Raw genomic sequence first — 115,343 nt, 5'->3', positions numbered from 1 at the left:
CCCGGTCATTCCAGACGCTCAGAGGGGGGCAGGTGGCCAGCGCCTCGTCGTTGGACGCCTACGGGGCGATCACCCTGTCCCTGCCGTACGACGAGGTCCAGACAGCCGCGGTCCTCGTCCACGAGATGCGGCACCAGCAGTTGAATGCGCTGCTCAGCCTCGTAGCCCTGGTGCGGGTCGCCGACGACGGGCCGGCCGGGGCGGGGGAACGGCGGCTGTATTACGCACCCTGGCGCAGCGATCCCCGTCCGGTGCACGGCCTGCTGCACGGGGTGTTCGCGTTCGCCGGTGTCGCCCGGTTCTGGCGCGTCCACCGCAGGCAGGTGACGGGGACGGAGGCGCAGCGTGCCTCCTTCGAGTTCGCCGTCCTCAGGGAACAACTGCGCGAGGCCGTCGACGCGCTCGCGACCGCCGAAGACCTCACCGAGGCTGGCCGGCTGTTCGTCGATGAGAACGCGGCGCTCGTCAGGCAGTGGCAGGACGACGATGTACCCGATGGGCCGGACGCACTGGCACGGCACTACTGCGCGCTGCGGCGTGCCCTGTGGCGGGCACGGCACCTGGAGATCCCGGAGTCCGCGGCGGAACGTATCGCCACTGCCTGGACGGCGGGGCGCGCGGCCCCTCCGCGGCCCCCGTCGGTATTGCGTTCGCGTCTGGAGTCGATCCGGCTCGACACGTTCGGGCCGCTCGCCCGGCTCCGGCTGTCGGCCCCGGAGCACTTCGTCCGCCGCCGGAAGGCGTATGGCCGGGACCCCACGCGCCGGGCCGAGTACGCGGCCGTCGCCGGGGACACGGAACTGGCCGCCGCCGGGTACGCCGAGTGGGCGGCCCAGGACCCGCTGGAGCCCGAGGCGTGGATCGGTGCCGTACTGATCCTGCCCGAGCGGACCACAGGGCCGGGCGCCGCCTTGCTGCTGGACCGCCCCGAGGTGGTGGCCGGCGTCCGCCAGGCGGTCGCGGCCGCAGGGGGCGGCTACCCCGACCCCCTGCAACTGGCCGCATGGCTCGGCACGAGCGGTGACCAGCCTGTCCGGACCGCCCCGCACGCGCTGAGCGCCCGGGGCATGGAGAGCGTCCCGGGTCAGGTCTAGAGCGAGATCAGATCGATGTCCGCGTTGGCCCGAAGCCCTTGCTCGGCGTTCACCGTGGCGGGGTGGGCTGCGCCCAGGATGGTCCGGTACCGCTCCAGGGACTCGGTGTACAACCGCTCGCTGTCCTCGCTCCTGCGCAATGCCTTCAGGTCGTAGCTCAGATTGAGCTGGACGGCCAGGTTCGCCGGGTGGTTCTCGCGCAGCCGCGCCGACTCCTCCGCCACGGCCGCGTCGATTTCGTAGGCCTCGTCGGGGTGGCCGAGGGCGAAGTGGTCGCTGGCCAGGTTCATACGGGCGAGCAGGGTGCGAGGGTGGCCCTGGCCCAGCGAGCGAGTCAGCCCCTCCACCGACTCCTGATCCAGTTCCAGTGCCGCCTCTGGCTGCCCGAGCAGCCGGAGTGTCACCGCGAGGTTCATCGCGGTGGCGTAGCTGTGCGGGTGCTCCCGGCCATACCTGTTGCGGTGCCGCTCCAGAGCCTCCTCGTTCAGCTTGCGCGACTCCTGGATGTTGCCGATCTGCCGTAGGTCGTTCGCGTGGCTGACCGCGATCTGCAAGTATTGCCGCCCGCCGGTGCCGAAGAGTTCGCGGACCAGGCCGATGTACCGCAGTGACAGCGCGTACGCGCCCTCGTGATCGCCCAACTTGCGGCGGGTCACGCAGAGGTTGCGGTTCACCTGAGCCGTGAGCGGGTTGTTCTCGCCCAGTTTGTCGCGCACCTCTTCGGCCAGCCGCTCGTAGCCTTCGAGGGACTCCTCGTAGCGGCCGGTCTCCTGGAGATCGAGCAGGTAGGAGTTTTGGGTGGACAGCGTGTAGAGGTGATCCTCGCCCAGGACCTCGATCCTCTTCTGCCAGGTGTCGTAGTCAAGTTCCCGTGCCGCTTCCGAGTTGCCGGCCAGTCGTAGGTCGACGGCGTAGTTGTGGGCGGCGAGCAGGGTGGCCGGGTCCTCGTCGCCGAACACCCGCTGGCTCGTCTCGTAGACCCGCTTGTCCATCTCCCGCGCCTCATAGAAGTTTCCGCGGTTGCGATGGTGCGTGGCCATGAAGCTCTGAGCCTGGAGCGTGTTCTCGTCCTCCTCGCCGAGGACGCGGCGATAGCGCTCCACGAGCCCGGCCTGCAGGTTGTACGCACGCCCCAGGTCGATGCCCTGCTCGCGTAGCGCCTCGGCGATCTGCTGGTCGAGGGCGAGGACTTCCTCGTGATCATCGCCCAGACGCTCCCGCCAGATCTTCGCGGCCCGCTCCCCCAGGGCCAGGGCGCCCGCATGGTCACCCCGGGCCCGGAGGAACCACACCTCGTTCAGTACGAGCCGACGTGTCCAGGGCTCCTCGCACTCGACCGCGTTGGAGGCCCTCAGGTGACTGAGGAGGGAGGAGTAGCGAGGCCAGGACGTGGCACGCTGGGGGGTGCTCGGGTCGGCATGGGACAACAGCTGGTGGGCGGCGTGGCGCATCACCGCCCGTTCCTGAGCGTTCATCTGCTCGATCAGTACCCGCTGCACCAACCGGTGCATCTGCACTGTGTTCTGCCGATGATCGATCCGAGCCAGCGCATACCGCCCGATCTCCCGCACGGCCCGACCGAGTTTGACCGGGTCGTCGAGCGCGGACTGCAGATCCTGCGGAACCGAGATGCCGCGTACGGCTGAGAAGAGGTCCCATTCGATCGGTTCCGGAGCGAAGAACGCGCAGACCTGGAGCAATTGGAGTGCATCCGGGCGTGTTTCGCGCAGGCGGCCCAGGGAGACGTTCCAGGCGGCCGCCACGGACAGGGGGTAGTCGCCGGGAGGCTCGGACTGCATCAGCTCCGTGAAGTTGCGCTCGTATACCTCGAGGTACTGCTGCACTGGCATGCCCGTCTCGGCCAGCCAGACCGCGGCTTGCTCGACCGCTAGGGGCAGGTCACCGAGGGCGGCGGCAAGGTGGTCGACTGCTTCGTCGGGGAGCTGGGGGCTGCGGCGACGCAGCAGTCCGACGCTCTCCTCACGGGCGAACACGTCGACCTCCAGCGAGCTGGCATCGGTGGACCACTGGAAGTTCCGGGACGTCACGACGATGCGTCCTGGGCCGTCACTCGGGAAGTACTTGCGCACTTCCTTCGGGTTCTCGGCGTTGTCGAACACCAGCAGCCAGTTGCTGTACGGTTCACCCCGGCGCAGGGCGTCGAGCACGGCGGGCACCGCGCTCATCTCCGAACCCGCCTGCAGGCCCATCTGCTCGCCCAACTCGATCAGCGACTGGACGATCTGGTTCTCCTGCTCGGACGGGATCCACCAGATGAGTCGGTAGTCCCGGCTGCGCCGGTAGACGTACTCGATGGCGATCTGCGACTTGCCCACACCGCCCATGCCGTGCAAGGCCTCCGGAAGCACCGCGGTGACACCGCTACTCAGGCGCTCCTGCAGTCTCTCGAGCAGCATCTCCCGGCCCGTGAAGTTCCGGTTCCGCTGCGGTACGTTCCCCCAGATGCGGGGTGGGTCGTGCGGGCTTCGTTGACCCGGGGCAACGGACAAACCGGCAGACACGGGGATGCCTCCTTGTCGTGGACGCGCCGAAGGGGGCGCGGGGGAGGTGGTGGGCTGACTGGGCGGAACGACGGCGGATGATGGCGCCAGGGGTGAAGTCCCTGCCGAGCGAGGGGTGTTCGCCCCATTCGGCGATTGATCTTTTCGAGGCCCGTAATGTAGCGCGTCTGAGGGTGTATTCTCCAACTTTGACCGCATTTCGGTCGATGAGTACCCTGATGGCCGCTTGTACCCTGGCGTGGGCGCCCCGTAAGAGGCGGTGGCCTTCCGGCCCGGCCCAGGGCCGGTGCGCTGGAGCAGCCGACCGAGGTGGTTGGCCCGGGCGAGATAGGGGCCCGACACCGCACACAGCGCGGTGTAGAGATGAGCCACGAACGGGCGGGTCTGGTCCGTCATGGGAGGGTCGGCGGGTTCGCCCTCGGGGGCCACCAGGGCGCGTCCGCCTTCGCCCCACAGCTCCTCCAGGCGCGGACCGAGATGCTGCTGAATCTGGCGCAACGCGCGGATCGTCTCCGTACGGCTGCCCTGAGCGAGGAGTTCTTCCCGCACGCCCTCCTCGAAATCGAACGACACCCGGTGGGCATCCTCGACGTCGGCTGTCTCGTCGGTACGGCGCACCAGCCCCAGCAGCACGATCTCGGCGAGGTTCCAGAACTGCGTGCCCGGCAAGGCCTGTTGGAGCAACCGCATCACCGGGAGATTGAGCGGGGCCGCCGCGAGCCGCTGGGCGAGGGCGTATGCGCCGGGAGAGGCGGTGGCCCGGAAGCGGCGCACCATGGCGGCGGCACGCTTGGCCCGCCGTACCGCCGACGACTCGGCGGACCCGGTTCCGTCACCGGTGGCCCGCGGCTGGGCCACGATGTCGGCAAGTGCCTCGGGTACCGGGCCGACCGCCGCCGCGCGCAGGTCCCGGCCCGGCGCGGTCCACAGTGCCGCCAGGCCGTGCCATTCGCCGCCGTCCTCTGCGGCCACCAGCTTCGCCCAGCGCCCCAGCGAGGCCGGCCGCAGCTCCACGACGGGCACGGGGATCGCGTTCTCACGGCCCGGCTCGGCGGCCTCCTGCGGATCCGGCCCCAGGACGTCCGCATGCGGGTGCTTCCAGTCGGCGTCGTACGAACGGTTGGGCGCAGCGGATGACGGCGCCCGGAGCCGGGTCCGGGTGAGCGTGGGCAGGGTCAGGTCCCAAAGGTGCTGAGGGAGCAGGCTCAATACGGCGATGGAGGAGAATCGGGCGAGCCGGTGCAGCAGCGTTACCGCCCGGCCGGTGCGCCAGGCGCCGTGACCGCCGTCCGTGACGGCCAGCAGCAGATGACGGTCGCCTGGCCGGAGATCGACCGCCGGAACGTTCGGCGTCGAACCGTCGTCCAGGTTCCAGCGGACCAGACGTACGGTGCGAAAGGCCGCCGTCTGCTCCATCAGCTCGGCGATCTGACGTGTGGTGTGTGACCACAGGGTCATCGACGGACTGTCGTCCACCAGCAGCACAATGTCGAAACTCCGCTCCGGAACCGCCCGGCACACCGGCGTCCACACTCCGGCCAGCGCGGCCCGCTCGGCGGTCGCCTCCTCGTCCAGTTCCAGGTCGTGGGGCGAGTCACGGAAGCGCCGTAGCGGGCGCAGCGACCGGGCGAGCGCCAGGGAGCCGGCCAGTCGGGGTGAGGCGGGCCAGCCGGCCTGTTCGGGGGACGGCCCGTCGCCGGAGCGGCGGGCGAGCAGCGGACTTACCCGGGTCGAGGCGACGGGCGGGAGGACGCTGAACGGGGGGAAGTTCTCCTGCCGGCCGCCGGTCTCGTGCCCTGCTCCGGAGGCTGGCAGTTCGTCCGGACGGTGGCCGCCCTGCTCCCCGGGCGTGGGGACTTCAGCGGAGCTGGAACGGCCACCGGCCTGGCCGCCGGGTGCTCCGGCGTCGTCGAGACGGTCGCCGTCCTGCGGTGTGGGCGCGTCGGAAGTTCCGCCCTCCCGCTGTCCGGGCGCCTGGAGTTCGCCGGGTGCGCTCCCCGGCCGCTCCCCGGAGCCCGTGGGATCGCCTGAGGCGCCGTCTTCGGCCCGGGCGGAAGGCCAGAGCCGTTCGGCGCGCTCCCAGGCCGCCCGGCCCGGTGCGTCGAACAGCGGTACAGCAGCGTCCTGGCAGGCCGCCAGGTATAGCGCGTCCGCCAGCTCCGACCAGGTCGGCAGCTCCCGGTCCGGGGCAGACCTGTGCCCCCCCTCCGGCCGTGCGGACGGGGGAGGGAGTTCCGGGGAAGACGCCGTCATCCGGTCCTCGATTCCGCCCCCGCTCCGTCGAGCCGGTGCCACAGGGCGTCCACGAGGTCCTCCAGGGCCTCCTCGTCGTCGCCCGGGAAACGGCCCGAAGTCGCCAGGAACACCGCATTGAGCAGCTGGTCCACGGCGAGGCCGCCTCGATCCCGGCTGTTGTGCAGGAACCGGTCGATCAGCCCGGCGGCCCGGGTGGAAACCGCCGACTCCACCCCCCCGGCCGTTTCCCGGAGGTGGGCCATGACCATGTCGACCAGTTGCGGACGGTCCGGGTCCGGCATCCGCAGCCGCAGGCACCGGCGCAGGAAGGCCGGGGGGAACTCGCGTTCGCCGTTGGAGGTGATCACCACGATGGGGAAGGCGCGGCACTTGACGATGCCGTCGACGATCTCCGCGGTGTGACCCCGGTCGTCGGTCATGACCGTCACCCGGGGGTGCAGCCGCCGGGCCCGTACGAGCTCGGCAATCGGGAACTGGCCCTCCTCGAACACGCTCAGCAGGTCGTTCGCCAGATCCTGGTCGCTCTTGTCCAGTTCGTCGACCAGGAGTACCCGGGGCAACTTGTAAGGCAGCAACGCCGTTCCCAGCGGGCCCAGTTGGAGGTAATCGCCGATCCCGGGCAGCTCCTCCGCCCCTGCCTTACTGTCACCGGGCGTGTCCCCCGTCCGGTGCAGAGTCCGTAACGCCGCCGAGTCCTGGACCCGGCCGATCGCATCGTACTCGTACAGACCGGACCGCAGGGTGGTGCGGCTCGTGATGTGCCAGCGCAGCACTCTGCCGAGTTTGAGTTCCCGGCTGATCCGGTACGCGAGGGACGATTTCCCAGTACCTGGTCGCCCCGTCACCAGCAAGGGCCGACGCAGCAGCAGAGCGGCGTTCACCATGTCGGCCTCGCGCCGGAGTTGGTCGGAGTCGGCGGATAACGCGGTGACCCGCCCCAACCGGCGCTCGATCTCCTCGTCGTCCGTCGGGGGTGGGGCGACCACGGGCCCGCCGGTGAAACGGCGCCAGGGCGGCGGGGGCGGAAGGAGCTCGGCGAGGCTGGTGTCGTACAGGGGCTGTCCGGTGCCGCGATAGATCCACCACCGGTGGTCGGAGGAGCGGCGACTGGCGCCATCGTCCGCGGTGGCGCCGTTCGTCTCCGGACCCGTCGTGGGCCCCCCCGTGCGTGCATCGTCGGCCGAACGCGTTCCCCCGGATGCGCCGTCCTCTGGAAGCATCTCGTCCTACCCTCCCCCTGCGCGGATCAATCCGCGGCGTCTCCCCGCCCGCCCGGAAGGCGGTACGGGTCGTCCCAGAGCAAAGCTGCGTGGCGACCGAGCGTAGAGGAGCCACCCCCAGCAGGATCCTCGCCCCCTGCCTCTATGCGCAACGATCGAACTGCGTCAGGTAACCGCAGGATTCCCTTGCGTGATGTCAGTTCCCGTAATTCGTTGCGAAAGGCGGGATCCACACCCCCGCGGCGGTCCCACACCACGATCGGCACGCCCGCCCGGAGGGACTCGGCCAGTTCGTCGACGGAAGTCCCCGCAGGGCGGCTGCCGGGCGGATCACTGAGGACGACCATGACCGGCTGCGGATCGGCCAGCAGACGGCCCCGGCCGCCATCGTCCGGGAACCAGTGGACCGGGCCCCCGCTGTCGGTCACCAGGGCGTCCCAGCGCTTGGCCCAGCGCCCATGCGTGTCCGTGCGTTCCATCCTTTCGAGGCTGCGCAGGACGACCGGGTGATCTTCCCCGAGGGTGCCCTCCGCGCCATGGAACCCCTCTTTCGCCCATTGTTCTATGGGTAAGTCCAGAAGATCCCTGGGCAGGAGGAACTCCAGCGTCAGGTCCTCCTTCCAGAAGTACGCCCAGCCCGTCTCTGCCTCCTGCACCAGCGCCTTGACATGCTCGGGCAGGTCGGCCACGTCGACGCGAACGTCCCCGCCGCGCCTCGGATACGGATCCGGGTCGCCGATCCGCCACCAGTACGACAGCAGCCGTTCCCCTTCGTGATCGGGGTCTGGCAGCGGGCGCAGTCGGATCAGCAGACAGGCGGTGGGCGCCCAGACCGGGCCGGTGGCCGGATCATGCGGGCGCTGTTCGGCCTGCGGCAACGGGACCGGGGGCGCGGGTGTCACAGAGGCGCACACACTCTGGGAGGAGCGAATCGCCAGGGGGGCACGCTCCGCACCGGCGGCGACGGGCAGTGCGGCGAACGCCGTGCCGTCCGCCGGAGGAGCCCCCGTATACGTCTCCGGGCGGACCCTGTGCTCTGCCACCCAGTCCAGCAGTTCCTGCTGTTGCTGTCCCTTGGCATAGCGGGCGAGGTATTCCACCAGCAGGACACAAGGAGGCGGTTCGCCGGGGCGGGCGTTGAGGTTCGCCGCGTGCAGGACCGCCGACCAGGGCTCCGCGCAGTGGGCCGGCAGGGGGTCGGGCCGGTCGCCCAGCGCCTCGTGGAAGACTCCGGCGACGTCGAGCACCTCCAGCCCGCCCAGCAGGGCCATCAGCCGTTCCCAGCTGTGCGCGGCGAACAGCGGTGCCTCGACCAGCGCGATCGCGGTCCGCACCCGCGCCATGTGCCGGGTCTCGCCCTCCAGCATCGAGACCACGCCGCCAAGCACCTGCAGACCGTCCGGGTACGGCATCACCTCCCGGAGCAGAAACATCAACGACACCCGCCGACGGCTGCTCTCGGGCAGCGTGACTGCGCACCCCAGCATCCGGCTCACCTGGCGTGCGCACTCGTGCAGCAGCGCAGACTCCTCGAAGCACGGGACGGCGTCGAGCGCGTCGAGGAGGACTTTGGGCGGCCCCCAGGCCCCCTGGGCGCCCTGGGAGCGCGTCACCGCTCGCCCCCCGGACGGGCAGCAGGCCACAGCCTCTCGACGAGGCGGAGGGCGGCCCGCGCGGACTCCGACTCGTCGTCGAGCAGCCGTAAGGCATCGAGCAGAGCCTGTCGGCCATACCGGTGGTCGGCGCAAGCCTGGACGACGTAGAAGAGCTGAAGCCGCGGGCGGGGGTGGGTACGGATCGCGTGGCGGAGGGGCGGCGGCAGCAGGCGGCGAAGTGCGGCTCCGGCGTCGTCCTCTATTTGGGGTACGTTCAGGAGCGCGTCGGCAAGGGTGAACTGGTCGCGGGCGGAGGGGGGTTCGGCTGAGTCTGACGGCTGCCCGGGCTGCTGGGGGGCGGCCGGGGTGTGCCGCCCGGTCTCTCCGGATGGAGCCGGGGCGAGTGGTCCCGCCTGCTCGGGTGCCGTCGGCGTGAGCGGCGTCGTCCGCCCGGGAGCCACCGATGCTTCGGCCCGCTCCAGCAGCAGGGCCAGCTCCGGCCACATCCGTGCCGCCGCCTCCAGCGGAAGCATCCAGGCCACCTTGGCCTGCCGGTCGGTCCACGCGGCGGTGACCATGCCGACGACCCGCCGGGCCGCCGGGTCCCACACGCCGGCTCCGCTGAATCCGTGGCCGACCGGGGCGCCGACGCTGCCGAGTCCGTCCAGCTGGATCCAGTCCCGGTGCGGGCCGCCGGGCCCCGTCAGCCGGGCGGCGGAGAGCAGTCCGTCGGGCGCTCCGGTGGGGTGGCCGTACACACTCACCTCGCGCCGGTCCGGCTCGCCACACGGGCCGAGCCGTGCCGGAACCACTTCGTCGGGAGGCGACCAGGCCGTGCGCAGGACGGCGAGGTCCCCGCCCGAACCACCGGCCAGGGGGCCGGGAAACCAGCCGCCCGGAACGACCACCGCCTCGCCGGCCGCGATGTCCGGACGGCCGGGCACGTCGACATGAACGGAGTCCTCCGGTATCGCCAGCGCCCGCTCCCCGGTGGATCCCACGGCCGACGCCACCACATGCGCGCAGGTCAGCACGGTGTCGGGCGTCACCATGATGCCGGCGCCGTGCACGCCTCCGTGCGGCGACAGCACGCGTACCCTCCCCAAGGCTCTCCCTAAGGACGACGCGCCTGCCGTCTCCCCCTTGGCCACTGCCATGTCCCTTCCCCCGCGAGAGGCCCTCGGCGAACGCCTCCCGTATGTCCCCGTATCGACCAGCGTACGAAGCGCATGCGCCCGGTACGGGCTGCGTGTACCCCGGAGCTTTACCGCATGCGTCTCCGGTGAATCATCGGTGCACGCACGGGCGTTCCGCGATACGCATACCGCATGGCTGGAACACGACACGGAAACCTGGCTGCATTCCGCGCCACGATGCGCCGCTGTTGCCCTGGTGTGCCGGGGACCAAACACCTACTCAAAGGTCGGTCGGCTGCGTCCCGTCCCGAGTCAGGGTACGCAGCAGGATCCGCCCGGGTGCCTTATCGCGAGGGTGCAGAGGAACGGTGAACACTTCAGGCTCATCGAAGATCGGCTCGCCGTTCGAGCGGGTGTAGGGGACGAGGCCGTAGTCCACTCCGTCGGCGGTGTCGAAGCTCATCCAGGCAATGGCCTCGCGTTCGCCTTCGCGGAGCGGGAGGTTGGAAACGGCCCAGGCGTTCACTCCTTGGTCAGTGATGACCCAGACCTGGGGGGGCGGCGAAGACGATGCGGCAAGCGTGGATCTTCCGCGCCCTCTTCGCTGCGCGTTCCTCGAAGGCCGTCGCGGTTGCTTCGTCGCGAAGGTAGTCGCAGTCGGACATCACGAGCGTGCGATCGCCCTGCAGCGCGACGACTGCCGGGCGGTCACGCTCGTGGATCGCTCGCTCCAGCCGACCCGCCACATCGAGCACGTCCAGATCGATCTGCACGGCTCCCACCTCCCGGCTCACCGGCAGTCTCCCCATGCGGGGGCCCGCGACGCCTCGTGCGGCGCGGCAGGTGAGGTGGCAGGGCCGGTTCACGCAGGATCTGGGCCACGCCACTCAGGCAGCGAGGGCCACGTCCGTGAGCCGCTCGCGCTCGATCCTGGTGCCGCGGCGAGCTGCCGCGCATCACCCTGGTCCATCTGCAACGGACAACCGTCGTTTGCTCGTTCGTCCGGGAATCGACGGCAGTGACCGTGGCACCCCACGACGAGGGCGACGACGTCGAACCGGTGGCCGCGCCTTCGCTCGACGCCACTACGACCGAGACCCGGTTTCCGGGCTGCAGACCCGGTGGGAACCGCCCCGCCTTCAGGCCGACCGCTGCCACCGCCTGCCCCGGCACGTCCCTGGTCAGCAAGGCCCCCTCAGGCAGGCCGTAGGCGACAGGGTGCCCCTCCACCGTCGACCGCGAGCGGGCTGGAATCGCCTCGAGGATGCTGTCGGCCGACATGCTGATCTCGCGAAGATCCCGGGCACACAGCTGCTGCCCGACGGTGACCGGATGCGCCAAGGCCAACACCGCCTGCCGGTGAATCAGTTGAGTTCCCACCACGACGCCGGCGGTCGCGCACCCTGAGACGAGCAACAGGCCCAGCAGCAGATAGGGAAGACTCCGCGGTCGGGGCGTTCCGCTCAACCGGACAGGTGCCCGTCCCTTCCGCCGGTCCAGCCCACTGGTTCCTGACGGCGCACCGTCCCTCGTCGCCGCGGCCGGATCCGAGTGCGTAGGCACACGGGTATTCACCACCTGCCACCTCCCGGTACAGCGCTACTCCCCACCGCGCCGCCGACGCGGTGAGCAACGATCAGTTCTGGGGTTTGTCGCCCCTCCCCCATCAAGCCCGGCAAGGGACGTTGCGCTCAGTACTCAGCCGCCGGTGTTCAGCGCTTGGCTTTCCGCTACGCGGAAGGCGGTGGTCGACGTGGTGGTCAGGTCGGGGAACGTGCCGGACTCTCCGGCCCCGGCCCAGGTCACGGCCCAGTCCGATGTCTCCCCTGCCTCGGCCATGCTCCGCCACATGCCCACGTACGCCGCGGTCGCCGGCTGGCGTGCACTTGCAACCGGGGAGGATGGCGCCGACGATCCGGAGGCCGAGGCACTGGGCGTGCTCGTCGACACATCGCGATCGCTGGACGGGTTCGCATCACCCGGATCGGATGACATGCATCCGGTCGCGATCAGTACGGCTGTGGCACCGTAAGCCGCCCAGCCGATCTGCCACTTGAGCTGTCTCGTGTGCCAGCGATCGACACTGCAACATCACTCCGCGTGCCTGTGAACGCATGCGGGTTCCACCGTTACCGCACTGACCTGTTCCAACTGCAAGGTGCGAACGCGCGGTTCGACGTACCGACTTCAGAGTGCGCACCGCACGACTCTCGATCACGGAGGCTGCCGATTCGGCACGTCAGCACTCGAATCACCCACGACTCCGCCACCGGGGACTGGGCCGCCTCCAATGCATCCCCTGCCTGTCGGCTGTCAACTCGGCTACCGTCTCCCACGCGATCAGCACCCGAGGCAGCAGTCCTCCTCCGTGCGCTTCTCGCTTACTCGAGGACCCGGTCGACGATCGTCCAGCCGGGTGCTGCTCGGAGGCACCACGGCGTGGTTCCCTGAGCGCGACGCGTTCACGGGTTGCGCCCTGGCGGCGGATGTTCCTGCTCTTCGCCAGGTCGTTCTGCAGACCGCGTACCCGGAGCGGTGGGAGGGGTAGGAGACCAGAGCGATGCCGCTCCTCGTCGACCACGACGACGACTCGCTCGGCGTCGACCGCTTCCTCGGTGCCAACGGCAACCAGGCCTCGCAGAGCACCGTGGCCTCGCCCTCTCCACGGGGCTACCCGACGTCAGCCGTCGCTCGCTGCGCCTCATTCGGCCGAAGGCGCGCCATTCACGATTCGTACCATTCGACGAGCCGGTCGACAGTTGCCTGAAGGATTTCCGTTCTCCGCCGGTCCTCTCTGACGGCGCGGAGCTCCTCGACGAGCCCGCGAAGACGGCGCCAGGCCTCAGGGTCACCGTCCTCGATCGCTTCCACTTCCGGGGACATCGTCGTCATGAGGGTCCGGGCCAACAGTGATCGAGTGGCTTCAGCCGGAGCTTCGGAGACGGGCATTTCCCAATCTGCGGTGAGATAGCGCGCCGGATCGCCCAGCAGCCAGCCGACCAGATGTCCCTGCGCGAACAGCAGGTCGAGGTCGGGTGCGGCGGAGAGGCGGAAGCTGCTCGCGTCGGGACGGCGTGCCGAGCTGCGGAGACAGATCAGGTGAGTGGCATCCGGAGCGATCCAACACGAGTTGGTCTGTGGGCTGGAGAAATTCGCGTCTGTCATGGTGCGCAACCTGCCTGTGACGCGCCTGGCTCGCTCTCAGCCAGTCAGAGCGAAGTCCGAAGCGGCAGTAGCTTGTGGAAGGTACAGGCAGAGGCTTTCCAGCTCGCGATCAGCCGACCGAAAGCGAAGGTCGTCGTCTTCCGACCAAAGCCACTGCGCGCTGCCGAAGGTGGAAGCCAGCTCCCCTTCCTTTTCCTGAAGATCCGTATAGGCGCCGACCGCGACGAACGGGCCGGAGAGGACAAAGCGCGGCGTATACGCAAGGCCGCCATCCACGATTTGCGCGCTGATCGAGTCAGCGATCCTTACTTCCACAGGGGGACCTCAACGAATTTGCTTGGCGGGCGGCATGAATGTGCCTCCCGTTCCGGGGATTTTTCCGTTGACGATGTCGTCATGTTTGATGGGTGGCCCGGGGTCGGTCGGGGAGCCTCCCAGTGCGTCCGCCCCACTGTCGCCCTTGACACCGGATGGCCCGTATCCGGTGATGACGTCGCCTGCGCCCGCACCGGGGCCCTTGGTCACAACGATATCCTCGCCTGCCGGAAGATGAGGTTCCCCCTGCCTCCTTCTGACAGCTATACGGCATCGGGGTCCTTGAGGATTTTCAGGACACGATCATCTCCGAAGTGAGGGTGGTAGTTGCTGGCCTTCCGCATCTTCCCCTGTTCGGCGTTCTCGATGATCTTGTCGGCCGCCTTCTGCGCTCGCTCCTCCGGGCACTTCGCCAAGCCCAGAGGGTCCGACCACACGAGCGGGGACCAGGGGTAGGTGAATTCGTTGTCGCCCGCCTCGAGTCCGAGCGGGTCAGGTGAGACGTATCGGCCACATCGCGGGTCGCAATAGCGCTGATTGTTGTAGAAAAGCCCTGTTTCTTCGTCTTCGTACTGCCCTGGAAACCTGAGCGGGCAGTCAACTCCATCACTCCGCTCTTGCAGAGTGGATCCCCATAGAGACTGCGTTCGCCTCCATGTGATCTCCCCTGCCGGAGTGACGAGCTGTGTCGGGGTACCAATCAGATCGGTGATGATCGCGTGAAATTCCGCGTCGTACTCCGCTTGCTCTTCACGGAGCTGAGCAGAGGGCATGGCGAAGCCAAGGCGTGGGTCATCAACCGAGGAGCGGCAAACGCGCGTGGTCTGTATGAGCGGCCGATGACTGCCGATCTCGTAATCCCAGCTGGTGATGCGTCCCATTGCTTCGATGCGCTCGGCGACGCGAGTGCCGTCCCACGCGAAATCGGTCGCTGCCCTAGTGCCGTCGCTCGCCAGGTGATACTTGGCCACTCGCCGTCCGAGCGGGTCGTAGGCGTACCGCCATCGGGTGCCGTCTGGCAGGTCCACCTCCGTAAGGCGGTCCTCCGCGTTCCAGCAGTATGTCCAGCGCTTCGTTTGCCCATTGAGAAGCTTCCGGGTCCGCTCGACGAGGCGGCCTTGGCTGTCGTACGCGTAGCGGGTGCGGCCGGAACGGCGCAGGAGAGTGCCTGTTGTCTCCCACGTGCCGTTGTGCTCAGGAGCGTGATCTGTATCGGCTGTGGTGATGTTGCCGGTGGCGTCGTAGGCGTACCTTTCGGTCCAGTTGACGCCGTCCACAGCGGTGACCGGCCCGCTGGAGTGAGGGTGAAGCGCTGCCGCCTCGAGTGTGTCTCGCTGATTCCAGCGAGGATTCCGTCGGTGCGGTAGTGGTATTCGCGTTCCTGAACCGGTGTTGAACCGGGCTCTATGGTGCGCAGGGACTGGCTCGCCAGGCGGCCGGCCGCATCGTAGGTCTGCAAGAAGAGCGACGTGGCGTCGATGGCGCGGTAGATCTCCCGGCCTCCCGCGTTGTACCCGAAATCGAGCGCATGGCCTATGGAGTTGGTGAGCGATGTGGCGTGGTCTTCGGGACTGTACCGCCGGTGGAAACCAAGCCGGTTGGCGTCGTACGGGCCGTTCGACGGCCGAGAGCATCGTATGCGTAGTGCATCGTGCGGCCGTTGACGGTCTCGGTGAGGGTGCGGCCGAGGGCGTCATATGTGTACGCGACCGTCGTATCCGCGTTGCTCATGACGGCTGTGCGGCCGTCTGCGTTGTAGGTGAAAGTGGCGCGTTCTCCAGTGCTCGACTGGCGTGCGGTGACTCGACCCCGGGCGTCGCGCATGTACGTCAGCGCCTCGCCCGCGCCGTTGGTCCGGGTGCGCGGACGTCGCGCAGCGTCGTACGTGTACGTCAGCGTGCGACCGTTGAAGTCCGTCTCCGCGGTGAGCCTGCCCGCCTCGTCGTACAGGTAGGTCCAGGTGAGGCCACTCGGGTTGGTGACCTTGGTCAGGCGGAGCTCCGTGTCGTAGTCGAAGCGGAAGGTGTTGCCGTCCGTATCCGTCCGGGAGGCGACGAGGTCGAAGTGCGTGTAGGTGTACGTGGTCGTATGGCCCGCCCGGTCGGTGTGGGTCAGGAGGTTGCCCTCGCCGTCCCAGCTCCACGACTCCGTCATGCCGTCCAGGCCGGGATGAGATCGGTCTTCGTGGCGTCAGGGGATATGCCGTGCGCGCTCATCCGAACATCCAGTCCTCGACGTCGGTCTGCCAGTCGCTCATGGTCTTCTCGAAGCCGCCCTCCTGGCTGTCCGGCAGCGTGTAGCCGCCGTGGTCGAACATCCAGCGGCTGGCTCCGCCAGTGGGCAAGGAGGCGAGGTTGCTCTCGGTGGGCGTGAAGCCCTCGATATTGAGCTCTTCGCAGGTCTGGTATGCCTGGATCGTCTCGTCGAGCTTGGAGGAGACGTCGTCGCGTACTTGGCCAACTGCTTGCAGCCGTACCCCCAGGCCTCCAAGAAGCCCTCCACCGCCGAGCGCACGTCGTCGTTGCCGGCGTTCTTGGCGTCGGCGGCCAACTGATCCTTCTTCTCCGCGACGCGTTTTGCGGCATCCATGGACTCCTCCATGGGAGCCTGAACCCGCCTGAGTGCGGCGATCTCGACCTTGTAGCTGCTACTCACCAGCGGTCTCCTGATCAGCCGTGGCGGTCAGTTCAGCACGCATCACGTCGACCTGTTCGGCTCGTATGAGCTGAGGCTGCGCGCTCGCCAGATCGACGGCCAGACCCAACCCGGTCGGCAGCAGCGTGAGCAGGTCGTCCCCGAAAGTGGAGAACCACTCCACGGCCCCGGCATACCGGGCAAGTTGCACCAGCGAAGAGAAGATCGGGATCGCGGCGCCGTCCTCCCCCGGGCTACCGAGAACCATCACACCCGGCCGTTCCGGCTTCTGCAGATACCAGCGACCCCGCAGAAATGCTTCACGCACCTCAGGGAGCAGCTCAGCGCTGCCCCCTTCCCCCGTGTCACTCATACCTTGCATCTGATCACGCAGGGCGGGAGCGTCGTCAAACCCGTTCTCCGAAAGGCCAGTCACGCGGATCGACCTCAGGTCGGCTCACCCGGGGGAATCGACCTGACCTTCTCTAGTCTTCCGGGATGCGTGGAGTTGGAATAGCCACCGCGGGGTGATCGACGGGATCCCCTGGCGGGATCTGCCTGCATGTTTCGGTAGGTGGATGATCGTCCGCATCTGCGAACGACACAGACGCTGGTCGGCGAACGGCACGTGGGACAAGATCCTGGGGGCCGTCCAAGCCGACGCCCACGCGGCAGACCGCATCGACTGATCCATGGCGAGCGTGGATTCCACCTCATTCTCGCCTACCAACACGCCGCCGGAGCATTGTGGACGTCGCTGTCGTCACATGATCAGCGGCCCCGCTGAGAAGGCTGATTGGCTCTGGCGTGCAACCCTAGCCAGTGCACACTTGCGCGGGAACGCCCGGGAACTCCCAGTAAGAAGCGGGCAGTGCCCAGACACGAACAAGGGCTCCGACCAGGCCAAAAGCCCAGAGCAAAGCCTCGCTGGCAGACGAGTCGGGCTATACGCCGGGGAGAGTCGTCGCGGCGCTATGACCTGTCCAAACGTGCAGGGAGGGCGCTTCCGTGGCTACGTTGGTGGCTACGCAAGGCGCGCTCCGCCCAGAAGCGCTCCGAGCCGGTGGCTACGTCGCCCTCCCCGTTCAGAGGGTCTCGATGGGCTCGAAATTGTCCGAGTCCGCCCCCTTGGGCATTCAGGCAAATGTGCTTCTCGTCAGGCGGTGCGCTAGAGCGCCGTGATTCGGTGGTCCAGATCCGAGACTCGGTCTTGGGACACGAACCCGACAAGACGCCCTCGGAGTCCGTGGCCTCCTCCACCGTCTAATCGGTCATGTCGCGCCGCACCGCCACGTAGACGACCGTCACTGGACGCCCCTGCGCGGCAAGGGCGCTTTCCGCAGCCGTCACCTTGCGCCTCTGCTCGTGCATGCGAACCGGAATCCGGATGAGCGCACACCTCGTCCGCTGGCGGACCCACCAGGTCACGTACGTCCTGCTCGGGCGGGGGCGGATGAGCAAGTACACAAGGCGATGGGTGCAGGACCAAGCAGATCCGGGACGGGCTCCTGCCCCACGCGATCCGTGCCGCATCACAGAGGTACGCGAGACCGACCTCAACTTCGGCCTCAGGAGGCGGTCCCCAGGACAACAGAGGCGATCCTCCGCCCGTACGGCCAGCGCCGCGACCAGGGCGGCCCAGGCCTTCAGCGCAGCCATCTGCCATGTGCCGAGTCCCACCAGCCGGGCGGCACCGTCCACCCCGCTCTGGAGGTCACATACCCGTCGGTGTCCGCGTAGCGCGACAGCAGCGCTTGCACCCACCCCGTCTGCGCTGGGGAACACATTTTCCTCACCAACATGCAACCTTTTCCACATCCGGAGAGTCCGCGTCTACATGCACACGCACGTCCTGGACATGCAGACCCAATCGGGCCGACTTGTATCGCAGCCGGTCTCGCTCGGCCTGGCCGAGCCTCACGGGCTGCACGCTCTGCGACTCAGGCACGACACCGTTCACGGCGGCACACCTCAGGCCGGACACAGTCGCTTCACCGGCAGTTCGATCCTGCACACCCGCCCCACTCACTTCACGAGGAGCCCAAAGGTGGCGTGTTAACCATGTCAACAGACTGATACCTATGAATTCTGAGTCACATCGTGTACGGTAACGGTTGCCTCACTGTCCGTTCTGACACCATGGGCCGTGCGGCAGCAGATCAGGGGGCGCGTTCCGGTTCGAAACCGCGAGAACGCGAGCAGTAGGCAAAGGAGCGGCAGTGAGCCACGAGCTCGTCGACGGCAGATTCCGCATCGGGCGCGTCATCGGCAGGGGCAACATGGGGGAGGTCCACCAGGCCGAGGACCTGCGCGCTCCCGAGAGCTCGCCGGAGCGCACCGTCGCCGTCAAGACGATCCTGCGCCGCCGCACCGGGGGCCGGATCGACACCGGCGGCGACTCCAAGGCCGTGGAGCGCTTCGCCCGCGAAGTGGGCATCATGCGGCACCTGGACCACCACCCCAACCTCGCCCGGCTCATCGAGGGCGGCATCGCCGCGGACCGCGACGATCTGCCTTACCTCGCGATGGAATTGCTGGACGGCGAGTCGCTGCGCGACCTCATAGAGGAGGAGCCGCAGCTCCCGATCCCGTGGGTCGCCGCCATCGGCGCCCAGATCGCCGCCGGCCTCGCCGCCGCGCACGCGAAGGGCGTGGTCCACCGGGACCTGAAGCCCGCCAACGTCATGCTCACGCGGGGCGGCACCGTCAAGGTGCTCGACTTCGGCATGGGCAGCATCGTCGACGACCCGGACCAGACCCGCCTGACCAGCACGGGCGTCAGCGTGGGCACGGCCCGCTACATGGCGCCGGAGCAGTGCCAGGCCAAGCAGGTGACCCAGGCCGCCGACCTCTACGCCCTGGGCTGCGTGCTGTACGAGATGCTGGTCGGCGTCCCCCCGTTTACGAGCGAGTCGGCGTACGAACTCGCCGAGCGGCACGTCCACCAGGAGCCCAGCCCGGTCCGCGCGATCCGCAGCGAGACCCCCGCCCAGCTCGCCCGTCTCGTCGACCGCCTGCTGGCCAAGGACCCGGCGAACCGCCCGGCCGACGCCGTGACCGTACGGGACGCCCTGCTCCCCCTCGCCGTACCGTCGGACGACACCAGCCTCGTCCCCACCTGGAGCGGGCAGGACCCGACGCTCCCCCTGCGCGAGGCCACCCCGGCCCCGGCGCCCGCCGCCCCGCGGCAGCCCGCCCTGGTGACCGGCTCCGGCGCCGGCATGGACGTCTTCGGCGTCCACCAGGCGCTGATCCGGGACTACCGCTCCTTCACGGAGGGCGGCACCGTCATCCGCGACGAGCGCATCAAGGCGTACGTCGAGAAGGACCTCGACGACAAGTCCCAGTGGCCGAACCCCTGGCTGTCGCTCAACCCGTTCTTCCAGGGCGGCGGCACCGTGGTCGAGCTCGCCCAGCAGAAGGTGCTGCACCCCGAGTGCGCCCGTATCTTCCAGGCGAAGAAGACCGAGGGCGGCACCGTCTGCGACGGCCGGCCGCTGCTCCTGCACCGGCACCAGCGCGACGCCATCGACGCCGCCGCGTCCGGGGCGTCGTACGTCCTGACGACCGGCACCGGCTCCGGCAAGTCGCTCTCCTACATCGTCCCGATCGTCGACAAGGTGCTGCGCCAGCGCGACGAGGAGGGCCCGAACGCTCCGAAGCGCGTGCGGGCGATCATCGTGTATCCGATGAACGCGCTCGCCAACAGCCAGCTGCGTGAACTGGAGAAGTACCTGCGCGACGGCTACGGCGCGGGCCGTGAGCCGGTCACCTTCGCCCGCTACACGGGCCAGGAGGACGACGCGAAGCGCAAGGAGATCCGCGACAACCCGCCGGACATCCTGCTCACCAACTACGTGATGCTGGAGCTGATGCTGACCCGCCCGGCCGACCGGGCGAGCCTCATCAAGATGGCGCGGGGCCTGGAGTTTCTCGTCTTCGACGAACTGCACACCTACCGCGGCCGTCAGGGCGCCGATGTCGCCCTGCTGATCCGCCGGGTCCGCGAGGCCTGCCAGGCCGAGGACCTCCAGTGCATCGGCACGTCGGCCACCATGTCCACGGAGGGCACGCTGGAGGACCAGCGGCAGGTGGTCGCCGGTGTGGCGAGCACGCTGTTCGGTACGACGGTCCGGCCCGAGCACGTCATCGGCGAGACCTTGGTCCGGGCGACCGGCGAGGCGCCCGCCACCATACCGGCTGAGCGCCTCACCTCACCCGCCCCGCGCGCCTACGACGACCTGGCGCAGGACCCGCTGGCCCGCTGGATCGAGGACCGCTTCGGCCTCGTCGAGGACGAAGCCACGGGCCGCCTCGTACGCCGGCCGCCGACGCAGATCGAGGTCGCGGCGCGCGAGTTGCACGAGACGTCGGGCGTCGCGGAGGAGCTGTGCGCGGAGGCGATCCGCGCCACCCTGGAAGCCGGTTCCCAGGCACTCAATCCGCGCAACGAACGCCCGCTGTTCGCGTTCCGCCTGCACCAGTTCCTCTCCAAGGGCGACACCGTATACGTCACCCTGGAGAACAAGCCCGCCCGCCACCTCACCCGTTCCTACCAGCTCGAACAGCCGGGCAGCGGCGGCAAGTTGCTGATGCCGCTCGCCTTCTGCCGGGAGTGCGGCCAGGAGTACCTGACGGTGTGGCGCACCGAGAAGGACGGCGAGGTGCGCTACGAGGCCCGCCGCGACACCTCGGCGACCGGCGGCAGGCAGGGCGACGGCTATCTGTACGTGGACCACGAGCGCGAGTGGCCGTCCAACGTCCAGTACGCCGTCGACGACCGCCGACTGCCCGAATCCTGGCTCGAGTTGGACGACAAGGGCCAGGAGGTCGTCAAGCGCGCGTACCGCGACCGCGTCCCGAAGTCCGTCACCGTCGACCCGTTCGGCCGAGAAGGCCGGGGCGGCCAAGGCGGCGAGGGCGGTGAGCTGAAGGCCGCGTTCATCCCCTCTCCCTTCCTCTTCTGTCTGCACTGCGGTGTGGCGTACGAGCAGACGCGCGGCCGGGACTTCGCCAAGCTGGCCACGCTGGACCAGGAGGGCCGTTCGTCGGCGACCTCCCTGGTCTCGGCGTCGATCGTGCGCTCACTGAAGTCGGTGCCGGAGGAGGCCCTGGACAAGGAGGCGCGCAAACTCCTCACGTTCGTCGACAACCGGCAGGACGCCTCCCTCCAGGCAGGCCACTTCAACGACTTCGTGCAGATCACCCAATTGCGCGGCGCCCTGTACCGGGCGGCCCTGGACGTCGGCGAGGACGGCCTGCACCACGAGGAGCTGGCCTCCGCGGTGACCAACGCGCTCGCCGTCTCCCCCGTCGACTACACCGGCGAGTCCGACCTGCCCCCGTCCCTGGCCCGCAACGCCGCCCGCACCCTGCGGGATGTGGTCGCCTTCCGGCTCTACCTCGACCTGGAGCGCGGCTGGCGCATCACCATGCCCAACCTGGAGCAGACCGGCCTGCTGGAGATCGACTACGAGGACCTGGACTGGATCGCCACCAAGCAGGACCGCTGGGAGGGCACCCACCAGGCGCTGCGGGACGCCGACCCGGCACTGCGGGCCGAGGTGATGAGGGCACTGCTGGACGAGATGCGCCGCTCGCTGGCCATCGACGTGTCGTACTTCCGCGACGACACCTTCGAATCCCTCCAGCGGGCGAGCGAGGAACGGCTCGTGGACCCGTGGATCCTGTCCGCCGCCGACAAGCCCCGCGTCGGCACCGCCTACCCGCACCCCTCCCGGCCGGGCATGGACCGCGCCAGCCTGTTCCTGTCGGCACGCGGCAAGTACGGCAAGTACCTCAGGCGCGCCGACCGCACCTTCCGGGACCTCGACCAGGACGACCTCCAGCTGATCATCACGGAACTGCTGAAGGTGCTGACCAAGGCGGGCCTGGTGAAGGAGGTGGAGGCGGCGCCGCAGCGGGCCGGCCGCTTCCGCCGGACGTCGTCCGCCACCACGACCGGGTACCGGGTGACCGCCCAGTCGCTGGTGTGGCGTGCCGGCAAGGGCGAGTCGGGCGCGCACGACCCGCTGACCCGCACCTACCAGAGCGGCGACGGCCCGCGCATCAACACGTTCTTCCTCAAGCTGTACCGGGAGACCGCCGACGCCCTGTCCGGCCTGTACGCGCGCGAGCACACCGCGCAGGTGTCCCCGGAGGACCGCGAGGCACGCGAAGAGGCCTTCCGCAAAGCCGAGTTGAAGCTGCTGTACTGCTCCCCCACCATGGAGCTGGGCGTCGACATCTCCTCGCTCAACGCGGTGATGATGCGCAACGTGCCGCCCACGCCCGCCAATTACGCCCAGCGTTCGGGCCGCGCGGGCCGCAGCGGCCAGCCCGCCCTGGTGACGACGTACTGCGCGACCGGCAACAGCCACGACCAGTACTACTTCCGCCGCTCCGAGCGCATGGTGGCGGGCGCGGTCGCCCCGCCTCGCCTGGACCTCGCCAACGAGGACCTGGTCCTCTCCCACCTCCAGGGCATCTGGATCGCCGAGGCGGGCCTGCGCCTGGGCCGCTCCCTGCCCGAGGTGCTCGACGTGTCGTACCCGGACACGGGCGACCGCCCGAACCCCGCCCTGCACCTGCTGCCCGACGTCCGGGACGCGGCCCACGACGACGGCGCCCAGCGGCGCACGGTCGCCGCCGCCCTGCGGGTCCTCGGCCCGCTGTTCAGGGACTTCACCGAGACCACGTGGTGGCACGACGACTGGATCGACGACAAGGTCCGCACCGTCGCCGAGCGCTTCGACCGCGCCTTCGACCGCTGGCGCAGCCTGTTCCGCGCCGCGCTCGACGACCAGTACGTCCAGAACAAGCGGCGCCTGGACTACAGCCTCACCGAGACCGACCGCAACCGAGCCAACGCCCGCCGCCGCGAGGCCGAGACGCAGCTGAACCTGCTGATGAACGAGAGCGTCGACAGCAAGTCGGTCCTCTCCGACTTCAACCCCTACCGCTACCTGGCCTCCGAGGGTTTCCTGCCCGGCTACAGCTTCCCGCGCCTGCCGCTGGCCGCGTACATCCCGACGATCGGCCGCCGCCGCGGCGACGGCGACTACCTCCAGCGCCCCCGCTTCCTCGCCATCCGCGAGTTCGGCCCCGGTTCGCTGATCTACCACGAGGGCGCCCGCTACCAGGTGACCCGCATCCAGCTGCCCCCGGACTCCTCCGGCGAGCTGACCACGGGCGAGGCGCGCCGCTGCGCGCACTGCGGCTACCACCATGAGCCCAAGGAGCGCGAGGACCGCTGCGGTTTCTGCAACGAGACGCTGGGCGCGGCGACGTACGGCCTCCTCCACCTGCACACCGTGTACACCACGCGCCGCGAGCGGATCTCCTCGGACGAGGAGGAGCGGCGCCGGGCCGGCTTCCGGCTGGAGACGTCGTACCGCTTCCACGACCACGGCGTCCGCAAGGGCCGCCTGAACGCCACGGTCGCCGACGCGACGGGACAGCTCGCGCAGATCGCGTACGGCGACTCCGCGACTGTCCGCATCACCAACACCGGCCGGGTACGCGCCCGTACGGACGAGCCGCCGGGCTACTGGCTGGACCTGGCCGACGGCCGCTGGATGAACGACAAGGACGCGGCCGAGGCGTCCGGCGACTCCAGCGAGCTGCCGATCGTGGACGCGGACGGTAACGAGCGGCGGCGCAAGAAGCGGGTCATCCCGTTCGTGGAGGACCGCCGCAACATCCTCGTCGTCACCCTCGACGAGGCGCTGCCCGAGCCGGTCGCGCTCACGCTCATGTACGCCCTGGAGCGGGGCATCGAGGCGGAGTTCGAGCTGGAGGACGCCGAGCTCTCCAGCGAGCTGCTGCCGCCGGACGACGGCCCGAGGCGCCGCATCCTGTTCATGGAGGCCGCGGAGGGCGGCGCCGGCGTACTGCGCCGCCTCCAGGCGGAGGACGATGCCCTCGCCAAGGCGGCCCGCCGCGCGCTGGAGATCTGCCACTTCTCCGAGGACGGCAAGGACGAGGGTGGCGAGGAACACCGCCCGGGACGCGCCTGCGCGCTCGGCTGCTACGACTGCCTCCTCACGTACGGCAACCAGCTCGACCACGCCCAGCTCAACCGGCACACAGTGGCCGCCCTGCTGGTGCGGTTCGCGTCGGCGGCGGCGAGCCGTGAGGCGCGGGGCGAGTCCCGGTCGGAGCAGTTCCGGCGACTGGTGGCCGAAACTCCCGCCGATCCCACGCCGGTTGAGGCGAAGGCGTCCGAACTCGCGGCGCAGGGTGACTTCCTGAGCTGGGTGAAGGCGTGCGGGCTGCGCCTCCCTGACGAGAAGGACGTCTTCCTGACGGAGGCGAACGCGGCACCGGACTTCGTGTACCGGCTGCCGGGCGCCAATGTCGCCGTGTTCGTCGACGGCCCCTCCGGCGCGGAGGAGAGCGCGCTCCGTGACGCCGACGCGGAGGAGCGCCTCTTCGACGCCACCTGGGACGTCGTCCGCTTCCCGCACGGCGCCGACTGGGCTGCCATCGCCGCCGCCCACTCCCGCTACTTCGGCTCACCCGCCAAGACCAACTGACGCACCGGCCGGACGAAGAGGATTTGACGATCGATATGGCATTCACGTTCTCCGCCGGATCCCTGGTGAAGGCCCGCGGCCGCGAGTGGGTGGTGCTCCCCGAGAGCGAGCCCGACCTGCTCGTCCTGCGCCCACTGGGCGGCTCGGACGACGACATCGCGGCGGTCTTCCCGTTCGAGCCGGTGGAGGAGGCCCGTTTCGCGCCGCCGGAGCCGACGGACCTCGGCGATCAGCGGGCGGCAGGGCTGTTGCGTACTGCGCTGCGGGTCGGCTTCCGCTCCGGGGCGGGCCCGTTCCGCTCTCTTGCCGGGATCGCGGTGGAGCCGCGCGCGTACCAGCTCGTACCGCTGCTGATGGCCCTGCGCCAGAGGACGGTCCGCATGCTGATCTCGGACGACGTCGGTATCGGCAAGACGATCGAGGCGGGCCTGATCGCGAGCGAGATGCTGGCACAGGGCGAGGCGACGGGGTTGGCAGTGCTCTGCTCCCCGGCCCTGGCCGAACAGTGGCAGCAGGAGCTGCGCAGCAAGTTCGGCATCGACGCGGAGCTGGTGCTGGCGTCGACGGTGTCGCGGCTGGAGCGCGGCCTGGACCTCGGCCAGTCCCTCTTCGACAAGTACCCGAACGTCATCGTCTCGACGGACTTCATCAAGTCCCCGCGCCACCGCGACGACTTCGTACGCCACTGCCCCGACCTGGTGATCGTCGACGAGGCGCACACCTGCGTGGCGGCCGACGACACGTCGACGAGCGCGCAGAGCCAGCTGCGGTACGAGCTGCTGCGCCGGGTGGCGGAGGACGCGGAACGGCACCTGCTGCTGGTCACGGCGACCCCGCACAGCGGCAAGGAGTCGGCGTTCCGGAACCTGCTCGGGCTGGTCAAGCCGGAGTTGGCGCACGTGAACCTGGAGTCGGAGGCGGGCAGGAAGCTGCTCGCCCAGCACTTCGTGGCCCGCAAGCGGGCGGACGTACGGCAGTACCTGACGAAGGAGGACGGCCTGGCGGACGACTCCCTCGCCGAGCGCACCGCGTTCCCCTCGGACCGCTTCTTCAAGGACGAGACGTACAAGCTGTCCCCCGAGTACCGGGCCCTGCTGGACGACGCGATCGCGTACGCGAGTGAGCGTGTGGAGGAGGCGGGCGGCCAGGGCAAGCGGGAGGCCCGTATCGCCTGGTGGTCGGCGATCGCGCTGCTGCGTTCGCTGGTGTCGTCGCCGAGGGCGGCGGCCCAGACCCTGACGACGCGCTCGGCGGCGGCGATCGCGGCTTCGGCGGAGGAGGCCGACAAGCTGGGCGCCCCACTGAACAGCGACGCGGCGGACAGCGACGCCATGGAGGGCATGGACGTGGCGCCGGGCGCGGAGACGACGGCCGGCTCCCCGCTGGCAGAACTCGCGGAGCTGGCCTCGCAGTTGGAGGGCCCGGAGAAAGACCTCAAGCTGAAGTCGCTGATCAAGCACCTCAAGGCGCTGCTGGCGGACGGCTACAACCCGATCGTCTTCTGCCGCTACATCCCGACGGCGAAGTACCTGGCCGAGCATCTGGCCAACGACCCGGAGACGAAGAAGCGCGGCCCGCTGGGCGCGAAGACGGTGGTGAAGGCGGTCACGGGCGAACTGTCCCCGCAGCAACGCATCGAGCGGATCGAGGAGTTGGCCACGGAGGCCGGCGAGGACGCGGCGGCCCGCCGGGTCCTGATCGCGACGGACTGCCTGTCGGAGGGCGTCAACCTCCAGCACTACTTCGACGCGGTCGTCCACTACGACCTCGCCTGGAACCCCACCCGCCACGACCAGCGCGAGGGCCGCGTCGACCGCTACGGCCAGCGCCGCGACGAGGTCCGTGTCATCACCCTCTACGGCGACGACAACGGCATCGACGGCAAGGTCCTGGAGGTGCTCATCAAGAAGCACCGCCAGATCAAGAAGGACCTCGGCATCTCGGTCTCCGTCCCGGACGAACTGTCGACGGGCGTGACCGACGCCATCGTGGAGTGGCTGCTGATGCGCGGCCGGGAGAACGAGGACGCCCTCTTCAGCGCGGACGCGTTCAAGGTGAGCACCGAGAAGCTGGACAGCGACTGGAACTCGGCGGCGGAGCGCGAGCGGGCGTCCCGTTCCCGTTTCGCGCAGCGCTCGATCCACCCGGAGGAGGTGGCCCGGGAGGTCGCCTCGATCCGTGAGGCGCTGGGTGGTGCGGGCGAGATCAGGACCTTCGTACGGGAGTCACTGGGCGCCCTGAACGCGGTGCTGCGCGGCGCCGACGGCGAGTCCGGGGACTTCACGGCCCAGGTGGGCGGCACACCGGCGGGCCTGCGGGACGCGCTCGCGCCGGTGGTGGGCGCGGAGGTCGTCGAGAAGGACCGGGAGATCCCGTTCCGCAGCGATCCGGCGGTGGCGCGGGGGGAGGCGGCGCTGGTTCGTACGGATCCGGTGGTGGGCGCGCTGGCGTCCCATGTGCTCAACGCCGCGCTGGACACGCAGGCGGAGGGTGCGCGGCCGGCGCGCCGCTGCGGTGTCATTACGACGGACGCGGTGGCTACGAGGACGACGTTGCTGCTGGTGCGGTACCGCTTCCATCTGACGCTGCCGTCGCGGAGTGGCGAGCGGCAGTTGGTTGCGGAGGACGCGAGGTTGGTGGCGTTCGAGGGGGCTCCGAGGAGCGCGGTGTGGCTGCCGCCGGAGCGGGCGGTGAGCCTGCTGGACGCGACGGCGTCCGGGAACACGGACCCGCACTTCGGGGAGCGCACGATGACCCGAATCCTGGACCAGCTTCCTGATGTGAACGACCACTTGGAGACGTACGGCGACGAGCTGGCGGCTGATCTGGACGCCGCCCACCGCCGGGTGCGAGCCGCGTCCGGCGAGATCGTCCGGGGTCTGTCGGTGACGGCCCAGAAGCCGGCCGACATCCTGGGCGCCTACGTCTACCTGCCCGCCACGGCTTCCGCTACCGATTCCGTCCCCGCTGGAGTGTCCGCCTGATGTCCGCCACCACTCGCAACCAGGTGTTCACGGCCGTCCACACGGTGGGGGGGCTGCTGCCGGCCGACATGCTGGTACGCATCTCGGAGGGCAAGGATGTCCCCGGCTCCAAGCCCGCCGACTACGGCCTGCCGTCGTCGCGTTCGGTACGGGACGAGGCCGAGCGCAGCTGGGAGTACCTGAAGCCCCTCTGGCGCGACCTGCGCAAGCACCTCCCCGAGGACCGCGAAACCGGCGTACCCGCCGCCGACCCGACGGGCCGCGCCGACGCGGACTGGCTCGCACCGCTCTGGCGCGAACTGGGCTTCGGCCGACTCACGGCGGTCGGCGCGGCGGGCATCACCGCCGACTCGGACACGGAGAAGAAGTTCCCGGTCTCCCACCGCTGGCACCACGCCCTGATCCACCAGACGGCGTGGAACGCGGAACTGGACAAGCGCCCCGGCGGCGCGGGCACGGTCCCGCCCCAGTCGATGCTCCAGGAGTGCCTGAACCGCACGGAGGCCTACCTGTGGGGCGTCCTGACGAACGGCCGTCAGGTGCGCCTGCTCCGCGACTCCAGCGCGCTGGCGACGGCGTCGTATGTCGAGTTCGACCTCGAAGCCATCTTCGACGGCGAGCTGTTCAGCGAGTTCGTCCTGCTGTACCGGCTGCTGCACGCCTCGCGGTTCGAGGTGGTGGAGGGGGCGGCGCCGTCGTCGTGCTGGCTGGAGAAATGGCGCACGGAGGCCATCGCTTCAGGTACGCGGGCGCTGGACCAGCTCCGGAAGGGGGTGCAGGAGGCGATCACCGCGCTGGGCACGGGCTTCCTGCGGCACCCGGAGAACACGGCGCTGCGGGAGGACGTCCGCCCGAAAGCCCTCCAGGCGGCTCTCCTGCGCCTTGTCTACCGGCTGCTGTTCATCTTCGTGGCGGAGGACCGCGACGCGTTGCTGTCGCCGGGGGCGGATGGAATCGCACGCGAGCGGTACGAGACGTACTTCTCGTCAGCGCGGCTGCGCGCCCACGCGAGGAAGCGTCGGGGTACGGCGCACGGTGACCTGTACGAGGCACTGCGCATTGTCCTGGCGGCACTCGGTGATGAGAAGGGCCGCCCGGAGCTCGGCCTGACAGGCCTCGGCGGCCTCTTCAACGAGGTGGAGGCGGACGCCCCGCTGCGCGACCTGAAGCTCTCGAACGAGGCCCTGCTGACGGCCGTACGGCACCTGTCCCAGGTCCGCGACGGCAGCTCGCGGCGCTGGCGGGCGGTGGACTACCGACACCTCGACGCGGAGGAGCTGGGGTCGGTCTACGAGTCGCTGCTGGAGCTGGAACCGAAGTACAGCGCGGTCGACCGGACGTTCCAGTTGGTGGAGGTGGCGGGCAACACGCGTAAGACGACGGGGAGTTACTACACGCCGTCCTCGCTCATCGAGTGCTTGCTGAACTCCAGCCTGGACCCGGTGATAGAGGATGCGGTGAAGCGCGGCGAGCAGGCAGCCGCGCAGTCGGGCGATTCCGACCCGGCGGACGCGATCGTGAACGAGCTGCTGTCGCTGACGGTCTGCGACCCCGCGTGCGGCTCCGGACACTTCCTCGTGGCGGCAGCTCGCCGTATCGCCAAGCAGGTCGCGTCGGTACGGGAGCGCAACCCTGAGCCGACGCTGGAGGCGGTGCGGCATGCGCTGCATGAGGTGGTCGCCCGCTGCATCTACGGAGTCGACCTCAACCCGATGGCCGTGGACCTGGCCAAGGTCTCGCTGTGGCTGGAAGCCCTGGAGCCGGGCAAGCCACTGAGCTTCCTGGACGCGCACGTCAAGCACGGCAACGGCCTGATCGGCGCCACGCCCAAACTGCTCCAGGACGGCATCCCCGACGAAGCGTTCATCGCGACCGAGGGCGACGACAAGAAGCACGCCAAGGCCCTGGAGAAGATCAACCAGCAGGAGCGCGTGGGTCAGGGCAGCCTGTTCGACCTGGGCGGGGAGCCGGTGAGCGTCGCCAACACCGTGTTCGCCAGCGGGTTGCGCGCGATCACACTGGCCCAGGCTGAGGAACTGCCTGACGTACGCCGGCAGGAGGAGGCCTACGATAAGTGGACCGACTCCGCCGACTACCGGCGTGCGCTGCTCGTGGCCGACGCGTGGTGCGCGGCATTCGTGTGGCTGAAGACGCCGGAGGCGCCAAGGCCGGTGACGTACGCCGTGTTCAAGGCTCTGGAGGACCCCAGCGGGCAGGGAGTGGCTGAGGAGACCAAGGCCGAGATCAAGCGCCTGCGTAAGCAGTTCTCCTTCTTCCACTGGCACTTGGAGTTCCCCGAGGTGTTCTCCGTGCCGGAGCATGGGCGGGGGGTGTCGCCGGACACCGGTTGGGCGGGCGGCTTCGATTGTGTAGTGGGGAACCCACCGTGGGACAGCGTCGACTTTCGGGAACAGGAGTTCTTCGCGCAGCGTGCGCCTGAGATCGCGGAGGCGTCGAGGACTTCCGTGCGGAAGAAGATGATTGAGGCGCTCAAGGAGTCACCGGACACGCTTCCGCTATATGAGGAGTTCGAGGCAGGCAAGCGGAAGGTGTACGCCGAGAGTCACTTCCTGCGACGGTCGGGCCGGGTGCCGCTGACGGGACAGGGGAATCTCAACACGTACGCAGTCTTCACCGAGACGGACTGCATCCTGCTCGACCCGAAGGGACGGGCAGGCGTAATCGTCCCGACCGGTATCGCCACAGACGCGCGGACGCAACACTTCTCCGGGGACCTCGTGCATCGTGGGGCAATTGCGGCGCTGTACGACTTCGAGAACGCCGCACCTCTCTTCCCGGGCGTGCACCGCTCGTTCAAGTTCAGCATTCTGTCCATGGTTGGTCGTTCCCTGCGCGAACCGGCGGCCCGATTTGCGTTCTTCCTGCATGATCCGAGTGAGCTGAATGAGGCAGGGAAAGCGTTCACGTTGACACCGGAGGAGATCGAGCTCCTAAACCCGAATACGGGCACGCTTCCAGTATTCAGGTCCACACGGGACGCTGAAATCACCCTGGGGATTTATCAACGCACACCCGTCTTGCTCAAGGAAGGAGCACAAAGAAGGAATACGTGGGAGGTGTCCTTGACAACCATGTTCCATATGGCTCACGAATCTCACCTCTTGCATCCGCGCGAGGAGCTGCTCGAAGGCGGTTGGAGCACCCAAGGAAACATTTTCACAAAAGATCAAGAGACCATGGTTCCGCTGTACGAAGGCAAGATGGTGGATTTTTACGACCACCGCGCCTCGGACGTGGTTAAGAGTGCAACGGCCGCCAAGCGCCAGAATCAGCCACAGTACCTCAGCCCTGCCGAGCATGACAATGCCGAACGCGTCGTGCAACCGATGAGTTGGGTATGCCACAATGAAGTCAAAAGAAAGCTATCCGGTGTTCAATGGGACCGGGAGTGGCTATCTGGTTGCTGCGATGTGACCAGTGCGACAAATGAACGCACCGTTATCCCATTCCTGATCCCCCTCACGGCAGCAGCGCATACACTCCCTCTCATCCTCTCAGCCCGGGAGACCAGCCAGGCCGCCTCCTTGCACGCCATGCAGAGCTCCTTTGTTTTCGACTTCGTATGTCGTCAAAAGCTGAACGGCCTGCACCTTACTTTTACTGTGCTCAAGCAGCTCCCTGCTGTGGATCCGAGTGTCATCGCAGACCACGCCTCATTCATCTCCGCTCGGGTCCTCGAATTGGTCTTCACAGCCGTTGACATGAAGCCACTCGCCACCGATCTAGAGGACGACGGGGCTCCGTTCCGGTGGGAAGAGATTCGCCGCCAGGTCATCCGCGCCGAACTCGATGCCCTCTTCTTCCACCTCTACGGCGTATCCCGCGAAGATGTCGACTACATCCTCGACACCTTTCCCATCGTCCGCCGCAAGGACGAAGCAAAATACGGCACGTACCGCACGAAGAAACTGATCCTCGCCGAGTACGACCGCATGGCCGCCGCCGGCCTGACCCTGGACACTCCCCTCGTGGACGGCGAGAACTACACCTCCGCTCTCACCCCGCCCCCGGGCCACGGCCCCAGACACTCCGCCTGACAGCCCGATCCCGGTCCGTGCGAGGGCCGGTGCGAGCCCACCGTGCCTGGGCTCGCACTTGAGGAGTTGAGAACCACGTGAATCCGTACAACGCCCCAGCCCAGTCCCGTCCCTGGTGGAAGAGCACACAGGCCGTGCTCGGCATCCTCGCCCTGGTCGCCCTGCTCGGCGCTTTCAGCTTCGCCCTGGGCTTCCTCGTGATGATCGCCGCCATGGTGGCCGTGTGGGTGCTGCCACCGTGGCGCTGGTTCGCAAGGCTCGGAGCGACGGTCGGAGCCCTGGTCCTCCTGACGGTCGGCGCGGGTCTGGGTGGGCAGCTCGATGACAACGGCACCAAGTCAGCGCACGCGGGCGGGGCAAGCGGCGAATCCGCCCAGGCATCCCCGACCGCGTCCAAGAAGTCCCAGCCCGCCATCGCCGTTGACTACGTCGGACAGCAACTGGACGAGGCCGAGAAGCAGGCACGCTCCGCCGGCTACACCGCTGCCCATCACGACGCGGCCGACAACAATCGCGTGATCGTCCTGAGGTCCGGATGGACCGTGTGCTTCCAGAAGGCCGACACGGCCGCGAAGACCATCGACTTCGCGGCCGTCAAGAGCGCCGAGCCATGCCCCCGAAAAGACGGCGGTCCGCTCCCGTGGCCGAAGATGCCGGACGTCGTCGGCGCCACCTACAACAAGGCCGTCGAGGATCTGAAGCAGGCCGGTATCGACCTCGACCGCGTCACGCTCGACGACGTCTACCTCGACATCGACACTCCGACCGCCGAGGAGGCCGCGGAGGACGGCGACGAGTGGCGGGTGTGCTTCCAGTCCCCGGACGAGGGGACCAAGGTCGACTCCGTCACCACGGTCCGCCTGGACCTGGGCCAGTGGACCGACGCAGACGTCGTCCAGGATTGCCCGTCGGCGAAGGACACGACCTACAAGATCCCCGCCAACGACCCCGACTACGACAACGACGACAACGGCACGACCGGCGGCGGTTCGAACGAGGGAGGCTCCTCATCCTCCTCCGGCGGCTCCACCGGCGGTGGCACCAGCGTCGGCACGGTCCACCCCGGCTCGTTCTGCTCCCCGCGCGGCGCGACCGGCGTCACCAAGGCCGGAACCCCCATGGTCTGCGGCCCCGGCTCCGATGGCCGTAACCGCTGGCGTAGCGCCTGACCCGCCACCGCCCGTCACCAGGAGCCCCGTTGCCGTACACAAAGGAAGAAGACACGCGCAAGGTCCAGACGGCAGTCATCGGCCGGGCCGAGTCGGACTGGCCGGTGTTCCTGCCCTACGACCATGACGACTTCGACCGGTTCATGGGGGGTCGGACGCGTGACGACTTCTACTGCGGCGTTCTGCTCGGCGGCTGCGGCAAGAGACTGTCCCCGAAGCGGTACACGGACAAGAAATGCCACTTCGCGCACCGGCCGCCCGTGCACTGTCGGCGCACGGAGACCGGTGAGGACAGCGCCGACCACCTGTACATCGGGCGGGCCATCGCCGACTGGCTCAAGCAGCAGGGGCAGCGGGCTGTCCAGCCCGTCTACAAGCCGAAGGGGCACCAGGTCCGCGATGCCGTCGACGTGTCGTACGGGACTGGACGCCGGCTCATACGCGTACAGCTCGCTCGGCGGTCGAAGCGGGAGTGGGAGGAGGCCGACACGGAACTGCGGGTCCGGCACTCGGAACTCGACTGGCTCTTCGGGCCCGACAGTCTCCTGGCCAACTGGCAGATCGAACGGCAGGGGTACGCCCTCCGCGTGCAGTGCTGGTCTCTCGGGGTGACACGAGCGGTGGAGATCGGGACTCAGTTCCCCGACAGGCCCGTGGAGTGGACCTCACTCTCGGAGTGCACGCTCACCCCCGAAGGCATCGTCACCCCGAGCCTCCTCCACACAGCGGACGGCATCGTTCCACGCCATGCCGCCGGCCCTGTGGAACCTGCCCATCCGCTGTCCGGCCTGCCGCTCACCCCGGCCTCCGTCCTCATCACCGACGCCACGTCGGCTCACACGACCGACGCCCATCACTGGTTCAACGTCTCCCTGCGCGTCAATGCCCGCCTGTCGCTCCCCGCCCACGCGGATTCACCCGACCGTCAGCACGCGTACCTGCCCGTAGACGCAGTTCTCTCCCTCGACAGCGACGGCACATGGCTGATCAAGGCCAGTGCCCTGCAACTCGTCGGGACCTACCCCGCTGACGGACCCATGGGCAGGGCCACACCGCCCACCAACACTCATGACCCATCGCCAGAGAAACACCCGCTTCCCTCTGACGCCGAACTCGTCGCCTCTTTCCGCAAGACGCTGGAGAACACCGCGCGGAGCAAGAACGTCGTCACGACGGCAACCCTGTGCAAGGGAGCGTCCCTCCACGGCCAAACACTCTCCGTGGACCGGTGGCGGGAACTGCTCCTCCAGGTCGAACAACCCCGGACACCGGGCAAGCCCGTTCTGTCCTCCCTCATCAAGGGGCGAGACGGCGGCCCGGCCCCGTTCTTCAAGCAGATACTGCACGGACTCGGCTGGACGAAGGGTTTCTCCGACGCCGAGTTGCTCGACATCTGGAACCGCGAGCGTGGCCGCGTTCACGCGGCCTACAGCAGAAGCAGCCGGGTGAACTCGCCGTCTCGACTCGGTCATGAAGCCTCTCGTCGGCCGCCGATCCGAATCGAACGCAAGGAGGCCGAATCCCGCGCCGTGTTCGACGCGCTGCTCGACCTGACGCACGAGGCAAAGCAGGCCGGTGACCTCGACGCCTACGAGCAGAACCTGTTCCTGGCGGAACAGGCCGCGCCTTCGACGGATGCCCACGAGACCCTGCGGGACCTCACCGACTGGCTCGTGAACCAGCGCGCCGACGAGTTGTACGAGTCGTGGGAGCGCCTGTCAACGCTCGTCGACGAGATCAACCGCGATGGAGACGATCTCCATCCGGACCAGCTGCGCCTCGCTCTACGGAGCGCCAATGACCTAGCCGAGGAACTCGGGGGCGACCTGGCAGCAGAGGAACGCCACGACATCGCTCGCTGGCAACGACACCTGGAGCGGATGACCGAGCGTCTGACTCTGTCACAGATACGTGGCCTCGCCGTCGCCGTGCGTGTCGCGCTGCGGCAGAGCGCGCGTGAAGGCCGTACTACGACATGGGGCGAACTGGCCCTGCGGATCGGGGCTCCCCTCGCGGCTCTCCACCCCGACGACAAGATCGCCATACTTGTCGAGGCCGACCGCGAAACACCGGACGACAGGCCTCCACTGTCCGCCCTGGTCACCACGCACGGAGGCGACCGGCCGCATCCGCTGTACCAGCAGATCCTTTTCAACCTGGACCGGATCGCTCCCCCGCCAGAGGCCCTGTTCATGCACTGGCGTATGGCACTGCGTCGCCACTCCGAACTGCGGTGACGCCACCCCGATGGAACCGAACTCAGGAGACACCGCCATGCCCAAAGCTCCGATTGACGCCGCCGACGACGATGCCGACCGGGCGGCAGTCGAGCAAGAGCGCTCCGAGATACGCGAGTTCGTCAAGGGCCTGAGCGCGGACGACATCAAGTCGGGCAACTGGTTCACCAAACTCTGCGCTCAGGCCATGAGTTCCTACACCGCGAAGGTCGACTGGCAGTACTTCCAGGAGCGCTACGAGGGCGTACCCCCGGATGGCATCGTCGATCAGCGGATCAAGATGGCGGCCCGGTATGCCGCGATCGAAGGCGGGCTCTCCGCCGGGGCCTACACGGCGGCCGTGGCCTCCACCATCGGAACCCTTGGCGGGGCCTCTCCTGCCACCGTCCCGGCCGCCGTCGCGACGATGATGGTCGATGTCGCGTTCACCAGCCGGCTCCAGCTCCGCCTGGCCTACGACATCGCGGTCCTCTACCAGGTCCCGCTCGACCTGTCCGACCCCGAGGACCTGTGGAAACTCATACGGGTGGCCTTCACGATCAAGAGCGGGGAAGTGGTCCAGGAAAGCGCGCTCAAGGCGGTCCCGCTCGTGGTACGGCAGGTGATCAAGCGCTTCTACTCCAAGGGGGTGCTGACCGCCGCAAGAGGGCTCCCCGTCGTCGGGAAGTATCTCCTGCAGCGCAACGTCATCAAGATCGGCATCCCGGTGGTCGGCGTACCCCTCGCGGTGGTGCTGAACCGTTATACGACACTGGTCGCGGGACGGCACGCGCAAGCCGTCTTCCGAAACGAGGCACGTGTGATCGAAGTCGCCGAAAGGCTGAGCAAGCGGAGTCGGCACCCACAGGCGATGTTGTGGGTCGCTTGGCTCGTCATCGGGGCGAACCGCAAGATCGCCGACGATGAGACGCTGTTGATGCGCCACCTGGTGAGGCTGGTCCGGGAGCAGCACCAGGTGGTCGACGAACAGCTCGCTCGCCTTGTCGACATCGACCCCACCGAGGTGTGGCAACGCCTGGACGCCGAGTCAGGGGATCTGAGCGACCTTCTCGACGTGGCCAGCCAAGTGGCCGCTGTGGACGGCGACATCAACGCCCGCGAGAGAGCCGTCATCTCCGAGCTTCAGGATCGCTGCCGTCGAGGCTGACATCGTCGTACTCCTCTTCCCATAGGCGCGGCCACGGCCAGGTGACCGGTACGCCGGTCGTCGTCTCGAAGGTGCATCAGGGCTCCGTTCCCGGCTTCACGGTTTATGCGTGCCGGACCTGCTGTCGCTGCCGCCGACGTCCCGTCGAAACACCCGACCCCATCCAACCCTCACAACAAGGCAGACCCAGTTGAACGACAAGGCGCCCCAGCAGCCGGAACCCCAGCCCACCATCTCCGAGCCCGAGCTCGTGGGGACCTCGCTCCCTCCAATGCCCCCGGCGCCGCCCCCGGCTCCCCTGCCCTGGGCCGCCCCACAGGGCCGTCGGCGCAAGCGTGCCCTCATAGTCGGCGCCGCCATCGCCGTACTCCTCGCTGGTGGCGGCATCACCTGGTGGGCGCTGGCCGGTGACGGCGACCCGATGGACCACGTCGAGGTCTCGGGCGGCAAGCTCGTCACCGGGGACAGTGACTCGTACAGCGACGACGAGGACTGCGACGACACCGACGACTACGTGTACAACGACTGTGACTCGTACAGCGATTCAGACGACGCGACCTACAAGTTCGTCTACAAGATCACCAACAAGGGCGACGAACCCGCCAACTACTCCGTCATCGTCAACGGCTTCGACGAGGACGGCGACTTCATCGGCCAGACCTACATCGGTACGACGCACCTGGAGGCCGGCAAAACGGATGCCGACAAGGGTGAGTTCGACGAGTACGTCACCCTCGAAGACGGCCATGAACTGTCCGACATCAAGTCCGTGAAGGTCGCCTGGGTCGAGCGCATGGCCCTGGCCAACTGACCCCTGGCACACCGGTGCGCCGCCTCAGCCTCCGGCGGCGTACCGGACGAACCGCGCCCAACTGTCCCGCCCCACCGCGAAGTCGGGGCGGGTGACGTCCTTGGAGTCCCGTACGCAGACGGCCTGTTCGGTGACGGCGACCTCGACGCAGTCGTCGCCCGAGCTGCCGCTGTAGCTGGACTTGAACCAGGCGAGTTCCATCGTGCTCATAGCTCTCCTCGCAGTCGCTCCAGCAGGCCCCGCGAATCTTTGGCGTTCAGGGCCTGCGAGCGCAGTGTGTCATAGCGCTGGTAGAGGAGGCTCACCTCTTTCGGGTCAGAGATCAGGCGGCCGTTTTCCTGCCCTTCCGAGTACGCGAGTCGCCGCCCTTGCGGGGTCTCCAGGAGCCGCACAGGGCCGTCCATGCACGAATGGAACTCGGCATCCGTCGGCATGATCTGCAGCGTCACGTTACGGAGCGCAGTGCGTTCCAGCACGAGGTCCAGCTGGCCGCGCAACACCTCAACACCACCAAGCCTGCGCCGGAAGACGGACTCCTCGACGATGAAGTGGAACGGCACCGTCGGCCGCTCATACAACATCTTCTGCCGCTCCAACCGCGCCGCGACCTGCGCCTCCAACTGCTCGTCGGTCAACAGTGGAATGCGGTTCTCGAACAGCGCCCGCGCATACCCCTCCGACTGCAACAACCCCGGCACCAGCCTGCACTCATAGGTACACAGACTCACCGCCACCCGCTCCAGCCGAGCCCACTGCCGAAACCACGCCGCCAGCCCCACATCCCCCCGCCCCCGCGTTACGTACTTCGACGACTTCCGCAACGCCCCGGTGTTCCCCAGAAATTCCTCCGACCGCACCACGTACGACTCGTCGGGCATCCGCCGCCCCAGCTCCACCGACTCCACGGTGTGCTTGGAGAAGCGCACCAGGTCCGCGAACTCAGCCCTGCTGTACCCCGCGTGCTCGCGCAGCGCCTGCTGGACGGCTCCCCAGGTCCGCAGACTGTCCGAGGGGTCGGGCTCACGATCAGGCTCACCGCCGGCCGCCTCCCCGTCGCCGCAGCCCTCGGCCATGATGTCGATGCCGCCCGTCATACGCGGCCACCTCCCGTTCCGTACACGTGACACGCACTGTCCGTCGCTCCACACCCGACAGCACCCAGCGTGACGGAGGATCCCGCGTACCGTCCACAGAATGTGTCCGTACGCTGACGCACCGTACGGGCGTCACTCCTGGAACGCGCCCCCGTGCGCCCGCCACATTGGCCCATGAGCGCAACCCTCCCCCAACCCCCCAGCACCGTGGCCACGTTCGCCCAGCTTCTGTCCTCCACCCGCCGAGGAGCCCGCCTCGCACGCCTCCTCGCCACCACCCAGCTCCGTGCCTGGGACCTGTCACCCGAAGTGACCGAGCGAGCCGAGCAGATCGTCGCCGAACTCGCCGCCAACGCGGCCCTGCACGGCCGCGTCCAGGGCCGCAACTTCCGGCTCGCCCTCGCTCTCGACACCACGACCGGTCTCCTCCGCATCGCGGTCACCGACGCCAAGGGCGGCCAACTCCCCGTCGTACCCACCGATTCGACGACGTACGGCGAGTCCGGCCGCGGTCTACTCCTGGTCGGCGCCCTGGCCGACCGCTGGGGCATCGAACCGCATCCGCCGGGCGCCAAGACCGTTTGGGCCGAGGTGAGCCCCGTTGCCAGACCTACCAGTGGCTTGCACGAGTGGCCCCCAGCCCGCCCGTGACGGGCGCGCTCCCGGGGCTGGGCGATCGACGAGGAGCTGTGGGCCATCGACGGCGCGGACTGCTCACCGTGCGGCGACAAGGTCCCCGACAGCCATTGAGCCCCGCTACAGTCGCCCCCCGTCCTCACGGCTCCCCGAGGGCGGGGGCTCCCGCTGCCGACGACACGAGGAACCGCTGTGCCCGTACCACACGACATCGCCGCCGAGACCGAACTGTGGGACGCCTACGCCGAATCCGCGTTCAAGGACGACGCCGAGCCGTCATTCTGCTGGACCCAGTACGCCGGCCACGGCCCCGGACCCGAACTCCTCGGCAGCCCGGAGAACGTGCTGGAGATCGGATGCGGCACCGGCCGCGCCCTCGCCCACCTCGCGCAACAAGGCGTCAAGGTCACCGGGGTCGATTTGTCGCCGCGCATGGTGGCGCTCGCGAGCGCGAAGTGGGCACCACTCGGGGTGCGGATCGAGCGGGCAGAGATCCTCGACTGGCTGGCCGCCGACGGGGACCGGTACGACGCCGTGTACTCCATCTTCGGAGCGGCCTGGTTCACCGACCCGTCCCGCCTCTTCCCCCTCGTCCGCAAGCGCCTCGTCCAGGGCGGCGTCTTCGTGTTCTCCCAGCCTCCTGCCATTCCGGGTGCCTACGGGCCGCAGGCCATGCACAAGGGCGGGTTCGCGGGGAAGGCCATGTTCACGTACCGGTACAGCTACAAGCCCGCAGTGTGGGAGCGGCACCTGCTCCGAGCTGGTTTCACGTCCGCTGAGGCGACGGTGGTGGATGCCCCGAAAGCCGGGCATAGCGGCACGCTCATCGTCCAGGCCCGCGCCTGACAGACACGGCACAGCCCCGGGCCGGCATCCTTCCTAGCCGACCGGGGCCACTCCTGGAGCAGCACTCGCACTGGCGCCGGGCCGAGGTGGGTCACCGGCCCAGTTGACGGGGAGCCTCCCGACCAACTGATCCGCGTGAGTTGCCCGTTCGCTGCCCGTCGTCGCCTTCGACGCGCTACGTTCCCAGCAGGGCGAACGCGAGGGGGCGGGCCGGTACGCCTACCCCTCGGACGCGGCGTACGGCAACGAAGGGGGCACAGTGGCAGAGGACACGACGGCCGGGGCGGACAACCGAGGCCTCTTCGACGACTTCGGCGCCTTCCGGACGCCGACCACCGACGACTTCACCTCTGTGCTTACCCACGGCCTGGTCGCCCCCGACGCCAACGTCCTGCTGAACCTCTACCGCTACACCGAGCAGGCGCGCGGCGACCTGCTGCGCGCGCTCGGCGCCGTTGAGGACCGATTGTGGGTGCCCCACCAGGCCCTCGTGGAGTTCTGGCGGAACCGTGAGAGCACCCTCAGCGACGCCCGGTCGTCCGGTGCGCAGGCCGCCGAGGACATGGCCGGTCACGCGGCCCAGGCGGAACGCACCCTGCGCACCTGGGCCAATCGCGTGGCCCTGCCGGAGGAGGAGACCGACCGTCTGCGCAGTCAGCTGAACGAGGTCTTCGACGACGTGCAGGAGGCGATCGTCAAGGTCGGCGAGGGCGAGTGGCAGAACATCACCCATGACACGAGCACCGATCCAGTCATCGCGGAACTGGAGCCCGCGCTCGACGGCCGGGTCGGCGCTCCACTGAGTCCGCAGGACCACGACAAGGCGATCGCGGAGGGCATGCGCCGCGTCGAGAAGCGGCTGCCTCCGGGATACATGGACAAGACGAAGGACGGTGTGGGAGCCGCCGCCGACTATCTCGTGTGGGAGCAGATCCTCCGGGAGGCCGGCCGCCGCCGGTGCGACGTGCTGTTCGTGACGGCGGACGTCAAGGAGGACTGGTGGCGCAAGGAGCAGGGCTTCAACCGCGGCCCGCGGCCGGAACTGACCGAGGAGCTCAGGACCCGGGGTGGCGGGCGGCTCTTCATGCTTACGCCGAAACGGTTCCTGGAGGTCGCCGCGCCGATCCTGGAGTTCGGTCTCCGGGAGGGATCCGTCGAGGACATCGAACGCGTCGAACGGATCGGGACCGACGACGGAACCTACGGCGGCTGGACGACCGACGCGCTCCAGGAACTCTTCGACCGGTTGACGTACGAGAACTACGAAGACAGGGTCGCCGTCATCAAGTACGCCGCCGAGAAGGACGGCGTCGCGGACGCCAAGAGCGTCTACGACATCTGCCACTACCCCGAGGGCCGCTCCCTCAGAGGCTTCACGAAGCCGGTCACCCGCATCACCGGCCTGCTGCGAAGCCTGGGCAAGATCCCGGAGTCGGCCGTCCAGGTCCTGAAGGCCGAATACAACGCGGGCCCCGGCCCCGCGTCCGGCTTCTCCGTCCATCCGCTCCTCGTACCACTCGTCAACGAGCTGGGAGACGAGGACGAATCGTGACCGACGACCTAGCATCGAACGGAGCGTAATCGGCCGGCGAAGCCGCGTGTTTACGCTCCGCGCCATGGCTCATGCAGCAGCGCGGGCGATACGCTCTCCGATCTTGCCGCTCCACCCGTCTTCCGTCTAGCTCTCACCCTGATCCCATCGACCAGCGCAGCCCCGCTTCACCACTCCCCTCAGCCACTCTGTGAGCAGGCTTCACACATCCCCCCTTCGCCCCAGTTGTCCGGCGTTTGCTGGTTGCCATGTCTTGGGCATTCTGTATGGGTCTGATCACCTGCGTGGGTGCGGCCTTGGGGGGCGGATGTCACGAGGGGACGTCTCGACGGGAAAAGGCACCACCAGATCGGTCGCAGACCTCGTCGCGCAGTTCGGGCAGGAGGTCAGAGCGAAGAGACAAGGTCCCGCCGGGGCGGACAGCGGCAAAGAGGAGAGCCTCACCGCGCCGGTGGAGCACCTGCTGCGCAGCATGGCCTTGCGGCAACGACTCAAACTCATCGCCCACGGTCAGACCCGCGTCAAGAAGCTCAGGATTCGCCCTGACTTCGCCATCAGCTGCGGCGGCAGGACTATCGGGCACGTCGAGTTGAAGCAACCGGGCAGAGGGGTCGACCCGGAGAAGTGGTCCGCGAAGAGCCACGATCGGAAGCAGTGGGAGAAGATCAAGGCCCTCCACAACGTCCTGTACACCGACGGATATCAGTGGGCGGTCTACCGCTTCGGCGAGCGAGTCGGCCCTGTCGGACGCCTCATCGGAGATCTGGAGTCCGGGAGTCGGAGTCGAAGTCGGCAACTCGTCGTCGCGGACTCCGGGTTCGAGCGCGCCCTCACGCACTTCTTCTTACCGGCCCCCATCGTCCACAGCAGCATCGACGAACTGGTCAAGCGCATCGCGGGAATCTGTGCCCTGCTGCGCGACGAGGTCACCGAACGTCTCACCCGCGAGGAAAGTGGAGAGGCCGATGCGGCGTTCTCGATCCTGGCCGGGAACTGGAAGGATCTGCTCTTTCCCGACGCCCGCCCAGAGGAGTTCGCGGACCATTACAGCCAGACACTCACCTTCGCTGCCTTGCTGGCCCGCCTCCATCACATCGATCTGGACAAGCTCTCCCTCCCCGATGTCGCGACCCGATTGGGCAAACGCCACTCCCTGATGGGCAAGGCGCTGGCGGTACTGACGGACGACGCCCTCGACGACCTGCGAGGGATCATCGATCCGCTGATCGACGTGATGTCCGCCGTCGACCCCGAGATGTTCAAGGACGAGACGGGAGACGCCTACCTCCACCTGTACGAGGGCTTTCTCAGCGCCTACGACCCGGAACTGCGGCGGCGGACCGGGACGTACTACACACCCGGCGAAGCCGTCCGTTTCATGGTGCGGTTCACCGACGAGGTGCTGCGCGACCGGCTCGGCCAGGAAGACGGGTACGGAAGCCAGGACGTCACCGTGGTGGACCCGGCCATGGGTACCGGGACCTTCCTCATCAACATCATTGACCACGTGGCCAAGAACTTCGCGCTGAAGCACGGCAGGCACCTCAAGCCCGGACTTCTGCGGGAACTCTCGAAGCGGATCGTCGGGCTGGAGAAGCAAACCGGGCCGTATGCGGTGGCCGAACTCCGTGTGCACCATGCCTTCCAGGCCCATGAGACCGATGTGACACGTTACCCACCAAGGCTTCTCGTTGCCGACACTCTCGACGATCCAGCCGTCGAGCATCACTTGGGGCTGATGTACGAGGCGATCGCCCGACACCGCCGTATGGCCAACAAGGTCAAAGCGGACGAGAAAGTCATGGTGGTCATCGGCAACCCGCCCTATCTGCGGGGTGCGAAGCAGTCAGGTGTCGGACGGTGGGTCACCGAAGGCAATCCGAACAACCAAGGCCCGATCCTTGCGCGCTTCCACCCGGAGGACAATGGCCGCATCGGCTACGCCCTGGACAACCTCTACGTGTATTTCTGGGCGTGGTCCACCTGGAAGGTCTTCGACCAGGTGACAGCTTCGGGCGCGCCGAAAGCGCCGAGCGGAATCGTCGCCCTCATCACCAACTCCGGTTTTCTGGACAGTAAGGGCGCGGCCGGCATGCGCCACTACTTACGCGAGGCGGCCGACGAGGGCTGGGTCATCGGCCTGTCCCCCGAGGGTCCCTACTCCGACGTACGGACCCGTGTCTTCCAGGATGTGAAGCGCGAGGTCTGCATCGCCGTATTCGTCCGCCGGGGTTCACCTGACCCGAAGAACCCGGCACAGGTATGGCGACTCGACGTCCCCGCGGGTACGCGCGAAGAGAAGTTCGGCTGGCTGGACGGGCTCGGCATCGAGGGTCATCAGAACGGGGCTTCCTGGCAACTCTGCCCCACACAGTGGACCGCTCCCTTTCACATCACGTCCGGTTCCGACTGGGCTGCCATGCCACCGGTGGACGCCCTGCTTCCCTGGACGAGCACTGGCAATACGAACAACCGCAGTTGGCCGGTGTCGCCTAGTCGGAAGGTTCTGGAACGGCGCTGGCGCAGGCTCGTACAGGCCCCGGCCGAGACCAAAGCGGCGCTGATGAAGAGCACCGGAGACCGCCGCCCGGACAAGCTGGAACCGCCTCTACCCGGCCAGCAGCAGAAGGACAGTCTCGCAGCGGAGAAAGAGACAGTTCCGGTCATTGTCCCGTACGGGCGGATGACTCTCGATCGGCAATACATCATCGCGGACCGGCGAGTGATCGACAGGCCGCGACCGGCTTTGTGGTTCGCCCACAACGACGAGCGTCAGATCTACCTGTCCGAACTCCACACAGAGTCGGTTCGCCCTGGCCCGGCCGTGAGCTTCACCGCCCTTCTGCCCGACGTCCATCACTTCAAGGGCACCGAAGGTGGCCGCGTAGCACCCCTCTACCGCCACCCCCACCTCCCCGAACCGAACGTGACACCCGGGCTGCTGCAACTGCTCACCAAAACGCACGGCGTGACGGTCACCGCCGAAGACCTCTTCGCCTACATCGCGGGGATAGCCGGCCACAGCGGCTACACCCGCCGTTTCGCCACGTACCTGGCCGAGCGGGGCGCCCGCATCCCCCTGACGCGTGACTCGACGTTATGGGCGGATGTGGTGGAAGTCGGTCGTCGCACGATATGGATCCACACCTACGGCCGGCGTTTCGCTTCTCACCACCGCGACAGCTCGTCCGATGCGACTCCGAGACTGCCCCTGGCAGAGCGACCCGAATGTGACGGCGAGATCGGAGAGGACGCCGGGTCGCCGGACAGCATCTCCTACGACGCGACGACGCGGAGCCTCACCGTGGGCACCGGCTCCATACGCAATGTGGCGCCGGAAGTCTGGGAGTACCGGATCGGCGGAGTACAGGTGATCCGCAAGTGGTTCAGCTTCCGCAAGCTCAAACCGGACGTGGAACGGCAGACACCGTTGAACGACATCCTGCCCCCGACCTGGACTTCCCAATGGACCGTCGACCTGCTGGACCTCATCAACGCGCTCGGGCTCCTCGTAGCTCTTGAGCCCCGACAGGCCCGGCTCCTGGACGCGGTGAGCAACGGCCCGCTCATCACCACCGACGACCTCCGTCACGAGGGCATCCTGCCCGTGCCCACCTACGCGACCAAGGAGCCCAGGCCACCGCGGCAGTCTCGGCGCACCCCTGGCCCCGGTCAGGAGGCCCTCGACTTCCCGAACTGACCGGTGAGGAGGACGCCGAACCGTGGGCCCACGCCCTCTACTACTCCGAAGGCGCGACCTCCGATGGCGCCGTGGCCTCCTACACCGACAAGAACGAACCGGGCCTCACCGGCGATCTGACCTGCTGACCGTCGCTGTCCCAGCTCGTCGTCACCCGTGCCACACGACGTTGCAGATGTAGACGCACTCATTCCGGGGTACGGCGAGGAACTGGATGAAGCCGCGCCCACCGAAGATCGGGAAGTTCCTCAGCCCTCCGGGTTTGTCCTCGGGTCTGCTCCCTGCCGTCTCGGCGTCACGGCCCAGCGCGGCAAGTTCTGTGGCGATGCGTTCCACTTCTGCGACCACTCCGACGGGAAGACCGGCAGTCAGGTACTCCTCGCTCGGGTTGAAGTCCCACTTCCAGTCGGTCACAGGCCGGCCTCGGCCTCCGCCTCTGCGTGGATCTTCCTTATCTCGGCGATGGCATCCGCCGGATCCTCCACCCCATCGCTCACTACGTCTTCCAGGTGACGCAGCCGTACGGCTCGTGAGGGGTAGCGCTGGATCGCGACAAACACGCCCCACGTGTGGACGAAAGTGCGCAGCGGCGCAAGGGACTGGGCCTGCTGAGCACTGGTAGTCGCATCGACGAGATCGCTGACGAACGCCGGCATCCGGCTTGGCGTGAGTGCCTCAACGGCTGCACGCAAAGCGTCGGGCGTCAGGGCGGGCATAGGGATGAGCGGCTCACCGGCCTGCGGATGCGCATGCAGTGCGCTCACGGTCGTGCTCCCGGTTCGAGGGGTGGACGTTGGCTGCGTTCTAGACGGTACCCCCACCGCCCCTTCTCGACGGCCGGATCGGCTAAGGGCTTGGACAGCCGCCCGTTCTCTCAGTGGGACCATCTCACACTCCCGCGCGTACACAAATTCGAATATCGAGGATCCTGTAAACGCGTTGACAGTGCTAACGCGGTGCCGCCATTCTCAGAGTGCCAACACTGTGCATCACCAGTCCGCGTGGCCCCTCCTGCCGCGCCCGACAACGGGAACCGACCATGACCGATCAGCCCCCTGCCTCCCTCCGCGCCCTCCTCCTCGACCGCCTGCGCCACTCGGACCTCGCGCCTCAGGTGCAGGAGCTGCTGCGCGAGCTGGTCCCCGACGAACCGGCCACGAGCAGTGGAGGGCGCGCCGGCCCCGTGCAGCTCCGGTCCATCACCGCGGCCGGCTGGCGCGGTGTCGGTCCGCGGACCACTCTCGAACTGCCGCCCGGGCCCGGGCTGGTCGTCGTCGCGGGTCCCAACGGCTCCGGGAAGTCGAGCTTCGCCGAGGCCGCCGAGACCGCGCTGACGGGACGCAACTCCCGGTGGGACGGACGACGGGCCACCGACTGGCAGAAGGGCTGGCGCAACCTGCACAGCCCCGACGTCACCCCCGAGGTCCGCGTCGAGCTGGCCGTCGGCGAGCGGGGCGAGGCGGTGACCGTGCGGCGGACCTGGCACGGGCTCAAGGTCGATGATGCGCGTACCAAGGTCGAGGGACCGGACGGCTCGGAGCGGAAGCTGGAGGAGGTCGTCGACGCCGAGGCGCTGGACCTCGCCCGGCCCTTCCTGCCGTACAGCGAACTCGGTTCGATGATCAACGGCACGCTCGGCGGTCTGCACGACGCCTTCTTCAAGCTCCTCGGGCTCGAACTGCTCGCCGAGTTCGACGGCCGGGTCAAGGACACGGCGAGCGAGTGCGAGCAGGCGATCAAACACGCGGACGCCCTCACCGCACAGCTCCTCGACGCGCTGGGCACGCTCGACGACCCCAGGTCCCACGAGGCCACCCAGGCGCTGTCGGGAGCCAAGCGCGACCTCGGCCGGGTGCGTGCGCTGCTGGGGAGCCGTACGCCGGCAGCCGAGGCCGAGCTGGCCCGGCTGCGACAGCACGCGAGCCTCGCCGGGCCGGATCTGGCGGAGGTCGGCGGGGCTGTCGGAAGGCTGCGGGAGGCCGCCGCCGCTGCCGAGGAGGCCCGGTACGGCAGTGCCGAGGAGGCGCGCCGCCTGGCCCGGCTGCTGGAGGCGGCGATCGAGCATCAGCGGCGCTCGGGGAGCGCGGACTGCCCGGTCTGCCGCGCCGAGAATCGGCTGGACCGGGCGTGGGCCGAGCAGGCGCGGACGGAGGTGGAGCGGCTCCAGACGGAGGCAGCCGACGCCGAGGCCGCCCGGCAGGAGGTGGCGGTGGCTGTGCGGGCCGTGCACGACCTCGTACAGCCGGTTCCGGTGTGGCTGCGCGGCGAGAACTCCCCGCTCACGGTGGTGTGGCAGGAGTGGGTCCAGTGCCGGGATGTCATCCACCCCCGCGAGCTGGCGGACCGCGTCGAGCGTGCCGCGGCGACCCTGGACGACGCCTGCCGGCAGGTGCGGGCGGAAGCCGTTCAGCGGCTCTCCGCGCATGACGTCGCCTGGCAGCCGTTCGCCGTACGGCTGGCCGAGTGGCTCGGTGCCGAGGAAGCTGCGGAGGTCGCGCGCGAGCGCCGCAAGCACGCGCGCAAGGCACGGTCCTGGCTGCGGCCGATCATCGACGAGCTGCGCGACGAGCGCCTGCGGCCGTTCGCCCAGCGGTCGCAGGAGGTGTGGCAGAAGCTGTGCGAGCACAGCAGCGTCACGCTCGGATCCGTCACCCTCGCGGGCACTCCCGGTCGCGGGAAGGTCGAGCTCGACGTCTCCGTGGACGACATGTCCGCCCCCGCCTACAGCGTGATGAGCCAGGGCGAGCTGCACTCGCTCGCGCTCTCGCTCTTCCTGCCCCGTGCCACACACGCGGACAGCCCGTTCGGGTTCCTCGTCATCGACGACCCCGTGCAGTCCATGGACCCCGAGAAGGTCGAGGGTCTGGCCCGGGTGCTCGACGCGTACGCCCAGGACCGGCAGGTGATCGTCTTCACCCATGACACCCGGCTCCAGCAGGCCGTCGCACACCTCGGCATCAAGGCGACCGTCCTGCGCGTGAGCCGCCAGACGGACTCCGTGGTGGGCGTGGAGACGCTCACCGACCCGGTGGAGCAGGCTCTCGCGGAGGCGCGGGCCGTCTCTCTGGACCGCGGCCTGCCGCAGGACGTGGCCGATCATGTGCTCCCTGCCATGTGCCGGGTGGCGGTGGAAGCCGCCTGTCTGGAGACGGCACGGCGCAGGCTCCGCGATGAGGAGGGGCTCGGGCTTCGAGCCGTAGAGGAGCGCGTGGAGTCCCTCGATCGCACCAAGACGTACGTGTCGCTCGCCCTGCTCGGCGACGAGCAGCAGCCTGCCCGTGCAGCCGTCGAGCAGATCTGTTCCGGCGGCTGGGCGCTGATCGAGATCTTCAACTCGGGTGCCCACACGCCCCTGCCGACCGTGGACGACCGTAAGGATCTCGTTCGCCGCACCAAGGCGCTCGCGGCGGCGATCCGGAGCAGTGCTGGGGCCGAGAGCGCCGGGGGCGCCCGATGAGCGCGTCCCCGGAGGCCCTGGTGACCGCCGCCGCCCGCCTTCTCCTGCCCGCCCCCGGCACCGTGACCACCCTGCCTCCCGGCCTCCGCGCCCGTGCCGCCGCAGTCCTGCTCCGCATGGCGCTCGACCAGGCCCTGGACGCCTACTGGCGGCGGGTCACTCCCTCGATGACGCGGGTCGGCAAGCACCGGATGCTGTGCCTGGAGTGGTACGCGGGCCACGACACCGCCCGCCGATGCCGCACCACCTGGTCGGCGCTCAGCGCGGCATGCCACTACCGCACGTACGAGCTGCCGCCACGTCCGGAGGAGATCCACGGACGACTGCGGGAGGTCACCAGCCTCCTGGCGGTCCTCCATGCCACGGGCAGCTGAGCCGGCCGCCTTCAGGATTTCTTGCAGGCCTGTCAGTGCCGGCCCGTACGCTGCAATCAAGATCGCACCAGCTGTGCAAGGGGGAGACCCATGGCCGACGACGGCCCGCAGTACCCGGAGTTCCGGCTCCGGTTGCCCAACGGCGGCCCCGAAGCCCGGGGACGGCTACTGACCGAGAAAGGGACGAACGGGAGCCAGAAGTTCGTCGTCCTGGCGGGTTCTCCGGGCCGGTCCGATGTGGTGCCGTCGTTCCCCGTGCGCATGCCGTCGTCCTACCGGCTGAGGCAGCGGCTGATCGACGAAGGGGTCCTCACCGAATCGGCCAAGTGGCCCGGCTGGCTGGAGACGACGCGGGACGTCGAGTGCAACTCCCCGTCCGCCGCCGCCGAGATCCTGGTCGGTCGCAGTGCCAATGGCTGGCTGGAGTGGAAGACGGACGACGGCCATCCGCTCTCCGACTATCTCGACCAGGTGTGGTGGGGGCCCAACCGGGCCTGGCTGGTACGCGGCTCCAATGTCTCGGGCCTCGACCTCGTCCGGCGTCTGTGGCTGTCCGAGGGGCTGGTGACCCTGCGCGCACGCCACCTGCGGCAAGGTGTCGAGCAGGGCGTCAGCAAGGACCGGCTGCGCACCGCCGTCGAGGAGGACTACGCCTCCACCGCGACGTACAACCAGAAGGTGCAGCTGGTCGAGGAACTGCACATGTTCCTCTCCCGGATGAGGCCCGGCGACACCATGTGCACCATCTCAGGCGGTCGTCTGTACGTCGGCAAGATCACGGGCGACGCAGAGCAGCTCGCTTCCGAGGACGGCCGGTCGGATCTGCGCCGGCCCGTGGACTGGGCGGACGACGGGCACGCGTACGAGGGCCTGCCCGAGGCACTCCAGCAGAAGCTTTCCGCGCAGCATGACGTCGTCGACCTGACCACGGTGAAGGACCTTATCGACGGCCTGGGGATAAGCGACGAGGACCTGATCGAGGAGGCCGAGGCCGCCGATCGGGACCCGAGCGTGGAGATCCCCGCGCTCACCGCCCGGCGTGAGCTGGAGCTGCCCGAGCCTACGGACGAGTTGGCAGGGGAGCTCCTCGTACACGACACGGACTGGCTGCGTGAGGTCCGTGATCTGCTCTGGGACGAACGGCAGTTGGTGCTGTACGGCCCGCCCGGGACCGGTAAGACGTATCTCGCCCTGAAGCTCGCCGAATTCCTCGGCGGCGGGCCCGAGCAGGTCAAGCTCGTCCAGTTCCATCCGTCGTACGCGTACGAGGACTTCTTCGAGGGCTTCCGGCCCCAGGAGGATCCGCAGACCCGCGAGGTCGCCTTCCGGCTCACCGCCGGTCCGCTGCGCGAACTCGCCGATCTGGCCTCCCGCGAGGGCAACCGGCACATCCCGCACTTCCTGATCATCGACGAGATCAACCGCGCCAACCTGGCCAAGGTCTTCGGCGAGTTGTACTTCCTGCTGGAGTACCGCAACAAGTCGGTCCGGCTGACGTACTCCGGCGACGACTTCGCGCTGCCGCCCAACCTCTTCGTGATCGGCACGATGAACACCGCCGACCGGTCGATCGCCCTCGTCGACGCGGCGATGCGCCGCCGCTTCGCCTTCGTCGAACTGTCCCCGCGTACCGAGCCGACCAGCGGACTGCTGCGCCGCTGGCTCACCCGCGAGGGCCACGACGCCGAGCCGGCCGACCTGCTCGACGCGCTCAACTCCCGTATCGACGACGCCGACTTCCGCATCGGGCCCTCGTATCTGATGAAGCGGGGCGTCTATCGGGAGGGCGGCCTCGAACGGACGTGGCGGACCAAGATCCTGCCCCTGCTGGAGGAGTACCACTACGGGGAAGGCGTGGACGTCGAGAAGCGGTACGGGCTCGCCGCCCTGCGGGAGTCGTCGAGGTGACCCGTGTCGTCGAACTCGTCGAGCACGCGGCGGCCGCAGGCGTCGCCCTGTCGGACGCGGTCGGGCGGGCACTGGCGGCCGGAGACATCGTGGACGCGGCTCCTGATCCGTATGTCCCAGGGCACTGGTCCCTGCGAGCCGACAGCAAGGTCGGCGCGGTGGCGGTCGCGGTGCCGGGGGACGACGAGCCGGTCACCGTACGCGTCACCCCGAAGGTTCCCATCGCCCGTCTCTTCTTCCTCCTCGGGTACGGCCTCGACCCGAAGGGCGGTTGGCGGGACGGGGACGTCGATGTCACCGGGCACCGCGATCTGCTGCCCGCCCTCGCCCATGCCGTGGAGCGGCAGATCGACCGCGCCCTGCGGGAGGGGCTCCTCCAGGGATATCGGGTGACCGAGGAGACGTCCCTGGTCGTCCGGGGCCGCATCCGGGAAGCCGAGCAGATACGGCGGCGGTTCGGCGCGACGCTGCCGGTGGAGGTGGAGTACGACGAGTTCACCACCGACATCGCGGAGAACCGCCTGCTGCGCGCCGCCGTCGAGCGTCTCCTGCGGCTGCCCGGCGTGCCCCACGACGTGCGTCGCGGGTTGCTCCACCAACGTGCCCGCCTGGCCGAGGTCACGGTGATCGTGCGGGGGCAGCCGCTGCCTGCCTGGCAGCCGAGCCGGCTCAACTCGCGCTACCAGCACGCCCTGCACCTGGCCCGGGTCGTCCTGGACAACGCCTCCGTCGAGCACGCGCCCGGTGAACTGCGCGTCGACGGCTTCCTGTTCGACATGAACAAGCTCTTCGAGGACTTCGTGACGGTGGCACTGCGCGAGGCGTGCCGTGGCCTCGGGCACTCGGCGCGGCTCCAGGATCCGCATCACCTCGACGAGGCGTCCGCGATCCGCATGAAGCCCGACTTCGTGCTCTACGGGCCGCACGGCGCCCCATGCGCCGTCGTGGACGCCAAGTACAAGGCCGAGAAGCGGGACGGTTTTCCGGACGCCGACCTCTACCAGATGCTGGCGTACTGCACCGCCCTCGGCCTGCGCGAAGGTCACCTGGTGTACGCCAAGGGCAACGCCCCACACGCGGCCCACGTGGTCCGGCACGCGGGCATCGTCATCCACCAGCACGCCCTCGACCTCGACCAGGAACCCTCCGGGCTGCTCTCGGACGTGGCGAAAGTGGCCGACCGGCTGGTGAGCACCCCGCGCGTATGATCGACTGCGGAGTGTCCGTTCAGGGTGGGGAGTGCGCCTCGTGCCGCAGCTCGCGTTCGCCAACAGCTTCTGGGAGAGCTACGACGTCCTGGAACGGCCCGTCAAAGCCGGTGTGCGCAAGGCGATGCAGAAGTTCCAGCAGCTCACCGTGCCCGAACTGCACGCGGACAAGGGCCTGCACCTGGAGTCCGTGGAGAACGCGCGCGACCCCCGCATGCGGACCATCCGCATCAACGACTTCTGGCGCGGCGTAGTCCTCGCCCCCGACGACGGCAGTGACGTCTTCCTGCTCGTCAACGTCGTCCCGCACGACGACGCCTACACCTGGGCCGCGAAGCGGCTGTACACCACGAACTCCGCGACCCGGGCGCTGGAGGTCCGCAACGTCGCGGCGATCGAGCAGCTGACGCCGGCCCTGGAGAAGGCCGCCGCAGCCGCCGACGCGCTGCTCTTCGCGACGTACTCGGACACCGTCCTGCGCGAACTCGGCATCGACGACCAGGTGCTCAGGGCCGTGCGGACCATCGTCGACAAGGCGCAGCTGCAGGCCTTCGAGACACTGTTGCCGGAGGACCAGTGCGAGGTGCTGCAGTACCTGGCCGAGGGCTTCAGCCCCGAAGAGGTATACCGGGACGTGGTCGCCGTCCGGCGGCCTGTCAACGCGGGGCCCGACCCGGACGAGAGCCTGGCCGTCGTCATGGCCAACACCAAGAGCCGCATCACCCTGGTCACCGGCCCGGAGGAACTCGCCGACATCCTGGACAAGCCGTTCACGGCCTGGCGGGTGTTCCTGCACCCCTCCCAGCGCCGCATCGCATACCGGACGTCGTACGGCGGCCCGGTGCAGGTCTCCGGCGGACCGGGGACCGGCAAGACGGTCGCGGCACTGCACCGGGTCAAGCACCTGCTCACCCGCTCCCCGGACACCCGCGTGCTGCTCACCACGTTCACCAACGCGCTGGCCGGGTCGTTGCGGGAGAACCTGGCCGTCCTCCTGGACGACGACGAGTCGCTGCTCACCCGCGTCGAGGTGACCACGGTCAACGCCTACGCGCACGGCATCGTGACTCGTCTCGACGGCCGGGCGCCCTCCCCGATCGGCGACCGGGAGGAGCGGCAGGTGTGGCAGCGGATCGTCAAGAAGCTCGGCCTGCCCTGGACGGAGCAGTTCCTGGCCCAGGAGTACCGCCACGTCGTCCTCGCCCAGGATCTGCGCACTCTGGACGACTACCGCGCGGCCTCCCGGCGCGGTCGCGGCAGCGCGCTCTCGCCGACCAGGCGGGAGCAACTGTGGCCCGCTGTCGAGCTGTTCGAGTCCATGCTGCGCGACCAGAAGACCACGACCCACCTCAAGGTGTGCGTCCGAGCGGCCGAGCTCCTGGCCGCTTCCTCACCCACGCACGACCATGTCGTCGTCGACGAGGCGCAGGACCTGCACCCGGCCCAGTGGCGCGTCCTGCGCGGTGCGGTGCGGGCCGGCAGCGACGACCTGTTCATCACCGGTGACCCGCACCAGCGGATCTACGACTCGAAGGTCTCCCTCGGTTCGCTCGGCATCTCGGTGACCGGGCGCACACACCGCCTGCGCGTCAACTACCGCAGTACGGAGGAGATCCTCGCCTGGTCGACGGGCATCCTCAGCCCGGTGTCGGTCGACGACCTGGGCGGTGAGGGCAGCGACACCCTGGCGGGATACCGGTCGCTCCTGCACGGCCGTAGACCGCATGTGGACGGGTACGGCTCGGAGCAGGCGGAGATCGCGGCGCTGCTCGAGCGCGTCGAGGGCTGGATCACGCAGGGCATCCGCCCGTCGGAGATCGGCGTCTGCGCCCGCTTCAACGTGCTGCTCGACAAGGCGTACGACAAGCTGGCCGCGGCCCGGGTGCCGGTGGTGCGGGTCAGAGACAATCCGGGGCCGGGCACGGACGGCGTACGGCTGGCCACCATGCACGCCATGAAGGGACTGGAGTTCCGGTGTGTCGCCGTCCTCGGAGCGACGGCGAGCGCGCTGCCCTTCGCCCGCGAAGTGACTCCGGCGTCCGTGGACGCACTACAGCACGACTCCGACCTGCTCCGGGAGCGGTGTCTGCTGTTCGTGGCGTGCACCCGGGCGCGGGAGGCGTTGGCGGTGTCGTGGAGCGGATCGCCCAGTGCGTTCGTTCCGCAGGCGGGGTGACGTACAGCTCTTCCTTTGTGATGTGGCTGCCCGTCAATCTCCCGGCGCGAGAGCCCCGTTGCCGAGCCCGTCCCGGGCCAGCGCCGACGCCTGCTTACCGAGTTCCGCCACCCTCCGCGCCCGCTCCTCGAACTCCTGCAGTGCACGGAACGCTGCCCCGTATCGACGCTGCTCGGCGATGTCCATCTGCGGGATGCGAGCACCCTTGCCGTCGAGCCGGTAGGTGCCGCTGGCGCTGGTGGAGCGACGGGTGTTCGCCGCGCTGCGCAGGAAGCCCTGGAGGTAGTCGGTGTCGAGTTGATCGCTCACCGACACCGGCTCCGGATCGCCGTACTCGACCAGCCCGGCCCGCGCGAGGTCGGCGACGCTGACGGACGGCCCTTCCACAGCACTGGCGCCGCCGCCTCCCATCAAGGTCGGCAGCAGGTCGGCCAGCAGACTCACCTGTTCGGCCAACTCCTGCCGCAGCGCCCGGTATTCGGCCGCGTAGTCGCGGTGGGACTCCTCGACGTGACGGCCGGGAGTCAGGTCCACGGCGTCGTCGAGGAGTTCGATCAGGGGTACGTCCGCCGTCTGGTCGGGCCCTGGCTCCAACGGGCCGTCGGGATCGTTCGCTGTCAGGTCGACCATGCGCACCCTGGTGACGGCGTCATCCGGGGATTGCGGGCGCCGCAGATGCCAGAGGTGCACGGGGAGCGCGTGCGACACAGCGCTTCCCGGTGGGAGGGCGATGATGTCCGTGAGGATGCCGCGCCGCACGAGCTCGGCCCTGATACGGCGACCGGCCTTGCGGTAGGCGACCGAAGCGGGCATGACCATGAGGACGCGCCCGCCTGGGACCGTGTGCGCGTAGGCATGTTGCAGCCAGGCGAGTTCGCCTTCGGCACGCGAGGGTGTGCCGAGCTCCCACCGGGGGTCGAGAAGCAGGTCCTCGCGCCCCCAGCCCATGGCACCGACGGGCGGATCGCAGACGACCAGATCGGCTTTGAGGTCCGGCCATTGGTCGTTGCGCAGAGAATCTCCGGTGAGGATGTCTACGCTGGTGCGTCCCGTGAGATCAGCTCGCAGCTGCGCGAATCGAGCACTGCGGGCGTCGGCCTCCTGACCACAGCGCGTCGGCCCTGCCTCGGGTCCGACCGCCAACAGGAGCGTTCCGATGCCGCACGCCGGATCGAAGAGGGTCGCGTCAGCGGGCACCTCGCCGGCGAAGTGCCGCACCGCCTGGACAATACGTGGCGAGGTGACCTGGTCGGAGCCGGCCCGGCGTACAGAGTCGGTGAAGCGTTCAGTAAGCCCGCTCACCACGTCACCGGGTGATCCACTGTCGACGAGCTGCCGCGCCAGTCGGATGGCGTCCGTCGGCAGAGCTTCCGGGGCCTCACCCTCGGCGCCGGCGAGCAGCTGGGCGACGTCAACGAGCCCGCCGATCATGTCGTCACCGTAGGTCGCTCGCAGGGCCTGCCACAGTTGCACCTCCACCGAGACATCCTGGCCCTTGCGCTGCTTGTCCAGCCATGCCTGCACCGCGCCCAGGTCGAACAACGGACTGTTCGCACCGCCACCTGAGGGCGCGGGGAAATCCTCGTACCGCCGCCTCCAGTTGGAGACGGCGGCGCGCGTGACGCCTGCAAGCCGAGCGATCTCGGAGCCGGTGACAAGCGGTCCGCCGACTGGCGGGGCGGGATGGTCTGCCATGCGCGCCACCGTACACGGGCCCTGTGACTCTATCAACGCACAGAGCACGTTGACAGTGTACACGCATCCATGCTGTTTCTGAGGCATACTTCATGGAGACGCAATATCAGGAACCGCCCACTCCAAGGACTCGTTACTCACCCCAACCGGGAGACTCTCTGCTGGTTAGGGCATCTGCCGCATCTGATTGCGACCTGCCACGTGTTGATCGTGTCCCGGTATCGCGAGCACGGCGGGTTCCTCACCGCACCCATCGCTCACGATGGCGGCGCGCGGCAACAGCCGCGTCGAATGGTCCGTCATTGCGCCCCCTCAAGGGACAGCCTCTAAAAAGGACTGCCGAAGAGGTACAAGCTAGCCAGGGCTTCTCAGACTCATCAGCCATCACAGCGGGACCACCCGGCCACCCCAAGCAGAGGCCACTTGCCGCAGGTCAGGCACCGAAACCGCCAATCTCCGACCGTATGCCATATGGCTACTCTCATGGCTACCTACGTAGCCGCGCGAAGCCGTTTGAACTGGTACGGAGCGGGGTTTGTCCCAGCCCTCAACCCGAGGGGAAAGGGTCTCTGACCAGCATATTCGCTGGTCAAAGCCTCTAAGTGGCAGACGAGTCGGGCTATACGCCGGGTTCTGTTCCGAGGGGTCCTCGCGAACCCCCCGGCGACGGCCATCCATCTAGGACCGGCGTTGCCGCCGGCCTCCTGCGGTCTACCCGCGGACTCGGGCGGGCAGCCCTCGAACGTCCGCGCAGAGCGCTTTTTACGGCGCTCCTCTTGACCTTGCTCCGGGTGGGGTTTACCTAGCTGCCCAGGTCGCCCTGGGCACTGGTGGTCTCTTACACCACCGTTTCACCCTTACCGAGGGCCAAGACCCCCGGCGGTTTGCTTTCTGTGGCACTGTCCCGCGGGTCACCCCGGGTGGCCGTTAGCCACCACCCTGCCCTGTGGAGCCCGGACGTTCCTCGGGAAGCCCCCTAGGGGGACTCCACGCGGCCGTCCGCCCGGCTCGTCTGCCGTGTCGACCATGTTACCGGGCTGCGGGGCGCGGCCGTCGCCAGTACCGAGCCCGCGAGGATCAACGCGAACGCCGCCGCGACCCCGGCGGTGAGGCGCTCGTCCAGGAAGATCGCTCCCGCGGCCACCGCCACCGCCGGGTTGACGTACGTGAACACCGTCGCCCGCGTCGGGCCCGCCTCCTTGATCAGCTCCAGGAACGCCACGAAGGCGACCGCCGTGCAGATCACGCCCAGGGTTGCCAGGGCCGACAAGACTTCGGCGGAGGGGAGGGACGTCGGTCGGGTCAGTGCTGCCGCAGGGGCGTACACCAGCGCCGCCAGTGCCAGGCACGGTGCCGTGAGCTGGAGGGACGGGACGTCGCGGAGCCACCTCGCCGCGATCAGCGGGGCCGTCGCGTAGCCCAGTACCGTCAGCAGGACCTCGGCGAGTGAGCGGGCGTCGCCGCCCCTCAGGTGCGGGGCGGTGAGGGTCGCGACGCCCGCCAGGCCCAGGGCCAGGCCGGTCAGGCGGCGGATGCCGAGGTGCTCGGTGGATCCGAAGAAGCGGGCCAAGGCCACGCCGACTATTGGTACGCCCGCGATCAGCAGGCCCGCCGTGGAGCTGGACAGGTGGCGTTCGGCGTCCGTCAGGGTCCACCACGGGCCGATGATCTCTATGCACGCGAAGGCCAGCATCGGGCGCCAGTGCCGGCGGACCGTCCGGAGCAGGGCTCCCTGGCGCAGCGCGAAGGGGAGCAGGAGCGCGGCGCCCAGCGCGCAGCGCGTGAACACCACCATGGACGGGGAGACCTCCGCCACCGCCACCTTAATCATCAGGTACGGGATGCCCCAGACCACGCCCATCAGGGCGAAGAGAAACCAGCCGCGTGCAGTCATGCGGGCAGTTTCGGCCGGGTCACGATCCCCTGTCTTGAACGCTGTTGCGGTACGCCGCCGGCGTCACCCCGAGTACGCGGCGGAACCAGCGGGTGAGGTGAGCCTGGTCCGCGAAGCCGACCATCCCCGCGACCTCGGCCGGGCGCAGGCCGGACTCCAGGAGGCCGCGGGCCCGGGTCACCCGGTGCTGGGCCAGCCAGGCGTACGGCGGTATCCCCATCGTCGTACGGAAGGCGCGAAGGAGTTGGTAGCGGGAGAGGCCCAGGTCGGTGGCGAGGGAGGCCAGGGAGGGTGGGGACGTGAGTTCGTCGGCCAGGCGGTCGCGGACCGTTCTCGTGATGTGGTCCGCACCCGGGACCGTGTCGGTCGCCGCGCGGGCCGTGGAGTGGCGGTGGGCCAGGGCCGTGAGCAGCCAGGGGATTCGGGACTCGGCCTCGAGGGGGTCGGGGCTGGTGGCCAGTTCGGTGTGTGCTCTGCGCAGGGCCGTCGACAGGGTCGGGTCGTCCAGGACCGGTTCGCGGAAGTGCGGGAGGGCGGGGCGGGTCGTGCCGTCGGTCAGGAGGGCGGGGTCGGCGTAGAGGGCTCGGTAGGCGTAGCCGTCGGGGGCCGCCGGGCCGCCGGTGTGCATCTCGCCGGGTTCGAGGACGACGATCGAGCCGGGGCCCGCGGTGATACGGCCGCCCCGGTAGGCGATGATCTCCAGACCGCCGACGCAGACGCCGACGGTGAGTTCCTCGTGTGCGTGCGGGGCGTAGACGTGGCGGGCGAAGTGGGCGGTGAGCAGGTCGAGGGGTGGGCCGCCGGGGCCCAGCCGTGCCCTGGTCCACAGCGCCTGTTCCCTCACCGCGCACGCCCCTTCGCTCCTGTCGAGGTGCAACACCGTAGGCGTCAGAGAAAGTCCGACGTGTCCAAGTCGAAGGCGAACGGTTCCGGGATGAAGAGGCGTTCGCCGAAGGCCGCGGAGCACAGTGTCCGGTAGTCGGCCGTGGCCGGGGCGCTGAACAGCGTGGTCCACGCGGTTTCACGGTCGACGAGGAGGTAGAGCGGGATACCGCCGCGGGCGTAGCAACGGCGTTTGATCTCACGGTCGACCTGCGGCCTCGAGGACGTCACCTCCAGCACCATGGACACTCCGTCACCGGGCATCCAGGGCTCAGCCCCTCGGAAGAGGCGCAGCTCCTTGCGGGCGAAGGTGCCATCTGGAATCACATGGTCCTGCGGGTAGCCGTCCGCGCACTTCAGCTTCACACCCTTGTTTCCGGAGAACTGCGTGTCGGTCGGGGATCGCCGGTGTATCTGACCCACGATCCGGCTGATGCAGTGCTCGTGGTGACCGTCCGGCACCGGGGTCACGACGAGATCCCCCTCGATGAGCTCCGCCCGGAGCCCCTCCGGGGTGTCGAGGTCGACAAACCAGTCCAGCAGGAGCTTTTGCGTGATCGGATCCTGTGCCATGGCGCCCATGGAACGCCCCCCAGCGGCTCGCCGGAGCGGAACAGCGACACGTCACCTGTACGAGAGTCCGCCGGAGCCGCCCGCTTGACCCTGCCGCAACGTCAACGTCTCTACTGATCCCATGCGGATCGGAGAACTCGCCGCCGTCGTCGGTGTCACCACGCGGACCGTGCGGCACTACCACCATCAGGGGCTGCTGCCCGAGCCGGAGCGGCGGTCGAACGGCTATCGGGACTACACCTTGCGGCATGCCGTCGTGCTCGCGCGGATCCGGCGGCTGACCGAGCTGGGGCTGGGGCTCGCGGAGGTGCGGGACGTGCTCGCCGAGGATGCCGGGAAGGACCTTGTCGAGGTGCTGACCGAGCTTGATCAGGATCTTGCCCGGCAGGAAGCCGCCCTCCGGGAGCGGCGGGCGCGGCTGCGGGCCTTGCTGGAGACGGAGGGCGGGCTGCCGGCGGAGGGGCCGGTGTCGCCCCGGCTCGCCGCCCTCTTCCGGGACATGGCGCACGTCGTCTCCGACTCCCCCATGGCCGCCAAGGACCGCGAGGTGCTCGCCCTGATCGAGACCACGGCCTCCCCGGAGGACCGGGAACGGCTCATGGGGATCATGGGCGGCGCGCTGGCCGCGCCCGGCGGTGCGGAGCGCGCCATGGCCGCCTACGCCCTCCTCGACGACCTCGTCGACGCCGCACCCGACGACCCACGCGTCGACGAGGCCGCCCGTGCCCTCGCCGACTGCCTGCCCCGCGACCTGCTCCCGGAGGGGTGGGGGGACATCGACCTCCCCCACTCTCGGCTTCGCTCGAGCGGGGGGACCCCCACCGACAGCTTCCTGCGCGCCTTCTACGCCGACTTCGCCCCGGCCCAGGCGGAGGCCATCCGCCGCACCCTGCGCATCCTCACCGAGCCGGACGGGGACGGGCCGTGATGCGGGCCCCACTCGTCCTCGCCCGCCACGAGCTGCGGCTGCTCGCCAGCCTGGGGCTGTGGATCGCCCGGCGAGAGCACGGGACGCGTACCGGCACCGCCTTCGGGTACGCCCGCGGGCAGGGCGCGATGATGTTCGGGTTCGGGTTCGTGTGTGTGATCGAGGCGGTCATGATGGCCGTGCTGCTGCGGAACCACCCCGCCGTGCACCGCGTGGTGCTCATGCTGGACGTGTACACCCTCGTGCTCGTCGCCGGGATGCACGCGGCCTCCGTCGTACGGCCGCACGTGCTGGACGGCGACTGCCTGCGCGTCCGGCGTGCCGCGCAGGTCGATCTGCGCATACCGCTGGAGAAGATCGCCCAGGTGCGGCGCGAGCTGCGCACCACCCATGAGCGGGCCGACGGCGAACTGAACCTGGCCGTCGGCGCACAGACCTCCGTCACCATCGAGCTCACCGAGCCCGTCGCCCACTTCACCTTCCTGGGCCGACGGCGCGACGTCCAACTGGTGCGCTTGCACGCCGACGATGCCCACCACCTGGTACGAGCCCTCACGCAGGCGCGAAGCGCACCTTCGCCGCGCCCGGAGCCGCCTGCCACGACGCCTGTGTGAGGCGGACCCTGAGCCGTTCCCCGAGGGGAAGCGGGTCGGCTCCCTCGATCCGGCCGATGACCGCCGGGGACTCCAACTGCACGGTTCCGACGGCGGGTCGACGCTCCTGCACGTCCACCACCCAGCCGTCGAACTCCTCCCCCACCCGGTCCTTCAGCAACGCCGCCTCCACGATGTCGACGCACTCCCGCTCGACCGTGCCCGCGCGCCGGGTGCCCTCGGCCATCCGGGCGGGCAGCGTGTCGAGGGCGGTCAGGACCCAGTCGGGCACCGGCCGGCCGGCGGCGGTCGCGAGGCAGATCTCGGAGGCGTACCGGTCGGCCAGGCGGCGCAAGGGGGCCGTGCAGTGGGTGTAGGGGGCGGCGACCGCGGAGTGCGTCGCGATTCCCGGCAGGTTCCCGTCCCGGAAGACCGTGTAGCCGGCGCCGCGCAACAGCGTCGTGCACTCCTGGAGGAACGCCGCGTGCTGCGGGCTGCGGGGGTCGAGGGAACGGACCAGCGAGGCGTACGAGATGTGGTGCGGCCAGTCGATGTGCAGGGCGTGTGCGGTACGGCGCAGGCGGCCCACCGCGCCGTCCGGGGCGGTGGGGAGGGTGCGCAGGACGCCGGTGCCGCCGGCCAGCATCAGGTCGGCCGCGGCGATACCGGTCAGCAGGGAGATCTGGGCGTTCCAGCCGTCGGCGGGGTACGGGGCGCGGTAGGCGAGTTCGTATGCGTGGCCGTGTGCGTGGTCGCGCTCGATGATCTCCTGCTCGGGCACGCTCAGCGAGATCCCGCCCCGCTCCACCTCCTGCCGTTCCCGCAGCTCCCCGATCTCCTTGAGCAGCGCCAGCGGTTCCTCGGCGGTGCCTGCGTCGATCTCCCTCTGCACGCGCGCGTAGTCCAGCTTGGCCCGGCTGCGGACCAGGGCCCGGCGGACGTCGACGGCGAGCGTACGGCCCTCCTCGTCGAGGTCGATCGTCCACAGGACGGCGGGGCGGTCCCGGTCCGGGAGCAGACTCGCCGCGCCCTCGCTCAGCGACTCGGGGTGCAGCGGGATCCGCAGGTCCGGGAAGTAGAGGGTGGTCACCCGCCGGTGGGCCTCCCGGTCGAGCGCGCCCGACGGTACGACGAAGGCGGCGACGTCGGCGATGGCGTACCGGACGCGGTAGCCGGTGCCCTGCCGGGAGAGGTGCATCGCCTGGTCGAGGTCGGTGGAGGCGGGAGGGTCGAGGGTGAAGAAGGGGATGTCGGTGGCGTCGTATGAGTCGTGCGAGTCGTACGACGGGAGGGTCGCGGCCCGCTCGGCCTCCGCCAGCGCCTCGGGCGGGAAGCTTCCGGCGACGCCGAGTTCGGTGCGCAGCGCGGTGAGGGCGGCCCGAAGCGGGGCCTCGGGGGCGCCGGTCACCCGGATGTGGCGGCGGGGCATGAGTCGAGCGTAGGGCGAGGGCCGCCGGGTGGCACGCCGTACCCTGTGGCGGGGTGCGATCCGAGAAACCCGAGGAGTACGTGTGCTTGTCCTGCTGCCGCCGTCCGAAGGCAAGGCCTCGTCCGGGCGGGGTGCGCCGCTGAAGCCGGAAGCGCTGTCCCTGCCGGGGCTGAGCGAGGCGCGTGAGGCCGTGCTGAGCGAACTCGTCGAGCTGTGCGCTGCCGACGAGGACAAGGCGCGGGACGTGCTCGGGCTCAGCGAGGGGCTGCGCGGCGAGGTCGCGAAGAACGCCGGGCTGCGGACCGCGGGCGCGCGGCCGGCCGGGGAGATCTACACCGGGGTGCTGTACGACGCGCTCGACCTGGCCTCGCTCGACGCCGCGGCGAAGCGGCGGGCGGCGCGCTCGCTGCTCGTGTTCTCGGGGCTGTGGGGGGCCGTGCGGGTCAACGACCGCATCCCCTCCTACCGATGCTCGATGGGCGTGAAGCTGCCCGGCCTCGGGGCGCTCGGCGCGCACTGGCGGGCGCCGATGGCGGAGGTGCTGCCGGAGGCGGCCGGGGACGGGCTGGTGCTGGACCTGCGGTCGTCGGCGTATGCGGCGGCGTGGAAGCCGAAGGGCGAGGTGGCCGGGCGGACGGCGACGGTACGGGTGCTGCACGCGCCTACCCGGAAGGTCGTCAGCCACTTCAACAAGGCGACGAAGGGGCGGATCGTGCGCAGCCTGCTGACGGCGGGGGCCGCGCCGAAGGGGCCGGCGGAGCTGGTGGAGGCGTTGCGGGATCTCGGGTACGAGGTGGAGGTGGACGCGCCCGGGAAGGCCGGGAAGGCGTGGACGCTGGATGTGCTGGTGACGGAGGTCCACTAGCAGCTATTGCATTCTGCGCAATGCCCTTTGCATAGAATGCTCGTGCTCGGCACGATGAGGCCATGACCTCAGTCCTGGATCTCGCGCCCGTCGTCCCCGTGGTCGTGGTCGACGACCCCTCCGACGCCGTACCGCTGGCCCGGGCCCTCGTCTCCGGCGGGCTGCCCGCCATCGAGGTGACGCTGCGGACGCCGGCCGCGCTGGAAGCCATCGGGGCGATCGCGGACGCGGTGCCGGACGTGGTGGTCGGGGCGGGCACGGTGATCACGCCGGAGCAGGTGACGGAGGCGGTCGCGGCGGGGGCGCGTTTCCTGGTGAGCCCGGGCTGGACGGACGTACTGCTGGATGCCATGCGGGCGTCGGGGGTGCCGTTTCTGCCGGGGGTGTCCACCACGTCCGAGGTGGTGGCGCTGCTGGAGCGCGGGGTGCGGGAGATGAAGTTCTTCCCGGCCGAGGCCGCGGGCGGCACGGCGTATCTCAGGTCGCTGTACGGGCCGTTGCCGCAGGCCCGGTTCTGTCCGACGGGCGGGATCGGACCGGCCACCGCGCCGGACTACCTCGCCCTGCCCAACGTCGGCTGCGTGGGCGGCAGTTGGATGCTCCCGCGGGACGCGATCGGCGCCCGCGACTGGGGGCGCGTCGAGGCGCTGGCCCGCGAGGCCGCAGAGCTGCGGGGCTCAGCGCAGGTGTGAGGTGTCGTTGAGGAGCCGTACGCTCACGTTGCCGTCGGCGTAGTACGCCACCACCGAGAGGGAGGCCGCCGAGAGTTCCATGCGGAACAGGGACTCGGGCGGGGCGCCCAGGGCGAGGCGTACGAGCGTCTTGATCGGGGTGACGTGGGTGACGAGGAGGACCGTGCGGCCCGCGTGGGCGGCGATCAGCTTGTCGCGGGTGGCGGCGATCCGGGTGGCGGTGGCGACGAAGCTCTCGCCGTCGCCGGTGGGGCGGGCCTCGGGGTCGGCGAGCCAGGTGGTGAGGTCGTCGGGGTAGCGCTCGCGGACCTCGCCGAAGGTGAGGCCCTCCCAGGCGCCGAAGTCGGTCTCGCGCAGGCCGTCGTCGATGGCCACGTCCAGGCCGAGGCGGGCGGCGACGATCCCGGCGGTCTCCCGGGTACGGGCGAGCGGCGAGGCCACGATCGCCTGGATGGTGCCGCGCCGGGCGAGGGCGGCGCCGACCCGCTCGGCCTGCTCACGGCCGACGTCGGAGAGGGACGGATCCGTACCGCCACTGCCGGAGAACCGCTTCTCGGGGGTGAGGGGCGTCTCCCCGTGCCGCAGCAGCACGAAGGTGGCCGGCGCCCCCATGTCGGCGGAGCCCCAGCCGGTCGAGGGCGTGGCCACGGTACGCGCGGCCCGGACATCGGCCCCGGCCTTCGCGTCGGCCGCCGCCGACTCCGCCGTGGAGGCCGCCGCCGACCACTGCTCCCCGCGCCTGCCGGCGTCCATCGCCTCGTTGGCCAGCTTGTCCGCGTGCTTGTTCTGCTCGCGGGGGATCCACTCGTACGTCACCCGAAGCGGCGGGAAGACCTGTGCCGCCTGCGCCGCCAGCGGCTTCATGTCGGGGTGCTTGATCTTCCAGCGGCCCGTCATCTGCTCGATGACCAGCTTGGAGTCCATACGGACGTGGACGACGGCCGTCGGGTCGAGTTCGTGCGCGGCGCGCAGGCCCGCCACCAGGCCCCGGTACTCGGCGACGTTGTTCGTGGCGACGCCGATGTACTCGGCCACCTCGGCCAGCGTCTGACCCGTGGCCGCGTCGATGACGACCGCACCGTAGCCCGCGGGCCCGGGGTTGCCCCGTGACCCGCCGTCGGCCTCGACGATGAACTCCCGCACCCCAGACGCCCCTTACAGGCCCGACTCGGCCGTGCGCACCAGGATCCGGCGGCAGTTCTCGCACCGCACCACCGTGTCCGCCGCGGCCGCGCGGATCTCGTTGATGTCCGTGATCGACAGTTCCTGGCGGCAGCCCTGGCAGGTGCGCTGGTACAGCTTGGCCGCGCCGATCCCGCCCTGCTGCTCGCGCAGCTTGTCGTAGAGCTTGAGCAGGTCCGCCGGGACCGCCCCGGCCACGACCTCGCGCTCCTTGGTGACCGTGGCCACCTCGCCGTCGATCTCCTCGAAGGAGGCGTCCCGGCGGGCGGTCGCGTCGTCGACCTTGCCCTGGACGGCACCGACCCGCTCGGTCAGCTCGGCGACCCGCTCCTGCGCGGACTCGCGGCGCTCCATGACCTCCAGGACGACGTCCTCGAGGTCGCCCTGCCGCTTGGCCAGGGAGGCGATCTCGTGCTGGAGGTTCTCCAGGTCCTTCGGGGAGGTGACGGCGCCGGAGTCCAGGCGCTGCTGGTCGCGGGCGGCGCGCTGGCGCACCTGGTCCACGTCCTGCTCGGCCTTGGTCTGCTCGCGGGCGCAGTCGCTCTCCTCGGTCTGCGCGGCCACGAGCAGGTCGCGCAGCTGGGTGTGGTCCTTGGTCAGCGACTCGATCTCGGCGTGCTCGGGCAGCGACTTCCGCTTGTGCGCGAGCTGCTGGAGGCGGACGTCGAGGGCCTGGACGTCGAGGAGTCGGATCTGGTCGGCCGGCGCGGCGTTCAGTTGGGGGCTCCCGTGGTGCTAGAAGACGAAGGGGCGCGCGAAGCGCTCGTTGGAAGGGCGGTGGTGGGCGACGGGCGGGCGGATGCCGCGTGGGCGGTCCAGGGGTCGGTGACCGTGGCGGAGACATGGACGCGAAGGTTCCATCCCTCCCGGTCGGAGATCTCGTCGAGCTGGGCTGCGGCCAGCTCGCACCAGGGCCATTCGGTGGCCCAGTGCGCCGCGTCGAGCAGCGCGAGAGGACTGTGCAGTACGGCCTCCGACGCCGGGTGGTGGCGCAGGTCGGCCGTGAGGAACGCGTCGACGCCGGCCGCCCGGACCTGGTCGAAGAGGCTGTCGCCGCTGCCGCCGCTCACGGCGATCGTCCGTACGACCGCCTCGGGGTCGCCGGCCACGCGGATGCCCTGCGCGGTGGCGGGGAGGCGTTCGGCGGCCTTCCGGGCCAGCTCACGGACGGTCAGAGGGTGGTCGAGCTCGCAGATACGGCCCAGGCCCCGGCGGCCGTCGGGGTCTGCCGGGTCCGGCACCAGCGGCCGTACGACGCGAAGGTCCAGCGCGCCGGCCAGGGCGTCGCTCACGCCCGGGTCCGCCGTGTCCGCGTTGGTGTGGGCCACGTGCAGCGCGATGTCGTTCTTGATCAGGGTGTGCACGACGCGGCCCTTGAAGGTGGAGGCCGCGACCGTCGTCGTCCCGCGCAGATAGAGGGGGTGGTGGGTGACGAGCAGGTCGGCGTCCAGCTTCACCGCCTCGTCCACGATCTCCTGGACCGGATCGACGGCGAACAGGACCCGCGAGACCTCCTGACCGGGGTCGCCCACGACGGTGCCGACCGCGTCCCAGGACTCGGCCCGCTCGGCGGGCCACAGGTTCTCCAGCGCGGCGATGACTTCAGACAGACGTGGCACGAGGACAGGCTACCTGGCGGCCCCGTACGGCTGTACCGGCGCCGGGGCAGCGGGATCGGCACCGGTTCGGGCCCGGAGCACACCCCGCCCCACTCAGCGCAACCACCCGGCCCCGCTCAGCGCAACCACCCGGCCCCGCTCAACACAACCACCCCCGCTTCCTCAGGCGAATCGTTCCTCGGCCACCCCTTTGTGTGAAGCGGATGCCGCCGGTCCCACGCCTGTGCGTGCGAAAACTAGCGTCGTGACCGGAGGTGACCGGACCATGACGGCCTGTGCGATCGAACCCACCGCGGAGCACGAGGACGGCGACGCGCCCCGGGCGGACTGCACCATCACGGCGGACGGTTCCTACGCCGCACGCCTCGCGCTGGACGGCGACTGCTGGTTCCCGGAGCGCTGGACCCTGGACGGCCCCGAGCCCTACGCCGTGCCGCTGCCCGCCCATCAGCCGGAGGAGCCCGGCACCGAGGTGCAGCCGATGGGCGACGGGCGGGTCCTCATCCGCCGCCCCACCGACGGACGGCACGTCTTCTCGCTGCTGTATCCGACCGGGCCCGGCACGGGCGAGCTGCTGCTGGGCGCGGTCCCGTGCCCGGCGGAGGGGACCCGGCTGCGGATGCTGCCGCCGGCGCCGGGCGGGGAGCGGGCCTACGCCCTCGCGGTGGGCCGGCGCTCCAGCGCGGTGTGGCTGGTGGCGGGGGGCGCTTTCGGGCCGGAGCGGCTGGCGGAGATCCCGGGGCGCTGCTCGGGCGGGGTGTGGCTGGACCGGGAGGGGCGGATGCTGGCCCTGGACCGGGAGTCCGCGGGCCGTACGAAGGCCGTCGTGGTCGATCTGGCACGGGGCGGCGAGGTGTCGCCGCTACTGCAGATCGCGGACGACAGCGACGACCGGGTACTGCTCGCCGACCCGGACAGCGGGCTGCTGCTGATCGGCTCGGACGCCCCCTCGCCGGGGCAGGAACGATTGGGCTGGGGCGTGCTGGGCAGCACGCTGCCGGTGCGGTTCCCGGAGTGCCTGCGCATGACGGAGTGCACGGTGACGCCGTTCGCGATCCAGCCGGGGCAGGTGCTGACGCCGGAGAGCTGCGGGGTGGCGCTGCGCGTCGACGGTCCGGTCGGCACCTGGGTCGGGGTGTGGCGGCCCGCCGAACGCCAGGTGCGCCAACTTCCGGCGCCTCAGGGGTGGTTGACGGGTGCCGGGTGGTGGACGCGGGATGGGGTGCTGCAACTGCCGTACGCGACGGGGGCGGTGCCTTGTGGAGTGGCGCGCTGGGAAACGCCGGACACGGAAGCGCCCCATAGGGGCGCGGGGAACTGCGCGACAAGCCACGACGGCGCCGCACAGCCCCAACAACACGACGAGGCACCCACAAAGCCCCCGTCGGCCCCCGCACCGACCCGCCCCGTGCCATTGCAGCAAGCCCCGTTGGGCGGTCTTGTAACGAAGTAGTGGCGGTTGGCGTGGCTGCCTGGATCCGGCCCGTGGTCGGCCGGTTAAACTCACCGGGCTGTTAGAAAGATCATGTTGACGGGGTGAGCTTTACCGATGAGCAACGCCAGCACGACCCAGCCGGGGCCGGCCGACGTTCACGACGTTCAGGAGGCCTCCGGCCACGGCAGGCACCGGGGCCCGGTCTCGGCCCACGACAGCGAGTCGGCCCCTCGCGGCCGTCACCGCAAGCCGGTCGAGGAGACCGAGACGGCAGCCTGACGCCGCGCTCGAGCAACGGCGTACGGCCCTGTTCCCCTCGGGGAGCGGGGCCGTTCCCGTTTTCCCCCCTCTTCAGCCCCTCTTCAGCCCCAGGACCTCCGCCGCCGCGAACGTCTCCCCCGCCGGCCGGTCCGCGTAGTGCGGTCCGAGTACGGCGTCCAGCTCGTCGTAGGTGAAGGCCTCCTGCTTGCTGTCGAACTTGGCGGCCACCCGGGGCCGTTCGACGACCGCGACCATGCCGCCGTGGACGACGAGCAACTGGCCGTTGATCCGGGCGGCGGCCGGTGAGGCCAGGTAGCCGACGAGCGAGGCGACGTGCTCGGGGGCGAGCGGGTCGAGGCCGTCCGCCGGTTGCTCCAGGCACGCGAAGACGTCCTCGGTCATACGGGTCCGGGCGCGCGGGCAGATGGCGTTGGCGGTGACACCGTACTTGGCGAGGGCGAGGGCGGTGGAGGTGGTGAGGCCGACGATGCCGCCCTTGGCCGCCGCGTAGTTGGGCTGCCCGGCGGATCCGGCGAGGAACGCCTCGGACGAGGTGTTCACGATCCGCCCGTACACCGCTCCCCCCGCCGCCTTCGAGCGCTCGCGCCAGTGCGCGGCGGCGTACCGGGTGGTGTTGAAATGTCCCTTGAGGTGGACCCGGATCACCGAGTCCCACTCCGCCTCCGACATGGAGAAGACCATGCGGTCGCGCAGGATGCCCGCGTTGTTGACCAGGATGTCCAGCTTCCCGAACGCACCGATCGCCGACTCGACCAGCTCACCGGCCTGCTGGAAGTCGGCGACGTCCCCGGTGTGGGCGAGCGCCCGGCCGCCCGCCGCGCGGATCTCGGCGGCGACCTCCTCGGCGGGCGCGGCCGACGCGGCCCCGGAGCCGTCCCGACCGGCCTGGCCGAAGTCGTTGACGACGACCGCGGCACCGAGCCGGGCCAGCTCCAGCGCCTCGGCCCGGCCCAGGCCGCGCCCGGCGCCGGTGACGACGGCCGACAGCCCTTCAAGTGGCAGTGGCAATGACATCCGCACCGTCCTCAGATCTCGATGCAGGTACGCAGGGCGGTCCCGGTGCGCATCTGGTCCAGGGCCTCGTTGATCTCGGCCAGCGGCACCCGGTGGGTGATCAGGCCGGCCAGGTCGATACGGCCCGCGCGCCAGAGCGTGATCGTGCGCTCGTAGGAGCGCAGCACGTCGCCGCCGCCGTACATGGACGGCAGGATGCGCTTCTCGTCGAAGAACAGCTCGAACATGTTGAGCTGGAGGAAGTCGTCCATGGCGCCCGCGCCGACCACGACGAGGGTGCCGCCGCGCCGGGTGGTCTCGTAGGCGGTGCGGGCGGTGGCGGACTTGCCGACGACCTCGAAGACGTAGTCGAAGCCCTCGCCGGCGGTGATCTGCTGCTTGGCGTCGGCCAGTTCGTCCGGTGAGACGGCCTTGGTGGCGCCGAACTGCAGCGCGGCCTCGCGGCGGGAGGCGACGGGGTCGACGGCGACGATCTCGGCGGCGCCCTTGAGCCGGGCGCCCTGGATCGCGGAGATGCCGACGCCCCCGCAGCCGATGACGGCGACGGACGAACCGGCCTCCAGGTCAGCCGTGTTGAGCGCGGCGCCGAGCCCGGTCGTCACCCCGCAGCCGATGAGGGCGGCGATGTCGAAGGGCACGTCGTCGGGGATGGGCACCGCGCAGCCCGCCTCGACCACGACCTCCTCGGTGAAGGTGCCGGTGCCCGCGAAGCCGAATACGTCGGAAGGGCTGCCGCCGGGGCGCTTGAAGTTGGGGGTGCCGGCGTTCATGAACCCGGCCAGGCACAGCTCGGTCTGGCCGCGTTTACAGGCGGGGCAGGCACCGCAGGCGGGCAGCCAGCACAGCACGACCCGGTCACCCGGCTTCAGGTTCCGTACGCCCTCCCCGACCTCCAGGATCTCCCCGGCGCCCTCGTGCCCGGGTACGAAGGGGGCGGGCTGGGGCAGTACGCCGTTCATCGCGGACAGGTCCGAGTGGCACAGCCCGGTGGCCCGCACCCGGACCCTCACCTTGCCGGGGCCGAAGCCCACCGCCTCGAAGTCGTCGAGGACCTCCAGTTTGTCCTGGCCGATCTCGTGCAGGACGGCTGCGCGCATGGTGCGGCTCCCCTCAGGTCATGCGGATGTCAGGAGTGTTCGACGACTTCGACGACGGTGTCGGCGAGGACGGGTGCGTCGTCCCGCTCGACCGCGCTCACGGCGACCCGTACGGCCCCCTCGCCGGGCCACATGCGGATGCGCAGGGTCTCCCCCGGGTACATGACCCCGGCGAACCGGGTGTCGTACGACCGCACCCGGGTCACATCCCCGCCGAGCAGCGTGTCGACGACCGCCTTCAGGGTCACGCCGTAGGTGCACAGCCCGTGCAGGATGGGCCGCTCGAAGCCGGCGACCTTGGCGAACTCGGGGTCGGCGTGCAGCGGGTTCCAGTCGCCGGAGAGTCGGTAGAGCAGGGCCTGGTCCTCGCGGATGGGCCGCTCGACGGTCCGGGTGGGCTCGCCGACGGGAGGTTCGAGGCGGGCGGAAGGGCCCCGCTCGCCGCCCCAGCCGCCCTCCCCGCGGATGAAGATCTGGGCGTCGTTGGTCCACAGCGGTCCCTCGGCGTCGGCGACCTCGGTGCGCAGCACGAGGACGGCCGCCTTGCCCTTGTCGTACAGCGCGGCGATCCGGTTGGTCGCGGTGGCCGTGCCGGAGGCCGGGATGGGGCGGTGCACGGTGAGGCGCTGGCCGCCGTGCAGGACGCGGGCGAGGTCCACCTCGATGCCCGGCATGGACAGTCCGCTGATCACGCCGGGTGAGCCGGAGCCCGCGACGGTGGCGAAGCTGGGCAGGACGTGCAGCCGGGACTCCAGGGTGTAGCGCAGTTCGTCGGGGTCGGTGGCGGGGCTGTCCTTGTCGGGATTGGCGCCGGCGCCGATGCCGAGGTGGTAGAGCTGGACATCCTTGGAGTCCCAGGAGATCTCACCGGACCGGGGCTCGGCGGCGAGGGCCTTGGCTGCGTCGATGGGCATACGGCTCCTACGGTGGAGTACAAGACCCCGGTACGGCCGTCCGCACCGTCGGCCGCACCGAGGTCGTCACGGGCCGTGCTAGAACGCGTTCCAGTCCGGCGCCCTCTGTATAGCCGAGCGCACTGCACTTGTGAAGACTCCTGACGCCGTGTCAGCTCTGCCTGTAGTCGGCCGCATCCGGCCCCGGGCCCGTGACATTTGTACTGCCGTACCGCGTACAACCGCCTCTGCCGCGACTCGGCGCGGGTCCGTACCGTCATGTCATCGGTTCTCACCTGACAGGGGGCAGGGCATGGCCTGGCTGCGCAAGACCCGCACGAGCTCGTGCGAGACCTTCCGGGACGAGCGGAGCCCCAACGGCTACAGCTTGCTGCCCTGGCTGCTGATGGGCATGGGCGCCTTCTCCAACCTCTTCCAGAAGGAGACCCCGGACCCGTGGATCGGCGGGCTCGGCCTGCTGACCTTCAACTCCCTCTACATCTATGTGGCGTTCCGCTCCTTCGTGAAGGAGAAGCGGGAGGCGGCCTCGACCCGGGTGGCGCTGGCGCTGATGGGCCTGGTCACCTGCGCGCTGGCATTGGCGTACGGCGACAACTGGCTGCTGTTCTTCCCCTTGCTCGGCCTGGCCACCGGCGCGGCCGTACGGGCGCCGCACCTGCGCCGGGCCGGTCTGGTCGTGGGCGTGCTGGCCGGTGCCGTCTCCGTCGCCCACGACGGCTGGGGCGGCCTCGACATCGCGTACGCCACCTGGATCTCCACGATGGTGACGGCGGCGATCCTGTCCCTGTCGGAGGCGGTACGGGAACTGCGCGCGGCCCGCGAGGAACTGGCCCGGCGCGCGGTCGAGCAGGAACGTCTGCGTTTCTCCCGCGATCTGCACGATCTGCTCGGTCACACCCTCTCGGTGATCGTGGTGAAGTCGGAGGCGGCGCGGCGGCTGGCCGCCGGGGACGTCGAGGCGGCGCAGGCGCAGCTCAACGACATCGAGGCGGTCGGCCGCCAGGCCCTCACGGAGATCCGCGAGGCGGTGACCGGGTACCGGCGGGGCAGCCTGAGCACCGAGCTCGACCGCGCGGTCTCGGCACTGCGTGCGGCCGGCATCGAGCCCGCGGTACGCCGCTTGGGCCCACCGCTCGTCCCGCAGACCGAGGCGTTGCTCGGCTGGGTGGTGCGGGAAGCGGTGACGAACGTCGTCCGGCACAGCGGCGCCGGGCACTGCGAGATCGTCGTGTCGGGCAGCGGGGAACGGGTGCGGCTGACGGTGACGGATGACGGGGGCAAGCCGGCCGGCAAGACGGAGGGTGTCGGAGGTACGGGACTGAAAGGGCTGGCGGAACGGCTGACCGCGGCCGGGGGCACGTTGACCGCGGGGCCGGGGCCGCGCAACGGGTTCGTGGTCACTGCGGAATTGCCGGTGGAGTCGAGGGGGTTGGTGGCTGAGGCGGTTCCGTTGGCGGTGGGGTAGGGCTGGGGGCCGGGCGGGTGGAGTGGGGATCCGTGTTGGAGGCGGGGCGGCCTCGGGGGCGCCGAGCGGGGGCGCCGACCCCCCGAGCGACCTACTCTTGGCCCGTGAACGAGATGCCGCGGGATCATCGGCCCGCCAAGTCCATTCGGGTTCTGCTCGCCGAGGACCAGGGCATGATGCGCGGAGCACTCGCTTTACTGCTCGGGATGGAACCGGACATCGAGGTCGTGGCGCAGGTGTCGGCCGGGGACGCCATCGTGGACGCCGCTCTCACCCACCGCCCCGACGTCGCCCTTCTCGACATCGAGCTCCCGGGCCTGAGCGGGCTCGACGCCGCCGTCGAGCTGCGCGACCAGGTGCCCGACTGCCGGGTGCTGATCCTGACGACCTTCGGCCGCCCCGGCTATCTGCGCCGGGCCATGGAGGCGGGCGCCGTCGGCTTCCTGGTCAAGGACGGTCCCGTGGAGGAACTCGCCGTCGCCGTCCGCCGTGTGCTGACCGGTGAGACGGTGATCGACCCCGCGCTCGCCGCGGCCGCACTGAGCGCCGGCCCCAACCCTCTCACCGCCCGCGAACGCGACGTCCTCAACGCCTCGACCGAGGGCGCGACGGTCGCCGACATCGCCACCAAGCTGCACCTCTCCGAGTCCACCGTCCGCAACTACCTCTCCTCCGCCATCGGCAAGACCGGCGCCCGCAACCGGATGGAGGCGCTGCGGGAGGCCCGCCGGCAGGGGTGGCTGTAGGTCCTGCGGGGCCGGCCCTCCCCGTGCCGTCACTTGGTCACCTCCACCGACTTGTACGTCCTGCCCTCCGGCGCCAGGCACACGAACCAGTTCACCGGCGAGCCCTGCGCCGGGCGGATCACCGGAGCGTCGTTGAGAGCGGCGAACTCGCCTTCCGCCAGGCGCGGGACGACGGTCGTCGTGCCGTCCCGCCACGTGCACGTGACCTCCTGGGCGGTCTTGGCGACCTGGCCGATCACCATGCGCTGCGGGCCGCCGGAGCCGGGCTCCAGGGGGAAGGCGCCGGCCTGGACGTCCGTGCCCGACAAGGTCTCCGTGGCGAGAACGGTGTTCTCCAGGGCCTCCCGGGTTTCGGCCCCGATGCTCTGCTGAACGACATAGGTGCTCTTGCCGACCAGTTCGGATGCCCTGCTGATGCCCGTGGGCGTCATCCAGCTCTCGGCCATCGCCTTCCACTGGGCCTGTGCCTGCGCCTTGTCACGCGGCGGCGCCCACACGTCCACCGTGACGGTCCACTTCCTGCCTTTCTCGGTTCCCACGGCGAGGACTGTCGACCAGGGCTTGAGCAGCCCCGGCGGCATCGCCTGCGTCGGTTGTGTCGCCACCGCCGGTCCCCGGTCGGCCCCGTCCCCGCTCGGCAGCCCCGCCACGGCCAGCGAGCCCGCCGAGCCCACCAGCACCAGGGCCGTCGCCGTCGCCACGGCCCAGCGGCGGGCCTTGCGGCGGCGGCCGCCGCGGAGCACCGCGTCGTAGGGGGCTATACCGATCTCGACCTCGTCCGCGGCCTCGGACAGCAGGCGGGCGATGTCCCTGTTCGCCATGTCGTCGTTCCTCTCCCGGTCCGCGCTCATCACTTCCGCCCTCCCTGCGTCACCGACTCGGCCAGTCCCGGTATGGCGCGCAGTTTCGCGATCCCCTTGGCCGCGTTGCTCTTGACCGCGCCGACGGAGCAGCCCATCGCCTCCGCCGTCTGTGTCTCGGTCAGGTCCTCCCAGTACCGCAGGACCACCGCCTCCCGCTGCCGGGGCGGCAGTTGGGCCAGCGCCGCCAGCAGGGCGTCGCGGTCGTCGGCCTGGGCGATGCGGTCGCCGGTGTCCGGCACCTCGCGGGCCAGGCCCGAGTCGTCCTTGGGCGCCAGGAACTCCCTGAGCCTTCTGCGGTGTTTGCGTGCGTGCGCGTTGATCATCACGCGCCGCACATAGGCCTCCGGGTCGTCGGCCGAGCCGACCCTGCGCCAGGCCACATAGACCTGTTCGAGCGTCGACTGGACCAGGTCCTCCGCGGCGTGCTGTTCCCCCGTGAGGAGAAATGCCGTCCGCAGCAGCCGCGGCCAGCGGCCGATGACAAAGCTCTGGAACTCCGTGTCCCGAGCCGCCTTGCGATCCCCCATGGGCACCTCCCTAGATATTCAAAGGAGTCCATGGACCACCCGGATCGTTGCCTCAGCTCCCAGAAGAATTCGCGGAAGAGGTGGAAGAGCTGGAAGAGGCGGAAGAGACCGGCGAGGAGCCCGCGGCAGGCCTCCTCGGCAGCCACACCAGCATCAGCACCGCCCCCGCCAGCAGCACCCCCGTCGACGTACGGAACACCAGCGCGTACCCGTCGGTCAGCGCCTGCGGCGCCCCGCTGCCCCCCGAACGCGCCGCCGCGATCGTCGACATGACCGCGAGCCCCAGGGAACCGCCCATCGTGCGCGAGGTGTTGACCAGCCCGGAGACCAGTCCCGCCTCCCCCGGCCGCGCCCCGGACGTGGCCAGTGCCGCGAGCGGCGTCGCCGCCAGGCCCGCGCCCAGCATCATCAGGATGCCCGGCACCATGATCGACGTCAGATACGCGCCCTGCACGCCCAGTGTCGACTGCCAGCCGAAGCCGGCCGCCGCCACCAGCGACCCCGTGACCGCCACATACCGCTCCCCCATGTGCCGCATGAGCCGCGGCGCGAGCTTGGAGCCCACGATCACGGCCAGCGAACTCGGCACCAGCGCCAGCCCGGCCTCCAGCGGGGTGTAGTGGAGCACGTTCTGCGCATACAGCGTCATGAAGAACCACATGCAGAACATCGCCAACCCGCTCAGCAGCATCGCCACGTTCGCCGACGCCACCGCCCGCACCCTGAGCAGCCCGAGCGGCATCAGCGGCGCCGCCGTACGCGCCTCCACGGCGAGGAAGGCACCGAGCATGGCCAGACCTGCGAGCAGGGACACGACCGTGGCGGTCGCCGTCCAGCCCGCGGCCTCCGTCTGCGAGATGCCGTAGGCGAGGGTCGCAAGCCCCACCGTCACCAGCACCGCCCCCGGCAGATCCAGCCGCCGCCGGTCCCCGGCCCGGCTCTCCGCGAGCCAGAGCACGGCACCGGCCAGCACCACGGCCCCCACCGGCACGTTGATCAGCAGGACCCATCGCCACGACAGCACGTCCACCAGCACCCCGCCGACCAGCCCGCCCGCGGCACCGCCCCCGGCCCCGACCGCGGTCCAGGTCCCTATCGCCCGCGCCCGGGCGGCCCCCTCCGGCACCGCCGCCGTCAGGATCGTGAGCGTCGAGGGCGCCAGCACCGCCGCGCCCAGTCCCTGCACGGCCCGCGCGAGAAGCAGCTGCCAGTCCTGCTGGGCCAGCCCGCCGCCCAGCGAGGCCAGGGTGAACAGGCCGAGCCCGACGAGGAACATCCGCTTACGGCCGTACAGATCACCGGCCCGCCCGCCCAGCAGCATGAACCCGGCGAAGGCGATGGCGTACGCGTTCACCACCCACTGCAGTCCCTGCGCGTCCAGCCCGAGACCGGCCCGCATCGACGGCAGCGCCACGTTCACGACGGACACGTCGAGCACGACCAGGAACTGCCCCGCGCACGCGAGCGCCACCACCAGCCAGGTGGGAGGAGCGGTACGGCGAGGGGCGCGGGTGACGTCGGCGGCTTCCAGCATGCACGTCATGCTCTCAACGACCCGACACTCCTGGCATCGGGATTTCGGCCCAGTCCCGGCTCTACGAAGGACCTAGGCCCGCCCGGCCCCGGCGCCTCCGCCCCGCTGCCGCCTCCCTCCCTCATTAGGCCAAGAGAAGGTCAAGGATCCGTTAGTTTCTCAAAGCATCGGAATAGTTGCCCAGGCAGACGGAGTTCGAGCTACACATGACACGAACGACGAACGACCAGCCCACCGGCAGAGCGACCTCCGGCGCCGTCGTCCCGGTCCTCGCCTTCGCGGGCATCGTTGTCGCGGTGATGCAGACCCTGCTCGTCCCGGTCATCAAGGACCTGCCGCAATTGCTGAGCACCGCGCCCAGCAACGCCACCTGGGTCCTGACCTCCACCCTGCTCTCGGGCGCCGTCGCCACCCCGATCATGGGCCGCCTCGGCGACCTCTACGGCAAGCGGCGCCTGCTGATAGCCGGCCTGGCCGTGATGGTGATCGGCGCACTGATCAGCGCCCTCACCAGCACCCTCCTCCCCATGATCGTCGGCCGTACCCTCCAGGGCTTCGCCATGGGCGCGATCCCGCTCGGCATCGGCCTGATGCGCGACATGCTGCCCCGCGAGCGGCTCGGCTCGGCGATGGCCCTGATGAGCTCCTCGATCGGCGTCGGCGGCGGACTCGCGCTGCCCGCCGCGGCCCTGGTCGCCCAGCACGCCGACTGGCACACCCTCTTCTACGGCGCCGCCGGCCTCGGCGCCCTCGCCATCGCCCTCACCCTCCTCGTCGTACCGGAGTCCGAGGTCCGCGCGGAAGGCACCTTCGACGTACTGGGCGCCCTCGGCCTCTCCGCCGGCCTGGTCCTCTTCCTCCTGCCGATCACCAAGGGCAGCGACTGGGACTGGACGTCGGGCCTCACGCTCGGCATGTTCGCCGCGTCGGCCATCGTCCTCGTCGTCTGGGGCGGCTACGAGCTGCGTACCAAGGCGCCCCTGGTCGACCTGCGCACCACGGCCCGCCCGGCGGTGCTCTTCACCAACCTCGCCTCGATCATGGTCGGGGTCTCGTTCTACGTCGTCTCCCTGGTCCTCCCCCAGCTTCTCCAACTGCCGAAGGAGACCGGCTACGGCCTCGGCCAGTCGATGGTCGTAGCGGGCCTGCTGGTCGCCCCGCTCGGGCTGACGATGATGTTCACGGCGCCGGTGTACGCCCGCCTGTCCGCGAAGTACGGCCCCAAGACGACCCTCATCCTCGGCATGCTGATCATCGCGATCGGCTACGGCGCCGGCCTCGGCCTGATGACCGCCCCCTGGCAGAGCCTCGTCATCTCGGTGGTCCTCGGCGCGGGCATCGGCCTGGCCTACTCCTCCCTGCCCGCCCTGATCGTCGGCGCGGTCCCCGCCTCGGAGACGGGCGCGGCGAACGGCCTCAACACGCTGATGCGCTCCATCGGTACGTCCGTGTCGAGCGCCGTGATCGGCATGGTGCTGGCGAACACCGCGAACACGGTCAACGGCGTCGAGATCCCGACGATGCACGGCTTCCGCGTCTCCTTCCTGATCGCGACGGCCGCGGTGGCGATCGGCCTGCTGATGGCCCTGCTCCTGCCGGAGCGGCGCCCGGCCGCCGCCCACCCGCAGTTGCGCGCCGGCAGCGCGGAGGAGGCGAACCCGGCCCACGCCGAGCAGGCCCTGCGCGGCTTCCGCGGCCGGGTCCTGGACGCCGAGGGCACCCCGGTGGCCCGCGCCAAGGTCACCCTGATCGACCGCCGGGGCCGCCAGGCCGGCGCCACCCTCTCCGCGTCCGACGGCAGCTACGCCCTCACCGTCCCCGCCCAGGGCCCCTACGTCCTGGCCGCCCGCGCCGACGGCCACGCGCCGCTGGCCTCGTCCGCGACGCATGCGGGCGACGACAGCGCGGTGGACGTGGACCTGGCACTGCCGGGGGAGACGGTCACCGCCTGACGCACACGGCTCACCTCACCCCCGTCGTCCCCGGCGACGGGGGCGTGGTGCACCATGGGCGCCCACACGCTCGTACGACCGAGAGGGACCCCCATGGCCCCGGCCCCCAAGCCCGAGATCCTGGCCGCGTTCGAGGCGGCGAAGGGCTTCATGCCCACGGGCGAGGGCCTGGCCCTGTACGCGGCGGCCGTCGAGGCCGGCCGTCTCGGACTCCCCCTCCTGGAGGTCGGCACGTACTGCGGCCGCTCCACCATCCTGCTCGCCGACGCCGCCCGCGAGGCCGGGGTGACGGCCCTCACGGTCGACCACCACCGCGGCAGCGAGGAGCAGCAGCCGGGGTGGGAGTACCACGACCCGGAGACGGTCGATCCCGAGCTGGGCCTGATGGACACGCTGCCGACGTTCCGCCGCACGCTGCACAGGGCGGGCCTGGAGGAGCATGTGGTGGCCCTGGTGGGCCGCTCCCCCCAGGTGGCGAAGGTCTGGGGCACCCCCCTCGGCCTGGTCTTCATCGACGGCGGCCACACCGACGAGCACGCGAACGCCGACTACGAGGGCTGGGCGCCGCACGTCGCCGAGGGCGGGCTGCTGGTCATCCACGACGTGTTCCCGGACCCGAAGGACGAGTTCACGGGCCAGGCCCCGTACCGCGTCTATCTGAGGGCCCTCGCCTCCGGGGCGTTCACCGAGATCTCGGTCACGGACTCGCTGCGCGTGCTGCGGCGAACGGGGGCGGGGCACTAACCCCGCCAGTCGCATGTCTCAGCCGTAGGGGTAACGGGCTCTCCGATCAGCCGTGTGACTCTCCGTGCTCTCCGGCAAGGTCGCGGAGCTCATCCATCGACTTCGCAACTCCCACCTCACCCGCCTTGTCGCGGGCGACCGCCTCCATGAGGCGTAGGGCATTGGCGGGGGAACGCAGCAGGTAGACGGTCTCCTGCCAGGCGTCGTAGTCGTCGGCGGACATCAACACGGCATCGCCGCTCTTCGAGCTGATCCTGACAGGGGTGTGATCGGTGTTGACACGCTCGATGAGCGGAAGCAGGGACCTCCTGGCTTCGGCGGCGCTTATCGACATGTCCCGCGCTCTCCCTCCGGCATGTACCGCATCACCGCGCCATATCGGCACAGCATTCCTGTACCAGGCAAGATCCCGAAGCTGCTCCTCAGGGACAGCCATCTGAACTCCGCGTGCCTCGACCGCGCCTTCCGCCCACCGCCGTGGTCGGCCCGTAAGGTGGCAGGCGTGTCGTACGTAGGTCCGGACTTCGATCCCCACCAGCCCCGCCGAGGCCGCCGCCCGCGCGCTCTGACCGTGGCCGCCGCCGCGCTCGTGCCCGGGGCGCTGCTCGGATGGATGGTGTACGAGGCGGTGGGCGGCGGCCCCGCCGGCGGAGGTGGTTCCGGTACTGCGGCCGTACGGTCGTCGGCGTCCCCGTCGAGCCCGCCGCCGACGGCTTCCTCCACGAACGATGACAAGCCTCCGGGCCCCACTCCTACCTCCGACCCCCTCAAGGGCAAGGTCGTCGTCATCGACCCGGGCCACAACCCGAACAACTTCCAGCACACGGCCGAAATCAACCGCAAGGTGAACATCGGCACGAACTGGAAGGAGTGCGACACGACGGGCACCTCCACCAACGACGGCTACACAGAGGCCGAGTTCACACTCGACGTCGCCCACCGCGTGCGCACACTGCTGGAGAAGCAGGGCGCCACGGTCAAGTTCACCCAGGACGGCGACCGGTCGTGGGGCCCCTGTATCGACGAGCGGGCCGAGATCGGCAACAAGGCGAAGGCCGACGCCGTCGTCTCCATCCACGCCGACGGCGCGGGCACCGGCCAACGCGGCTTCCACGTCATCCTCCCCGCCGAGGTGAACGAGGGCGCCGCCGACACCGGCCCCATCGTCACCCCCTCCCGCGACCTCGGCGAGCGCATCGCCGGCTCCTTCGTCCGCACCACGGGCAGCGCCCCCTCCAACTACGTCGGCGACGGCACCGGCCTCGTCACGCGCAATGACCTCGGCGGTCTCAATCTGTCAACGGTTCCCAAGGTGTTCATCGAGTGCGGCAACATGCGCGACCGCGAGGACGCGACACTGCTCACCAGCGGCGCGTGGCGGCAGCGGGCGGCGCAAGGGATCTCTGAGGGAATCGTGAGTTTCCTGCGGGGGTAGTGGTCCACGGGCTGATCCCGGCGGACAGCCTCGTCGGTCGGACGATAAGGTCGTCCCTACGATGAGGGGCCACCCCCGCGCTTCACACCGGGGCCTGACGGCGACAGGGTGACAGCGACGCCTCCAGCGATGCCGATGATGAGACGACTGACTAAGGACCTGAAGTGAATATCCGCTCCCTCACTCGAGGCGACGGCGTGGTGATCGGAGCAGCGGTGTTGCTGTTCATCGCGTCTTTCCTCGACATCTACTCGGTCGACGGGGCCCCTGACAGCGCCGAATTCCCCAACTCCTGGGAGAGCGGACCCGTCCTCATGGGGGTCGTCCTCGCGGGCATCATCGGCGCTGCGCTTGTGGTTGTCTCCCATGGCCTGCCGCAGGTCCCCAAGGTGGCCGGCCTCGACCTCGGCCAGTTCGGCGCCGCGTTCACGGTCTTCGCCGCCTGGGCCGCGCTCGGGAACGTCTTCGACCCGCTCGGCGGTACGGACAACGTCGGTGGCGGCGGTCCGGACGTCAGTGCCGGCATCGGCCTGATCCTCGCCCTCATCGCCACCCTGGTCATGGCCGCCGCCGCCATCGCCACCCCGCTGGTCCCGGCCCTCAAGGCCGCACTCCTCCCCGCCCCCAAGCCCGCCACCCCCCAGCCCTACGGCGCCCAACCCCCCGGCGGCTACGGCTACCCGGGCGCTCAGCAGCCGCAGCAGCCCTACGGTGGGCAGCCGCAGCCGGGGCAGCCCTTCGGTGGGGGGCAGCCGCAGGCGCCGGCTCCCGCGCCCGCCGCGGACTTCTCGCCCTTCTGGTTCGCCGTGCCCGTGCCGCGGCCGCTGTTCGCGGAGGACGGCTCGCCGACCCCGATCGCCGAACTGGCGCCCGGCACCTGGTACCTGGCCGTCGAGCAGCGCGGCGCCGCCCTGGTCGCGCAGACGCAGGACGGCCGGCGTGGTGTGCTGCAGGACACCTCCGGTATTCAGCGCGGCTGAGTACCAGACCAGCGCTCCAACGGCCCCTCGCCCTTCCCGGTGAGGGGCCGTTGTCGTACAGTCACCCTCTTAGCTGACGCGCCGTCAGATGGAGGAGGCAGGGCATGCGGCTCGGGCTCGCACTCGGCTACTGGGGGCGTGGCCCCTCCCCGGATCACGTACCGCTCGCCCAGGAAGCCGAGCGGCTCGGCTACCACTCGGTGTGGACCGCCGAGTCATGGGGTTCCGACGTCTTCACCCCGCTGACCTGGATCGCGGCCCAGACCTCGACGATCAGACTCGGCACGGCCGTTGCCCAGATGGCCGCCCGTTCTCCCACGACCACCGCCATGCACGCCCTCACCCTGGACCACCTCTCCGGTGGGCGGATGATGCTGGGGCTGGGGTTGTCGGGGCCGCAGGTGGTGGAGGGGTGGTACGGGCGGCCGTTCCCCAAGTCGCCGCTCACCGCCACGCGGGAGTACGTCGATGTCGTACGGCAAGTGCTCCGTCGCGAGGCGCCGGTCGCGCTCGATGGGCGGTTCCACTCCCATCCGTACCGCGGCCCGGACGCCACCGGCATCGGCAAGGCGCTCAAGCCGATCACCCATCCTCTCCGCCCCGACCTTCCCATCCTCCTCGGCGCCGAAGGTCCCAAGAACGTCGCCCAGACCGCCCGCATCGCCGACGGCTGGCTGCCGTTGTACTGGGCGCCGTCCCGGCCCGAGGTGTACGGGGAGGCGGTCGCCGAGCTGCCCAAGGGGTTTCTCGTCGCTCCTCTCGCCCGGGTCCAGGTCTGTGACGACGTGTCCGAAGGGCTGCTGCCCGTCAAGGCCATGCTCGGGTTCTACATCGGCGGGATGGGTCACGCGGCCCGTAATTTCCATGCCGATCTCATGGGGCGCATGGGGTACGAGGCGGAGGCGCGGCGGATTCAGGAGCTGTTCCTCAGTGGTCGCAGGCAGGAGGCCGTGCTCGCCGTGCCCGACGCCTTCGCCGACGAGATCTCCCTCGTTGGTCCGCGTGAACGCATCGCCGAGCGGCTGGAGTTGTGGCGGAAGGGGCCCGTCACCGATCTGTTGGTCCTCGCGCCCGATCCCCACACCCTGCGGGTACTCGCCGAGCTCAACTCCTAGCCCGTCGTACGAGGTTTCAGCCACACCCCAGGGGCTACCCGGAGGGCATGTCCCCTCGATATGGCAAGGGTGCCAATCAGGCCGGCACGGTCATAGCGATCGTCGCCGATGTGATGGCCCTGATCCTGGGCCTGTGGATTCTGATGTATCTGCTGGACGCGAACCGCGCCAACGAGTTCGTCCAGTTCATCCATGACGCGGCCCGCTGGCTGGCGGGGTGGTGCGTGGTCTGTTCACGTTCGACGAGGAGTGGGCGAGGGTCGTGGCCGGTTACGGCCTGGCGGCGGTGGTGTATCTGTTCGTGGGCCACGCCATAGCCAATCGGACCCATCGGACCCACCGGACCCACCGAATCCACCGCCGCTGAAGCGCCCCGATCCCTCAAGCGCAGCAGTCCGGATCCAGCCCCGTCGGCAACCGGTCCCCGCCGAACACCGCGCACGTCGCCTCGTCACCGCCCAGCGCGGCGACGGCCAGCAGCAGCGACCCGGCCGTCCAGGTCGTGAGTTCGCGCGGCCAGATCGCGTCGTCCTCGAAGACGTATCCGGTCCAGTACAGGCCGGTCTCCGGGTCCCGCAGGTGCTGGATCGACTGGAGGATCTCCAGCGCGTGGTCCGATTCCCCCATCGCCCAGAGGGCCAGCGCGAGTTCGGCGGACTCGCCTCCCGTCACCCAGGGGTTCGGGACCACGCACCGCACCCCCAGCCCGGGGACGACGAACCGCTCCCAGCCCTCCTCCACCCGAGCCTTGGCCTCCGCGCCCGTCAACGCCCCGCCCAGCACCGGGTAGTACCAGTCCATCGAGTAGCGGTCCTTGTCCAGGAACCGCTCCGGGTGCCGGCGGATCGCGTGCCGCAGCGCCCCCGCCGCCAACTCCCAGTCCGGTTGCGGCTCTTCACGCTGCTCGGCGATCGCCAGGGCGCACCGCAGCGCGTGGTGGATGGAGGACGAGCCGGTCAGCAGGGCGTCGGCCGTCGCCGTGCCGTCTTCGTCCCGTCGCCATCCGATCTGGCCGCCGGGCTGCTGGAGCTGGAGGACGAACTCGATCGCGGAGTGGACGGACGGCCACATGCGGTCTAGGAACGTGTCGTCGCCGGTGGAGAGGTAGTGGTGCCAGACTCCTACGGCGATGTAGGCGACGAAGTTGGTCTCGCGGCCGGTGTCGGTGATGTCGTCGAAGGCGCCGTCCTGGTAGGCGGCGTACCAGGAGCCGTCCTTGTTCTGGTGGGTCGCGAGCCATACGTACGCGCGCTCGGCGGCCGCGTGCTCGCCCGCCGCGTCCAGGGCCATCGCCGCCTCGACGTGGTCCCACGGGTCGAGGTGGTGCCCGCGGAACCACGGGATCGCCCCGTCCTCCCGCTGTACGGCGAGAATGCCGGCCACGGTCGCGGCGGCCTGCTCGGCGGTGAGGACCCCGGGCAGGACGAGGTGTTCTGTCCGGGGAGTGGTCACGAGGTGGCCACCTGGGGAAGGTGCGGCTTGGTCGCGTACGCCACGAAGCTCTTGCCGATCAGGGGGTTGAGGGCCTGTTCGGCGACCCTCGTCGCCAGCGGTTTCTTCATGATGTCCCAGACCAGCAGCTTGTGGTACGCCCGCACCGGCAGCGCCTTGTCGTTGTCGACGCCGAACGCGCACTTCAGCCACCAGTACGGCGAGTGCAGGGCGTGGGCGTGGTGGGTGCCGTACGGCTTGAGGCCGGCCTCGCGGATCCTGGTCAGCAGTTCGTCCGCCTTGTAGATGCGGATGTGGCCGCCCTCGACCTCGTGGTACTCGTCGGACAGGGCCCAGCACACCTTCTCGGGGCCGTAGCGCGGGACGGTGATGGCGATACGGCCGCCGGGCCTGAGCACCCGCACCATCTCGGCGAGGACGCCCTTGTCGTCGGGGATGTGCTCCATGACCTCGGAGATGATGACGACGTCGAAGGACTCGTCCGGGAAGGGGAGGGCCAGGGCGTCGCCCTCCATGGCGGTGGCGGTGGCTCCCTCCGGTGCCTCCCCCGCCTCCTTCATCGCCGCGAACCACTTGGCGACCTCGCGGATCTCCTCCCCGTTCTGGTCCAGGGCCACGACCTGGGCGCCGCGCCGGTAGCACTCGAAGGCGTGCCGGCCGGCACCGCAGCCGAGGTCCAGGACACGGTCGCCCGGGGCGAGCGGGAACCGGGAGAAGTCGACGGTCAGCACGTGGCCCTGCTTTCGGGGTTGGATGCGGCGAGTTGCTGGGTGGCGAATGTGTGTGGGGCCGCGGGGCGGCTCGGTGGCGTGCCCGTGGGGCCGGCGATCGCCTCGCGGTAGCGGGCCACCGTGCCCTCGGCGGCCCGCGCCCAGGTGAAGTGCCGGAGCACTCGCTCACGTCCGGCGGCGCCCAGCCGTGCCCGTAGTTCCGGATCGCCGAGCAGTCGGTTCAGCCCGGCGGCCAGCGCCCCCGCGTCGCCCGGCGGCACCGCAAGACAGGTCTCGCCGTCGCGCCCGGCGACCTCCGGGATCGCGCCGCCCGTCGTCGCGAGCAGCGGCGTGCCCGTGGCCATGGCCTCGGCGGCCGGCAGGGAGAAGCCCTCGTAGAGCGAGGGGACGCAGGCGACCTCGGCCGAGCGGACCAGGTCGACGAGTTCCGCGTCGGAGATGCCCTTGACGAAGTCGACGGCGCCTTCGAGGCCGTAGCGTTCCATCGCCTGCGCGACCGGGCCCTCCTCGGGCCGCTTGCCGACGACGACGAGGTGGGCGTCGGGGTGCTCGGCGCGCACCTTGGCGAGCGCTTCGACGAGGAAGACCAGCCCCTTGAGGGGGACATCCGCGCTGGAGGTGGTGACGATCCGGCCCGGGACGCGGCGTATCGAGGGATCCGGCGAGAAGAGGTCGGTGTCCGCGCCGATGTGCACGACGTGGATGCGGTCCTGCCGTACGCCGAGGTGGTCGACGATCTCCTCGCGGGAGGTGCCGGAGACGGTCAGCACGGACGGCAGGCGGCGCGCGACCCGCTTCTGCATGCGGGTGAAGGCGTACCAGCGGCGTACGGACAGCCGTCGGCGGCGGCCCTCCGCGGCGTCCAGTTCGAGCTTGCGGTCGACGGTGATGGGGTGGTGGATGGTGGTGACGAGGGGGGCGCCCACGTCTCCCAACAACCCGTATCCCAGGGTCTGGTTGTCGTGTACGACGTCGAAGTCCCCTCGCCTGGCGCGCAGATGGCGGCGGGCGCGCAGCGAGAAGGTCAGCGGCTCGGGGAAGCCGCCGGTCCACATGGTCGCCACTTCCAGCGCGTCGATCCAGTCGCGGTACTCGTCGCGCTTCGGGGTGCGGAAGGGGTCGGGCTGGCGGTAGAGGTCGAGACTGGGGAGTTCGGTGAGGGTGAGGCGGTCGGCGTAGTCGGCGCCCTCGTCGAGGACGGGGTAGGGCTGGGAGCCGATGACCTCGACGCGGTGGCCGAGGCGGGCCAGCTCGCGGGAGAGGTGCCGTACGTAGACGCCCTGGCCGCCGCAGAACGGGTTCCCCTTATAGGTGAGAAGCGCGATGTCGAGCGGTCGCTCGCCGTCGGCGGCGGGGTCCTGTGAGGGCCCGGCCTCCCTGGCCTCAGCGGTCACTCCAGGCCCCCTTCTCCCTGCTCTGTCCCGCGAGATTACGACGGGACGCTAATCTAGAACAAGTTTCAGACTTGATCGTTCAAGAGGCTCTGAATCTACCGGCAGGTAGCGCCGCTGTGAGCGGTGGATCGGGTGATTCACGCCACGGCCGTCGCCCTGGCATGCTCTGTCCGGTCACTCACCCTCACCGACTGTCACGGAACGGGATCCATGCCTGCGGAAGTCAGTAGCGCGAGCCCCGCCTCACCGCCCCTCACCGAGCGGCAGGAGGCCCGCCGCCGGCGCATCCTGCACGCCAGCGCGCAGCTCGCCAGCAGGGGCGGCTTCGACGCCGTCCAGATGCGGGAGGTCGCGGAGTCCTCACAGGTGGCGCTCGGCACGCTGTACCGGTACTTCCCGTCCAAGGTGCATCTGCTGGTCGCCACGATGCAGGACCAGCTCGAGCACATGCACGGCACGCTGCGCAAGAAGCCCCCGCAGGGCGAGACGGCCGCGGAGCGGGTCGCGGAGACGCTGATGCGCGCCTTCCGTGCCCTGCAGCGCGAGCCGCATCTGGCCGACGCGATGGTCCGGGCGCTGACGTTCGCCGACCGGAGCGTGTCCCCCGAGGTCGACCAGGTCTCCCGGCAGACCACGGTGATCATCCTGGACGCGATGGGGCTGGAGAACCCGACGCCCGAGCAGCTCTCCGCCGTCCGCGTCATCGAGCACACCTGGCACTCGGCCCTGATCACCTGGCTGTCGGGCCGCGCCTCGATCGCCCAGGTGAAGATCGACATCGAGACGGTGTGCCGCCTGATCGACCTGACGGCACCCACGGACACGTGAGCCGCGGACGCATGAGCCACGACCCCACGGACGCACGACAACGACCTACGAGACGGGTTCCCTTCGCCGGTATTACCCGGATCAGGTGATAGGGGTCGCCTTCCGGTCTTCCGACCTCTCGGTCTTCCGACTTTCAGGCCTCTCAGCCCGGACCGTCGACGTCGGCCCCGGCGGAAACCGTCTGCTTCCTGCCAGAGTCGGCTACTCCGGTTCGAACTCCCTCACTCGTCCCGTAGGCCTACTTTCAGGGTAGGACACACGGTCCGAAATGAAACCCCCCAAAGGGGACTTTTCCTATTCCTCCGGCGGGAACACCGGCTCCCCGCTCCCCAGCAGCGTGACCACGATCGCCTCCACCGGGCAGCTCTCGGCCGCCGCCAGGATCCGCTCGTTCGCGTCGGTCTCCGGGTCGGCCGGATGGGACTGGCGGCCGGCGTCGAGGCGGAAGTGGTCGGGGGCGTGGTGGACGCACTGGGCCGAGCCGATGCACACCGACCGGTCGACCTCGACGTGCCAGCGGTCGCCCATGCCCCCTCACGCCTCCCAGCCGGCCGGGAGGTGGATCATCTTGTGCTCCAGGTACTCGCCGTACCCCTCGGGCCCGAACTCCCGCCCCAGCCCGGAGTTCTTGTAGCCGCCGAACGGGCCCAGCATGTCCAGGCTGAAGGTGTTCACCGAGTAGGTGCCGGTACGGACCTGCCGCGCGACCTCGATGCCGTGCGCGGTGTCGGCCGTCCAGACGCTGCCGCTCAGGCCGTAGTCGGAGTCGTTGGCGATCTTCACGGCCTCGGACTCGTCGCCGTAGGGCAGGAGGCAGATCACCGGGCCGAAGATCTCCTCGCGGGCGATCCGCATCGAGTTGTCGACGTCGCCGAAGAGGGTCGGCTCGACGTACCAGCCCCGGTCCAGGCCCGGCGGACGCCCGCCGCCCGTGAGGATCTTCGCGCCCTCCTCCTGGCCGATGCGGATGTAGTCGAGGCTGCGCCGGCGCTGGCGTTCGGCGACCAGCGGCCCCACCTCCGTGGCCGGATCGAGCGGGTCGCCGACCTTGTAGGCACCCGCGGTGGCGGCGAAGGCCTCGGCGAACTCGTCGTAGCGGCTGCGCGGCACGAGGATGCGGGTCTGCGCCACGCACGCCTGGCCGTTGATCATCCAGGCGAAGGGCGCGATGCCGACCACGGCCGTGTCGACATGCGCATCCGGCAGGATCACCGCGGCCGACTTGCCGCCCAGCTCCAGGGTGACGCGGGTGAGATTGCGTGCGCAGACCTCCATGACCCGCTTGCCCGCCGCCACCGAGCCGGTGAAGGAGACCTTGTCGACACCGGAGTGTCCGACCAGGTACTCGCTGACCTCGCGGTCGGCGGGCAGGATCGACAGCACGCCCTCGGGCAGCCCCGCCTCGGCGACGATCTCCGCCAGCAGATAGGCGTCCAGCGGGGTCTCGGGCGACACCTTCAGGATCGCCGAGCAGCCCGCGAGCAGCGCGGGCGCGAGCTTGGCGGCGGCGGTGAACTGCGGCACGTTCCACGGCACGACGGCCGCGACCACGCCGACGGGCTCGCGCCGCACCAGCAGCTTGCCGAGCACGCCGTCGCGCCTCTCCTCGTACGGGAAGCCGCGGGCGACGGTGATCGCCGCGTCCCAGGCCATCATCGAGGCGAGCGCCTGCACCATCACGGACGAGGTGTACGGGGTGCCGTTCTCGGAGGAGATGACCCGCGCGATCTCCTCGTGCCGCATCGCGATCCCGTCCTTGATGCGGGTGACGACCTCGATCCGCTCGTCGAGGCTCATCCGCGGCCAGGGCCCCTCGTCGAACGCCCTGCGCGCCACCGCGACCGCCCGGTCGACGTCGGCGGGCGAGGCGTGCGGCACGCGTCCGATGACCTGTTCCGTGTGCGGCGAGATCACCTCGATGACGTCCTTGCCCAGGGGATCGGTCAACTCCCCGCCGATGAAAAGCTGTCCGTGTTCCACGAGCTCGGTCATGGCCGACGCCTCCTGCGGAGCTGACGCTGTTTCAGAACTGATACCAGTTCTAGTTATAGTGGGCAATGGTCGTGGGCGGGCAGGCGGCGGGCCGACGGCGGACGAGGCGAAGCCAGGACGGGAAGCCAAGATGGGGGAGGCCCATGACGCAGGTGTACGACCACGGCGGCGGCGTCCGGTCCGTGAAGGTCCCCATCCCTGACAACCCGCTCGGCCACACCCTCGTGTACGTCGTCGAGACCGGCCGCGGCCCGGTGCTGGTCGACACCGGGTGGGACGACCCGGCGTCCTGGGACATCCTCGCGGAGGGACTGACGGCCTGCGGCACGTCGGTCGCGGAGATCCACGGTGTCGTGATCACCCATCACCACCCCGACCACCACGGCCTGTCGGGTCGGGTGCGCGAGGCGTCCGGGGCGTGGATCGCGATGCACGAGGCGGATCTCTCGATCGTGCGCAGGGCGCGCGGAACCCGCCCCGAGCGCTGGTTCACGTACATGGCGGCCAAGCTCGCCGCGGCCGGCGCCCCCGAGGAGCACATCGCGCCCCTGCGGGCGGGCCGGCCCCGCACACTCCCCGGCCTCTCCCCCGCCCTCCCCGACCGCGAGATCGTCCCCGGCGAACTCCTCGACCTCCCCGGCCGCCGCCTGCGCGCGATCTGGACCCCGGGTCACACACCCGGCCATGTCTGCCTGCACCTGGAGGAGGACCACCCGGCCCAACTGCCCGGCCACGGCCGCCTGTTCTCCGGCGACCACCTACTCCCCGAGATCACCCCGCACATCGGCCTGTACGAGGACCCCGACGACGCGACGGTCACCGACCCGCTCGGTGACTACCTCGCCTCCCTCGAACGCGTCGGCGGTCTCACCCCCGCCGAGATCCTCCCGGCCCACCAGCACCCCTTCACCGACGCCCCGTCCCGCGTACGGCAGTTGCTGGCCCACCACGAGGAACGGCTCACCGGACTGCTGGCGTTGCTGTCCGAGCCCCTCACCCCCTGGCAGCTCGCCGAGCGCATGGAGTGGAACCGGCCCTGGGAGCAGATCCCTTACGGGTCACGGAACATCGCGGTCTCGGAGGCCGAGGCCCACCTGCGACGGCTGGTGAAGCTGGGGCGGGCGGAGGCGGTGGCGGGGAGTGAGCCGGTGACGTACGTGACCGTATAACAGTCACCATGAACACGCCGAACGCCTTGGCCCCGTTGGACCGACTCCTCGCCGAACGCGCCTGCGAGCGCGTCATCCTCGACTTCGTCCACCGCCTCGACCTCGGCGAACCGGCCTCCGTCGCCGAGCTGTTCACCGAGGACGGCTGGTGGGAGTGGCCTGCTCCGGGGGACGGGCGCCGCTCGGAGGGACGGGCGGCGCTGCGGGCGTACTTCGGCGCACGGCCGGCGGACAAGCTCTCGCGGCGGGTCATGTCCAACATCCGGGTCACGGTGACGTCGGAGGACACGGCCGAGGCGACGTCGTACTTCACCACGTACCGCGTCGAAGGCTGGACGGGCGGCATGGTGCCGGCCGCCCCGCCGGTCCAGGTCGGCCACTACGAGGACACGTTCCGCCGCGTGTCCGACCAGTGGCTGCTCACCTCCCGGACCCTCCACCTCCCGTTCGGCGGCCCCACCCCACGACAGGGCCGCGGCGCCCTCGACGTCGTCCACACCGACCGCGCCCCCTTCATCCGCTTCCCCGACGGCAGCGAGCCGCCGCTCTCGCAGGGTGTGCGCAGCGGGCCCCTGCTGTTCACGTCCGGCCAGGGACCGCTGGATCCGGCGACCGGTGCCATGCCGGGCGACTTCGGGGCACAGGCACGACAGGTGCTCGCCAACGTCGAGGCCGTCGTCGCGGCGGCGGGCGGCGACCGGCGGTCGATCGCACGCTGCACCTGCTATCTCTCCGACCGGACCCACTTCGCCGAGTTCAACCGCGTCTACCGGGAGTTCTTCACGGACTGCCCTACCCTTCCGGCCCGTACGACGGTTGTGGCTCGGCTGGTGCGGGAGGGTGTGCTGGTCGAAGTGGACGCGGTGGCCGTCGTCGCCTGACGGGCCATCAGCGCATGAGCGTACGGATCAACGCCTCTGTGTCACCGAGTAGTTCGATCTCGCGCGGCGTCATCGTCGGATTGACCGCGCGCCGGCGCAGGGCCTCGGTGAGGCCGGCCTCCGTGAGGTCGGAAGGGTCGGCGAGCAGGGACGTCAGGATGGAGCGGGCGGCTTCGGCGACGGGCTCGGCGACGACGGCGGCCTGGGCGAGGATCAGGTGAGCGAGGATGCCGCCCGCCTCGTCCGGGCCCAGTGTCCCCCCGGTCAGCGCCCCGAGCATCGTCGGCCCCGGCAGCCGCTCCATCACCAGCTCGGTCCGCGAGGAGTCGGCCAGTCGTACCCGGGGCGCCGGATAGCCGTGGGCGCGTGCGTGGGCCATCACCGCGCCCTCGGCGAGCGCGTCCCCGTAGCCCTCCCGGTTCCGCCGCAGCACCCATGCCTCGTCGATCTCGTACACGTCGGCCGTGCGCCCCGTCCCCAGCAGTCGCCCCACCGACCCCGCCCCCTCCGTCGTGCGAGGACCGTACCCCGGCCCGCACAGGCGGCCCTCGGGGTCCCGGTTACGGGCGGGTAGAGTGTCGGCGTCGTCATCACACCCGTACGGGGGAAAGCCGGTGCAAATCCGGCGCTGACCCGCAACCGTGAACCGGTCGTCGAAGGCCGGTGAGCCGGATCTCCGCGTACGGGCAGTGACCGGCTCACGTGCCCGGCAGCCGGCCGGAGCACGGCACCGTCGAGGTATACGGAGCCGAGCCGCCGGGGGTCCTCCCTGTGCTGCCCGGTTCCCCTTAGGGAAGGGCACCCGCCGATCATGTACGTCCGCCGCAGCGCCGCGGTCCTGGCCGCCGTCGCCGTCGTGATCGGCGCGGCCGCGCCGGCCGCGGCCGCCGACGAGTCCCCTTCCACGTCGCCGTCCCGGGCGTACCCCGCCGAGCTGTACGGCGGCACCGACCCGACCTACGACGGCGTCTGGCGGCAGTCCCTCGCGCTGCTCGCGCAGGACACGGTGGGCGTGCGGCCGGCGAAGGGGGCGGTGGACTGGCTGCTGGGGCAGCAGTGCGCGAACGGCGCCTTCGCGCCCTACCGCGCCGACGCCGACGCCGACTGCGGCGCCAAGACCCCCGTCGACACCAACAGCACCGCCGCCGCCGTACAGGCACTCGCCGCACTCGGTGGGCACGACGCCGCGACCGGCAAGGCGGTGTCCTGGCTGAAGTCCGTGCAGAACAAGGACGGGGGGTGGGGGTACGCGGCGGTCGGGGCCAGCGACACCAACTCGACGTCGGTCGTGATCGGCGCGCTCGCCGCCGTGGGTGAGAAGCCGGCAGGCGTCGTGAAGGGCGGGCGGTCTCCGTACGACGCCCTGGTCGAACTCGCCCTGCCGTGCACGGGTGACGGCGCCGGCGCCTTCGCCTTCCAGCCGGACAAGAAGGGCACCCTGGTCGCCAACGCCGACGCCACGGCCGCCGGGATCCTCGGTGCGCTCGGCAAGGGGCTCGTGGTGCGCCCCGGCACCACCGCCTCCGACGCGACCTGCGCCGACGGCGGCGACCGGACCCCGCAGCAGGCCGCGGCCAACGGCGCCGCCTACCTCACCCGGGCCCTCGCCGAGGACGGCCACCTCAAGTCCGCCCTCCCCGGCGCCGAGGACCAGCCCGACTACGGCAACACGGCCGACGCGGTCGTCGCGCTCGCCGCCCGGTCCGGTGCCGGCGCCGCCCAAAAGCCGCTGCGCTGGCTGGAGCAGAACTCCGCCAAGTGGGCCGAGCAGAGCGGCCCGGCCGCCTACGCCCAGCTCATCTTCGCCGCCCACGCCACCGGCACCGACCCGCGCGACTTCGGGGGCGTGGATCTCGTCAAGCAGCTCAACGCGACCGGCCCGGCACCCCAGAAGGCAGCCGGCCAGGAGGAGAAGGGGGAGAAGACGGACGACGGGGACAACCCCTTCGGCGCCTGGTGGTACATCGGTGTCTTCCTGGTCGTCGGCATCGGCATCGGCTTCCTGCTGAGCGGCCGCAACAAGGGCGGACGGCAGTGATCCGCCGCGTTGTCGCTCTTCTCCTCGCCGCGCTGGTCCTCCTGACCGGCGCGGCCCAGGCCGCCCAGGCCGCCGGCTACCGCTACTGGTCCTTCTGGGAGCGCAAGGGCGACACCTGGATCTACGCCACCCAGGGCCCCGCCACCGCCCGCCCCTCCGACGGCGACGTGCAGGGCTTCCGCTTCGCGGTGAGCGCGGACTCCAAGGACGCGGCGCAGCCGAGGGGCGCGGCCGAGTTCGCGGTGATCTGCGCCCGGACACCCGCGCAGGACGGCACGAAGCGGGTCGCCCTCGTCCTCGACTTCGGTACGCCGGCCGACGCCCCGTCGGGCGAGACGCCCCCGGCCCGCCGCACGGCCTGCGCCCGGGTGGCCCCCGACGCGACGACGGCGGAGGTCCTGGCCGCGGTCGCCAAGCCGCTGCGCTACGACACCGACGCCCTGCTGTGCGCGATCGCCGGCTATCCGCGGAAGGGCTGCGGCGAGCAGGTGTCGGACGACGACGCCCGCGAGCCGGCGCCGACCAGTGACAGCGCCGAGGTCGACTCCGGCGACGGCAGCACCTGGCTGGGCCTCGTCGCGGGCATCGCCGCCGTGGCCGTTCTGGCAGCGGCAGCGATCTGGCAGGCAAGGCGGCGGCGACCGTAATGGCCGGGGCGCAACTCCACCCCGGCGCCTGGTGGCTGTGGGCCCTGGCCCTCGGCACCGCGGCCACCCGCACCACCAACCCTCTCCTGCTCACCCTCCTGATCGCCACCTCGGCGTACGTCGTGGCGACGTGCCGCCCGGACGCCCCGTGGGCCCGCTCCTACACCGCGTTCGTCAAGCTCGCGCTCGCCGTCCTCCTCATCCGCCTGGTCTTCGCCGTGGCCCTGGGCTCCCCCCTCCCCGGCACCCACGTGATCGTCACCCTGCCCGAAATCCCCCTCCCCGACTGGGCGCAGGGCCTCCGTCTGGGCGGCAGGGTCACCGTCGAGACGCTCGTCTTCGCCCTCTACGACGGCCTGCGGCTGGCGGCCCTGCTCATCTGCGTGGGCGCGGCGAACTCCCTCGCCAACCCCACCCGCCTCCTCAAGTCCCTGCCCGGCGCCCTCTACGAGCTGGGCGTGGCGGTGGTCGTGGCCCTCACCTACGCCCCTCATCTCATCGCCGACGTCCAGCGCCTGCGCGCCGCCCGCCGCCTCCGTGGCCGCCCCGACACCGGCATCCGGGGCTTGCTGCACGTGGGACTGCCGGTCCTGGAGGGCGCGTTGGAGCGCTCGGTCGCCCTGGCCGCCGCGATGGACGCGCGCGGCTACGGCCGTACCGCCGACGTCCCGCCCCGGGTCCGCCGTACGACGACCGCGCTCACCCTCGGCGGCCTGCTGGGCGTCTGCGCCGGAACGTACGGCCTGCTGACCGCCGAGGGCGGGACGTACGGCCTGCCCGTCCTCCTCGCCGGACTCGCCGCCGCCCTGGCGGGCCTCCGCCTGGGCGGTCGCCGCACCCTGCGCACCCGTTACCGCCCGGACCGCTGGGACGCCCGCGCCTGGCTGGTCGCCGGTTCCGGCGCGGCGGTCGCGGCCCTGCTGACCCTCGCCGCCGACCGCGACCCGGCGGCCCTGCACCCCGGCGTGGTCCCCCTGGAAGCGCCCGCCCTCCCCCTGTGGCCCGCGGCAGCCGTCCTGATCGGCCTGCTCCCGGCCTTCATCAGCCCAGCGCCCCTCAAGGAGACGTCGTGATCCGCTTCGAGAACGTCTCCGTGACGTACGACGGTGCCGCCGAACCCGCCGTCCGGGGCGTGGACTTCGAGGTCCCGGAAGGCGAACTCGTCCTCCTCGTCGGCCCGTCGGGTGTCGGCAAGTCCACCGTCCTCGGCGCGGTGAGCGGCCTCGTCCCGCACTTCACCGGCGGCACCCTGCGCGGCCGCGTCACGGTGGCCGGCCGCGACACCCGCACCCACAAGCCCCGCGAACTCGCCGACGTGGTCGGCACGGTGGGCCAGGACCCCCTGTCCCACTTCGTGACCGACACGGTCGAGGACGAACTCGCCTACGGCATGGAGTCGCTGGGACTGGCCCCCGACGTCATGCGCCGCCGAGTCGAGGAGACCCTGGACCTCCTCGGCCTCACCGACCTCCGCGACCGCCCCATCGCCACCCTCTCCGGCGGCCAGCAGCAGCGCGTGGCGATCGGCTCGGTCCTCACCCCGCACCCCGCCGTCCTGGTCCTGGACGAGCCCACCTCGGCCCTGGACCCACCCGCCGCGGAGGAGGTCCTGGCAGTCCTCCAACGCCTGGTCCACGACCTCGGCACGACGGTCCTGCTGGCCGAACACCGCCTGGAACGAGTGGTCCAGTACGCCGACCAGATCGCCCTCCTGCCCGCACCGGGCGAGGCCCCGATCCTCGGCACGCCGGCGGAGATCATGGCCGTATCCCCGGTGTATCCCCCGGTGGTGGACCTGGGCCGCTTGGCGGGCTGGACCCCGTTGCCCCTGACGGTCCGAGACGCCCGACGACAGGCGGCAGACCTACGTCAACAACTCAACGAACGGCACAGTGGCGCCCTCAAGGGGCGCGGGGAACTGCGCGACCAGCCACAACAAACCCGCACCCGCCACCAATCCGCACCCCCCGAGCCATTTGGCGAACCCACCCCCCGCCGCTGGTTCCAACGCAGGCGCACCCCCACCCCCCAAACCCCCCACGCAGCCGAAGTACACGAACTCACCATCACCCGCGGCAACATCCGAGCCCTCAACCACATCAACCTCACCCTCACCCCCGGCGAAACAATCGCCCTGATGGGCCGCAACGGCGCCGGAAAGTCCACCCTGCTCAACACCCTGGTCGGCCTCATCAAACCGTCCGCAGGTTCGGTCACCGTCGGCAGAGCCGGTCTCGTGCCCCAGGAACCCCGCGACCTCCTCTACGCCGACACGGTCGCCGCCGAATGCACGACCGCCGACACCGACGCAGCCGCAGCACCCGGCACCTGCCGAGCCCTGGTCTCCGAACTCCTCCCAGGCGTGGCGGACGACACACACCCCCGCGACCTCTCCGAGGGCCAGCGCCTGACGCTCGCACTGGCCGTCGTCCTGACGGCCGACCCTCCGCTGCTCCTGCTCGACGAACCGACCCGGGGCCTGGACTACGCGGCGAAGGCCCGCCTGGTGACGCTGTTGCGCGACCTCGCGGCGCGGGGCCACGCCATCGTCCTGGCCACGCACGACGTGGAGCTGGCGGCCGAGCTGGCGGATCGTGTGATCCTTCTCGCGGAGGGCGAGGTGATCGCCGACGGCCCGACCGCGGACGTGGTCGTCTCCTCCCCGTCCTTCGCTCCGCAGGTCACCAAGATCCTGGCCCCGCAGCGGTGGCTCACGGTCGCGCAGGTACGCGAGGCCCTGGCGTGACCGGCGCCCAGGGGCAGTCCCGCCCCATCCGCCTCGGCCCCCGCTCCATAGCCGCCCTCGCCCTCGTCAGCGCCGTCGGTGCCGCCGCCCTCGGCTGGCCGTTTCTCGCGCTGCCCGCCTCGCAGGTGAGCGCCCACGCCCAGGACGCGCCCTGGCTGTTCACCGGCCTGCTGATCCTGCTCGTCGCCATCGTCGCGGCGACGATCTCCGAGTCCGGGCTCGGCCCGAAGGCGGTGGCGATGCTGGGGGTGCTCGCGGCGACCGGTGCCGCGCTGCGCCCGCTGGGCGCGGGGACGGCCGGCATCGAGCCGATGTTCTTCCTGATGGTGCTCAGCGGAAGGGTCCTCGGACCGGGCTTCGGCTTCGTCCTGGGCTCGGTGACGATGTTCGCGTCGGCGCTGCTCACGGGCGGGGTGGGGCCGTGGATGCCGTTCCAGATGCTGTCGATGGGGTGGTTCACGATGGGCGCCGGGCTGCTGCCGGGCGCGGACCGGCTGCGCGGCCGGGGGGAGCTGTTCCTGCTGGCCGGATACGGCTTCCTGGCCGCCTTCGCCTACGGCACGGTGATGAACATGCAGGGCTGGCCGTATCTGCTGCGGGACGGCTCGAACATCGCGCCGGACCCGGAGGCCGGGCCGCTGGGCAATCTGGCCCGCTTCGCCGCGTACTGCCTGGCGACCTCGCTCGGCTGGGACCTCGGCCGGGCGCTGGTCACCGTCGTGCTGACCCTGACCCTCGGCCCGGCGATCCTCAAGGCGCTGCGCCGGGCCACGCGCCGCGCGGCGTTCGAGAGCGCGGTCACATTCGAGGCGCCCACAAGGTGAAGCACCCCACGTGACCCGCTTCACCTACGATCCGTCGTAGTGGTGCAAATCAGACGCCATGCACACGCCATAACAGGCCCTGACCTGCGCATTGAGAGCCAGCTCACACAGCAAGCAGCTCCCCCACATACGACCACAACTAGCAAAAGCACTCATTGCGGACACCATCCCGACCTGCTTCTGTTGACGACGTCGCACGGCGCCGACGTGCCCACAGGGCCGCGGCGCCGACGCATGTCTCCGACTGTCCCCGACGAAGGGTTCTCCGTGTCCGCTGTCTCCCTCTTCCGCCGCGCCTCCGCCCCGAAGAAGGCCCTCGCCGGCGCCGCCCTGGCCGCCGCCACGGCCGGCACGCTGTTCGCCGCCGCCCCCGCGCAGGCCGCGACGACCTCGGCCTCGTCGACCTCGTCGGCCTCCTCGGCGCAGGCGATAGCGAAGAAGATGATCTCGGACTCGGCCCAGTACCAGTGCTTCTCGAACATCGTCGACCACGAGAGCGACTGGAACGTCAGCGCCACCAACGCCTCCTCCGGCGCCTACGGCCTGGTCCAGGCCCTGCCGGGCAACAAGATGGCCTCGGCCGGCTCCGACTGGAAGACCAACCCGGCCACCCAGATCGAGTGGGGCCTGGACTACATGAAGGACCGCTACGGCAGCCCGTGCGGCGCCTGGGGCTTCTGGCAGGCCAACGGCTGGTACTGAGCCGTTGCTTCATCACGGCAACCGTCCGCCGCGCCCGTCGTGGCGTGCCCTAAGGGCCGCGTCCGGGAGCGGACCGGGGACATCCCCGATGGGCCGGGCGGGCATTGTCGGCAGGCTGTGATCCATGGCATCCGAGTGGATCTCCCGACGTTCCCTGGTCCGCGGCTCCGTGGCCGCCGCGGCCCTTCTCACGGCCTCCGGTGCGGCGTCCCGCGCAATGCCGGCGGCAGCCGTCCCCGCCGGTCGTTCGCTCGACATCGAGGCGCTCCAGGCCGCGATCTCCGATCTCGCGCATCCCCCGTCCGTCTCCGCCCAGTTACGGGTCGCCCAGGGGCAGCAGCACTGGTACGGCACCGCGGGTGTGTCCGACATCGCCGGCGGGCGCCGCCCGCGGCCCGCCGACAGATTCCGTGCGGGGAGTGTCACCAAGGTGTTCGTGGCGACGGTCGTGCTGCAACTGTGGGCGCAGCGGCGGCTGGAGCTCGACGCACCGATCGGGCGGCACCTCGCGGACCTGCTCCCGGCGCACTTCGGGCGGGTCACCGTCGGGCAACTGCTCAACCACACCAGCGGCCTGCCCGACCACGAGGGCCTGCCCGACGACTCCACCCCCGAGGCAGTCCTGCGCCACCGCTTCGACCAGTGGACGCCCGAGCAGTGGATCCGCACGATCCCCGCCGACCGCCCGCTCAAGTTCCCGCCCGGCACCAAGCAGGAGTACCGGGGCATCTCCTACGTCCTCCTCGCACTCCTCGTCGAGAGGCTGACGGGACGGCCGTACGGCGAGGTGATCAAGTCCCGCGTACTGGAACCTCTGGGGCTGAGGCACACCCTGCTGCCGGGCGGCGACCCCCACCTGCACGGCCCGCACCTCCACGGCTACCTGCGCATGGCCGACGGCACCCTCCAGGACGTCACCGTCTTCAACATGTCCAGCACCTGGGGCGAGGGCGAGCTGGTCTCGACGGTCGACGATCTCTTCCGTTTCCAACGGGCCCTGTTCTCCGGCGCGCTGCTGCCGCCCCACGCCATGGCCAAGCTCTTCACCCTGCCGCCGGACAGCGTGCGCATGCTGGACGGCAGCCCGGCGCGCTACAGCATGGGGCTGCAGAAGGTGACGGTGAACGGCCTGACCTTCTGGGGAAAGACCGGTGAGGTGTACGGCTATCGCACCCGCGTCTTCTCCACCCGTGACGGACGCGTCCGCTTCGTCCTGCACTACACCCCTACCCCGCTGACCACGGACGAGGAGATGGCCGTCAGAGTCGCCGCGGTGCTCGCGGGGTGAGTGTCGCCCGTCTCGGGGGAGGCAGGAACGGGGCGTAGGGATAGGGGGTGCTCCTGCCTCCCTCGGGACGGGTCAGCCGGTGCTGACCTGGAGTTCCTTCACACCGTTGATCCACGCGGAGCGTAGGCGGCGCGGGTCGCCGGCGAGTCGGAGGTCCGGCATCGCGTCGGCCACCGCGTTGAAGATCAGGTCGATCTCCAGCACCGCCAGGGACTTGCCCAGGCAGTAGTGGGGGCCGCCACCGCCGAAGCCGAGGTGGGGATTGGGGTCGCGGGTGATGTCGAAGGTGTCGGGATTCTCGAAGACCTCGGGGTCGTGGTTCGCCGAGGCATAGAAGATTCCTACCCGGTCTCCCTTCCTTATGCGCTTTCCGCCCAACTCCGTGTCCTCAGTGGCCGTGCGCTGGAAGGAGACGACGGGCGTCGCCCAGCGGACGATCTCCTCGGCCGCCGTCGCCGGCCGCTCCCGCTTGTACAGCTCCCACTGTCCGGGGTGGGTGAGGAAGGCGTGCATGCCGTGGGTGATGGCGTTGCGGGTGGTCTCGTTGCCCGCGACCGCCAGCATCAGCACGAAGAACCCGAACTCGTCCGAGCGCAGGTTGCCCTCGTCCTCCGCCGCCACCAGCGTCGTGACGATGTCCTTCGCCGGACACTCCTTCCGGTCGGCGGCCATGTTCATCGCGTACGCGATGAGTTCGGTGGCCGACTCCTGCCCGACCTCCTCGGTGATGGCGTACTCGGGATCGTCGTACGCGATCATCTTGTTGGACCAGTCGAAGATCTTGGCCCGGTCGTCCTGCGGGATGCCGATCAGCTCGGCGATGGCCTGGAGGGGCAGTTCGCAGGCGACCTCGGTGACGAAGTCGAAGGGGCCGGAGCGGTCACGGGCGTTCGCGGCGATCGCCAGCGCCCGCTCCCGCAGGCGCTCCTCCAGGGCGCGGATCGAGCGCGGGGTGAACACGCGCTGGACGATCTGGCGGACCCGGGTGTGCTCGGGCGGGTCCATGTTCAGCAGGATCAGCCGCTGAGCGTCGATCGCATCGCGCTCGATGTGCTCGTTGAAGCGGATGATCGCGGTGTTGAGGGTGGACGAGAACAACTCCGGGTGCGTCGACACGTACTTGACGTCCGCGTGCCGGGTCACCGCCCAGTAGCCGCCGTCCTGGAACCCGGCCACATTGCCCGACTGCGGGATCCAGCGGACCGGTTCGGCGCGGCGCAGCTCGGCGAACTCCGGGAGGGGCACGCGGTGGTGCAGCACATCGGGGTCGGTGAAGTCGAACCCGTCGGGAAGCGCGGGACAGGGCATGAGCAGCTCCTGACGGTCCATCAGCTAGGAGGGATCGCCGAGACGGTAGTAACGGGTTCTACAACTAGCAAGAGGCATGGAGCCCTCAATTGCCCGCACGACCCTTGCGGTAAGGCAGCCTCCGTCAGCAAACTGCACTCAGAACTAGAACACGTACTAGTTCCGCAGCGCCTCGGAGAGGATCCGCACCCATGGCTGCCGAACCCGTGATCGTCGAAGCCGTACGCACCCCCATCGGCAAGCGCGGCGGCGCGCTCGCCAACCTCCACCCCGCCTACCTCCTGGGCGAGACCTACCGCGAACTCCTCGGCCGCACCGGCATCCCCGCCGACTGCGTCGAGCAGATCGTCGGCGGCACGGTGACCCACGCCGGCGAACAGTCCATGAACCCCGCGCGCACCGCCTGGCTGACCATGGGCCTGCCGTACGAGACGGCGGCGACGACGGTCGACTGCCAGTGCGGCTCCTCGCAGCAGGCGTCGCACATGACCGCCAACATGATCGCGGCGGGCGTCATCGACGTCGGGATCAGTTGCGGCGTCGAGGCGATGTCCCGGGTGCCGCTGGGGTCGGGGTCCAAGCACGGGCCCGGGAAGCCGTTCCCCGACGAATGGAACGTGGACCTGCCCAACCAGTTCGAGGCGGCGGAGCGCATCGCCCGCCACCGCGGCCTGACGCGCGAAAACGTCGACGCTCTCGGACTGCTCTCCCAGGAGCGGGCCGCGGCCGCCTGGGCGGAGGAGCGGTTCAAACGGGAGACGTTCGCCGTCCAGGTCCCGACGACCGAGGACGAGCAGCGTGCCGGGCAGGGCATGTGGCGCCTGGTCGACAAGGACGAGGGCCTGCGCGACACGTCCATGGAGGCGCTGGCCGGGCTGAAGCCGGTCATGCCGACGGCCATCCATACGGCGGGCAACTCGTCCCAGATCAGCGACGGCGCGGCGGCGATCATGTGGGCGTCGAAACGGATGGCACGCGCCCTGAAACTACGGCCCCGTGCCCGGATCGTCGCGCAGGCGCTGGTGGGCGCCGACCCGCACTTCCACCTCGACGGGCCCATCGACGCGACGAACGCGGTGCTCGGAAAGGCCGGGATGTCGTTGAAGGACATCGACCTCGTCGAGATCAACGAGGCCTTCGCGTCGGTGGTATTGAGCTGGGCCCAGGTCTTCGATCAGAACCTGGAGAAGGTGAACGTCAACGGCGGCGGAATCGCACTCGGGCACCCGGTGGGGGCCACCGGGGCCCGGCTGATCACGACCGCGCTTCATGAGCTGGAGCGCGTGGACAAGGAGTTCGCGCTGGTGACGATGTGCGCGGGGGGCGGTTTGGCCACCGGGACGATCATTCAGCGGCTGTAGCCGGTCCGACCGGGTCCTCCGCGCGGGGACTGTGGCGTTCGGCGAGTGGACCGACGCCGAGATCCTCACGCATGAGCTTGCGCATCCTGGCGGCTGCCTTGCCCCGCGCCTCCCAGCGGGCACGGTCCTCTGGACTGCTGACGGCAGTGCCGTCGACGTAGCCGTCGCAGATGCTTCGCAGACAGTGGAACACGCTGTTGGAGGCCTTGACGACGGGTTGGGGCGCGATGAGCCACATCCGTTCGGATGCGGTGGCTATGCCGGAGTCCCGAAAGGCCTCGCGCAGCGCCAGCGCCCGCTCGTCGTCGGAAGGGTGCTCTCGCTCGGCCAAGGCCCGCAGGGTCTCACCGAGGACCTTCACGGTGGTGGTGTACTGCGTGTAGATGTCGAGCCGCAGCCGAAGGGCTTCCTTGGCATCCTCGCGCTTCCACCGGTTCCGATCGGCGATGAGAGTGGCGACGATGCCGATCGCGGCCCCGGCCAGGGTGGAGAGCAGCGGCAGCCAGTCCATGGTGCTATTCGGCGGCTGCGGCCCAGGAGACGAACGTGGTGAACGCGGCGGGGTCGAGGGTGAGGATCGGGCCCGCCGGGTTCTTGGAGTCGCGGATGGCGAGGGTGATGTGGGGGGTTTCGGCGATCTCGACGCACTCGCCGCCCTGGTCGCCGCTGTGCGTCGACTTGGTCCAGGTCAGGGAGCCGGTGGTCGCGCACTCGACACACTGGACGTTCTGGTCGCCGCTGTGCGAAGACTTACGCCAGGCCAGCGCGCCGAGCGGCGTGCACTCAACGCACTGGCCACCCTGATCACTACTGTAGGACGACCTACGCCACGGGGTCCCCGCCGGAATCGCCTTGTTCTCCATAGCGTTCCTCCATCACGCGCCGGATGAGATCCGCCGAGTCCTTGAGGGACAGGGCGGCGGCCTGGAGATGATCGTATCGGAGCGAGCAGTCCTTGACGGTGTCCGGATTCACGGTCGGATGCCCGCTGCCATAGCTCTCCGTGTAGACGATGGTCGGGTCGCTAGCAAACCGGTAGAGGTCAAACGCGCCTGTCAGCCCCGCGTGCGCGCCCGCCGAGAACGGCAACACCTGAATGTTTACGCGGGGGTTGTGTTCAAAGGACAACAGGTGGGCGAGTTGCTCACGCATGGTCTCCCGGCCGCCGATCTCCTGGTATAGCGCTGCCTCACTGAGGATTGCCCAGAAGACCGGCGGGTCCTGCTTCTCAAAGATGCGCTTACGGGCCAGCCGTACCTCAGTGCGGTCGTCAAGGTCGGTGTCGTCCAGCACACCAAGCACAGCACGAGCGTATGCCCTGGTCTGAAGGAGACCGAGAACCATGTGGTCCTGGAAGGAGCAGATCTCGACCGCCCGCGCCTCCAACTCCGCCACCTGCTGGAACCAGGCCGGAAGTTGACTACGCATCACCAGCTCATGCAGCCGGGACAGCGCCCCACCCGTCCCCAACGCGACATCCACCCGCTCGCTGAACTGCAACGTCGGCAGCTTCCGGGCTGTCTCGATCTGGCCGACCAGCGACCCGGTGCAGTAGACGACGCCCCCGAGCTGCTTCTGAGTCAGTCCGGCGGCCTCCCGATACCGCCGTAGCTCGAAGCCGTAGTAGTCGAGGGGCGAGGCGCCCGGGTCGAGGGTGTTGATGTGGGTCACGCGGCGGCCCCTCTCGCAACTCGGCCCACTTCGGGACCTGTTGTGTCCGTTCGGTAGCCCAGAGTAGTTGCGCGACGTCACGCTCGTACCGTGAACGCATACATTCCCCCCACCTACCTGGCCCCCTTCCGCTCCCAGTACCGCCTCCGCCTCACCGTCGGCGAACACTCGGCCCGGCACATCCGCGCCATCGCCCGTTCGCTGCTGGCCGAGTGGCGCATGCGCGAACTGGCCGACGCCGTGGAGCTGGGCGTGACCGAGCTGGTCGCCAACGTCGTACGGCATGTGCCGGACCGGCGTTGTGAGGTGCTGATCCTGCGGCGGACGGGCGGGGTGCGGGTCGAGGTGGCGGACGGGTTCGGTCAACTGCCGGTGCTGCCCGCGCAGTCGGGGCCGGAGGACGAGGGCGGGCGGGGGCTCGTGCTGCTGGACGCGGTGGCCGACAAGTGGGGGGTGGATCCGGTGTCGGGGGGCGGCAAGTCGATCTGGTTCGAGTGCTCCTGCGGAAATACTTCGTTCACCCTCATCCACCAGTGAACGCTCCCACCCGAATCCACGTCTTCGCTCACGTGGCCCCAGCCGAACTCACCAGCACCCGCGCGCCCGAGAGCGCTCCCCAGCAGGCGCCCCCTGCCCACAAGCGGCTCCTGGACACCATCTGGGCCCGTCACCGCGTCCCCCTCCTGGCCACGCTCCCCACCGTCCCCCTCTACGCGATCTGGGCCCTGTTCCTCGCCACCGGCGGTGGCGACCTGGCCGCGCAGGACGCCTGGGCCGACTTCGTGACGCGGCACGGCGGCTCGGCCTACAACCTCTTCTGGTACGGCGGGACGCACACCGCCAACTACAGCCTGATCTCGCCGTATCTGATGGCGGCCCTGGGCGTGCGCACGGTCACCGTGCTGTCCGGGCTCGCGGCGACCTGGCTCGCGGCCGTGCTGCTCACGCGAGTGAACGGGCTCCGAAGACCCGTCGGCCCGGCCCTGCTCGCGTCGTTCGCGCTGTGGTGCAACGTGGCCTCCGGCCGCACCACCTTCGCCCTCGGGGTGGCCTTCGGACTCGCCGCGTGTCTGCTGCTGTCGCGGGAGAGACGGATCGTCCTCGCCGGCGCGTATGCCGCCCTCGCGACGATGGCGAGCCCGGTGGCGGGGCTGTTCCTGGTGGTCGTGGGCGCCGCGTTCCTGCTGACCCGTGACTGCCCCCGTGCCCTCGCCCTGCTCCTCCCGCCCGCGCTCACGGTCGGCGTGATCACCCTCCTCTTCCCCTTCAAGGGCGAGCAGCTCATGTTCGCGGGCCGTATATGGCCGCCGTTCTTCCTGGGCCTGGCGGTCACCTTCCTCGCCCCGCGCGACTGGCGCGTCGCCCGCTGGAGCGGTGCCGTCTACGCGCTGGGCACCGTCCTGACGTACCTCATCCCCTCGCCCATAGGCACCAACGTGGAGCGCTTCGCGGAGCTGTTCGCGCCCGCAGCTCTCCTCACCGTCCTGGCCGCCCAGCCCCGCCTGGCGAAGCTGCGCCGCAACCTGCTCGTCGCCGCGCTGGTCTTCTCGGTCGCCTGGGTCGGCAAGAAGACCGCCGACGACCTGTACGTCTCCACGATCGTGCCCACCTGGGCCGCCGAGACCCACGGAGTGGTCCGCGCCCTCGACCGCCTCGGCGCCGACCACACCCGCGTCGAGGTCGTCCCGGCCCGCAACCACCGCGAGGCCAGCGGGCTCGCCCCGCATGTGAACATGGCCCGCGGCTGGAACCGGCAGCTCGACATGGAGCGGGCGCGGCTGTTCTACGACGGGTCGTTCTCGGCGGCGACCTACCGGCAGTGGCTGGATCGCTGGGCCGTGGGATACGTCGTCCTCCCGCTCGGCAGGCCCGACGGCTACGCCAAGGTAGAGGCCGAGCTGATACGCGAGCACCGGCCCGAGTGGCTGGAGCCGGTGTGGCAGGACGCGCACTGGCGGGTGTACCGGGTGCGCGACGCGCGACCGCTGGTGAGCGAGCCCGCGAGCGTGGTGTCGACGTCCAGCGCCGACGTCGTCGTACGCATGCCCCGCGCGGGCGCCGTCACCGTGCGCGTCGCCCACTCCCCCTGGCTGCACGTGGACGGCGGCGGCTGCCTCGCCCCGGACGGCGAGTTCACGCGGCTCACCGTCACGGCCGCCGGGGAGTACCGGATCAGCTCGGAGTACGGGCTTTCTGCGGAGCCGGTGCGGCGCTGCTGACCTCCCGCGGACAGCGCTACCACACACATCAACTCCCCCTGCTGGGCCGTTCCTTGTGGGGCAAACGACCGGCACAGTCGGCGACCGCGCCGGGCTACCGTGACCGTCGTCAGGGGCCGACACCGGCCATTGCGGGCGCACTGTCGGCGTATCCGCACCCAACACCCCAGGAGGGCAGCAGAAATGCCCAGAAGATCCCGCAAAGCCATAGCCGTCGTCGGCATCACCGGGGCAGCGATGTCCGCCGCCCTGATGCTCGCACCGCCCGCCGCGGCCGGCGATTTCACCACCATGGCGGAGCCGTGTGACGGATGGGTCGGAACGACAATCTCCGTCAGCAACGTCAGCAAACCCAAGAAGCTGACCCACGCTTCGAGGTACTACAACGGAACCACCAGCAACGCAACCGCCTCCCGCACGGCGTCCAGGCAGCTCACGCTCACAGCGGGCATAACGGTCTCTTCCGGCGTCTCGGTGGAGGGGGGCCCTGTCGTCGCGAAGCTGGGCGCCACCGCCGGGGTGTCGGTCGCGGCGTCCGGTAGTGCCACGACGAGTTCCAGCATCAGCTTCACCGCCACCATCAAGCCCAGGCAGTCCGTCGTCATTTACCAGGGCCGGGTCAAGGTGACCGGTAAATACAAGGTGCGGAAGTGCACCAGTGGCTCCGGCACAATGCGGGTCACCACTGGCACCGCCCGGAGCTACCGAACCGTCCTGGAGACCGGTGCGGCTGCCTGTAACGTCACGCAGCCGTCGGGCAGCTACGCCGCGTTGGCGAAGAACAACTACTGCTGAACGGCTCGGTAGGCGTGGAGCGGCCAACAGCCCTTTCGGCCAGACCGAGGTGGCCACAGTTGAAGACAACATTCAGGATCTCCGCCGTGGCCGCCGCCGGGGCGCTGGCCGTGACGGGCTGCTCCACGGCCGGGGGTGACGCGGTATCCGGTCCTGGTGGGCACGCGGGGTGCACCATCCGGGCGGTCGACATCCCGCTCGACACGCTCAGCGGCACCTGGACCTTCTCGGCCGTACGCACGGTGGATCCGCGAAGGGACCGCACCGGCACCGTCCTGGTCGACTCTCCCCCCAGGTGGCGGCTGGACTTCGGCCCCGGCGGCCCCGACAAGGCGGCAGTACTCGCGGCAATCGAACAGAAGTATGACGATGTCGGCCTGGTGACTGACGGCTTCAGTGAGGGCCTGGCAGAGATCGACAGCTTCCTCTCCCAGATCGCGGAGAGCACACCGTACGTCGGATATGCGGCGGTGAAAGCGGTCACCGCCCCGGTGACCGTCACCTGCGCCGAAGGTTCCAAGGCCGTGGGCTCCCTCTCCTCCTGGGTCGGATCCGCGATGGGCGTGGTGATGTGCGAAGCCGTCGACCCGACCGAAAAAGCACCCGAGGAGGCGCTCCTCGCCCGCGGCCGGTTCTGTGCCAGGGCCTGAGGACGATACGGCGCCCACCCTGAACGGAAGGACAGACCAGTGAAGTTCCGCCACCTGCGTCATGCCGAGGCCGCCGGGCGCCGCACTCTGGGAGTCGCCGCCACCGCGGGGGCGCTGTTCCTCCTGCCGGTGGCACCGGCACAGGCGCAGAGTCCGGCCCACACCGCCTGTGTCGTATCCCCGGGGTACGAAACGAACACGGTCACCGTGACCTGCAAGGGCGGCCCCGGCCAGTTCCGGGTCCGGGCGGAGTGTGTTGCCCCCTCCGGCCTGGGCAGGTTGGTCACCGGTCCCTGGACGCAGATCCCCGGAACGTCCAAGGTGAAATGCCCGGTGGGCACGAAACTCGTCGACGGCAGCTACCAGCTCGACCCCGCAGCGTCCTGACCCGCCTCCGGTGAGGCATGTGGTGATCAGCTCGGAGTACGGTCCTTCTGCGGAGCCGGGGCGTCGTCGCTGCTGAGCTGCTGCTTCACCCGTGCCGCCGACGGGCGGGCGCGCGGGCCCTGGAACAGGTACGTCATCGCGAAGCCGGCGCCCACGACGGCCGCGCCGCCGGCCGCGTCCAGGATCCAGTGGTTGGCGGTGACGACGATCGCGGTGAGCGTGAACAGGGGATGCAGCAGGCCGAGGGCCTTCATCCACCATCGGGGCGCGAGGATGAGTACGACGAGGCCGCACCACAGGGACCAGCCGAAGTGCAGGGACGGCATCGCCGCGTACTGGTTGGTCAGCTCGGTGAGGGTGCCGTAGTCGGGCTTGGTGAAGTCCTGCGGGCCGTTGACCGTGTCGATGAAGCCGAGGCCCGGCATCAGACGGGGCGGGGCGAGGGGATACAGCCAGAAGCCGACCAGCGCGAACACCGTCGCGAAGCCGATCGCGGTACGGGCCCAGCGGTAGTCGACGGGGCGGCGCCAGTACAGGACGCCGAGTATCGCGAGCGGGACGCCGAAGTGGAACGACTCGTAGTAGAAGTCGAAGAACTGCCGGAGCCAGTCGACCTTCACCACGGCGTGGTTGGCCCAGTACTCGATGTCGATGTTCAGGGCGCGTTCGATGGAGTGGATCTCCGCGCCGTGCTCCTCGGCGGTGACCCGGCCGGCCGAACTCGACTCTCCGGCCGCGGCCAGGCGGATCTGGGCGTAGGCGTAGTACGTGACCCGGATCAGCAGCAGCTCGAACAGCAGGTTCGGACGGCTGATCACCCTGCGCAGGAACGGCACCAGGGGAATGTGCCGGAAGCGGGAGGGGACCTTGTCGGCGTACTGGGTCGGGATCGGCGTCTGCCAGTAGGGCGAGGTGCGCGACAGGAACGGCACGACGGCGGCCGTGGCGATCGCGGCCAGCAGGACGAGGTCGGCGCGCAGGGGGTGCAGCACCACCTTGTCCGGCACCATCATCCGCGCCGGCAGCGTCATGATCAGCACGACGGCGACCGGCCACACATACCGGTCGGCGGCGCGTCTGCCGACCTGGCCGACGACCGCGAGCAGCACCCACAGGAGCTGGTGCTGCCAGGCGGTCGGCGAGACGACGATGGCGGCACAGCCGGTGATGGCCACGGCCAGCAGAAGCTGCCCGTCGTGGGCGTAGCGCACGGCGCGGCGCAGCGCGAGGACGGCGACGGCGGCGCCCAGCAGCAGGAAGAGGACGACCTCCAGCGGGCCGCTCAGGCCGAACCGCAGCAGGGCGCCGTGCAGCGACTGGTTGGCGAGGTCGTCGGCGCGCCCGCCGAGACCGACGCCGGCCATGTGGTGCACCCAGTAGGTGTACGAGTCACTCGGCATCGCCACCCAGGCGGCCACCGTGCACGCGGCGAACGTGGCACCGGTGGCCAGCGTGGCCCGGCGGCGGCCGGTGAACCACAGCAGCGGGGTGAACAGCAGCAGGGTCGGCTGGAGCGCGGCGGCGAGGCCGATGAGCACACCGCTGGCGCGCTCGCCGCGCACGGCGAAGCAGCCGAGCAGCACGAGCAGGACCGGCATGATGCTGGTCTGGCCGAGGTAGAGGGTGTTGCGCACCGGCAGCGACAGCATCAGCAGGCTGATCGCGACGGGCGCGGCGAGCAGCGAGGTGCGCCGGCCGACCGGCTGCGGCAGGGCGCGGGCGGCGACCAGGCCGAGGGCGGCGACGAGCAGGAGGGTGCCGAAGGTCCAGCCCCAGCCGAGGGCCTGCTCGGCGGCGCGGGTCAGCGGCTTGAGGACGAGCCCGCCGAACGGCGTACCGGTGAACTGCGTCGAGTCGTACAGTGAACCCTTCACATGCAGGACGCCGTTCGGCCCGACCCAGGTCTCCAGGTCCGTCAGCCGCTCGCCGCGCGGGGTACTGAGGACGACGGCCACCTGCCGGACGGCGAGGATCGCGGCGATCAGCCACAGTCCGAGCCGTGCCACCCGCAGCCGTGCCCGCGCCGCACCGACGGCCGTCGCCCCGAGGGCCTGCGTCGATCGCCCACCGTGTCCCGCATCCGCCACGCCTCGTCGGCCTCCCGCCCCGGTCGTCCCCGCGTGAGAATCCTCGCGAACCCTGTGCGGCTCGCACCACCCCCGGGGAGAGACGCAGGCAACCCCCGATTCACCTGACGCCCGTTCTCCTGTTGTCCTCTTGTCCGCATGACGATAGTCGGCGACCGTTTCGCCCGCCTCCGGGAGACGGGCCGCACCCGAATCCACCATCCTGTAATTCCCGGCAGGGAGTGGCACAAGTGACTACATTCCTGAATGAATCTCCTTAGCGTTTCTAACTAACCTGACGGAAGGCAAGCCGATGAGCGAGTCGCAGGTCTGGGACGACGTCGACGCGTACTTCACCGCCCACCTCTCGCCCGAGGACGACACCCTGCGGGCGGCCCTGCGCGACAGCGAGGCCGCGGAGCTGCCGATGATCAACGTCACGCCGACCCAGGGCAAGCTCCTGAAGCTCCTCGCCGAGATCCAGGGCGCCCGCACCATCCTGGAGATCGGCACGCTCGCCGGCTACAGCACCATCTGGCTGGGCCGCGCCCTGCCCGCCGACGGCCGGCTGATCTCGCTGGAGTACAACGCCAAGCACGCCGAGGTGGCCACCCGCAACATCGCGCGGGCGGGCCTGGACAAGGTCGTCGAGGTGCGGGTCGGCCCGGCCCTGGAGTCGCTGCCCAAGCTGGCCGACGAGAACCCGCCCCCCTTCGACCTGGTCTTCATCGACGCCGACAAGGCCAACAACCCGCACTACGTCGAGTGGGCGCTCCGGCTCACCAGCACCGGCAGTCTGATCGTCCTGGACAACGTGGTGCGGGCCGGCCGGGTGGTCGACGCCGACACCGACGCACCCGACGTCCGGGGCACCCGCGCCGCGATCGAAATGATCGGCAGCCACCCCAGGCTGAGCGGCACGGCGATCCAGACGGTGGGCGGCAAGGGCTACGACGGCTTCGCGCTGGCGCGGGTGCTGGCGTAGGGCGCTCAGGCCTCGTGGTAGAAGCCGACGTTGACGCTGCGAGGTGCGGTGCGGTCGTGGATGACGATCTCGCCGCTGCCGCCCCTCTGCAGCGGCACCGTCCCGCCGTAGCCGATCGGCTGCGCGTACCCGCCCACAGTCAGCCGCACCTCGGAGGACGGATCGGCCTGCGAGCCACGCAACCAGCTCACCTGCCACCCACCGTCCGGACCGCACAGGAACTCCAGGTGGACCCGGGACACGAACAGCCAGTCGTCCGGCGTCGAGAGCCGGCACACCTGCTTGTCCCGGCCGACCCGCAGCGTGGCGCCCGGCTCGCTGGGTGCGTCGGCCATGAGCATGCCGGCCGTGGCACCCTCGTCCGCCGCGGACACGGCGGCCATGGTGAGTTCGAGCACGAGCGCCCCTCCCGAAAACGTCCTTGTGCGGCAGCCGCTTTGGCCACCGACGCCGCATAATAAATCGCCCGGCACCACCGCGTCCGGCACAATGAACTCATGACCGAGCGAAAGCTCCCCGGCGTCCCGTTCGAGTCCTGGGTCGACAAGCAGATCCACGACGCACAGACACGCGGCGACTTCGACCGCCTGCCCGGCGCCGGTGAGCCACTGCCGACCGACCTGGAAGCCCCGTACGACGAACTGTGGTGGGTCAAACGCAAGATGGCCCGCGAGGGCCTGTCGGTCCTGCCCCCCGCCCTGGCCCTGCGCAAGGAAGCGGAGGACGCGCTACTAGCCGCCCATGCCGCACCGTCGGAGCGGGCGGCCCGCAAGATCATCACGGACATCAACACCAAGATCCGCGACATGCTCCTCAAGCCGCCCCCCCGGCCCTCCCCTGGGCCGAAAGCCGTACGACGTGGAAGAGATCGCACGCCAGTGGCGCGAACGGCACCGGTCGGCATGACCTGGACCATCACTTCGGAACCCCCCGACTCCCCCGTGGCCACCGCCCTCTGGCGGGCGTACTACACGGAGGTCAGCGACCGCTACTACCTCCTCCACCAGGGCCACCGCACCGACCCGGCCGAACTGGAACGGGAGATCGCGGCCCACACCTTCCCCGAACTCCAGCCCCCGAAAGGCAGCTTGCTGGTGGCCCGCCACGTCGGCGAGCCGGCCGGATCGGCCGGTATCCGCATGTTGGACACCAACACCGCCGAACTGACGAGGGTCTTCATCCACGAGCCCCTGCGCGGCAAGGGCGGCGCCCGACTCCTGATCCGGACCGCCGAGAACACGGCCCGCACGTTCGGCGCCACCCGCATCATCCTGGACACCCGCCACGACCTGCGCGAGGCCCGAGCCCTCTACACCCGCCTCGGCTACAAGGAGACCCCACCCCACAACAACGACGTCTACGCCGAGCACTGGTTCAGCAAGCCCCTGCACTGAAGCCCCCACGGCGGGGAAGCCGCGTACGGCGGGAAGGGGACGTGCCGGGGGGTGTCCGCCCGCAGCGGCGGGCGTCAACGAACAGCACCTCCCTGCCCGACGGCAACCGCCCGGCCGAGGACGGACACCCCCCGGCACGTCCCCGACCCACAACCCACCCGCAGGCGCTACGCGCACCCCCACCGAACCGCAACGGGCCGCCGCAGGCATCTCGGCTCAACTACCACTCGCACCGGGCTGTTCCCTCTCGCACCCACACAACTCCTCGTTCAACTCCCTCACAAGCTGAACCAGATCCGTAGGCCGCCCCGCCCCCCACCAGTCCCCCAGCAACTCGGCCAACGACTCCTCCCGGACCCGGGCCAGCCGCTCCGCAACCTCCCGCCCCTTCTCGGTCAACACCAGCTCCAGCCCCTCCCGGCCGGCCAGCCCCCGCTCCTCCACCTGCCGCGCGGCATCCAGAATCACCGGCAACGGCACGGAACTGCGCTCCGCGAGCACCCCCGGCTCCACCCACCCGTACCTCTTGATCCGCAGCAACAGCCAGCTCGCCGCCGGCAGCAGGTCGTACCCCGCCCGCTCGGTGATCGTCCGATAGATCTCCCGCCGCCCCTCCCGCGTACCGAGCACCGACAGTGCCCGGCACACCTCGTCGTACGACGACCGCTCGACCGGATTGCTCGCCAGCGTCTCGGTGACATCGGGCGCGGTCACAGACCCCCGCAGCTTGTCCTCCCGCAGGAACCAGGCCAGCACGAACCCGACGACGGCAACGGGCGCGGCGTACAGGAACACATCGGTGATCGACGACGCGTACGCCTGCAACGCGGCCGGCCGCAACGCCTCCGGCAGCTCGGCGATCCGCCGCGGATCCCCCTCCAGCCCCGCCAGCGAGACCCCCTCCGGCAGCCGAACCCCCTCGAACGCGGCCACCAACTCGTCGTCCAGCCGGTTCGCGAAGATCGTCCCGAAGATCGCGACCCCGAACGACGCCCCGATCGACCGGAAGAACGTCGCCCCGGAGGTCGCGACACCGAGATCCTCGTACGACACGGCGTTCTGCACGATCAGCACGAGCACCTGCATGACCAGCCCGAGCCCCGCCCCGAAGACGAAGAAGAACACGCTCATCTCCCAGGTGGAGCTGTCCACATCGAGCTGGTGAAGCAGCAGCAGCCCCAGCACGGTGACCCCGGTCCCGGCGATGGGGAACACCTTCCACCGCCCGGTGCGGCTGACGATCTGCCCGGACCCGGTCGACGACAGCAGCATGCCGACGACCATCGGCAGCATGTGCACACCGGACATCGTCGGACTGATCCCCTGCACGACCTGGAGAAACGTCGGCAGATAGGTCATCGCGCCGAACATCGCGAACCCGACGATGAAGCTGATGACCGCGGACAGCGTGAACGTCCGCACCCGGAACAGCTTGAGCGGCAGCACCGGTTCGGCGGCCGTCCGCTCCACGGACACGAACGCGACGGCGAGCACGACCCCGAGCAGGGCCAGCCCGACGATCTGCACCGACCCCCACGCCCAGGTCGTCCCCCCGAGGGAGGCCACCAGCACCAGACACGTGGCGACGGAGGCGATCAGGAACGTCCCCAGATAGTCGATGACATGCCGGGTCGCCCGGCGCGGAATCCGCAGCACGGCGGCGATGACGGCGAGCGCGACGATCCCGAGGGGCAGATTGATGTAGAACACCCACCGCCAGCTCAGATGCTCCGTGAACACCCCGCCGAGCAGCGGCCCCAGCACACTGCTCGCCCCGAACACGGCACCGAACAGCCCTTGATACCGGCCCCGTTCCCGAGGCGGCACGATGTCCCCGACGATCGCCATCGACAGCACCATCAGCCCGCCGCCCCCGACCCCCTGAACGGCCCGGAAGGCGATGAGCTGGGTCATGTCCTGCGCCATCCCGCACAGCGCGGAGCCAACAAGAAAAATCACGATCGCGATCTGGAAGAGCCGCTTGCGCCCGTACTGGTCACCGAGCTTGCCCCACAGCGGAGTAGCGGCCGTGGACGCCAGCAGATACGCGGTCACGACCCAGGAGAGATGCTCCAGTCCGCCGAGGTCGCTGACGATGGTCGGCAGCGCGGTGGACACGATCGTCTGGTCGAGCGCGGCGAGCAGCATCCCGAGCAGCAGCGCGCCGATGGAGACGAGGGCGTTGCCGGCCACGTTCTCGGGGGCCTCACCCCGTCGCTCGGGGGGCTGCGCGTCACGCACATGCCGCGGCCTGCCGTGCGCGTCCCCGGCCATGAAGACCTCCCAAAGGTCTCGTTACCGCCCTCAATACCCCCTCCATCGTGATCGCTGTGTCCCGTTATGGCCTGTCGAGTCCCTTTGGAATGTCCCCTTCCGGGGGCTTGGGGAGATGACGTGAGGGACGTCTGCATAACCTGGGGATTTCGCGAGGGGAGGGACGAACGCGTGACAGAGCCGAGGGGAACCGAGGGAGCCGGCCGCATGTGCCCGGAGTGCGGTGCGGCGAGAGCGGCCGACAACACCCCGTCGTGCGGCTGCCGCGAGCGCGTGTCCGACGCCCTGCGCGACGCCCGTACGGCGGAGGCGGCCGCGGCGGAGGACTTCGATCCGCTGCGGATACGGCCATACGTGGAGCTGGAGGACGAGGACGCCGCGGAAACGATGCGGCTTCGCCCCCTGCAGTCACCGGAGTCGGCCGCCCCGCCGGCACCCTCGGCGCCCACACCCAGCGCCCAGGACCTGAGCCTGTTCGAGCTGGACACGACGCCGGACGACGAGGATGAGCCGGCCAGGGCCGAGGAGCCGACGGGTGCCCCTCGCCACCGCCGCACGATCCTGCTCAGCGCGGGCGGCGCGCTGGTGGCCGTGGTCACGGCGGCGGCCCTGGCGAGCGGCATGTTCAGCTACGAGGCGCCGGAGCGGCAGACGGCCCTGCCGGGCGACGCACGGGCGAGCCTCCCGGCCCCGCCGACCAGCGCGACGCCGGAGCCCTCCGCGACGTCGGAGACGGCGACGCCGACGGAGCCGGGGCCGGCATCGCCCTCGCCCTCCAAGCAGCCCTCCACCGAGAACCCGTCCGCCGCCTCACCGTCCCCGTCCCGCACGATGGCGTCGGCCCCGGCCCGCCCGACGGAACCGACGAGCGCCCCGCCGTCGACCGAGGCGCCGCCCGGCGACTCCCTGCAGGAGTCCGCCGCGCGCGAGCCCGCGCCCCCGGTCCTCCAACGGGGCGACCGGGGCCCCGAGGTCACCGAACTGGAACTCCGCCTCACGCAGCTCGGCCTGTACACGAAAGAGGCGAAGGGCACGTACAACGAGGGCGTCGAGGATGCGGTGAGCCGGTATCAGTGGGCGCGGGGGATTCAGCGGGAGGAGTACGGGGTGTACGACTTGGAGACCAGGGAGAGGCTGGAGTCGGAGACGACGGAGCCGTGAGCTGGTTCGCCCAGGAGCTCGGGGCGGTCGGTTCGATGGCGGCTGCGGGTCGTGTGTGGCTGGTCGCGCAGTTCCCCGCGCCCCTGGAGGTTGG

94 protein-coding genes, 1 other RNA gene, 5 pseudogenes and 1 riboswitch (1 of these 101 only partly in view) are annotated in these 115,343 nt (G+C 70.0%); of the genes and pseudogenes, 54 read left to right on the top strand and 46 right to left on the bottom strand.

What is annotated here, in order from left to right:
• Positions 1-1,094, top strand: partial view of an HEXXH motif domain-containing protein gene (locus ACP4J3_RS12950; RefSeq protein ID WP_426533604.1) — the 3' portion only. The gene continues 838 nt to the left of window position 1, outside the view; the window shows 1,094 of its 1,932 coding nt (coding positions 839-1,932); the start codon falls outside the window, past its left edge; the stop codon is at positions 1,092-1,094.
• Here the strand turns inward: ACP4J3_RS12950 and fxsT are convergent.
• The 7 genes from fxsT to ACP4J3_RS12915 all read right to left on the bottom strand — a co-directional run bounded on the left by fxsT (position 1,091) and on the right by ACP4J3_RS12915 (position 11,662).
• Positions 1,091-5,869 carry an FxSxx-COOH system tetratricopeptide repeat protein gene (fxsT, locus tag ACP4J3_RS12945; protein ID WP_426533602.1) on the bottom strand — a complete coding sequence of 1,593 codons (4,779 nt, stop codon included), beginning with the start codon at positions 5,867-5,869 and terminating at the stop codon, positions 1,091-1,093. The genes ACP4J3_RS12950 and fxsT overlap by 4 nt on opposite strands.
• Entirely contained in the window at positions 5,866-7,092 is a 1,227-nt protein-coding gene (locus ACP4J3_RS12940; RefSeq protein ID WP_426533600.1) for an AAA family ATPase, read from the bottom strand. The genes fxsT and ACP4J3_RS12940 overlap by 4 nt, the downstream gene beginning before the upstream one ends.
• 26 nt (positions 7,093-7,118) lie before the next feature.
• The gene (locus ACP4J3_RS12935; RefSeq protein ID WP_426533598.1) at positions 7,119-8,705 is read right to left on the bottom strand and encodes an effector-associated domain 2-containing protein; all 1,587 of its coding nucleotides are present in this window, start codon (positions 8,703-8,705) and stop codon (positions 7,119-7,121) included.
• On the bottom strand, positions 8,702-9,778 hold the full coding sequence (locus ACP4J3_RS12930) for a S1 family peptidase (protein ID WP_426533596.1): 1,077 nt from the start codon (positions 9,776-9,778) through the stop codon (positions 8,702-8,704). The genes ACP4J3_RS12935 and ACP4J3_RS12930 overlap by 4 nt, the downstream gene beginning before the upstream one ends.
• A gap of 325 nt (positions 9,779-10,103) precedes the next feature.
• Positions 10,104-10,349 carry a hypothetical protein gene (locus tag ACP4J3_RS12925; RefSeq protein ID WP_426533594.1) on the bottom strand — a complete coding sequence of 82 codons (246 nt, stop codon included), beginning with the start codon at positions 10,347-10,349 and terminating at the stop codon, positions 10,104-10,106.
• 7 nt (positions 10,350-10,356) lie between these two features.
• Positions 10,357-10,596: a hypothetical protein gene (locus ACP4J3_RS12920; protein WP_426533592.1), complete on the bottom strand. Its 240-nt coding sequence runs from the start codon at positions 10,594-10,596 to the stop codon at positions 10,357-10,359.
• Between the two features lie 925 nt (positions 10,597-11,521).
• On the bottom strand, positions 11,522-11,662 hold the full coding sequence (locus tag ACP4J3_RS12915) for a hypothetical protein (RefSeq protein WP_426533590.1): 141 nt from the start codon (positions 11,660-11,662) through the stop codon (positions 11,522-11,524).
• A gap of 10 nt (positions 11,663-11,672) precedes the next feature.
• Here ACP4J3_RS12915 and ACP4J3_RS12910 point away from each other — a divergent pair, with 10 nt between their 5' ends.
• Positions 11,673-11,855: a hypothetical protein gene (locus ACP4J3_RS12910; protein WP_426533588.1), complete on the top strand. Its 183-nt coding sequence runs from the start codon at positions 11,673-11,675 to the stop codon at positions 11,853-11,855.
• Positions 11,856-12,547: 692 nt separating this feature from the next.
• Here ACP4J3_RS12910 and ACP4J3_RS12905 read toward each other — a convergent pair.
• The 6 genes from ACP4J3_RS12905 to ACP4J3_RS12880 form a co-directional block, all read right to left on the bottom strand.
• A complete protein-coding gene (locus tag ACP4J3_RS12905) occupies positions 12,548-12,988 on the bottom strand; it encodes a hypothetical protein (RefSeq protein ID WP_426533587.1) in 441 nt (146 codons plus the stop codon).
• A gap of 36 nt (positions 12,989-13,024) precedes the next feature.
• Positions 13,025-13,303 carry a hypothetical protein gene (locus tag ACP4J3_RS12900; protein ID WP_426533585.1) on the bottom strand — a complete coding sequence of 93 codons (279 nt, stop codon included), beginning with the start codon at positions 13,301-13,303 and terminating at the stop codon, positions 13,025-13,027.
• A gap of 263 nt (positions 13,304-13,566) precedes the next feature.
• Positions 13,567-14,580, bottom strand: coding sequence for an RHS repeat domain-containing protein (locus tag ACP4J3_RS12895; RefSeq protein ID WP_426533583.1), 1,014 nt, complete (start codon positions 14,578-14,580; stop codon positions 13,567-13,569).
• 256 nt (positions 14,581-14,836) lie between these two features.
• Positions 14,837-15,457, bottom strand: a complete 621-nt coding sequence (locus ACP4J3_RS12890) for a hypothetical protein (protein ID WP_426533581.1) — start codon at positions 15,455-15,457, stop codon at positions 14,837-14,839.
• 58 nt (positions 15,458-15,515) lie between these two features.
• Positions 15,516-15,647, bottom strand: coding sequence for a hypothetical protein (locus ACP4J3_RS12885; RefSeq protein ID WP_426533579.1), 132 nt, complete (start codon positions 15,645-15,647; stop codon positions 15,516-15,518).
• 303 nt (positions 15,648-15,950) lie between these two features.
• Positions 15,951-16,373: a hypothetical protein gene (locus ACP4J3_RS12880; RefSeq protein ID WP_426533577.1), complete on the bottom strand. Its 423-nt coding sequence runs from the start codon at positions 16,371-16,373 to the stop codon at positions 15,951-15,953.
• Between the two features lie 73 nt (positions 16,374-16,446).
• Here ACP4J3_RS12880 and ACP4J3_RS12875 point away from each other — a divergent pair.
• From ACP4J3_RS12875 to ACP4J3_RS12840, 8 genes and pseudogenes are all read left to right on the top strand, one after another.
• Positions 16,447-16,623: pseudogene (locus tag ACP4J3_RS12875) on the top strand (transposase); the annotation flags it as partial.
• 1,533 nt (positions 16,624-18,156) lie between these two features.
• Positions 18,157-24,474 (top strand): protein kinase domain-containing protein, encoded by a 6,318-nt coding sequence (locus tag ACP4J3_RS12870; protein ID WP_426533575.1) that lies wholly within the window; start codon positions 18,157-18,159, stop codon positions 24,472-24,474.
• A gap of 35 nt (positions 24,475-24,509) precedes the next feature.
• A complete protein-coding gene (locus ACP4J3_RS12865; RefSeq protein WP_426533573.1) occupies positions 24,510-27,458 on the top strand; it encodes a helicase-related protein in 2,949 nt (982 codons plus the stop codon).
• Complete coding sequence (locus tag ACP4J3_RS12860) at positions 27,458-31,516, top strand: Eco57I restriction-modification methylase domain-containing protein (RefSeq protein ID WP_426533571.1); 4,059 nt, start codon at positions 27,458-27,460, stop codon at positions 31,514-31,516. The genes ACP4J3_RS12865 and ACP4J3_RS12860 overlap by 1 nt, the downstream gene beginning before the upstream one ends.
• Before the next feature lie 77 nt (positions 31,517-31,593).
• Positions 31,594-32,685, top strand: a complete 1,092-nt coding sequence (locus ACP4J3_RS12855) for a PASTA domain-containing protein (protein WP_426533569.1) — start codon at positions 31,594-31,596, stop codon at positions 32,683-32,685.
• 29 nt (positions 32,686-32,714) lie between these two features.
• A complete protein-coding gene (locus ACP4J3_RS12850) occupies positions 32,715-34,922 on the top strand; it encodes a competence protein CoiA family protein (protein ID WP_426533567.1) in 2,208 nt (735 codons plus the stop codon).
• A gap of 37 nt (positions 34,923-34,959) precedes the next feature.
• Positions 34,960-36,069, top strand: coding sequence for a hypothetical protein (locus tag ACP4J3_RS12845; RefSeq protein WP_426533565.1), 1,110 nt, complete (start codon positions 34,960-34,962; stop codon positions 36,067-36,069).
• A 190-nt stretch (positions 36,070-36,259) separates the two neighbouring features.
• Positions 36,260-36,880: a hypothetical protein gene (locus tag ACP4J3_RS12840; protein ID WP_426533563.1), complete on the top strand. Its 621-nt coding sequence runs from the start codon at positions 36,260-36,262 to the stop codon at positions 36,878-36,880.
• A gap of 24 nt (positions 36,881-36,904) precedes the next feature.
• Here ACP4J3_RS12840 and ACP4J3_RS12835 read toward each other — a convergent pair whose 3' ends face one another.
• Both ACP4J3_RS12835 and ACP4J3_RS12830 read right to left on the bottom strand, forming a co-directional pair.
• Positions 36,905-37,090 carry a DUF397 domain-containing protein gene (locus tag ACP4J3_RS12835; RefSeq protein ID WP_426533561.1) on the bottom strand — a complete coding sequence of 62 codons (186 nt, stop codon included), beginning with the start codon at positions 37,088-37,090 and terminating at the stop codon, positions 36,905-36,907.
• Positions 37,087-37,974: a helix-turn-helix domain-containing protein gene (locus ACP4J3_RS12830; RefSeq protein ID WP_426533559.1), complete on the bottom strand. Its 888-nt coding sequence runs from the start codon at positions 37,972-37,974 to the stop codon at positions 37,087-37,089. Before ACP4J3_RS12830 ends, ACP4J3_RS12835 begins: the two co-directional genes overlap by 4 nt.
• A 174-nt stretch (positions 37,975-38,148) precedes the next feature.
• Between ACP4J3_RS12830 and ACP4J3_RS12825 the strand changes: the two genes are divergently transcribed.
• The 4 genes from ACP4J3_RS12825 (at position 38,149) to ACP4J3_RS12810 (ending at position 44,708) form a co-directional block, all read left to right on the top strand.
• Positions 38,149-38,625: an ATP-binding protein gene (locus ACP4J3_RS12825; protein ID WP_426533557.1), complete on the top strand. Its 477-nt coding sequence runs from the start codon at positions 38,149-38,151 to the stop codon at positions 38,623-38,625.
• Positions 38,626-38,802: 177 nt separating this feature from the next.
• Positions 38,803-39,456: a class I SAM-dependent methyltransferase gene (locus ACP4J3_RS12820; RefSeq protein WP_426533555.1), complete on the top strand. Its 654-nt coding sequence runs from the start codon at positions 38,803-38,805 to the stop codon at positions 39,454-39,456.
• A 259-nt stretch (positions 39,457-39,715) separates the two neighbouring features.
• Positions 39,716-41,008, top strand: coding sequence for a PIN-like domain-containing protein (locus ACP4J3_RS12815; RefSeq protein ID WP_426533553.1), 1,293 nt, complete (start codon positions 39,716-39,718; stop codon positions 41,006-41,008).
• A gap of 451 nt (positions 41,009-41,459) precedes the next feature.
• Positions 41,460-44,708 carry a type ISP restriction/modification enzyme gene (locus ACP4J3_RS12810; RefSeq protein WP_426533551.1) on the top strand — a complete coding sequence of 1,083 codons (3,249 nt, stop codon included), beginning with the start codon at positions 41,460-41,462 and terminating at the stop codon, positions 44,706-44,708.
• Between the two features lie 150 nt (positions 44,709-44,858).
• Here ACP4J3_RS12810 and ACP4J3_RS12805 read toward each other — a convergent pair whose 3' ends face one another.
• The gene (locus ACP4J3_RS12805; protein ID WP_361036080.1) at positions 44,859-45,122 is read right to left on the bottom strand and encodes a hypothetical protein; all 264 of its coding nucleotides are present in this window, start codon (positions 45,120-45,122) and stop codon (positions 44,859-44,861) included.
• Positions 45,119-45,472 carry a DUF6247 family protein gene (locus tag ACP4J3_RS12800; RefSeq protein ID WP_426533549.1) on the bottom strand — a complete coding sequence of 118 codons (354 nt, stop codon included), beginning with the start codon at positions 45,470-45,472 and terminating at the stop codon, positions 45,119-45,121. Before ACP4J3_RS12800 ends, ACP4J3_RS12805 begins: the two co-directional genes overlap by 4 nt.
• 275 nt (positions 45,473-45,747) lie before the next feature.
• Here ACP4J3_RS12800 and ACP4J3_RS12795 point away from each other — a divergent pair, with 275 nt between their 5' ends.
• The 5 genes from ACP4J3_RS12795 to ACP4J3_RS12775 all read left to right on the top strand — a co-directional run bounded on the left by ACP4J3_RS12795 (position 45,748) and on the right by ACP4J3_RS12775 (position 53,831).
• A complete protein-coding gene (locus tag ACP4J3_RS12795) occupies positions 45,748-48,165 on the top strand; it encodes an AAA family ATPase (RefSeq protein ID WP_426533547.1) in 2,418 nt (805 codons plus the stop codon).
• Positions 48,162-48,539, top strand: a complete 378-nt coding sequence (locus tag ACP4J3_RS12790; protein WP_426533545.1) for a hypothetical protein — start codon at positions 48,162-48,164, stop codon at positions 48,537-48,539. The genes ACP4J3_RS12795 and ACP4J3_RS12790 overlap by 4 nt, the downstream gene beginning before the upstream one ends.
• Before the next feature lie 90 nt (positions 48,540-48,629).
• The gene (locus ACP4J3_RS12785; RefSeq protein WP_426533543.1) at positions 48,630-50,447 is read left to right on the top strand and encodes a DUF4357 domain-containing protein; all 1,818 of its coding nucleotides are present in this window, start codon (positions 48,630-48,632) and stop codon (positions 50,445-50,447) included.
• Positions 50,444-51,655: an McrC family protein gene (locus tag ACP4J3_RS12780; protein ID WP_426533541.1), complete on the top strand. Its 1,212-nt coding sequence runs from the start codon at positions 50,444-50,446 to the stop codon at positions 51,653-51,655. Before ACP4J3_RS12785 ends, ACP4J3_RS12780 begins: the two co-directional genes overlap by 4 nt.
• 40 nt (positions 51,656-51,695) lie before the next feature.
• Positions 51,696-53,831 (top strand): UvrD-helicase domain-containing protein, encoded by a 2,136-nt coding sequence (locus ACP4J3_RS12775; RefSeq protein WP_426533539.1) that lies wholly within the window; start codon positions 51,696-51,698, stop codon positions 53,829-53,831.
• A 33-nt stretch (positions 53,832-53,864) separates the two neighbouring features.
• Here ACP4J3_RS12775 and ACP4J3_RS12770 read toward each other — a convergent pair whose 3' ends face one another.
• The 5 genes and pseudogenes from ACP4J3_RS12770 to ACP4J3_RS12750 form a co-directional block, all read right to left on the bottom strand.
• Positions 53,865-55,526, bottom strand: coding sequence for an N-6 DNA methylase (locus ACP4J3_RS12770; RefSeq protein ID WP_426533649.1), 1,662 nt, complete (start codon positions 55,524-55,526; stop codon positions 53,865-53,867).
• A 606-nt stretch (positions 55,527-56,132) separates the two neighbouring features.
• An RNA gene (gene rnpB / locus ACP4J3_RS12765) (RNase P RNA component class A) lies at positions 56,133-56,537 on the bottom strand.
• A gap of 103 nt (positions 56,538-56,640) precedes the next feature.
• Positions 56,641-57,357 (bottom strand): annotated as a pseudogene (locus ACP4J3_RS12760) (DMT family transporter); the annotation flags it as partial.
• Positions 57,358-57,439: 82 nt separating this feature from the next.
• The gene (locus tag ACP4J3_RS12755) at positions 57,440-58,264 is read right to left on the bottom strand and encodes an AraC family transcriptional regulator (RefSeq protein WP_426533537.1); all 825 of its coding nucleotides are present in this window, start codon (positions 58,262-58,264) and stop codon (positions 57,440-57,442) included.
• 44 nt (positions 58,265-58,308) lie between these two features.
• Complete coding sequence (locus ACP4J3_RS12750) at positions 58,309-58,884, bottom strand: Uma2 family endonuclease (protein ID WP_426533535.1); 576 nt, start codon at positions 58,882-58,884, stop codon at positions 58,309-58,311.
• Between the two features lie 112 nt (positions 58,885-58,996).
• Between ACP4J3_RS12750 and ACP4J3_RS12745 the strand changes: the two genes are divergently transcribed.
• Positions 58,997-59,803, top strand: a complete 807-nt coding sequence (locus ACP4J3_RS12745; protein ID WP_426533533.1) for a MerR family transcriptional regulator — start codon at positions 58,997-58,999, stop codon at positions 59,801-59,803.
• Entirely contained in the window at positions 59,803-60,417 is a 615-nt protein-coding gene (locus ACP4J3_RS12740; protein ID WP_426533531.1) for a hypothetical protein, read from the top strand. Before ACP4J3_RS12745 ends, ACP4J3_RS12740 begins: the two co-directional genes overlap by 1 nt.
• On the opposite strand, the gene ACP4J3_RS12735 is transcribed toward ACP4J3_RS12740, so the two are convergent.
• Positions 60,356-61,825 carry an RNB domain-containing ribonuclease gene (locus tag ACP4J3_RS12735; protein WP_426533529.1) on the bottom strand — a complete coding sequence of 490 codons (1,470 nt, stop codon included), beginning with the start codon at positions 61,823-61,825 and terminating at the stop codon, positions 60,356-60,358. The two genes, ACP4J3_RS12740 and ACP4J3_RS12735, sit on opposite strands and share 62 nt — an antisense overlap.
• A gap of 82 nt (positions 61,826-61,907) precedes the next feature.
• Between ACP4J3_RS12735 and yaaA the strand changes: the two genes are divergently transcribed.
• Positions 61,908-62,690: a peroxide stress protein YaaA gene (yaaA, locus tag ACP4J3_RS12730; protein ID WP_426533527.1), complete on the top strand. Its 783-nt coding sequence runs from the start codon at positions 61,908-61,910 to the stop codon at positions 62,688-62,690.
• A gap of 62 nt (positions 62,691-62,752) precedes the next feature.
• Positions 62,753-63,382 (top strand): bifunctional 4-hydroxy-2-oxoglutarate aldolase/2-dehydro-3-deoxy-phosphogluconate aldolase, encoded by a 630-nt coding sequence (gene eda / locus ACP4J3_RS12725; RefSeq protein ID WP_426533525.1) that lies wholly within the window; start codon positions 62,753-62,755, stop codon positions 63,380-63,382.
• Here eda and ACP4J3_RS12720 read toward each other — a convergent pair.
• Genes ACP4J3_RS12720 through ACP4J3_RS12710 form a run of 3 tightly spaced genes read right to left on the bottom strand, consistent with a single transcriptional unit; the run spans position 63,368 to position 66,183 of the window.
• Positions 63,368-64,525, bottom strand: a complete 1,158-nt coding sequence (locus ACP4J3_RS12720; RefSeq protein WP_426533523.1) for a bifunctional RNase H/acid phosphatase — start codon at positions 64,523-64,525, stop codon at positions 63,368-63,370. The genes eda and ACP4J3_RS12720 overlap by 15 nt on opposite strands.
• A 12-nt stretch (positions 64,526-64,537) precedes the next feature.
• Positions 64,538-65,281, bottom strand: a complete 744-nt coding sequence (locus ACP4J3_RS12715) for a zinc ribbon domain-containing protein (RefSeq protein WP_426533647.1) — start codon at positions 65,279-65,281, stop codon at positions 64,538-64,540.
• Positions 65,278-66,183, bottom strand: a complete 906-nt coding sequence (locus ACP4J3_RS12710; protein WP_426533521.1) for a Nif3-like dinuclear metal center hexameric protein — start codon at positions 66,181-66,183, stop codon at positions 65,278-65,280. The genes ACP4J3_RS12715 and ACP4J3_RS12710 overlap by 4 nt, the downstream gene beginning before the upstream one ends.
• 265 nt (positions 66,184-66,448) lie before the next feature.
• On the opposite strand from ACP4J3_RS12710, the gene ACP4J3_RS12705 reads away from it, so the two are divergent.
• Together ACP4J3_RS12705 and ACP4J3_RS12700 are read left to right on the top strand one after the other, a co-directional pair.
• The gene (locus ACP4J3_RS12705; protein WP_426533519.1) at positions 66,449-67,636 is read left to right on the top strand and encodes a hypothetical protein; all 1,188 of its coding nucleotides are present in this window, start codon (positions 66,449-66,451) and stop codon (positions 67,634-67,636) included.
• Positions 67,637-67,732: 96 nt separating this feature from the next.
• On the top strand, positions 67,733-67,897 hold the full coding sequence (locus ACP4J3_RS12700; protein WP_426533517.1) for a hypothetical protein: 165 nt from the start codon (positions 67,733-67,735) through the stop codon (positions 67,895-67,897).
• 72 nt (positions 67,898-67,969) lie between these two features.
• On the opposite strand, the gene ACP4J3_RS12695 is transcribed toward ACP4J3_RS12700, so the two are convergent.
• From ACP4J3_RS12695 to ACP4J3_RS12685, 3 genes are read right to left on the bottom strand one after another with little or no spacing between them, the layout of a single operon-like run.
• On the bottom strand, positions 67,970-68,914 hold the full coding sequence (locus ACP4J3_RS12695; RefSeq protein WP_426533515.1) for a 3-oxoacyl-ACP reductase: 945 nt from the start codon (positions 68,912-68,914) through the stop codon (positions 67,970-67,972).
• A gap of 11 nt (positions 68,915-68,925) precedes the next feature.
• Positions 68,926-70,011 (bottom strand): Zn-dependent alcohol dehydrogenase, encoded by a 1,086-nt coding sequence (locus ACP4J3_RS12690; RefSeq protein ID WP_426533513.1) that lies wholly within the window; start codon positions 70,009-70,011, stop codon positions 68,926-68,928.
• A 29-nt stretch (positions 70,012-70,040) separates the two neighbouring features.
• Positions 70,041-70,925 carry a MaoC/PaaZ C-terminal domain-containing protein gene (locus tag ACP4J3_RS12685; protein ID WP_426533511.1) on the bottom strand — a complete coding sequence of 295 codons (885 nt, stop codon included), beginning with the start codon at positions 70,923-70,925 and terminating at the stop codon, positions 70,041-70,043.
• Between the two features lie 292 nt (positions 70,926-71,217).
• Between ACP4J3_RS12685 and ACP4J3_RS12680 the strand changes: the two genes are divergently transcribed.
• Together ACP4J3_RS12680 and ACP4J3_RS12675 are read left to right on the top strand one after the other, a co-directional pair.
• Positions 71,218-72,390: a sensor histidine kinase gene (locus ACP4J3_RS12680; protein ID WP_426533509.1), complete on the top strand. Its 1,173-nt coding sequence runs from the start codon at positions 71,218-71,220 to the stop codon at positions 72,388-72,390.
• Between the two features lie 113 nt (positions 72,391-72,503).
• The gene (locus ACP4J3_RS12675) at positions 72,504-73,136 is read left to right on the top strand and encodes a response regulator (protein WP_426533645.1); all 633 of its coding nucleotides are present in this window, start codon (positions 72,504-72,506) and stop codon (positions 73,134-73,136) included.
• Between the two features lie 29 nt (positions 73,137-73,165).
• Here ACP4J3_RS12675 and ACP4J3_RS12670 read toward each other — a convergent pair whose 3' ends face one another.
• The 3 genes from ACP4J3_RS12670 to ACP4J3_RS12660 are packed head-to-tail and all read right to left on the bottom strand — an operon-like array spanning position 73,166 to position 76,060.
• A complete protein-coding gene (locus ACP4J3_RS12670; RefSeq protein WP_426533507.1) occupies positions 73,166-73,957 on the bottom strand; it encodes a hypothetical protein in 792 nt (263 codons plus the stop codon).
• A 29-nt stretch (positions 73,958-73,986) separates the two neighbouring features.
• Complete coding sequence (locus ACP4J3_RS12665; protein ID WP_426533505.1) at positions 73,987-74,526, bottom strand: SigE family RNA polymerase sigma factor; 540 nt, start codon at positions 74,524-74,526, stop codon at positions 73,987-73,989.
• Positions 74,527-74,578: 52 nt separating this feature from the next.
• Positions 74,579-76,060: an MFS transporter gene (locus ACP4J3_RS12660; protein WP_426533503.1), complete on the bottom strand. Its 1,482-nt coding sequence runs from the start codon at positions 76,058-76,060 to the stop codon at positions 74,579-74,581.
• Between the two features lie 206 nt (positions 76,061-76,266).
• On the opposite strand from ACP4J3_RS12660, the gene ACP4J3_RS12655 reads away from it, so the two are divergent.
• Together ACP4J3_RS12655 and ACP4J3_RS12650 are read left to right on the top strand one after the other, a co-directional pair.
• Positions 76,267-78,012: an MFS transporter gene (locus tag ACP4J3_RS12655; RefSeq protein WP_426533501.1), complete on the top strand. Its 1,746-nt coding sequence runs from the start codon at positions 76,267-76,269 to the stop codon at positions 78,010-78,012.
• A 93-nt stretch (positions 78,013-78,105) separates the two neighbouring features.
• Positions 78,106-78,756, top strand: a complete 651-nt coding sequence (locus ACP4J3_RS12650) for a class I SAM-dependent methyltransferase (RefSeq protein WP_426533499.1) — start codon at positions 78,106-78,108, stop codon at positions 78,754-78,756.
• A 46-nt stretch (positions 78,757-78,802) separates the two neighbouring features.
• On the opposite strand, the gene ACP4J3_RS12645 is transcribed toward ACP4J3_RS12650, so the two are convergent.
• Positions 78,803-79,090 carry a type II toxin-antitoxin system Phd/YefM family antitoxin gene (locus ACP4J3_RS12645; protein WP_426533643.1) on the bottom strand — a complete coding sequence of 96 codons (288 nt, stop codon included), beginning with the start codon at positions 79,088-79,090 and terminating at the stop codon, positions 78,803-78,805.
• A gap of 168 nt (positions 79,091-79,258) precedes the next feature.
• Between ACP4J3_RS12645 and ACP4J3_RS12640 the strand changes: the two genes are divergently transcribed.
• From ACP4J3_RS12640 to ACP4J3_RS12625, 4 genes and pseudogenes are all read left to right on the top strand, one after another.
• Positions 79,259-80,191: an N-acetylmuramoyl-L-alanine amidase gene (locus ACP4J3_RS12640; protein ID WP_426533497.1), complete on the top strand. Its 933-nt coding sequence runs from the start codon at positions 79,259-79,261 to the stop codon at positions 80,189-80,191.
• A gap of 164 nt (positions 80,192-80,355) precedes the next feature.
• Positions 80,356-81,171, top strand: a complete 816-nt coding sequence (locus ACP4J3_RS12635; RefSeq protein ID WP_426533495.1) for a DUF5336 domain-containing protein — start codon at positions 80,356-80,358, stop codon at positions 81,169-81,171.
• Between the two features lie 104 nt (positions 81,172-81,275).
• Positions 81,276-82,286 carry an LLM class F420-dependent oxidoreductase gene (locus ACP4J3_RS12630; protein ID WP_426533493.1) on the top strand — a complete coding sequence of 337 codons (1,011 nt, stop codon included), beginning with the start codon at positions 81,276-81,278 and terminating at the stop codon, positions 82,284-82,286.
• A gap of 47 nt (positions 82,287-82,333) precedes the next feature.
• Positions 82,334-82,653: pseudogene (locus ACP4J3_RS12625) on the top strand (hypothetical protein).
• 14 nt (positions 82,654-82,667) lie between these two features.
• Here the strand turns inward: ACP4J3_RS12625 and ACP4J3_RS12620 are convergent.
• From ACP4J3_RS12620 to ACP4J3_RS12610, 3 genes are read right to left on the bottom strand one after another with little or no spacing between them, the layout of a single operon-like run.
• The gene (locus tag ACP4J3_RS12620; RefSeq protein ID WP_426533491.1) at positions 82,668-83,738 is read right to left on the bottom strand and encodes a prenyltransferase; all 1,071 of its coding nucleotides are present in this window, start codon (positions 83,736-83,738) and stop codon (positions 82,668-82,670) included.
• Positions 83,735-84,469, bottom strand: a complete 735-nt coding sequence (locus ACP4J3_RS12615; RefSeq protein WP_426533489.1) for a class I SAM-dependent methyltransferase — start codon at positions 84,467-84,469, stop codon at positions 83,735-83,737. Before ACP4J3_RS12615 ends, ACP4J3_RS12620 begins: the two co-directional genes overlap by 4 nt.
• Positions 84,463-85,863: a glycosyltransferase family 4 protein gene (locus tag ACP4J3_RS12610; protein WP_426533487.1), complete on the bottom strand. Its 1,401-nt coding sequence runs from the start codon at positions 85,861-85,863 to the stop codon at positions 84,463-84,465. Before ACP4J3_RS12610 ends, ACP4J3_RS12615 begins: the two co-directional genes overlap by 7 nt.
• A 210-nt stretch (positions 85,864-86,073) precedes the next feature.
• On the opposite strand from ACP4J3_RS12610, the gene ACP4J3_RS12605 reads away from it, so the two are divergent.
• Positions 86,074-86,691 (top strand): TetR family transcriptional regulator, encoded by a 618-nt coding sequence (locus ACP4J3_RS12605; protein WP_426533485.1) that lies wholly within the window; start codon positions 86,074-86,076, stop codon positions 86,689-86,691.
• 294 nt (positions 86,692-86,985) lie between these two features.
• On the opposite strand, the gene ACP4J3_RS12600 is transcribed toward ACP4J3_RS12605, so the two are convergent.
• Both ACP4J3_RS12600 and ACP4J3_RS12595 read right to left on the bottom strand, forming a co-directional pair.
• Positions 86,986-87,219 carry a ferredoxin gene (locus tag ACP4J3_RS12600; protein ID WP_426533483.1) on the bottom strand — a complete coding sequence of 78 codons (234 nt, stop codon included), beginning with the start codon at positions 87,217-87,219 and terminating at the stop codon, positions 86,986-86,988.
• A gap of 6 nt (positions 87,220-87,225) precedes the next feature.
• Positions 87,226-88,683 (bottom strand): aldehyde dehydrogenase, encoded by a 1,458-nt coding sequence (locus tag ACP4J3_RS12595; RefSeq protein WP_426533481.1) that lies wholly within the window; start codon positions 88,681-88,683, stop codon positions 87,226-87,228.
• Between the two features lie 143 nt (positions 88,684-88,826).
• Between ACP4J3_RS12595 and ACP4J3_RS12590 the strand changes: the two genes are divergently transcribed.
• The 3 genes and pseudogenes from ACP4J3_RS12590 to ACP4J3_RS12580 all read left to right on the top strand — a co-directional run bounded on the left by ACP4J3_RS12590 (position 88,827) and on the right by ACP4J3_RS12580 (position 90,733).
• Positions 88,827-89,852, top strand: a complete 1,026-nt coding sequence (locus tag ACP4J3_RS12590) for an MBL fold metallo-hydrolase (RefSeq protein WP_426533479.1) — start codon at positions 88,827-88,829, stop codon at positions 89,850-89,852.
• Between the two features lie 8 nt (positions 89,853-89,860).
• Positions 89,861-90,319, top strand: a pseudogene (locus ACP4J3_RS12585) (nuclear transport factor 2 family protein); the annotation flags it as partial.
• A 48-nt stretch (positions 90,320-90,367) separates the two neighbouring features.
• Positions 90,368-90,733 carry a RidA family protein gene (locus ACP4J3_RS12580; RefSeq protein WP_426533641.1) on the top strand — a complete coding sequence of 122 codons (366 nt, stop codon included), beginning with the start codon at positions 90,368-90,370 and terminating at the stop codon, positions 90,731-90,733.
• A gap of 7 nt (positions 90,734-90,740) precedes the next feature.
• Here the strand turns inward: ACP4J3_RS12580 and ACP4J3_RS12575 are convergent, their stop codons facing one another.
• Positions 90,741-91,226: a phosphotransferase gene (locus ACP4J3_RS12575; protein WP_426533477.1), complete on the bottom strand. Its 486-nt coding sequence runs from the start codon at positions 91,224-91,226 to the stop codon at positions 90,741-90,743.
• 65 nt (positions 91,227-91,291) lie between these two features.
• A riboswitch (cobalamin riboswitch) is annotated at positions 91,292-91,431 on the top strand.
• Between the two features lie 113 nt (positions 91,432-91,544).
• Between ACP4J3_RS12575 and ACP4J3_RS12570 the strand changes: the two genes are divergently transcribed.
• The 7 genes from ACP4J3_RS12570 (at position 91,545) to ACP4J3_RS12540 (ending at position 98,978) form a co-directional block, all read left to right on the top strand.
• Positions 91,545-92,771, top strand: a complete 1,227-nt coding sequence (locus tag ACP4J3_RS12570; RefSeq protein ID WP_426533475.1) for a prenyltransferase/squalene oxidase repeat-containing protein — start codon at positions 91,545-91,547, stop codon at positions 92,769-92,771.
• On the top strand, positions 92,768-93,418 hold the full coding sequence (locus ACP4J3_RS12565; protein WP_426533473.1) for an SCO2322 family protein: 651 nt from the start codon (positions 92,768-92,770) through the stop codon (positions 93,416-93,418). The genes ACP4J3_RS12570 and ACP4J3_RS12565 overlap by 4 nt, the downstream gene beginning before the upstream one ends.
• Positions 93,418-94,491 carry an energy-coupling factor transporter transmembrane component T gene (locus ACP4J3_RS12560; protein ID WP_426533471.1) on the top strand — a complete coding sequence of 358 codons (1,074 nt, stop codon included), beginning with the start codon at positions 93,418-93,420 and terminating at the stop codon, positions 94,489-94,491. The genes ACP4J3_RS12565 and ACP4J3_RS12560 overlap by 1 nt, the downstream gene beginning before the upstream one ends.
• Positions 94,488-96,164, top strand: coding sequence for an ABC transporter ATP-binding protein (locus ACP4J3_RS12555; RefSeq protein ID WP_426533469.1), 1,677 nt, complete (start codon positions 94,488-94,490; stop codon positions 96,162-96,164). Before ACP4J3_RS12560 ends, ACP4J3_RS12555 begins: the two co-directional genes overlap by 4 nt.
• Positions 96,161-96,988 carry an ECF transporter S component gene (locus ACP4J3_RS12550; RefSeq protein ID WP_426533467.1) on the top strand — a complete coding sequence of 276 codons (828 nt, stop codon included), beginning with the start codon at positions 96,161-96,163 and terminating at the stop codon, positions 96,986-96,988. Before ACP4J3_RS12555 ends, ACP4J3_RS12550 begins: the two co-directional genes overlap by 4 nt.
• A gap of 267 nt (positions 96,989-97,255) precedes the next feature.
• On the top strand, positions 97,256-97,690 hold the full coding sequence (locus ACP4J3_RS12545; protein ID WP_426533465.1) for a transglycosylase SLT domain-containing protein: 435 nt from the start codon (positions 97,256-97,258) through the stop codon (positions 97,688-97,690).
• Between the two features lie 124 nt (positions 97,691-97,814).
• Positions 97,815-98,978 (top strand): serine hydrolase domain-containing protein, encoded by a 1,164-nt coding sequence (locus tag ACP4J3_RS12540; protein WP_426533463.1) that lies wholly within the window; start codon positions 97,815-97,817, stop codon positions 98,976-98,978.
• Positions 98,979-99,050: 72 nt separating this feature from the next.
• On the opposite strand, the gene ACP4J3_RS12535 is transcribed toward ACP4J3_RS12540, so the two are convergent.
• Positions 99,051-100,286 (bottom strand): cytochrome P450, encoded by a 1,236-nt coding sequence (locus tag ACP4J3_RS12535; RefSeq protein ID WP_426533461.1) that lies wholly within the window; start codon positions 100,284-100,286, stop codon positions 99,051-99,053.
• Positions 100,287-100,477: 191 nt separating this feature from the next.
• Between ACP4J3_RS12535 and ACP4J3_RS12530 the strand changes: the two genes are divergently transcribed.
• Positions 100,478-101,647 carry a steroid 3-ketoacyl-CoA thiolase gene (locus tag ACP4J3_RS12530; protein WP_426533459.1) on the top strand — a complete coding sequence of 390 codons (1,170 nt, stop codon included), beginning with the start codon at positions 100,478-100,480 and terminating at the stop codon, positions 101,645-101,647.
• Here the strand turns inward: ACP4J3_RS12530 and ACP4J3_RS12525 are convergent.
• Genes ACP4J3_RS12525 through ACP4J3_RS12515 form a run of 3 tightly spaced genes read right to left on the bottom strand, consistent with a single transcriptional unit; the run spans position 101,631 to position 103,318 of the window.
• The gene (locus tag ACP4J3_RS12525) at positions 101,631-102,158 is read right to left on the bottom strand and encodes a hypothetical protein (RefSeq protein ID WP_426533457.1); all 528 of its coding nucleotides are present in this window, start codon (positions 102,156-102,158) and stop codon (positions 101,631-101,633) included. The two genes, ACP4J3_RS12530 and ACP4J3_RS12525, sit on opposite strands and share 17 nt — an antisense overlap.
• A 4-nt stretch (positions 102,159-102,162) precedes the next feature.
• Positions 102,163-102,510, bottom strand: a complete 348-nt coding sequence (locus tag ACP4J3_RS12520) for a DUF397 domain-containing protein (protein WP_426533455.1) — start codon at positions 102,508-102,510, stop codon at positions 102,163-102,165.
• Positions 102,470-103,318 carry a helix-turn-helix domain-containing protein gene (locus ACP4J3_RS12515; protein ID WP_426533453.1) on the bottom strand — a complete coding sequence of 283 codons (849 nt, stop codon included), beginning with the start codon at positions 103,316-103,318 and terminating at the stop codon, positions 102,470-102,472. Before ACP4J3_RS12515 ends, ACP4J3_RS12520 begins: the two co-directional genes overlap by 41 nt.
• Before the next feature lie 90 nt (positions 103,319-103,408).
• Between ACP4J3_RS12515 and ACP4J3_RS12510 the strand changes: the two genes are divergently transcribed.
• From ACP4J3_RS12510 to ACP4J3_RS12490, 5 genes are all read left to right on the top strand, one after another.
• Positions 103,409-103,855, top strand: coding sequence for an ATP-binding protein (locus tag ACP4J3_RS12510; RefSeq protein WP_426533451.1), 447 nt, complete (start codon positions 103,409-103,411; stop codon positions 103,853-103,855).
• A 32-nt stretch (positions 103,856-103,887) separates the two neighbouring features.
• Positions 103,888-105,537, top strand: coding sequence for a hypothetical protein (locus ACP4J3_RS12505; RefSeq protein WP_426533449.1), 1,650 nt, complete (start codon positions 103,888-103,890; stop codon positions 105,535-105,537).
• 183 nt (positions 105,538-105,720) lie between these two features.
• Positions 105,721-106,332: a hypothetical protein gene (locus tag ACP4J3_RS12500; protein ID WP_426533447.1), complete on the top strand. Its 612-nt coding sequence runs from the start codon at positions 105,721-105,723 to the stop codon at positions 106,330-106,332.
• Between the two features lie 59 nt (positions 106,333-106,391).
• The gene (locus ACP4J3_RS12495; RefSeq protein ID WP_426533445.1) at positions 106,392-106,982 is read left to right on the top strand and encodes a hypothetical protein; all 591 of its coding nucleotides are present in this window, start codon (positions 106,392-106,394) and stop codon (positions 106,980-106,982) included.
• A gap of 39 nt (positions 106,983-107,021) precedes the next feature.
• Entirely contained in the window at positions 107,022-107,369 is a 348-nt protein-coding gene (locus ACP4J3_RS12490) for a hypothetical protein (protein ID WP_426533443.1), read from the top strand.
• A 26-nt stretch (positions 107,370-107,395) separates the two neighbouring features.
• On the opposite strand, the gene ACP4J3_RS12485 is transcribed toward ACP4J3_RS12490, so the two are convergent.
• On the bottom strand, positions 107,396-109,456 hold the full coding sequence (locus ACP4J3_RS12485; protein ID WP_426533441.1) for a bifunctional glycosyltransferase 87/phosphatase PAP2 family protein: 2,061 nt from the start codon (positions 109,454-109,456) through the stop codon (positions 107,396-107,398).
• 292 nt (positions 109,457-109,748) lie between these two features.
• Between ACP4J3_RS12485 and ACP4J3_RS12480 the strand changes: the two genes are divergently transcribed.
• Positions 109,749-110,420 (top strand): O-methyltransferase, encoded by a 672-nt coding sequence (locus tag ACP4J3_RS12480; protein ID WP_426533439.1) that lies wholly within the window; start codon positions 109,749-109,751, stop codon positions 110,418-110,420.
• Positions 110,421-110,425: 5 nt separating this feature from the next.
• On the opposite strand, the gene ACP4J3_RS12475 is transcribed toward ACP4J3_RS12480, so the two are convergent.
• The gene (locus ACP4J3_RS12475) at positions 110,426-110,818 is read right to left on the bottom strand and encodes a hypothetical protein (protein ID WP_426533437.1); all 393 of its coding nucleotides are present in this window, start codon (positions 110,816-110,818) and stop codon (positions 110,426-110,428) included.
• Positions 110,819-110,917: 99 nt separating this feature from the next.
• Between ACP4J3_RS12475 and ACP4J3_RS12470 the strand changes: the two are divergent.
• Positions 110,918-111,326, top strand: a pseudogene (locus tag ACP4J3_RS12470) (DUF1992 domain-containing protein).
• Entirely contained in the window at positions 111,323-111,814 is a 492-nt protein-coding gene (locus ACP4J3_RS12465) for a GNAT family N-acetyltransferase (RefSeq protein ID WP_426533435.1), read from the top strand. Before ACP4J3_RS12470 ends, ACP4J3_RS12465 begins: the two are co-directional and overlap by 4 nt.
• 216 nt (positions 111,815-112,030) lie before the next feature.
• Here the strand turns inward: ACP4J3_RS12465 and ACP4J3_RS12460 are convergent, their stop codons facing one another.
• A complete protein-coding gene (locus tag ACP4J3_RS12460) occupies positions 112,031-114,088 on the bottom strand; it encodes a DHA2 family efflux MFS transporter permease subunit (RefSeq protein WP_426533433.1) in 2,058 nt (685 codons plus the stop codon).
• A 171-nt stretch (positions 114,089-114,259) separates the two neighbouring features.
• Between ACP4J3_RS12460 and ACP4J3_RS12455 the strand changes: the two genes are divergently transcribed.
• Positions 114,260-115,249 carry a peptidoglycan-binding protein gene (locus ACP4J3_RS12455; RefSeq protein WP_426533432.1) on the top strand — a complete coding sequence of 330 codons (990 nt, stop codon included), beginning with the start codon at positions 114,260-114,262 and terminating at the stop codon, positions 115,247-115,249.
• Positions 115,250-115,343 lie beyond the last annotated feature (94 nt).

This window comes from Streptomyces sp. UG1, assembly GCF_049974585.1.
Classification (GTDB): Bacteria; Actinomycetota; Actinomycetes; order Streptomycetales; family Streptomycetaceae; genus Streptomyces.
Note: the sequence above shows the minus strand (reverse complement) of the source record. Positions and strands in the feature narration are given on the sequence as shown.

Bases quoted from the DNA above. Each gene is read 5' to 3' on its own strand.
- fxsT (WP_426533602.1), bottom strand. From the start codon at position 5,869: ATGACGGCGTCTTCCCCGGAACTCCCTCCCCCGTCCGCACGGCCGGAG.
- ACP4J3_RS12940 (WP_426533600.1), bottom strand. From the start codon at position 7,092: ATGCTTCCAGAGGACGGCGCATCCGGGGGAACGCGTTCGGCCGACGAT.
- ACP4J3_RS12915 (WP_426533590.1), bottom strand. From the start codon at position 11,662: ATGGCCGAGGCAGGGGAGACATCGGACTGGGCCGTGACCTGGGCCGGG.
- ACP4J3_RS12910 (WP_426533588.1), top strand. From the start codon at position 11,673: ATGCCCACGTACGCCGCGGTCGCCGGCTGGCGTGCACTTGCAACCGGG.
- ACP4J3_RS12905 (WP_426533587.1), bottom strand. From the start codon at position 12,988: ATGACAGACGCGAATTTCTCCAGCCCACAGACCAACTCGTGTTGGATC.
- ACP4J3_RS12890 (WP_426533581.1), bottom strand. From the start codon at position 15,457: ATGACGGAGTCGTGGAGCTGGGACGGCGAGGGCAACCTCCTGACCCAC.
- ACP4J3_RS12865 (WP_426533573.1), top strand. From the start codon at position 24,510: ATGGCATTCACGTTCTCCGCCGGATCCCTGGTGAAGGCCCGCGGCCGC.
- ACP4J3_RS12860 (WP_426533571.1), top strand. From the start codon at position 27,458: ATGTCCGCCACCACTCGCAACCAGGTGTTCACGGCCGTCCACACGGTG.
- ACP4J3_RS12845 (WP_426533565.1), top strand. From the start codon at position 34,960: ATGCCCAAAGCTCCGATTGACGCCGCCGACGACGATGCCGACCGGGCG.
- ACP4J3_RS12835 (WP_426533561.1), bottom strand. From the start codon at position 37,090: ATGAGCACGATGGAACTCGCCTGGTTCAAGTCCAGCTACAGCGGCAGC.
- ACP4J3_RS12830 (WP_426533559.1), bottom strand. From the start codon at position 37,974: ATGACGGGCGGCATCGACATCATGGCCGAGGGCTGCGGCGACGGGGAG.
- ACP4J3_RS12825 (WP_426533557.1), top strand. From the start codon at position 38,149: ATGAGCGCAACCCTCCCCCAACCCCCCAGCACCGTGGCCACGTTCGCC.
- ACP4J3_RS12795 (WP_426533547.1), top strand. From the start codon at position 45,748: ATGACCGATCAGCCCCCTGCCTCCCTCCGCGCCCTCCTCCTCGACCGC.
- ACP4J3_RS12790 (WP_426533545.1), top strand. From the start codon at position 48,162: ATGAGCGCGTCCCCGGAGGCCCTGGTGACCGCCGCCGCCCGCCTTCTC.
- ACP4J3_RS12785 (WP_426533543.1), top strand. From the start codon at position 48,630: ATGGCCGACGACGGCCCGCAGTACCCGGAGTTCCGGCTCCGGTTGCCC.
- ACP4J3_RS12770 (WP_426533649.1), bottom strand. From the start codon at position 55,526: ATGGCAGACCATCCCGCCCCGCCAGTCGGCGGACCGCTTGTCACCGGC.
- ACP4J3_RS12750 (WP_426533535.1), bottom strand. From the start codon at position 58,884: ATGGGCGCCATGGCACAGGATCCGATCACGCAAAAGCTCCTGCTGGAC.
- ACP4J3_RS12745 (WP_426533533.1), top strand. From the start codon at position 58,997: ATGCGGATCGGAGAACTCGCCGCCGTCGTCGGTGTCACCACGCGGACC.
- ACP4J3_RS12740 (WP_426533531.1), top strand. From the start codon at position 59,803: ATGCGGGCCCCACTCGTCCTCGCCCGCCACGAGCTGCGGCTGCTCGCC.
- ACP4J3_RS12735 (WP_426533529.1), bottom strand. From the start codon at position 61,825: ATGCCCCGCCGCCACATCCGGGTGACCGGCGCCCCCGAGGCCCCGCTT.
- eda (WP_426533525.1), top strand. From the start codon at position 62,753: ATGACCTCAGTCCTGGATCTCGCGCCCGTCGTCCCCGTGGTCGTGGTC.
- ACP4J3_RS12705 (WP_426533519.1), top strand. From the start codon at position 66,449: ATGACGGCCTGTGCGATCGAACCCACCGCGGAGCACGAGGACGGCGAC.
- ACP4J3_RS12700 (WP_426533517.1), top strand. From the start codon at position 67,733: ATGAGCAACGCCAGCACGACCCAGCCGGGGCCGGCCGACGTTCACGAC.
- ACP4J3_RS12695 (WP_426533515.1), bottom strand. From the start codon at position 68,914: ATGTCATTGCCACTGCCACTTGAAGGGCTGTCGGCCGTCGTCACCGGC.
- ACP4J3_RS12690 (WP_426533513.1), bottom strand. From the start codon at position 70,011: ATGCGCGCAGCCGTCCTGCACGAGATCGGCCAGGACAAACTGGAGGTC.
- ACP4J3_RS12685 (WP_426533511.1), bottom strand. From the start codon at position 70,925: ATGCCCATCGACGCAGCCAAGGCCCTCGCCGCCGAGCCCCGGTCCGGT.
- ACP4J3_RS12680 (WP_426533509.1), top strand. From the start codon at position 71,218: ATGGCCTGGCTGCGCAAGACCCGCACGAGCTCGTGCGAGACCTTCCGG.
- ACP4J3_RS12675 (WP_426533645.1), top strand. From the start codon at position 72,504: ATGCCGCGGGATCATCGGCCCGCCAAGTCCATTCGGGTTCTGCTCGCC.
- ACP4J3_RS12670 (WP_426533507.1), bottom strand. From the start codon at position 73,957: ATGGCGAACAGGGACATCGCCCGCCTGCTGTCCGAGGCCGCGGACGAG.
- ACP4J3_RS12665 (WP_426533505.1), bottom strand. From the start codon at position 74,526: ATGGGGGATCGCAAGGCGGCTCGGGACACGGAGTTCCAGAGCTTTGTC.
- ACP4J3_RS12660 (WP_426533503.1), bottom strand. From the start codon at position 76,060: ATGCTGGAAGCCGCCGACGTCACCCGCGCCCCTCGCCGTACCGCTCCT.
- ACP4J3_RS12655 (WP_426533501.1), top strand. From the start codon at position 76,267: ATGACACGAACGACGAACGACCAGCCCACCGGCAGAGCGACCTCCGGC.
- ACP4J3_RS12650 (WP_426533499.1), top strand. From the start codon at position 78,106: ATGGCCCCGGCCCCCAAGCCCGAGATCCTGGCCGCGTTCGAGGCGGCG.
- ACP4J3_RS12645 (WP_426533643.1), bottom strand. From the start codon at position 79,090: ATGTCGATAAGCGCCGCCGAAGCCAGGAGGTCCCTGCTTCCGCTCATC.
- ACP4J3_RS12630 (WP_426533493.1), top strand. From the start codon at position 81,276: ATGCGGCTCGGGCTCGCACTCGGCTACTGGGGGCGTGGCCCCTCCCCG.
- ACP4J3_RS12605 (WP_426533485.1), top strand. From the start codon at position 86,074: ATGCCTGCGGAAGTCAGTAGCGCGAGCCCCGCCTCACCGCCCCTCACC.
- ACP4J3_RS12600 (WP_426533483.1), bottom strand. From the start codon at position 87,219: ATGGGCGACCGCTGGCACGTCGAGGTCGACCGGTCGGTGTGCATCGGC.
- ACP4J3_RS12595 (WP_426533481.1), bottom strand. From the start codon at position 88,683: ATGACCGAGCTCGTGGAACACGGACAGCTTTTCATCGGCGGGGAGTTG.
- ACP4J3_RS12590 (WP_426533479.1), top strand. From the start codon at position 88,827: ATGACGCAGGTGTACGACCACGGCGGCGGCGTCCGGTCCGTGAAGGTC.
- ACP4J3_RS12570 (WP_426533475.1), top strand. From the start codon at position 91,545: ATGTACGTCCGCCGCAGCGCCGCGGTCCTGGCCGCCGTCGCCGTCGTG.
- ACP4J3_RS12560 (WP_426533471.1), top strand. From the start codon at position 93,418: ATGGCCGGGGCGCAACTCCACCCCGGCGCCTGGTGGCTGTGGGCCCTG.
- ACP4J3_RS12540 (WP_426533463.1), top strand. From the start codon at position 97,815: ATGGCATCCGAGTGGATCTCCCGACGTTCCCTGGTCCGCGGCTCCGTG.
- ACP4J3_RS12535 (WP_426533461.1), bottom strand. From the start codon at position 100,286: ATGCCCTGTCCCGCGCTTCCCGACGGGTTCGACTTCACCGACCCCGAT.
- ACP4J3_RS12530 (WP_426533459.1), top strand. From the start codon at position 100,478: ATGGCTGCCGAACCCGTGATCGTCGAAGCCGTACGCACCCCCATCGGC.
- ACP4J3_RS12525 (WP_426533457.1), bottom strand. From the start codon at position 102,158: ATGGACTGGCTGCCGCTGCTCTCCACCCTGGCCGGGGCCGCGATCGGC.
- ACP4J3_RS12520 (WP_426533455.1), bottom strand. From the start codon at position 102,510: ATGGAGAACAAGGCGATTCCGGCGGGGACCCCGTGGCGTAGGTCGTCC.
- ACP4J3_RS12500 (WP_426533447.1), top strand. From the start codon at position 105,721: ATGCCCAGAAGATCCCGCAAAGCCATAGCCGTCGTCGGCATCACCGGG.
- ACP4J3_RS12480 (WP_426533439.1), top strand. From the start codon at position 109,749: ATGAGCGAGTCGCAGGTCTGGGACGACGTCGACGCGTACTTCACCGCC.
- ACP4J3_RS12465 (WP_426533435.1), top strand. From the start codon at position 111,323: ATGACCTGGACCATCACTTCGGAACCCCCCGACTCCCCCGTGGCCACC.
- ACP4J3_RS12460 (WP_426533433.1), bottom strand. From the start codon at position 114,088: ATGGCCGGGGACGCGCACGGCAGGCCGCGGCATGTGCGTGACGCGCAG.